At 62.0% G+C, this 115,343-nt stretch carries 96 protein-coding genes, 2 tRNA genes, 2 rRNA genes and 1 pseudogene (1 of these 101 running past the window's edge); 59 read left to right on the plus strand and 42 right to left on the minus strand.

The window, feature by feature from the left end:
* Window positions 1-4: 4 nt before the first annotated feature.
* From A0U93_RS12830 to A0U93_RS12845, 4 genes are all read left to right on the plus strand, one after another.
* Window positions 5-2,743, plus strand: a 23S ribosomal RNA gene (locus tag A0U93_RS12830).
* Window positions 2,744-2,860: 117 nt separating this feature from the next.
* A 5S ribosomal RNA gene (gene rrf, locus A0U93_RS12835) occupies window positions 2,861-2,975 on the plus strand.
* 405 nt (window positions 2,976-3,380) lie between these two features.
* The gene (locus tag A0U93_RS12840) at window positions 3,381-4,232 is read left to right on the plus strand and encodes an ABC transporter permease (protein ID WP_245824893.1); all 852 of its coding nucleotides are present in this window, start codon (window positions 3,381-3,383) and stop codon (window positions 4,230-4,232) included.
* 2 nt (window positions 4,233-4,234) lie between these two features.
* Window positions 4,235-4,996 (plus strand): ABC transporter ATP-binding protein, encoded by a 762-nt coding sequence (locus tag A0U93_RS12845; protein ID WP_077807679.1) that lies wholly within the window; start codon window positions 4,235-4,237, stop codon window positions 4,994-4,996.
* Between the two features lie 71 nt (window positions 4,997-5,067).
* Here the strand turns inward: A0U93_RS12845 and A0U93_RS12850 are convergent.
* The 3 genes from A0U93_RS12850 to A0U93_RS12860 form a co-directional block, all read right to left on the minus strand.
* A tRNA-Asp gene (locus A0U93_RS12850) sits at window positions 5,068-5,144 on the minus strand.
* A 118-nt stretch (window positions 5,145-5,262) separates the two neighbouring features.
* Entirely contained in the window at window positions 5,263-7,800 is a 2,538-nt protein-coding gene (locus A0U93_RS12855) for an ABC transporter permease (protein WP_077807680.1), read from the minus strand.
* Window positions 7,797-8,504, minus strand: a complete 708-nt coding sequence (locus A0U93_RS12860) for an ABC transporter ATP-binding protein (RefSeq protein ID WP_077807681.1) — start codon at window positions 8,502-8,504, stop codon at window positions 7,797-7,799. Before A0U93_RS12860 ends, A0U93_RS12855 begins: the two co-directional genes overlap by 4 nt.
* Here A0U93_RS12860 and A0U93_RS12865 point away from each other — a divergent pair.
* Window positions 8,503-9,174 (plus strand): arylesterase, encoded by a 672-nt coding sequence (locus tag A0U93_RS12865; RefSeq protein ID WP_077807682.1) that lies wholly within the window; start codon window positions 8,503-8,505, stop codon window positions 9,172-9,174. The two genes, A0U93_RS12860 and A0U93_RS12865, sit on opposite strands and share 2 nt — an antisense overlap.
* Here A0U93_RS12865 and A0U93_RS16860 read toward each other — a convergent pair.
* Window positions 9,147-10,412, minus strand: a pseudogene (locus A0U93_RS16860) (MFS transporter). The gene A0U93_RS12865 and the pseudogene A0U93_RS16860 overlap by 28 nt on opposite strands.
* Window positions 10,413-10,613: 201 nt before the next feature.
* Here A0U93_RS16860 and ssb point away from each other — a divergent pair.
* The 3 genes from ssb to sthA all read left to right on the plus strand — a co-directional run bounded on the left by ssb (window position 10,614) and on the right by sthA (window position 14,170).
* A complete protein-coding gene (gene ssb / locus A0U93_RS12875; RefSeq protein WP_077807683.1) occupies window positions 10,614-11,123 on the plus strand; it encodes a single-stranded DNA-binding protein in 510 nt (169 codons plus the stop codon).
* Between the two features lie 63 nt (window positions 11,124-11,186).
* The gene (locus A0U93_RS12880; protein WP_077807684.1) at window positions 11,187-12,608 is read left to right on the plus strand and encodes a protein adenylyltransferase SelO; all 1,422 of its coding nucleotides are present in this window, start codon (window positions 11,187-11,189) and stop codon (window positions 12,606-12,608) included.
* A 101-nt stretch (window positions 12,609-12,709) separates the two neighbouring features.
* The gene (gene sthA / locus A0U93_RS12885) at window positions 12,710-14,170 is read left to right on the plus strand and encodes a Si-specific NAD(P)(+) transhydrogenase (RefSeq protein WP_077808528.1); all 1,461 of its coding nucleotides are present in this window, start codon (window positions 12,710-12,712) and stop codon (window positions 14,168-14,170) included.
* A 12-nt stretch (window positions 14,171-14,182) separates the two neighbouring features.
* Here sthA and A0U93_RS12890 read toward each other — a convergent pair whose 3' ends face one another.
* The 5 genes from A0U93_RS12890 to A0U93_RS12910 form a co-directional block, all read right to left on the minus strand.
* Entirely contained in the window at window positions 14,183-16,486 is a 2,304-nt protein-coding gene (locus tag A0U93_RS12890; protein WP_077807685.1) for a xanthine dehydrogenase family protein molybdopterin-binding subunit, read from the minus strand.
* Window positions 16,479-16,958 (minus strand): (2Fe-2S)-binding protein, encoded by a 480-nt coding sequence (locus A0U93_RS12895; protein ID WP_077807686.1) that lies wholly within the window; start codon window positions 16,956-16,958, stop codon window positions 16,479-16,481. The genes A0U93_RS12890 and A0U93_RS12895 overlap by 8 nt, the downstream gene beginning before the upstream one ends.
* A gap of 28 nt (window positions 16,959-16,986) precedes the next feature.
* On the minus strand, window positions 16,987-18,324 hold the full coding sequence (locus A0U93_RS12900) for a cytochrome c (RefSeq protein WP_077807687.1): 1,338 nt from the start codon (window positions 18,322-18,324) through the stop codon (window positions 16,987-16,989).
* Window positions 18,325-18,498: 174 nt separating this feature from the next.
* Window positions 18,499-20,652, minus strand: coding sequence for a TonB-dependent receptor (locus A0U93_RS12905; RefSeq protein WP_077807688.1), 2,154 nt, complete (start codon window positions 20,650-20,652; stop codon window positions 18,499-18,501).
* Between the two features lie 201 nt (window positions 20,653-20,853).
* Window positions 20,854-22,095, minus strand: a complete 1,242-nt coding sequence (locus A0U93_RS12910) for an NTP transferase domain-containing protein (protein WP_169852768.1) — start codon at window positions 22,093-22,095, stop codon at window positions 20,854-20,856.
* A gap of 102 nt (window positions 22,096-22,197) precedes the next feature.
* Between A0U93_RS12910 and A0U93_RS12915 the strand changes: the two genes are divergently transcribed.
* The gene (locus A0U93_RS12915) at window positions 22,198-22,407 is read left to right on the plus strand and encodes a TOBE domain-containing protein (RefSeq protein WP_077808529.1); all 210 of its coding nucleotides are present in this window, start codon (window positions 22,198-22,200) and stop codon (window positions 22,405-22,407) included.
* Window positions 22,408-22,410: 3 nt separating this feature from the next.
* Here A0U93_RS12915 and A0U93_RS12920 read toward each other — a convergent pair whose 3' ends face one another.
* From A0U93_RS12920 to A0U93_RS16865, 6 genes are read right to left on the minus strand one after another with little or no spacing between them, the layout of a single operon-like run.
* Complete coding sequence (locus tag A0U93_RS12920) at window positions 22,411-22,890, minus strand: molybdenum cofactor biosynthesis protein MoaE (RefSeq protein WP_077807690.1); 480 nt, start codon at window positions 22,888-22,890, stop codon at window positions 22,411-22,413.
* Window positions 22,887-23,129, minus strand: coding sequence for a MoaD/ThiS family protein (locus A0U93_RS12925; RefSeq protein ID WP_077807691.1), 243 nt, complete (start codon window positions 23,127-23,129; stop codon window positions 22,887-22,889). The genes A0U93_RS12920 and A0U93_RS12925 overlap by 4 nt, the downstream gene beginning before the upstream one ends.
* Window positions 23,117-23,713: an NTP transferase domain-containing protein gene (locus tag A0U93_RS12930; protein ID WP_077807692.1), complete on the minus strand. Its 597-nt coding sequence runs from the start codon at window positions 23,711-23,713 to the stop codon at window positions 23,117-23,119. The genes A0U93_RS12925 and A0U93_RS12930 overlap by 13 nt, the downstream gene beginning before the upstream one ends.
* The gene (gene moaC, locus A0U93_RS12935; RefSeq protein WP_077807693.1) at window positions 23,710-24,192 is read right to left on the minus strand and encodes a cyclic pyranopterin monophosphate synthase MoaC; all 483 of its coding nucleotides are present in this window, start codon (window positions 24,190-24,192) and stop codon (window positions 23,710-23,712) included. Before moaC ends, A0U93_RS12930 begins: the two co-directional genes overlap by 4 nt.
* 1 nt (window position 24,193) lies before the next feature.
* Window positions 24,194-25,222 (minus strand): GTP 3',8-cyclase MoaA, encoded by a 1,029-nt coding sequence (gene moaA / locus A0U93_RS12940; protein WP_218029033.1) that lies wholly within the window; start codon window positions 25,220-25,222, stop codon window positions 24,194-24,196.
* Entirely contained in the window at window positions 25,212-26,408 is a 1,197-nt protein-coding gene (locus tag A0U93_RS16865) for a molybdopterin molybdotransferase MoeA (protein WP_077807695.1), read from the minus strand. The genes moaA and A0U93_RS16865 overlap by 11 nt, the downstream gene beginning before the upstream one ends.
* A 143-nt stretch (window positions 26,409-26,551) precedes the next feature.
* Between A0U93_RS16865 and A0U93_RS12950 the strand changes: the two genes are divergently transcribed.
* The 27 genes from A0U93_RS12950 to A0U93_RS13080 all read left to right on the plus strand — a co-directional run bounded on the left by A0U93_RS12950 (window position 26,552) and on the right by A0U93_RS13080 (window position 60,404).
* Window positions 26,552-27,535: an XdhC family protein gene (locus A0U93_RS12950; RefSeq protein ID WP_147150648.1), complete on the plus strand. Its 984-nt coding sequence runs from the start codon at window positions 26,552-26,554 to the stop codon at window positions 27,533-27,535.
* Between the two features lie 192 nt (window positions 27,536-27,727).
* Window positions 27,728-28,855 carry an HlyD family secretion protein gene (locus tag A0U93_RS12955; protein WP_077807696.1) on the plus strand — a complete coding sequence of 376 codons (1,128 nt, stop codon included), beginning with the start codon at window positions 27,728-27,730 and terminating at the stop codon, window positions 28,853-28,855.
* Window positions 28,852-30,429, plus strand: a complete 1,578-nt coding sequence (locus tag A0U93_RS12960) for a DHA2 family efflux MFS transporter permease subunit (protein ID WP_077807697.1) — start codon at window positions 28,852-28,854, stop codon at window positions 30,427-30,429. The genes A0U93_RS12955 and A0U93_RS12960 overlap by 4 nt, the downstream gene beginning before the upstream one ends.
* A gap of 62 nt (window positions 30,430-30,491) precedes the next feature.
* Window positions 30,492-32,054 (plus strand): efflux transporter outer membrane subunit, encoded by a 1,563-nt coding sequence (locus tag A0U93_RS12965; RefSeq protein WP_245825201.1) that lies wholly within the window; start codon window positions 30,492-30,494, stop codon window positions 32,052-32,054.
* A 75-nt stretch (window positions 32,055-32,129) separates the two neighbouring features.
* Window positions 32,130-32,807 (plus strand): 2Fe-2S iron-sulfur cluster-binding protein, encoded by a 678-nt coding sequence (locus A0U93_RS12970; protein ID WP_245824894.1) that lies wholly within the window; start codon window positions 32,130-32,132, stop codon window positions 32,805-32,807.
* A complete protein-coding gene (locus A0U93_RS12975) occupies window positions 32,804-33,775 on the plus strand; it encodes an FAD binding domain-containing protein (RefSeq protein WP_077807700.1) in 972 nt (323 codons plus the stop codon). The genes A0U93_RS12970 and A0U93_RS12975 overlap by 4 nt, the downstream gene beginning before the upstream one ends.
* Window positions 33,720-36,026 carry a xanthine dehydrogenase family protein molybdopterin-binding subunit gene (locus A0U93_RS12980; protein ID WP_077807701.1) on the plus strand — a complete coding sequence of 769 codons (2,307 nt, stop codon included), beginning with the start codon at window positions 33,720-33,722 and terminating at the stop codon, window positions 36,024-36,026. Before A0U93_RS12975 ends, A0U93_RS12980 begins: the two co-directional genes overlap by 56 nt.
* A gap of 103 nt (window positions 36,027-36,129) precedes the next feature.
* Window positions 36,130-37,671 carry a glucose-6-phosphate dehydrogenase gene (zwf, locus tag A0U93_RS12985; RefSeq protein ID WP_245824896.1) on the plus strand — a complete coding sequence of 514 codons (1,542 nt, stop codon included), beginning with the start codon at window positions 36,130-36,132 and terminating at the stop codon, window positions 37,669-37,671.
* Window positions 37,672-37,848: 177 nt separating this feature from the next.
* Window positions 37,849-39,666 carry a glycoside hydrolase family 15 protein gene (locus A0U93_RS12990; protein WP_077807702.1) on the plus strand — a complete coding sequence of 606 codons (1,818 nt, stop codon included), beginning with the start codon at window positions 37,849-37,851 and terminating at the stop codon, window positions 39,664-39,666.
* Window positions 39,667-39,840: 174 nt separating this feature from the next.
* Entirely contained in the window at window positions 39,841-40,287 is a 447-nt protein-coding gene (locus A0U93_RS12995; protein ID WP_077807703.1) for an NADH-quinone oxidoreductase subunit A, read from the plus strand.
* 3 nt (window positions 40,288-40,290) lie between these two features.
* Complete coding sequence (locus A0U93_RS13000; protein WP_077807704.1) at window positions 40,291-40,932, plus strand: NADH-quinone oxidoreductase subunit B; 642 nt, start codon at window positions 40,291-40,293, stop codon at window positions 40,930-40,932.
* A gap of 13 nt (window positions 40,933-40,945) precedes the next feature.
* Window positions 40,946-42,712, plus strand: coding sequence for an NADH-quinone oxidoreductase subunit C/D (nuoC, locus tag A0U93_RS13005; protein WP_077807705.1), 1,767 nt, complete (start codon window positions 40,946-40,948; stop codon window positions 42,710-42,712).
* Complete coding sequence (nuoE, locus tag A0U93_RS13010; RefSeq protein ID WP_077807706.1) at window positions 42,699-43,220, plus strand: NADH-quinone oxidoreductase subunit NuoE; 522 nt, start codon at window positions 42,699-42,701, stop codon at window positions 43,218-43,220. The genes nuoC and nuoE overlap by 14 nt, the downstream gene beginning before the upstream one ends.
* Window positions 43,217-44,536, plus strand: coding sequence for a complex I 51 kDa subunit family protein (locus A0U93_RS13015; protein ID WP_077807707.1), 1,320 nt, complete (start codon window positions 43,217-43,219; stop codon window positions 44,534-44,536). The genes nuoE and A0U93_RS13015 overlap by 4 nt, the downstream gene beginning before the upstream one ends.
* Window positions 44,537-44,546: 10 nt before the next feature.
* The gene (gene nuoG / locus A0U93_RS13020; protein ID WP_077807708.1) at window positions 44,547-47,249 is read left to right on the plus strand and encodes an NADH-quinone oxidoreductase subunit NuoG; all 2,703 of its coding nucleotides are present in this window, start codon (window positions 44,547-44,549) and stop codon (window positions 47,247-47,249) included.
* Window positions 47,250-47,252: 3 nt separating this feature from the next.
* Window positions 47,253-48,203, plus strand: a complete 951-nt coding sequence (gene nuoH / locus A0U93_RS13025; RefSeq protein ID WP_077807709.1) for an NADH-quinone oxidoreductase subunit NuoH — start codon at window positions 47,253-47,255, stop codon at window positions 48,201-48,203.
* Between the two features lie 15 nt (window positions 48,204-48,218).
* Entirely contained in the window at window positions 48,219-48,731 is a 513-nt protein-coding gene (nuoI, locus tag A0U93_RS13030; RefSeq protein WP_077807710.1) for an NADH-quinone oxidoreductase subunit NuoI, read from the plus strand.
* A 2-nt stretch (window positions 48,732-48,733) separates the two neighbouring features.
* On the plus strand, window positions 48,734-49,252 hold the full coding sequence (nuoJ, locus tag A0U93_RS13035; RefSeq protein WP_077807711.1) for an NADH-quinone oxidoreductase subunit J: 519 nt from the start codon (window positions 48,734-48,736) through the stop codon (window positions 49,250-49,252).
* A complete protein-coding gene (gene nuoK, locus A0U93_RS13040) occupies window positions 49,252-49,563 on the plus strand; it encodes an NADH-quinone oxidoreductase subunit NuoK (RefSeq protein WP_077807712.1) in 312 nt (103 codons plus the stop codon). The genes nuoJ and nuoK overlap by 1 nt, the downstream gene beginning before the upstream one ends.
* Window positions 49,564-49,568: 5 nt before the next feature.
* The gene (nuoL, locus tag A0U93_RS13045) at window positions 49,569-51,410 is read left to right on the plus strand and encodes an NADH-quinone oxidoreductase subunit L (RefSeq protein WP_077807713.1); all 1,842 of its coding nucleotides are present in this window, start codon (window positions 49,569-49,571) and stop codon (window positions 51,408-51,410) included.
* A 2-nt stretch (window positions 51,411-51,412) separates the two neighbouring features.
* On the plus strand, window positions 51,413-52,897 hold the full coding sequence (locus A0U93_RS13050) for a complex I subunit 4 family protein (protein ID WP_077808532.1): 1,485 nt from the start codon (window positions 51,413-51,415) through the stop codon (window positions 52,895-52,897).
* Window positions 52,897-54,360 carry an NADH-quinone oxidoreductase subunit N gene (locus A0U93_RS13055; protein WP_077807714.1) on the plus strand — a complete coding sequence of 488 codons (1,464 nt, stop codon included), beginning with the start codon at window positions 52,897-52,899 and terminating at the stop codon, window positions 54,358-54,360. Before A0U93_RS13050 ends, A0U93_RS13055 begins: the two co-directional genes overlap by 1 nt.
* Before the next feature lie 108 nt (window positions 54,361-54,468).
* On the plus strand, window positions 54,469-55,527 hold the full coding sequence (locus A0U93_RS13060) for a spore photoproduct lyase family protein (protein WP_077807715.1): 1,059 nt from the start codon (window positions 54,469-54,471) through the stop codon (window positions 55,525-55,527).
* 133 nt (window positions 55,528-55,660) lie between these two features.
* Window positions 55,661-56,596, plus strand: coding sequence for a sugar ABC transporter substrate-binding protein (locus A0U93_RS13065; RefSeq protein ID WP_077807716.1), 936 nt, complete (start codon window positions 55,661-55,663; stop codon window positions 56,594-56,596).
* 21 nt (window positions 56,597-56,617) lie between these two features.
* Window positions 56,618-58,162, plus strand: a complete 1,545-nt coding sequence (locus tag A0U93_RS13070) for a sugar ABC transporter ATP-binding protein (RefSeq protein WP_077807717.1) — start codon at window positions 56,618-56,620, stop codon at window positions 58,160-58,162.
* Window positions 58,159-59,190, plus strand: coding sequence for an ABC transporter permease (locus tag A0U93_RS13075; RefSeq protein ID WP_211274014.1), 1,032 nt, complete (start codon window positions 58,159-58,161; stop codon window positions 59,188-59,190). The genes A0U93_RS13070 and A0U93_RS13075 overlap by 4 nt, the downstream gene beginning before the upstream one ends.
* A 110-nt stretch (window positions 59,191-59,300) precedes the next feature.
* The gene (locus tag A0U93_RS13080; RefSeq protein WP_077807718.1) at window positions 59,301-60,404 is read left to right on the plus strand and encodes a branched-chain amino acid aminotransferase; all 1,104 of its coding nucleotides are present in this window, start codon (window positions 59,301-59,303) and stop codon (window positions 60,402-60,404) included.
* Between the two features lie 6 nt (window positions 60,405-60,410).
* On the opposite strand, the gene A0U93_RS13085 is transcribed toward A0U93_RS13080, so the two are convergent.
* On the minus strand, window positions 60,411-62,099 hold the full coding sequence (locus A0U93_RS13085) for a putative bifunctional diguanylate cyclase/phosphodiesterase (RefSeq protein WP_077807719.1): 1,689 nt from the start codon (window positions 62,097-62,099) through the stop codon (window positions 60,411-60,413).
* Between the two features lie 488 nt (window positions 62,100-62,587).
* Entirely contained in the window at window positions 62,588-62,884 is a 297-nt protein-coding gene (locus A0U93_RS13090; protein ID WP_077808534.1) for a hypothetical protein, read from the minus strand.
* Window positions 62,885-63,068: 184 nt separating this feature from the next.
* Between A0U93_RS13090 and folP the strand changes: the two genes are divergently transcribed.
* From folP to A0U93_RS13110, 4 genes are all read left to right on the plus strand, one after another.
* Window positions 63,069-63,956: a dihydropteroate synthase gene (gene folP, locus A0U93_RS13095; protein WP_147150650.1), complete on the plus strand. Its 888-nt coding sequence runs from the start codon at window positions 63,069-63,071 to the stop codon at window positions 63,954-63,956.
* Window positions 63,953-64,816, plus strand: coding sequence for a 2-amino-4-hydroxy-6-hydroxymethyldihydropteridine diphosphokinase (folK, locus tag A0U93_RS13100; RefSeq protein WP_077807720.1), 864 nt, complete (start codon window positions 63,953-63,955; stop codon window positions 64,814-64,816). The genes folP and folK overlap by 4 nt, the downstream gene beginning before the upstream one ends.
* The gene (gene folE, locus A0U93_RS13105; RefSeq protein ID WP_077807721.1) at window positions 64,813-65,469 is read left to right on the plus strand and encodes a GTP cyclohydrolase I FolE; all 657 of its coding nucleotides are present in this window, start codon (window positions 64,813-64,815) and stop codon (window positions 65,467-65,469) included. The genes folK and folE overlap by 4 nt, the downstream gene beginning before the upstream one ends.
* Window positions 65,470-65,550: 81 nt before the next feature.
* Entirely contained in the window at window positions 65,551-66,663 is a 1,113-nt protein-coding gene (locus A0U93_RS13110; protein ID WP_077808536.1) for an SMP-30/gluconolactonase/LRE family protein, read from the plus strand.
* A gap of 8 nt (window positions 66,664-66,671) precedes the next feature.
* Here the strand turns inward: A0U93_RS13110 and A0U93_RS13115 are convergent, their stop codons facing one another.
* Window positions 66,672-67,412: an HAD family hydrolase gene (locus A0U93_RS13115; RefSeq protein WP_077807722.1), complete on the minus strand. Its 741-nt coding sequence runs from the start codon at window positions 67,410-67,412 to the stop codon at window positions 66,672-66,674.
* 492 nt (window positions 67,413-67,904) lie between these two features.
* On the opposite strand from A0U93_RS13115, the gene A0U93_RS13120 reads away from it, so the two are divergent.
* The gene (locus A0U93_RS13120; RefSeq protein WP_245824899.1) at window positions 67,905-68,675 is read left to right on the plus strand and encodes a DeoR/GlpR family DNA-binding transcription regulator; all 771 of its coding nucleotides are present in this window, start codon (window positions 67,905-67,907) and stop codon (window positions 68,673-68,675) included.
* 35 nt (window positions 68,676-68,710) lie between these two features.
* Here A0U93_RS13120 and A0U93_RS13125 read toward each other — a convergent pair whose 3' ends face one another.
* The 11 genes from A0U93_RS13125 to hisG all read right to left on the minus strand — a co-directional run bounded on the left by A0U93_RS13125 (window position 68,711) and on the right by hisG (window position 76,812).
* Complete coding sequence (locus tag A0U93_RS13125; RefSeq protein ID WP_077807724.1) at window positions 68,711-70,450, minus strand: dihydroxyacetone kinase family protein; 1,740 nt, start codon at window positions 70,448-70,450, stop codon at window positions 68,711-68,713.
* 27 nt (window positions 70,451-70,477) lie between these two features.
* Entirely contained in the window at window positions 70,478-70,975 is a 498-nt protein-coding gene (gene derI, locus A0U93_RS13130) for a D-erythrulose-4-phosphate isomerase (RefSeq protein ID WP_077807725.1), read from the minus strand.
* A 677-nt stretch (window positions 70,976-71,652) separates the two neighbouring features.
* Entirely contained in the window at window positions 71,653-71,853 is a 201-nt protein-coding gene (locus A0U93_RS13135) for a hypothetical protein (RefSeq protein ID WP_077807726.1), read from the minus strand.
* A 58-nt stretch (window positions 71,854-71,911) separates the two neighbouring features.
* Complete coding sequence (locus A0U93_RS13140) at window positions 71,912-72,247, minus strand: Arm DNA-binding domain-containing protein (protein ID WP_077807727.1); 336 nt, start codon at window positions 72,245-72,247, stop codon at window positions 71,912-71,914.
* Window positions 72,248-72,429: 182 nt separating this feature from the next.
* Window positions 72,430-72,505: transfer RNA gene (locus A0U93_RS13145), tRNA-Phe, on the minus strand.
* 45 nt (window positions 72,506-72,550) lie between these two features.
* Window positions 72,551-72,751: a DNA gyrase inhibitor YacG gene (locus tag A0U93_RS13150; RefSeq protein WP_077807728.1), complete on the minus strand. Its 201-nt coding sequence runs from the start codon at window positions 72,749-72,751 to the stop codon at window positions 72,551-72,553.
* The gene (locus tag A0U93_RS13155) at window positions 72,748-73,821 is read right to left on the minus strand and encodes a ribonuclease E/G (protein ID WP_245825202.1); all 1,074 of its coding nucleotides are present in this window, start codon (window positions 73,819-73,821) and stop codon (window positions 72,748-72,750) included. Before A0U93_RS13155 ends, A0U93_RS13150 begins: the two co-directional genes overlap by 4 nt.
* Window positions 73,821-74,429 (minus strand): Maf family protein, encoded by a 609-nt coding sequence (locus A0U93_RS13160; protein ID WP_077807730.1) that lies wholly within the window; start codon window positions 74,427-74,429, stop codon window positions 73,821-73,823. The genes A0U93_RS13155 and A0U93_RS13160 overlap by 1 nt, the downstream gene beginning before the upstream one ends.
* An 8-nt stretch (window positions 74,430-74,437) precedes the next feature.
* A complete protein-coding gene (gene infA, locus A0U93_RS13165; protein WP_023979930.1) occupies window positions 74,438-74,656 on the minus strand; it encodes a translation initiation factor IF-1 in 219 nt (72 codons plus the stop codon).
* A 150-nt stretch (window positions 74,657-74,806) separates the two neighbouring features.
* On the minus strand, window positions 74,807-76,105 hold the full coding sequence (hisD, locus tag A0U93_RS13170) for a histidinol dehydrogenase (protein WP_077807731.1): 1,299 nt from the start codon (window positions 76,103-76,105) through the stop codon (window positions 74,807-74,809).
* A complete protein-coding gene (gene hisG / locus A0U93_RS13175; protein ID WP_174807204.1) occupies window positions 76,102-76,812 on the minus strand; it encodes an ATP phosphoribosyltransferase in 711 nt (236 codons plus the stop codon). The genes hisD and hisG overlap by 4 nt, the downstream gene beginning before the upstream one ends.
* 122 nt (window positions 76,813-76,934) lie before the next feature.
* On the opposite strand from hisG, the gene A0U93_RS13180 reads away from it, so the two are divergent.
* The 4 genes from A0U93_RS13180 to A0U93_RS13195 all read left to right on the plus strand — a co-directional run bounded on the left by A0U93_RS13180 (window position 76,935) and on the right by A0U93_RS13195 (window position 80,425).
* The gene (locus A0U93_RS13180) at window positions 76,935-77,339 is read left to right on the plus strand and encodes a GntR family transcriptional regulator (protein WP_077807732.1); all 405 of its coding nucleotides are present in this window, start codon (window positions 76,935-76,937) and stop codon (window positions 77,337-77,339) included.
* Between the two features lie 68 nt (window positions 77,340-77,407).
* The gene (locus A0U93_RS13185) at window positions 77,408-78,271 is read left to right on the plus strand and encodes an SPFH domain-containing protein (protein WP_245824901.1); all 864 of its coding nucleotides are present in this window, start codon (window positions 77,408-77,410) and stop codon (window positions 78,269-78,271) included.
* A 109-nt stretch (window positions 78,272-78,380) separates the two neighbouring features.
* Complete coding sequence (locus tag A0U93_RS13190; RefSeq protein ID WP_077807733.1) at window positions 78,381-79,304, plus strand: N-acetylmuramic acid 6-phosphate etherase; 924 nt, start codon at window positions 78,381-78,383, stop codon at window positions 79,302-79,304.
* Window positions 79,305-79,306: 2 nt separating this feature from the next.
* The gene (locus A0U93_RS13195; RefSeq protein ID WP_077807734.1) at window positions 79,307-80,425 is read left to right on the plus strand and encodes an anhydro-N-acetylmuramic acid kinase; all 1,119 of its coding nucleotides are present in this window, start codon (window positions 79,307-79,309) and stop codon (window positions 80,423-80,425) included.
* Window positions 80,426-80,430: 5 nt separating this feature from the next.
* Here A0U93_RS13195 and crcB read toward each other — a convergent pair whose 3' ends face one another.
* Window positions 80,431-81,636, minus strand: a complete 1,206-nt coding sequence (crcB, locus tag A0U93_RS13200) for a fluoride efflux transporter CrcB (RefSeq protein ID WP_245824903.1) — start codon at window positions 81,634-81,636, stop codon at window positions 80,431-80,433.
* Between the two features lie 81 nt (window positions 81,637-81,717).
* On the opposite strand from crcB, the gene A0U93_RS13205 reads away from it, so the two are divergent.
* Complete coding sequence (locus A0U93_RS13205) at window positions 81,718-82,353, plus strand: glutathione S-transferase N-terminal domain-containing protein (RefSeq protein WP_077808539.1); 636 nt, start codon at window positions 81,718-81,720, stop codon at window positions 82,351-82,353.
* Between the two features lie 6 nt (window positions 82,354-82,359).
* Here the strand turns inward: A0U93_RS13205 and A0U93_RS13210 are convergent, their stop codons facing one another.
* The 7 genes from A0U93_RS13210 to A0U93_RS13240 all read right to left on the minus strand — a co-directional run bounded on the left by A0U93_RS13210 (window position 82,360) and on the right by A0U93_RS13240 (window position 92,255).
* Window positions 82,360-83,133, minus strand: a complete 774-nt coding sequence (locus tag A0U93_RS13210) for an SDR family NAD(P)-dependent oxidoreductase (protein ID WP_077807736.1) — start codon at window positions 83,131-83,133, stop codon at window positions 82,360-82,362.
* A gap of 17 nt (window positions 83,134-83,150) precedes the next feature.
* The gene (locus A0U93_RS13215) at window positions 83,151-84,251 is read right to left on the minus strand and encodes an ABC transporter ATP-binding protein (protein ID WP_077807737.1); all 1,101 of its coding nucleotides are present in this window, start codon (window positions 84,249-84,251) and stop codon (window positions 83,151-83,153) included.
* Window positions 84,252-84,288: 37 nt separating this feature from the next.
* Window positions 84,289-85,116, minus strand: a complete 828-nt coding sequence (locus tag A0U93_RS13220) for a carbohydrate ABC transporter permease (RefSeq protein WP_077807738.1) — start codon at window positions 85,114-85,116, stop codon at window positions 84,289-84,291.
* 2 nt (window positions 85,117-85,118) lie between these two features.
* Window positions 85,119-86,015: a carbohydrate ABC transporter permease gene (locus A0U93_RS13225; protein ID WP_371862823.1), complete on the minus strand. Its 897-nt coding sequence runs from the start codon at window positions 86,013-86,015 to the stop codon at window positions 85,119-85,121.
* 21 nt (window positions 86,016-86,036) lie between these two features.
* The gene (locus tag A0U93_RS13230) at window positions 86,037-87,362 is read right to left on the minus strand and encodes an ABC transporter substrate-binding protein (protein ID WP_077807740.1); all 1,326 of its coding nucleotides are present in this window, start codon (window positions 87,360-87,362) and stop codon (window positions 86,037-86,039) included.
* A gap of 82 nt (window positions 87,363-87,444) precedes the next feature.
* Window positions 87,445-89,097 (minus strand): FGGY-family carbohydrate kinase, encoded by a 1,653-nt coding sequence (locus A0U93_RS13235; protein WP_077807741.1) that lies wholly within the window; start codon window positions 89,095-89,097, stop codon window positions 87,445-87,447.
* Window positions 89,098-89,309: 212 nt separating this feature from the next.
* A complete protein-coding gene (locus A0U93_RS13240) occupies window positions 89,310-92,255 on the minus strand; it encodes a TonB-dependent receptor domain-containing protein (RefSeq protein ID WP_077807742.1) in 2,946 nt (981 codons plus the stop codon).
* 411 nt (window positions 92,256-92,666) lie between these two features.
* Between A0U93_RS13240 and edd the strand changes: the two genes are divergently transcribed.
* The 5 genes from edd to A0U93_RS13265 all read left to right on the plus strand — a co-directional run bounded on the left by edd (window position 92,667) and on the right by A0U93_RS13265 (window position 99,384).
* Window positions 92,667-94,523: a phosphogluconate dehydratase gene (edd, locus tag A0U93_RS13245; protein WP_077807743.1), complete on the plus strand. Its 1,857-nt coding sequence runs from the start codon at window positions 92,667-92,669 to the stop codon at window positions 94,521-94,523.
* A gap of 2 nt (window positions 94,524-94,525) precedes the next feature.
* Window positions 94,526-95,149 (plus strand): bifunctional 4-hydroxy-2-oxoglutarate aldolase/2-dehydro-3-deoxy-phosphogluconate aldolase, encoded by a 624-nt coding sequence (gene eda, locus A0U93_RS13250; protein WP_077807744.1) that lies wholly within the window; start codon window positions 94,526-94,528, stop codon window positions 95,147-95,149.
* 102 nt (window positions 95,150-95,251) lie between these two features.
* Window positions 95,252-96,805 (plus strand): MFS transporter, encoded by a 1,554-nt coding sequence (locus A0U93_RS13255; RefSeq protein ID WP_169852769.1) that lies wholly within the window; start codon window positions 95,252-95,254, stop codon window positions 96,803-96,805.
* A gap of 39 nt (window positions 96,806-96,844) precedes the next feature.
* On the plus strand, window positions 96,845-97,945 hold the full coding sequence (locus A0U93_RS13260; protein ID WP_077807745.1) for an HlyD family secretion protein: 1,101 nt from the start codon (window positions 96,845-96,847) through the stop codon (window positions 97,943-97,945).
* The gene (locus tag A0U93_RS13265; protein ID WP_077807746.1) at window positions 97,942-99,384 is read left to right on the plus strand and encodes an efflux transporter outer membrane subunit; all 1,443 of its coding nucleotides are present in this window, start codon (window positions 97,942-97,944) and stop codon (window positions 99,382-99,384) included. The genes A0U93_RS13260 and A0U93_RS13265 overlap by 4 nt, the downstream gene beginning before the upstream one ends.
* 337 nt (window positions 99,385-99,721) lie before the next feature.
* Here A0U93_RS13265 and A0U93_RS17140 read toward each other — a convergent pair whose 3' ends face one another.
* Window positions 99,722-100,117 (minus strand): lysozyme inhibitor LprI family protein, encoded by a 396-nt coding sequence (locus A0U93_RS17140; protein WP_077807747.1) that lies wholly within the window; start codon window positions 100,115-100,117, stop codon window positions 99,722-99,724.
* On the minus strand, window positions 100,114-100,791 hold the full coding sequence (locus A0U93_RS16275; protein ID WP_147150654.1) for a VgrG-related protein: 678 nt from the start codon (window positions 100,789-100,791) through the stop codon (window positions 100,114-100,116). The genes A0U93_RS17140 and A0U93_RS16275 overlap by 4 nt, the downstream gene beginning before the upstream one ends.
* Window positions 100,792-101,427: 636 nt before the next feature.
* Here A0U93_RS16275 and panB point away from each other — a divergent pair.
* From panB to A0U93_RS13305, 4 genes are all read left to right on the plus strand, one after another.
* Window positions 101,428-102,246, plus strand: coding sequence for a 3-methyl-2-oxobutanoate hydroxymethyltransferase (gene panB / locus A0U93_RS13285; protein WP_077807750.1), 819 nt, complete (start codon window positions 101,428-101,430; stop codon window positions 102,244-102,246).
* Window positions 102,247-102,348: 102 nt separating this feature from the next.
* On the plus strand, window positions 102,349-102,885 hold the full coding sequence (locus A0U93_RS13290) for a metal-dependent hydrolase (RefSeq protein ID WP_077807751.1): 537 nt from the start codon (window positions 102,349-102,351) through the stop codon (window positions 102,883-102,885).
* A 517-nt stretch (window positions 102,886-103,402) separates the two neighbouring features.
* A complete protein-coding gene (gene purH / locus A0U93_RS13300; protein WP_077807753.1) occupies window positions 103,403-104,983 on the plus strand; it encodes a bifunctional phosphoribosylaminoimidazolecarboxamide formyltransferase/IMP cyclohydrolase in 1,581 nt (526 codons plus the stop codon).
* 22 nt (window positions 104,984-105,005) lie between these two features.
* Window positions 105,006-105,737 (plus strand): hypothetical protein, encoded by a 732-nt coding sequence (locus A0U93_RS13305; protein ID WP_077807754.1) that lies wholly within the window; start codon window positions 105,006-105,008, stop codon window positions 105,735-105,737.
* Between the two features lie 106 nt (window positions 105,738-105,843).
* Here the strand turns inward: A0U93_RS13305 and A0U93_RS13310 are convergent, their stop codons facing one another.
* Both A0U93_RS13310 and A0U93_RS13315 read right to left on the minus strand, forming a co-directional pair.
* A complete protein-coding gene (locus A0U93_RS13310; protein WP_077807755.1) occupies window positions 105,844-107,103 on the minus strand; it encodes a D-mannose isomerase in 1,260 nt (419 codons plus the stop codon).
* Window positions 107,104-107,189: 86 nt separating this feature from the next.
* Window positions 107,190-109,394, minus strand: a complete 2,205-nt coding sequence (locus A0U93_RS13315) for a S9 family peptidase (protein WP_245824907.1) — start codon at window positions 109,392-109,394, stop codon at window positions 107,190-107,192.
* On the opposite strand from A0U93_RS13315, the gene A0U93_RS13320 reads away from it, so the two are divergent.
* The 4 genes from A0U93_RS13320 to A0U93_RS13335 all read left to right on the plus strand — a co-directional run bounded on the left by A0U93_RS13320 (window position 109,329) and on the right by A0U93_RS13335 (window position 115,233).
* A complete protein-coding gene (locus tag A0U93_RS13320) occupies window positions 109,329-110,876 on the plus strand; it encodes a hypothetical protein (protein WP_169852649.1) in 1,548 nt (515 codons plus the stop codon). The genes A0U93_RS13315 and A0U93_RS13320 overlap by 66 nt on opposite strands.
* A 48-nt stretch (window positions 110,877-110,924) precedes the next feature.
* Window positions 110,925-112,004 (plus strand): aldo/keto reductase, encoded by a 1,080-nt coding sequence (locus tag A0U93_RS13325; RefSeq protein ID WP_077807757.1) that lies wholly within the window; start codon window positions 110,925-110,927, stop codon window positions 112,002-112,004.
* Between the two features lie 99 nt (window positions 112,005-112,103).
* Complete coding sequence (gene clpB, locus A0U93_RS13330; RefSeq protein WP_077807758.1) at window positions 112,104-114,701, plus strand: ATP-dependent chaperone ClpB; 2,598 nt, start codon at window positions 112,104-112,106, stop codon at window positions 114,699-114,701.
* A gap of 139 nt (window positions 114,702-114,840) precedes the next feature.
* The gene (locus A0U93_RS13335) at window positions 114,841-115,233 is read left to right on the plus strand and encodes an energy transducer TonB (RefSeq protein WP_147150658.1); all 393 of its coding nucleotides are present in this window, start codon (window positions 114,841-114,843) and stop codon (window positions 115,231-115,233) included.
* Window positions 115,234-115,245: 12 nt separating this feature from the next.
* On the opposite strand, the gene A0U93_RS13340 is transcribed toward A0U93_RS13335, so the two are convergent.
* A protein-coding gene (locus tag A0U93_RS13340) for a c-type cytochrome (RefSeq protein WP_245824909.1) crosses the window boundary here: on the minus strand, window positions 115,246-115,343 show its final stretch. Its footprint extends 394 nt past the window's final position; 98 of the gene's 492 nt are visible here — the last part of the coding sequence; its start codon lies off the right edge, out of view — the gene reads right to left on this strand; its stop codon occupies window positions 115,246-115,248.

Below are 115,343 nucleotides of genomic sequence, written 5' to 3' on the forward strand. Positions count from 1 at the left end.
GGTGTGTGAGCATGAGAAGGGCATTCGGTGGATGCCTTGGCACCAGGAGGCGATGAAGGACGTGGCACGCTGCGAAAAGCCACGGGGAGCCGCGAGCAGGCTTTGATCCGTGGATATCCGAATGGGGCAACCCCCTCAGCAATGAGGATCATGCACTGAATACATAGGTGCATGAGGCGAACCCGGGGAACTGAAACATCTCAGTACCTGGAGGAAAAGACATCAACAGAGATTCCGCTAGTAGTGGCGAGCGAACGCGGAGCAGGCCAATGCCTGATCAGGAAGAAGCAGAACGGTCTGGAAAGTCCGGCGATAGTGGGTGATAGCCCCGTATGCGTAGTGTCTTGATTGGGATTTGAGTAGGGCGGGGCACGTGAAACCCTGTCTGAACATGGGGGGACCACCCTCCAAGCCTAAATACTCCCTGGTGACCGATAGCGAACAAGTACCGTGAGGGAAAGGTGAAAAGCACCCCGATGAGGGGAGTGAAAGAGACCTGAAACCGGATGCCTACAAGCAGTCGGAGCCTCTTATGGGGTGACGGCGTACCTTTTGTATAATGGGTCAGCGAGTTTCTGTTTGCAGCGAGCTTAAGCCGTTAGGTGTAGGCGTAGCGAAAGCGAGTCTGAATAGGGCGCATGAGTTGCTGGCAGAAGACCCGAAACCGAGTGATCTAGCCATGGCCAGGCTGAAGGTGCGGTAACACGCACTGGAGGGCCGAACCCACGCCTGTTGAAAAAGTCGGGGATGAGCTGTGGCTAGGGGTGAAAGGCCAATCAAACTCGGAGATAGCTGGTTCTCCGCGAAATCTATTGAGGTAGATCGTCTGGTATTGCCCTCGGGGGTAGAGCACTGGATGGGCTAGGGGGGCCCAAAGCCTTACCAAACCTAACCAAACTCCGAATACCGAGGAGTATGAGCCAGACAGACAGACAGTGGGTGCTAAGGTCCATTGTCGAGAGGGAAACAGCCCAGACCACCAGCTAAGGCCCCCAAATCGTGGCTAAGTGGGAAAGGATGTGGGGATTCCAAAACAACCAGGAGGTTGGCTTAGAAGCAGCCATCCTTTAAAGAAAGCGTAATAGCTCACTGGTCTAATAGAAACCCTGCGCCGAAAATGTAACGGGGCTCAAGCCACGTGCCGAAGCTGTGGGTGCATTCTTTGAATGCGCGGTAGCGGAGCGTTCCGTAGGTCTGCGAAGGAGACGGGGTGACCCTCTCTGGAGATATCGGAAGTGCGAATGCTGACATGAGTAGCGACAAACAGTGCGAGAAACACTGTCGCCGAAAGTCCAAGGGTTCCTGCGCAAGGTTAATCCACGCAGGGTGAGCCGGCCCCTAAGGCGAGGGCGAGAGCCGTAGTCGATGGGAACCAGTTGAATATTACTGGGCCTGCCAGAAGTGACGAATGCAAGATGTTGTCTGGTCTTATTGGATTGATCAGGCTTTTGGCGCATTCCGGGAAATAGCTCTGGCGTATAGACCGTACCCGAAACCGACACAGGTGGACTGGTAGAGTATACCAAGGCGCTTGAGAGAACGATGCTGAAGGAACTAGGCAAATTGCTCGTGTAACTTCGGGATAAACGAGACCCGATCGTGGGCAACCATGACCGGGTGGCACAGACCAGGGGGTAGCGACTGTTTAGTAAAAACACAGGGCTGTGCGAAGTCGAGAGACGACGTATACGGCCTGACGCCTGCCCGGTGCCGGAAGGTTAAGAGGAGATGTGCAAGCATTGAATTGAAGCCCCGGTAAACGGCGGCCGTAACTATAACGGTCCTAAGGTAGCGAAATTCCTTGTCGGGTAAGTTCCGACCTGCACGAATGGCGTAACGACTTCCCCGCTGTCTCCAGCATCGGCTCAGCGAAATTGAATTCCCCGTGAAGATGCGGGGTACCCGCGGTCAGACGGAAAGACCCTATGAACCTTTACTGCAGCTTTGCAGTGGCATCAGAGACATTCTGTGTAGGATAGGTGGGAGGCTTTGAAACCGGGGCGCCAGTTCCGGTGGAGCCATCCTTGAAATACCACCCTGAATTTTTCTGATGTCTAACCGAGACCAGTCTAGCCTGGTCCGGGACCCTGCATGGTGGGCAGTTTGACTGGGGCGGTCGCCTCCCAAAGTGTAACGGAGGCGCGCGATGGTGGGCTCAGGTCGGTCGGACATCGACTGTTGAGTGCAATGGCATAAGCCCGCCTGACTGCGAGAGTGACAGCTCGAGCAGAGACGAAAGTCGGCCATAGTGATCCGGTGGTCCCACGTGGACGGGCCATCGCTCAACGGATAAAAGGTACTCTAGGGATAACAGGCTGATCTCCCCCAAGAGTCCACATCGACGGGGAGGTTTGGCACCTCGATGTCGGCTCATCACATCCTGGGGCTGGAGCAGGTCCCAAGGGTTCGGCTGTTCGCCGATTAAAGTGGTACGTGAGCTGGGTTTAGAACGTCGTGAGACAGTTCGGTCCCTATCTGCCGTGGGTGTATGAGACTTGAGAGGATTTGTCCCTAGTACGAGAGGACCGGGATGAACATACCTCTGGTGCACCGGTTGTCGCGCCAGCGGCACAGCCGGGTAGCTAAGTATGGACGGGATAACCGCTGAAAGCATCTAAGCGGGAAACCCACCTCAAAACGAGGTCTCACAGGGCCGTGCAAGACCAGCACGTCAATAGGCCGGGTGTGGAAGCGCAGTAATGCGCGCAGCTAACCGGTCCTAATCGCCCCTATCGCTCACACAACGCCTCCTCACCACAGCGTGACGGTAGGCACACACATGCACAGCAGTCATCCACGCAACACACACACACAACCCATCACCAACCTATCCCACCCCCAAAAAGGGTGGTTCAGAAGACCTGGTGGCCATGGCGGGAGACTTCCACCCGATCCCTTCCCGAACTCGGCCGTGAAACGCCCCAGCGCCTATGATACTGCATCTCAAGATGCGGAAAAGTCGGTCGCCGCCAGGTCCCCTGAACTACCCAATGAAAAAGCCTTTGTTCCGATAATATGGAACAAAGGCTTTTTTTATACGTCATCGCATTTGCGAATGATCCAGGCCGTCAAGGCCGGGCCGATGCCATAGCAAAACAGTACGAAACCCAGCATGAACAGGTCCCCAAGGCCGAATCTCACGGTTGGAGCGCTCCTTCTTCCATCGTCAGAGCGATATGGGCTTCTCATGGTCATAAAACAATCGCCATTGAAAACTGACGTTGGTCCGCATGCCTAAAACAATGGCATTTGGAGGATCGTGACGAAAAATATCAGCGCTACCTGAAAATCCGGTCATGGCCGACGCACGAGCCCTTGGATGGAGGGAAGCAAACCGCTAGAGCCTTGCCCTTGATATTCTGAAAGGAACTGTGCAGCCGATGACGGGAATGCCGCGCGCCGCCACGTTGAGCGAGCCGATGCTCGATCTGATGCCGTTACACGGCACCAGCGCCATGAAGGCGGCATTCGGCGATGTGCGCGCTGGTTTTGCGCTCCTGCCGCTTGCGATGTCGCTGGGGTGGCTGGATATCAAGCTGCGGTATCGGGGCTCCATGCTGGGGCCGTTCTGGCTGACGATCTCCACGGCCGTCATGGTCGGCGCGCTGGGGCTGCTCTACGCCGAACTGTTTCACATGAACCTGTCGCGCTATCTGCCTTTCCTTTCGCTGTCGCTCGTTCTCTGGGCCTATATGAGTGCGACGATCAACGAGGCACCGATGATCTTCACCCAGAGCGCGGGGCTGATGCATGCCATGCGGATGCCGGTGACGATGCACGTGCTGCGCGCCATCATTCGCAACACGTTGGTGTTGCTGCACAATATCGTGGTGATTGCCGTCGTGTTCACGCTCTATCACGTCTGGCCGCGCCATCTCTGGGTGCTAGCGCCTGTGCTGCTTCTGTGGCTGTTCGACAGCATGGCGGTCGCGACGCTTTTGGGCCTGCTGGGCGCGCGCTTTCGCGATACGCCTCCGATCGTTGCATCCCTGATGCAGATATTCTTTTTCGTGACGCCAGTGATCTGGCAGCCCGACCTGATCTATGCCGGGCGACAATACCTGCTGCTCGATCCGTTCTATCCGATCATCGAGATCCTGCGCGGGCCTTTGCTGGGTGAAAGTCTTCGCCCGTCGATCTGGTATGCCGCCCTCGCGCACAGCGCCGTGTTGTGGGGTATCGCCCTTGTTGTTTTCGCGCGTTTCCGGGCGCGCATTGCCTACTGGGTCTGACCATGGCCGCGATCGACGTTCGAAATCTGCATATCAGTTTCCCCCTCTACCATGGTGCGAGCCGCTCCCTGAAGCACAGCATGGCCGAGGCAGTATCCGGCTGGCGGAGCGGTCCTTCGGCGCATCTGGCGCGCGACGCGCGGGCGCGTATCGTGGTGAACGTTCTGAGGGGAATCGATTTCCAGTTGCGGCCGGGTGACCGGCTGGGACTGATCGGCGGCAACGGCGCCGGCAAAACAACACTGCTGCGTGCGATGGCCGGTATCTACGAGCCGATTGCCGGGCGGGTGCAGATACAGGGTTTGCTCGGCACGCTGCTCGATCCCAATCTTGGCATGAATATCGAACTGACCGGCCGGGAGAATATCGGCCTGAGATGCCGGTTCTTCGGTCTGGCACGGGCGGACGTGCAGGATATCGAGCATAATGTCGAGGACTTCGCCAATCTCGGCGATTTCATGGACATGCCGATGAAGACCTACAGTGCCGGCATGCTGGTGCGCCTTGCTTTCGGTCTGGCGACGGCGATCACACCGCAGGTTCTGTTGATGGACGAGTGGTTCATGGCAGGCGATGCCAGTTTCATGGAAAAGGCGCAGCATCGGCTGGCGGCGCTGGTCGAGCGGACCGAGATTCTTGTGGTGTCGACGCATCAGCCGGACATCATGTGTCGCTGGTGCACGCGCGTGATCTGGCTGGATAACGGCATGATCCGCATGGACGGCACGCCCGATGACGTTCTAGCGGCGTATCTCGCAGCCTGAGGATGCATGATCGCGCAACACGGAGCGGGCACGACCCGCATCGTTAGCACACCATTTTTTCGGAGAAAAAGTGGCGCGAGTGACGGGGCTCGAACCCGCGACCTCCGGCGTGACAGGCCGGCGCTCTAACCAACTGAGCTACACCCGCATAAGCCGTTTCAAGCGGCTCTGGCGACCGTCTGGCAGGGCGGTGAAGCGCCTCGCCTTCGGTGAGAGGGGAACTACCAGCACGCGTCCGTGATGGCAACAGGGGAAAATGATTTTTTTTACGACGACCCGCGGAGCAGCGCGGCCGGGCGGGCACGCAGGGATTCCCGCAGCGACAGCAGGCCGACGACGAACATCAGCGCCAGCGCGCCGACGATCACCGCGAGCAATCGTAATGGCATGAAGGGGAGCGGTGCATTGAGCAGAAGCCGCATGGCGATAGTGGCAAGCGTTATGCCGCCGATGACGGCACCCAGACCCGTCAGAGCGCCCACCCCGGTAAATTCCACCAGCCAGATGAGGCGCAGTTGGGTATCTGACGCGCCGAGCGCACGCAGGATCGCGGCGTCCTGCCTCCGACGGGGACGCTCCGCCAGCAGGGTTGCGCAAAGCACCAGCAGGCCGGACACCAGAAGAACCAGAGCCATCGCCGTGAGGGCGATGCTGAGGCGGCGCACCATGGCGGCCAGCGTGGCCAGAACATCTGCCACACGAATGCCGGTAGCGCCCGGTAGCGCATCGGTCACCGCTGCCAGAATGTCGGCGTCGTGCGTCGGATCGCCATCCGTGCGGACCGTGGCCACCATCGTATGCGGGGCATGGGAAAGAAGGCCCGGCGATGCGACGAAGGCGAAGTTCATGCGCAGGGATTGCCATGCGACCTGCCGCAGGTTGGCGATGCGGAAGTCGATGTCGCGACCGAGCACGTTGAGCGTCAGATGATCGCCCACGCCGACATGCCAGCCCGCCGCCAACCCGGCATCGAGGGAAAGAAGCGGCGGCCCGTCGTAATCGGCGGACCACCATTGCCCGGCCGTCAGGCGAATGTCGTCCGGACGGGCGCCCATGATCGTGAGCCCATGATCGCCCTTGAGCGCCCATTGCGTGCGTGGTGTCGCCGGCGCGTTTTCGGCGGATGTGTCGTTGAGGCGCATGACGCGCGTGCGCAGGGAAGGCAGATCCGCCTCGCCACGCATGCTCGGCATGCTGCGCAGGATCATCTGGAAACGGGAGAGATCGGCGGGCTGGATATCGATGAAATAGAACGACGGCGCACCTTCCGGCACCGCGCGGGAGAACTGGTCGATCAGCGCCCCCTCGACCAGCCAGATCGTGGCAAGGCCGCATAGTCCAGCGCCCAGACCCAGAACGAGCCGGGACGCACCGGCACCTTGCCGGGCGAGCATTGCCACGCCCAGCCGCATCACGCCGCCATGGCGCATACGCACGGCCAGCCACGCGGCGCTCCAGCGTAGCAGGCGCCCCAGCGCCAGCAGGAACGCAAGCGTCGGCAGGAGCGTCAGCGCGAAACCGGCTGTCAGGCGACGGTCGCCAGCCGTCAGAACAATGACGGCGAACAGAAGCGCCGCCGCGCCGACCGTCCATGGCCATATGCGCGGCCCGCCTTCGCTGCCGGGGAGATCACGAAACAGCGTGGCGGGTGGCACGCGCAGGCCGCGCAGGATGGGGCCGATGGTGAAGACGAGTGCCGTGAGAATGCCGATCCAGGAGGCCCGCGCGGCAGAGAGCAGCATCGCCGCGATATCCGGCCCGACGCCGAGCAGGCCGGACGCCAGCGAAAGGCCGATCCACGCGCACAGAACCCCCAGAACCACGCCCATTGCGATTCCGCCGAAGCACAGGACACCGATCTGCAACCCGATGATACGGGCGATCAGCGCCGATGATGCGCCGAGGCTGGACAGGACGCCGATCAGGCGGCGGCGGCTCATCATCCAGGCCGAAACACCGGCGGAAACCCCGAGTCCGCCCAGCAGCAGGGCGGTCAGTCCCAGGAGCGTGAGGAATTGCGCGGTCTGGTCGACCATGCGCGAGAGGCCGGGAGAGGCATCGCGGATATCGCGCAGTCGCCAGCCCGCGCCGGGGAAGCGCTGCGCCAGATCGTGCTCCACGGCCATGGCGCGGGCCTGACGTTGCGCATCATCGCCCGGCCAGGCGGCATGCAGCGTCCAGGTCGCCAGCACGCCGGCCGAAAGCAGCCCGGCCTGCTGCAGGTCATCGATCGGCACCGTGACGCGCGGCGCGAGCGTGATGCTCCCGGCATCGGGGACGGTGGTCAGGGCCGCGCGGAGGGTCAGGGCGCGATTGCCGATCCGGACCCGGTCTCCGGCCCGAAGATGCAGGCGCGTCAGCACCATGGGTTCGGCGATGGCGCTCTGTGGCGACAGCGCACGGGCAAGCGGCATGGCCGGCGAAAGCGGTGCGTCGCCCGCCAGAGGCCATGCGGAATCGACGCCGTGAAGATCGACGAGCAGGCGGTCGCCCGGACGATCTGAATCGGCCTTGTAAAGCATGGAACGCAGGGCGATCTGCCGGGAAACGCTGGCGCCGCCTGCTACGAGGAACCGGCGCAACCCGTCCGGCAGCGGGTCCTTGCTCTCGATGGCCAGGTCGCCACCGAGCATCGCGCGGCGTTGTGCGTCGATGCCGTCCTGCACCGAGGCCCGCATGCCACCGACGGCAGCGATGGCCGCCACGCCGATCATGAGACAGGCCAGAGCGATGCCCATGCCGCCCAGCGCGGCACCCCGCAGGTCACGCCAGGCCAGTCGCGCCGCCATGCGCCAGTTCGTCATGCGAGACGCCCCGCGCGCATGGTCAGCCGTCGGTCGCAGCGCGCGGCGAGGTTCATGTCATGCGTCACCAGGACCAGTGTGGTGCCGAGTTTGGCGCGCAGGTCGAACAGCAGCGCCATGACATGGGCACCGGTTTCCGGGTCGAGGTTGCCTGTCGGCTCGTCCGCCAGAATAAGGCGGGGTTGCGTGACCACGGCACGGGCGAGGGCCACGCGCTGCTGTTCCCCGCCTGACAGCTCGGCGGGACGGTGCGTGGCGCGTTGATCCAGTCCGACCGAGACCAGCGCGGCATGCGCGCGGTCGGCGGCACGGTCGATCCCCGCGAGTTCGAGCGGCACCATGACGTTCTGAAGGGCTGTCATCGTCGGCAGAAGATGAAAGGACTGGAACACGATGCCGATGCGCGCCTGCCGGAAGCGCGCACGGTCGTTCTCCGAAAGCTGGCCGATATCGGTGCCGTCCACCACGATGCGGCCCGATGTCGGGCGTTCGAGGCCGCCCATCAGCATCATCAGCGATGTCTTGCCGGAACCGGACGGGCCAATGATGCCCGTGGCCTCGCCGGATGGCACACGCAGCGAGACGTCATCGAGAATGGTTAGTGGTTCGGTGCCGCGGCGGGGGATCTTCAGGGTGGCGTCCTGAACGATAACGGCGTCATTGTGTTGGGAGTGTGATGTCCGAGGAGTTTCGATAACCGCCATGCCTGATGTCCACCGTTGTTTTCGACGTCTGTTGTGTTGGCGACATTGGGGTGTCGCTGTCGCCGTGACGGCGGCCCTGTCCTGTTCAGCGCAGGCCGCGCCATTGAAGTTGCTGGCGCTGGGAGATTCGCTGACGGCCGGTTACGGCCTGCCGCATGATCGGGGTTTCGTGCCGCAACTGCAACGGGCGCTGGATGCGCGGCACGATGATGTCACCGTGCTCGACGGCGGAGTGTCCGGCGATACCAGCGCCGATGCGCTGGCGCGGCTGGACTGGGTGCTGGGCGACAGGCCGGACGCCGCCATCGTGGAACTGGGCGGCAACGACGGATTGCGGGGCTTGGACCCTCAACTGATGCAGGATCATATCCGCGCGATTCTCGATCGGCTGCGGCAGGCGCATATACCGGTTCTGCTGAGCGGGATGCTAGCGCCGCCGAACATGGGGCCGGAATACGGCGCGCGGTTCAGGGCGGCGTTCGATGGATTGGCGTGGACGCCGGGCATCATGTGGGATCCGTTCTTTCTCGACGGCGTTGCCGGGCACCCGAATTTGCAGCAGGGCGATCGCATGCATGCCAATGCCGCCGGCGTGCAGGCGATCGTGGCGCGGTTGGTGCCGCAGATCGAGCGGTTGCTGGATCAGGCTCGTGCCGCCCGGTCGCGATAGGCCGCTGACGGCAGGGTTTCCACAGGCCCTACGATCAGCAGGAATGACAAGGCACCCAGCACGCATAATGCACCGGCGATGCCCAGTGGTATGACGAATGAGCCGCGTGTGAGGCTCAACATGACACCGGTGAAGGTCGAGATGCCGATCCCCGCCAGATTGGCCGCGAAATTCTGCAAGGCGCCGATGGAGGCGACATTACCGGGGGACGGCGCGACCTCGCCGGGCAGCGCCCAGACATTCGCGGCGGTGAAGGCCAGCGCCGAATAGGAAACGCTCATGAGCCCGAGCGCCACGACCGTGTTGGTCGTCATGGTGGCGAAGGCGATGACGCAGGACGTCAGCATGCCGCCGACGAGGCAACTCTTGCGCGCCACCGTGGCGCTGATCCCGCGGCGGATCATGGTGTCCGAGGTCCAGCCGCCGAGCCAGCCGAAGGGGATGGCGATCAGCGCCGGGATCATCGCATAGCGCTTCATGTCCGAGAGGGAGAAATGCAGCGCCTGCGCAAGATAGGTCGGAAACCATGTGATGAAGAAATAGATGGTGAAGTTCAGGCAGAAGAACCCCAGCATCATGCCCCAGATCGTGCGGTAACGCAGCAGTTGCCCCAGTGACAGGGCGGGGTGCGAGGCATTTTCGGGCGTGCCCTGTGCGGCCATCAGGGCATGTCTCGCCGCGGGGGACAGACGCGGATGATCCTTTGGATCCCGGTAAAGCCATAGCCAGACGACGACCCAGAGAAAGCCGATTCCGCCTGTCCAGAGGAAGGAGTGCCGTCAGCCCACGGTAGCCACAAGCCATGCGACGACGGGAAGCGCCAGGGCGGACCCAACGCGTGATCCGCTGTCGAAGATGCTGCTGGCCAATGCGCGCTCCGCACGCGGAAACCAGTTATAGACCACCTTCGCGAAGCCGGGCAGGGCGCCGGCTTCCCCGACGCCCAGAAGGAGGCGTGCGCCCAGGAGGCTCGGCAGGCCGGTGACGAAAGCGGTGGTAGCGGTGAAAAGCGACCACCATCCCACGGCTCCCGCGAGGACCCGCCGCGCGCCGAGCCGGTCGAGCAGCCAGCCGACCGGTACCTGCATCAGGGCATAGGTCCAGAAGAACGCGCTGAGCGCGAGCCCGGTCAGCGCCGGGGAGAGGCCAAGGTCCTGCTGAATGTGCGGAACGGCAACGGCGAGGTTGGCGCGGTCAAGGAAGTTGATGACATTGGCCGCAAAACAGAGCCCGATCATGACCCATCGCAAGTTGCTCACACCCTGCCGCCTTTCCCACGGATTTCAGCCTTGAACGTCAAGCGGGAGATTGCAGATCGGTCATGTGACGATCAGAAATGCGTGTGCCCGATCGGGAACGAACCATGGACGGGCATGGCCATATGAAAGCAGATGCTTTAGACTGCGTGGTTTGTCAGCTCCAAGCGGAACCAAGAAACTATGGCCGGAAGCGTCAATAAAGTCATCCTGATCGGCAATCTGGGCAAGGATCCGGAAGTGCGAAATGCGCAGACCGGCACGAAGATCGTCAATCTGACGGTGGCAACCAGCGAAACCTGGAACGACCGCAATTCAGGCGAGAAACGCGAGCGCACGGAGTGGCATCGTGTCGTCATTTTCAACGAGCGCGTTGCGGATGTGGCGGAACGTTTTCTTCGCAAGGGTCGCAAGGTCTATATCGAAGGACAGTTGCAGACCCGAAAATGGACCGATCAGTCCGGGCAGGAGCGGTTCACGACGGAAGTCGTCATCGACCGTTTCCGTGGCGATCTGGTGCTGATCGACAGCAACCGGGGCGGTGAGAGCGATGCGGGAGGCGGTTACGACAGCCCGCCGCGGCAGCTGAATGCCCCCCGTGGTGGTGGCAATGCACCATCGCGCGGCGGCTCGGGTGGTTCGGGCGGCTGGGATGCACCCGGCGGCGATCTGGATGACGAAATCCCGTTCTGATTTCCGGAACAGGATCCCGCCGTCTCGGTGATTGCCTGACGATCATGTGAAAAAGGGTGGCGCATGCAACTGGCCAATCACTATGCGGCCCTGCCGCAGCATTTCTCCGCGCCAGCGGTCTTGCAGCCCGTCAAGGCGCCCCGGCTGGTGAAGCTGAACACGGCTCTGGCCCGAAGCCTGGGCCTCGATCCGATTTGGCTGTCCGGTCCTGAGGGTGTCGCCTTCCTCGCAGGCAATCGCTTTCCGGACGGGATCAATCCTGTGGCCACGGCGTATGCCGGGCATCAGTTCGGACATCTGGTTCCCCAGTTGGGAGATGGCCGCGCCCTGCTTCTGGGCGACGGTGTCGACGAGCGCGGCAAGCCGTTCGAAATCCAGATGAAAGGCGCGGGACGCACACCGTTTTCCCGCCGGGGCGATGGGCGTGCGGCACTCGGCCCGGTTCTGCGTGAATATCTGGTCAGCGAAGCGATGGCCGCTTTCGGCGTGCCGACGACACGCGCATTGGCGGCTGTCTCAACGGGCGAGACGGTCGTGCGGGCAACGTTGCAGCCAGGTGCGATCCTCACGCGGGTGGCCAGCAGCCATATCCGCGTGGGGACATTTCAGTTTTTCGCTCTTCGCGGCGACGATGACGCGATCCGGCAACTGGCCGACTTCGCACTCGAGCGGCATTATCCGGAATTGATCGGGCGGCCGGATCGGTATCTTGCCTTTTTCGATGCCGTCGTCTCGGCGCAGGCCGAACTGATTGCCCACTGGATGAGTCTCGGCTTTATTCATGGTGTCATGAATACCGACAACATGACGGTTTCAGGCGAGACGATCGACTATGGTCCCTGTGCCTTCCTCGATGAATACGACCCACGGAAGGTCTTCAGTTCGATCGATCAGGGCGGTCGCTACGCCTACGATAATCAACCGCGTATCGCGCAATGGAATCTGGCACGTCTGGCGGAAACGCTCCTGCCGTTGATGGATGGCGATGCCGATGTCGCGGTTGGAAAAGCGCAGGAAATCCTGATGGCGTTCCCGACGCGCTATGGCCATGCCTATGACCGGCATTTTCGTGCGAAGCTCGGTTTGCGTGCCGAACGGGAAGAGGATCACGCCCTGATTGTCGACTGGCTCACGCTTCTGGCGGCGGAAAAGGCGGATTTCACCCTGAGCTTCCGTCAGTTGAGCGAAGGTGCGCTTGCGCACGATGCCATGCCCGGTTTCGGGTCGTGGCATGCCCGCTGGCGGGACCGCGTGGCGCGGGAGGACAGCATGGATGCGGCGCAAGCCGCGATGCGCTTCGTCAATCCGGTCGTCATCCCGCGTAACCACCGGATCGAAGCGGTGATCTCGGCGGCTGAAACAGGGGATTTCGGCCCCTTCGAGGCTATGCTGGCGGCCGTGACGCATCCTTTCGACGACGATGCTGCCCATGCCTCGCCGCCACGGCCGGAAGAACGTGTCTGGGAAACGTTCTGCGGAACGTGATAGCGCGGATGTGTGCGAACTATCGCGGCCGCGATGTCATTATGACGGACTGAGTGGTCGCTGCTTAGGCTGCCACGCGTGTCGAGGCGGGGAGCATGCGCATGACCAACAAACGGCAATACGATCTGGTCGTGATCGGCAGTGGCCCCTCGGGCCGACGGGCCGCCGTTCAGGCGGCAAAGTTCGGTCGATCCGTGCTGGTTGTGGACAAGCTGCCGCGTGTCGGGGGCGTTTCGCTGCATAGCGGCACCATTCCGTCCAAGACATTGCGGGAGACGGTGCTGAACCTCACCGGCTGGCGGGAACGCGGCTTCTATGGTTCGATGTATCGGGTCAAGCAGGATATCACCGCGGCCGATCTGCGCGCCCGACTGGCCAAGACGCTCGATTACGAGGTCGAGGTGCTGGAGCATCAGTTCGCGCGCAATAACGTGACCGTCGAACATGGGCTGGCGCGTTTCATTGCACCGCACGAGATTGATGTCCTGACGAGCGCGGGCGATTCCCGCCGGGTGACGGCAGACAAGATCGTCATTGCGGTGGGAACGCATCCTTACAGGCCCCACGACATCCCGTTCGATGAGTCGGTGGTGCTCGACAGCGACGGCATCATCGCACTCGATAACCTGCCGCGTTCGCTGACCGTCGTCGGCGGTGGCGTGATCGGCATTGAATATGCCACGATCTTCAGCGCGCTGGATATCCGCGTCACGATCATCGAGCCGCGAGAGAATATTCTCGATTTCGTCGATCGCGAACTGGTCGCGGACTTCATGCACCAGCTCCGTGACCGCGGGATGATGTTCCGTCTCGGTGCCAAACTCGACGCTATCCAGATGGAGGGGCGACAGCCGGTCGCGATACTGGATGGCGGGCGGCGCGTCCGGGCGGACATGCTGCTTTATACCGCAGGTCGCACCGGCGCGACCGATCAGCTCGATCTTGCGGCGTGCGGGCTGACGACGGATTCGCGGGGACGGCTGCGGGTCGATCCGCACACGTTCCAGACATCGGTGCCGCATATCTATGCCACGGGCGATGTGATCGGCTTCCCTTCTCTTGCTTCGACATCGCTGGAGCAGGGTCGGATCGCCGCGTGTCATGCGTGTGGACAGTCGGTGCCGCCAGCACCGGAGTTTTTCCCTTACGGCATTTATTCCGTGCCGGAGATTTCAACCGTCGGAAAGAGCGAGGAGGCGGTGCGCGCCGAAGGCATTCCCTACGAATGCGGCATCGCACGCTTCCGCGAGACCTCGCGCGGAACGATCATGGGCATCCAGGGTGGATTGCTCAAACTCATCGTGTCGCTGGAAACGCGCAAGTTGCTGGGCGTGCATATCGTTGGCGAAGGCGCGACGGAACTTATCCATATCGGCCAGGCCGTGCTGAATCTCGGTGGGTCGCTCGATTACTTCATCGATGCCACGTTCAACTATCCGACGCTTGCCGAAGCCTACAAGATTGCGGCGCTCGATGCCTGGAACCGGATCACGCCGCGTGTCGAAACGGTATCGTCTAACGTTGGCGTGGCAGCCCCTGTCGCGGCAGCCACGCCAACTTAGACGACTGTTCGTTCAGCTCTGGCCGAGTGCGGCCAGCACCGCCTGCGGGCGGATGGGAAGATGGCGCAGGCGAACACCCACGGCATTGAAGATGGCATTGCCGATCGCTGGTGCGATGACCGTCACGCCCGGTTCGCCGAGCCCCATCGGCTTCTCGGTGCTCTGCACGAACTCGATGTCCATGTCCGGCACATCCGCGATACGCAGCGGCGTATAGGTATCGAGGTTACGGTCGCGGATCGTGCCCCCCACGATTTCCGACCCCTCGAACAACGCCATGCTCAGGCCCCAGAGCGCCGCGCCTTCCGTCTGCGCCAGCGCGCCGCCGGGATCGACGATCGTGCCGGCATCGATCACCAGCCAGATTTTCTGGCATGTCACGACGCCGGTTTTGCGGTCCACATGCACCTGCGCCGCGCCTGCCGTCCATGTCGGCATGCCGCGTTCCTGCCCGAAGCTGGTGGCCATGCCCAGCGCGGTGTCGGCGGGAAGCTGCGTCTTGCCCCAGCCGATCTTGTCCGCCAGATGCTGCACGACAGCGGCCTGGCGCTTCGCGCCGCCGGTCGAATCCGGCGCCTGCCCGGCGTTGCGCCCGGTGGCCGTGAACAGGGAGAGGCGGAAGGCGACGGCATCCTGCTTCAGGTCATGCGCGACTTCGTCGATAAACGATTCGAGCGCCCATGGCGTCCAACCGGCGCTGACGGAACGTAGCCAGCCAGGGCGGAAGGTCGCATTGGCCAGATCGTTGCTGATCGCGCGCACCTGCGTCGGGCCGGTATCGTACCAGTGATCGGCGCCGGCGATGGCGAACTGATCGTAGGGCTTGCCGTCCGTGCCCTTTGACATGAAGGCCGCGGCCATGACCTGCGTCGGCCAGCCTGCCGCCGCATCGTAGCGCATGCCGACGATCCTGTTGTCGTGGTCCAGGCCAACGCGGATGCGCTGGATGGAGGGGGAGCGGATGGAGTCGAACGCCATGTCGTCCGATCGCGTCAGGATCATCTTGACCGGCGCGCCGTCGAGCGCTTTCGAGGTCAGGGCCGCCGGAACCGCATAATCGCCGTTCAGACGTCGCCCGAAACCGCCGCCGAGCAGATACGTCCGCATGACGATCTGTTCCTTGGGCACCTGGAGGGCATCGGCGAGTTGCGGCAGGACGAGCGACTGCCACTGGTTGCCCGTATGAATCTCCCACACGCCATCGACGCGGCGCGCGATCGCATTGAGAGGCTCAAGCTGGTAGTGCGCGACCGAGGCGCAGGTGTAATCGTATTCGATATGGCGCGCCGCGCCGTTCAGCGCGTCCTGCGTGCCCTTGTCGTCGAACACATACGTGCCGCCGTCGGTCCTGGCGATGAGCTGGCGCCCGTGATCGATGATTTCCGCCTCGGTGACGGTATGCGTCTCGCCCGGCGACCAGGTGACCTTGAGCGCGTCCGTTGCCCTGATCGCGGCCGGGTAGGTCTTGGCGACGACCATGACCCAGCCGGGCACGATGTTGGACGGGTCCTGCAACACGACGTGCCGGATATAGCCGGGAACCTTTTTCGCGTCGGTGTCGTCGACGGAAAGCACTTTCGTGCCATAGCGCGTCGGCGGCATCTTCGGTCGGGCGTAGACCATGCCGTCGATCTTGGCGTCGATACCGTAGATCGCCGAGCCGTCCGTTTTCGCCGGGATGTCCAGCGCCGCCACGGGCTGACCGATCAGACGGCGCTCACTGGCCGGCTTGAGCGGCAGCCTGGCCATCTCTTCGGGTGTGAACTGACGGGTCGGGTTCGCCTTCGCCACGATGTCGCCATAGGCGATGCTCTTGCCGTTCGCCGTCACCATGCCGTTGCGGGCCGAGCAGGCACCCGGCGTGGTGCCGAGCAGCCTGGCGCCTTCCTCGATCATCACCGTGCGCGCGGCAGCGCCAGCCTGACGGAACACATCCCATGTCATCCAGACGGACCACGAGCCGCCGGTCACCATCAGGCCCCATTTCGGATCGGTGTCGACCTGCGTGATCTTCACCTTGCTCCAGTCGGCTTCCATCTCGTCCGCGATGATGCGGGCGAGGGCGGTGCCGACATGCTGGCCCATTTCAGCGCGGATGATATTGACGTTCACCGTGCCGTCCGGCGCGATGGCGCACCAGATGTTCGGCTCGAAGAGGCCGCCGCCGGGGATGGCGGACGGAAAGACTTCGGAGGCGGCGGCCTTGCGCGCGAAGCCGAACATGAAGCCCGCGCCGGCGGCTGTCAGCAGAAAGCCGCGGCGCGAGAGCCCCGCGCGACCGTCCTGTCGCGCGGCGATGCGTTCGAGCTTACCCATGCGACGGCTCCTGGCCGGAAGCGGCCGCGGCGGCTTCCTTGATGGCTTTGCGAATGCGGATGTAGGTCATGCAGCGACAGAGGCTGCCGCCCATCACGCCGTCGATTTCCTCATCCGTCGGGTTCGGATAGTCTTTCAAGAGGCTGGCTGCCTGCATGATCTGGCCGGACTGGCAGTAACCGCATTGCGGCACCTGAAGATCGCGCCACGCGACCTGCACGGGGTGTGCGCCGTTCGGATCGAGCCCTTCGATCGTCGTGACGCTCGCCCCTTCGATCGACGAGAGCGGCGTGATGCAGGAACGCGTCGCGCGACCACCGATATGCACGGTGCAGGCGCCGCATTCACCGATGCCGCAGCCGAATTTGGTGCCGGTCAGGTCGAGATCGTCGCGCAATACCCAGAGCAGTGGGGTGTCGTCGGGCGCATCGACCGAAACCGGCTTTCCGTTAAGTTCGAATTTGATGGTCATCTCTTATCCCCTGGCTTTCGCGGCGCGATCAATGCGAGGCATTGATCGGCGGGGGTTTCAGGGTGGCGCGCATCTTGGCGGCCTTCTTTTCCAGGTCCGTCCAAGGCGGCAGGTTCGTGCGGGTGCGGCGCAGATAAGCCGCGATCCGTGCCATGTCATGGTCGCTGAGGCCCGTATAGAAGCTCGGCATCGCGATGCCGTCCTGGCCTTCCCTGGCGCCGATGCCATGCAGCATCACCATGAACAGGTTGTTCGGCTCATCCAGCCAGAGTGCATTGTTCAACGCCAGTTCCGGACGGCCCGGTACGGGTGCCGGACCGGCATTGTAATGGCATGCGGCACAGGCACCCTGATAGAGGCGGGCATCCGGGTCGGTCTGCGGGCCGATCAGATTGGCTTTCGAGCGATCCATGGCCGTGGCGACCGCCGCCTGATTCTGGCCTTCACGCTGCGCGGCATGGTCGACATCCGCGTAGTAATGGGCGATCGCGCGAACGTCCGATTCCGGAAGTTCCGACAGGAACTCGTGCGGAATCGGGTTCATCGGTCCGGCGGCCGAACCATGCAGCGGCGCAACGCCATGGCGGAGGTATTTGAAGAGTTCGTCCTCGGTCCAGACGACCGGCGTCGGATTGTGCTCGTTCAGTGGTGGTGCGATCCAGCCGTCGATCACGTTGCCGTCGTAGAGTGCGCTTTTCTTTTCCGCGCCCAGCGCGTTGCGGGGCGTATGGCAGGCGCCGCAATGCGCGTCGCCTTCGGCAAGGTAAGCGCCCCGGTTCCATTCGGCATCGTGGGCCGGATCATTCCTGTAACGACCCGGCGAGAAGAACAGCAGCTTCCAGAAGCCCTGTCCGATCAGGCGGATGTTAATCGGGAAGGGCACGGTGTTTTCGCGCGGCGCACGGTGGATGGCCGGCTGGCTCATGAGATAGGCGTAGAGGTCCGAAACGTCCTGATCGCTCACCTTCGTGAAGTGATCGAAGGGAAAGGCCGGATAGAGTTGGCTGCCGTCGCGGGCGATGCCGAGATTCATCGCGCGCTTGAAGGCCGCTTCCGACCAGTTGCCGATGCCGGTCTCCGGATCGGGCGTGATGTTGGACGAGAAGATGTCGCCGAACGGCGTTTCCATCTTGTAGTCGCCCGCCATGCGCGGACCGCCGCCGTTATCGGTGCGGGTATGGCATTCCGCGCAGTATCCTGCCGCGGCGACCAGCTGGCCGCGATGAATGGCCTCCGGCGAGAAGGATGACGCCGCAGGAGGACTGACCGGGGCGATGGAGGGATACCAGGCGTAGGCGAGAAAGCCGACACCGCCAACGACACCCAGACCGACGACGGCCCCTACGACGCGCTTGATAAGCGTCATTCTGCTCGACGAGCGATGCGAAGAATCTGTCACCATATGTCACGACATGACAGATCGCCCGCGCAAAAACAATTCTGCGCGGCTTTTGATCCAGAACAATAACCCGAAGGTAATCCCACGGTTAACTCGCCGTATCAGACCTCACAAAGTGTTTGATAATCAATTGCATTATGTTCAGAAGTCAATTTCCATCGTGAAATGGTAGGTGCGTGGCAGGCCCGCGACCGCCGCATTGGTGGCGCTCGCGTTTCCGCCATTGATATTGTTCGGATATATGGACGCCCAGTAACTTTGGTTCGTCACGTTATTGACACCGAAACGAAAGACGATCGGTTCCTTATAGACCCTTGTGGCGTAGCGCGCGCCCAGATCGAGCGTGACGTACGAATCGGCGAATGTCAGGTTCTGCACGTCCGCGGCACGTCGGCCGGTGTAATGGACATTGGCGTTGACGGCGGCACCCTTCGCCCAGGCCGGGTGATAGTCGAGAAGCACGTTGGCCTGGATTGGCGGGGCCCCCACCACTTCCTTATGCGAGGTCGCCATCGTGCTGGTATCGCCCAGTTCCGCATCCATCCACGTCATGCCGCCCAGGACGCTGAGGGACTTGGTGATGCTGCCGGCGGCCTGGAACTCCACGCCGTAGTTGCGCTGATTGCCGAACGTGCCGAACACGTGTGTTGCCGGATCGGTGTAGCCATAGGGCCGCGTCATGCGGAAGCCATCGACGTTGAGTTGAAGCCCGTTGTCGAACTGGTATTTGTACCCGACTTCCCATTCCTCGGAGCGTAGCGGCGCCAGAACCTGATTGGCGTTGACGACGTTGTCCGGCGCGGTCGGGCCGGCCTCGATGCTGCGCCCCCAGGTGAAATAGGCGCTCTGACGGGCATTGACCTTGTAGATCAGGCTGGTCATCGGGCTGAACGCAGCATTGCGTGTATAGGTCGATGTCCTGACATTGTTCTTGTTGAAATTGTTCTCGCTGAGCCAGCCCCAAGCCAGCGTGCCCATGATCGCCCAGTGCTGGTCCAACCAGATCGTGTCGCCGGCGATCAGCGACTGCTCCGCGGTCGTTGCGGATTTGTAATTGCCGGAGAAATAGGGCTGTTCGCCGGACAATCGGGGTGGATTGCCGAGCACGCCGGACCCGAGAAGAAACGACTCTCCCTGCGTGGGATTGTAGTTGCCCATGATATAGCCGTTGGTGCCGAGCGTGATCTCATGGCGCAGCGGGCCCGTGCGGAAGCGCCCGTTCAGGTAAGCGAGGTTGCTGCCGACCTTGAAGTTTTTGGCTGTGGCGGCTGCATTGATCGTGGTGCTGTAGAGCCCTTCGTCATTCTGCAACGTGTTGGCGGTCGTGAAGACCTGACGATAGGCATTCTGGTAAAGGCCGCCGAGCGTCAGGCTCCAGTCATCGTTGAAATGATGGATGATTTTCGCCAGTGCCGTATTGGTTTCCATGTTGAAACCGGCATAGGGCTGTCCGTAGCCCTGCTTGCTCAGATCCGGTGCATTTGGAAGCTGCAGGCCGGTTTTGTAAGAGAACTGTCCCGGGTAGCCGCGCTCCGCGAAGCTGTATTGACTTGCATCGATCTGGATGACGGTTTTCGGCGACAGATGGATGTCGAAATCTCCGCTGACGAGATCGCGCCGTAAATGCGACCCCTGAACGAAGCTCGTGCCCTGCTGATTAAGCAGGTTCAGGCGATAACCGAACCAGCCCTGTCGCCCGACGCGACCGGACACGTCCAGACTTTCCAGTGGCGCGCCGATGGAATCCACCCCGGCGACGAAGCGTTCCGTCTGGCGGTCGGTCGGGCGCTTGAGTGTGTAGCTGAATGTACCGGCAGGATTCTGGGGGCCGTAAAGTGCGCCGGAGAGACCGTTCAGAACCTGAAGATTGTCGAATTGCTCGGCAGCATATGGCGTGGTGATTACCATATTGAGCCCGTCCATGCGGGAATTGGCCACCACGTCGGCTTCGAACCCGCGTGATTGCGGGCGGCTGGTGTTGGGATCGCCGCGTTCTTCCAGCTGCACCGATGGCATATACTGCGCCAGATCGTTGATGTTGCGCGACTGCTGATTGGCGATGACGTCCTGCGTCACGGTCATGATGGAGAAGGGCGTATTGAGGGTCGGCCGATTCCCCAGCGGACCGAGCGTCGCCACCGTCTTGCTGTATTGCGCGGCTGTTCCCGTTGCCGAGCGTGCATGGACAGTGATCTGTTCCAACGGCTTTTTCGCCGGCTTCGTCTGTGCATGAGCCGTCGGCAAGGCGAACAGCGTCGTCGACAGGAGAAGGTTCTTCAGTGACTTGCGAGGCATGGCACGGCTCTGGGTATTCTCCGAAACGGCGACGAAACATTGCGTCGGTGACGTGGTGAAGATGCCGGGGCGAAATGTCCAGAGGGCGGAGAAAGGGGAAAAGGCCAGTTATTTCATGGACTGTCAAAAGGCAGGTTGTTGTTCTGGAAAGATAAAACCGGGACTATCGCTTTGGAAAGTGCCAATATCACGTTTACGTGATTATGACACCGAGTGTAGATCCTTGTCAAAAATGTCACGCTGCAACTCGAATGTACGGGCCAGAAGCGGTGCGAGTGCGGTTCGCCCGTCGCATCGCAGCCACTCCTCCAGTGCGGCGCGGAAAGCGGCGATGCTGCTGCGTGCCAGAACGGATGCCGCCAGATGGGTGTTGTCGCTGGCGGGCAATCGGTCACGCCAGGCGTCGATGATGCTTTCCTCCCATGCGGCGTATTTGCGCAGGCTATGCACCCGCAGGGCCGGCGACTGTTCGATCAGGCGCACCAGCGCGAGGCATTCCTTCGTTGTCGGTGCAATCCGCTTGATCACCGTTGTGAAGGCCCGGCGCATTGCGGGGCCGGGCTGCTCGTCCGGTGCCGCTTGTGCCATCGTCTCCCGCAGGACATCGGTCATGGTGGACGCCCAGGCGAAGACGATATCGCCTTTTGTGTCGAAATATCGGAAGAGCGTGCGGCGGGACACGCCAGCGGCGGCGGCGATCTCATCAACCGTGACGGCCTCGAAGCCGCGTCCGGCGAACAGATGCATGGCTTCGGCGATCAGCTTCGTTCGGACCCGAGCCTGTTTCAGTTCCCGCAGTCCGGGAATACGGACATCTTCCCGAGCCGTCGCCGTTCGACGGCGGCCATCGATCCAGCCATGACGAATGGCGATGGCAAGTTGCGCCGGCGTGTCGAGATCGAAACCCAATTCCGGCGCGTCCACGAAAATCGGGTTTTCGGTGCCTTGTTGCCAGATCTGGCCGAAGCCGCGATCACCCGTGAGGTTATCGGCCTGCGCCAGCGTGTGTCGCGAGATCAGCGCGGGAATGCCGTAGCTTTCGGCATCGTAGCGCGTGACGACGTCCCGTGTGCCCGCCCAGGTCCTCAGCAACGCGTCCAGATGGGGGAGTTGCAGGCGACACTGATCGACGCCGCTGAACAGCACGGGGCGCGTTGTCTTATGGGACTGTATGGCACGTGCCGCCGATCGGACGGACGTCGACAGGCCCTGTGGCCAGTCGGGGTTCTCGATGATGTTCGCGTTCAGGCCATTGAGATGGGTCGCCATGCCGCGATCGCCGAGGACGACGAAAAGGCGTGTCGGCTTCGTTTCCGCCAGAAGACGGGCTGCTCGCCGCAAGAGCGGTTCGCCGTCGATGGTCAGTTCCTGTTTCGGCTGTCCCAGGCGCGCGCTGCCACCTGCGCCAAGCAAAACGGCGTCATGGGAAAATCGCCGTGTCATACGCGCCTCACATTGAACTGAATCAAAACGTCTTCTCGGGTTGCGGCGTTCAGCATTATGTCGCCAATTCGTGAATATCCAACGTGAAAAAGGAGAAACGCAATGAAATTGAGTGCACGCAATCAGCTCAAGGGACGCATCGTGGAGATCGTGAAGGGGGCCACCACCTCCCATATCCGCATTGACGTGAACGGTACCGTCATCACCAGCGCGATCACGAACGAGGCCGTGGCCGAACTGGATCTGGCCGTGGGGAAGACAGCCTATGCGGTCATCAAGGCATCGAGCGTGATGGTCGGCATCGACGACTGATCCTCAGTCGTGATCGTGTCCGTGCGCGCCATGAGCGCCGTGGGCATGGTCGTGATCGCGGTGCAGGTGATGGCAGGCGACCCATTGGGTATCGCCATCGAGATAGCGCTCTTTCTTCCAGACCGGCAGGCGGAACTTGATCTCGTCGATAATGTAGCGGCACGCACGGAAAGCCGCATCCCGATGGGGGGCGGACACGCCGATCCAGACGGCAATGTCGCCGACATCGAGACTGCCGGTGCGATGCATGGCGATGGAATCGCTGATCTCGAAACGCGTCTGGGCTTCCGCCAGAATGGCCGCGCCTTCGTTCAGGGCCAGGGCTTCATATGATTCATAATCGAGGCCACTGACGGCGCGGCCCTCGTTGGTTTCGCGAACCCATCCTTCGAAAGCGCAGTAGCCGCCGGCGCGGGAGACGTGCAATTCGTCACGCAGCGCCGCGAGATCGACGGGCGCATCGGCCATGATGAACCGGCTCATCCGCCCGTCACCGGCGGGATGAAAACGACGGTGTCGCCATCGGCGAGCACCTGGTCCCACGGCCGGAAGGCGGCATTGATGGCGACCCGCATCTTCCGTGGTTCCAGCGTGAAGCGGTGGATGTCACGCAGCTCGTCATAAAGCGCCGCCGCGGAGAGGGCCTGCGTGTCGCGGGTTTCACGATGGCAGCCGGCCTGCTCCCGCATTTGGGCGAAATACTCCAGTTCTATGCGCGGCATGCATCCTCCAGAAACCGCTGCGCGATGGCGCGCTCCTGCGGCGTATTGACATTGTCGAGCGCGCCCGGCGTGCGTGGCGGCAGAATGAGCGTATCGATATTGAGCAGACATTTGCGGGGGCAAAAGCGACCGCCGTCGACCTGGCTTTTCAGCTTCTCCAGCGCGCCCGGCTCCCAGATCGTGCAAAGGGGCTCCGGCAGGCCGTCATGTTCGCTGCGGAAGGCCGTGGCCACGTGTTGTTCGTCGCGTGCCGCGATCAGGGCTGCGAGTGTGGCGTCGTCCAGCATCGGCAGGTCACAGGCCAGCACCAGCCACGCGGCATCGGGATACGTGGCGTGCGCCGAAAGGATGCCGACGGCCGGTCCCGCAGCCGTTACGTTGTCGACGATCTGCGGAAAGGGCGCGCGCGTGGGATCGTTCTGCTGCGTATTGCGCACGGAGACGAAGGTGCGTTCCACATGCCGATCCAGCATCGCGAAGGCATTGGCGAGTTGCGTGCGGCCACCGTAATGCAAGGCCGCCTTGTCCTGCCCCATGCGCGTGCTGGCGCCGCCGGCCAGCACGAGGCCGTAAAGCGGGCTCATGACGGGCTACTCCCGAAATCGCGTTTGCCGCCCGATTTACCAAGCAACCGCACGTCATGGATGACCATGTCATGCGAGAGCGCCTTGCACATGTCGTAGATCGTCAGGGCGGCGATCGAGGCGCCGGTCAGTGCTTCCATCTCGACGCCGGTTTTGCCGGTGCATTTGACGCGGCAATCGATGATCGCCTCATCGCCGTCGATGGCGATCTCGACCTTGCAGCCATTGAGTGCCAGCGGGTGGCATAGCGGGATGAGCGTCGATGTCGCCTTCACGCCCATGACGCCTGCGATCTGCGCGACCGTCAGCACCGCGCCCTTGGCGGTCATGAAGCCTGCTTCCGCCAGGATCCGTGCGACATCCGGCGGAAAACGCAGCCGCGCCTGCGCGTGGGCCTGCCGTTCCGTGATGTCCTTGCCGCCGACATCGACCATGCGCGGTTGCTGACCGTTTTCGTCCACATGTGTGAGCGTTGCCATGTCAGCCTCCAATATAATGCATTTCGATTTTCTCGTCCGAATGCGCGGCGCGGCGTTCGGCGCGCTCCTCACTATAGCGGTCGCCGCGTTCGCGCCAGACCTGCGACAAAATCCCGCGCAGGGATGCGTCGTCTTCTTGGGCGCGTAGCACGGCGCGCAGGTCGGTGCCTTTGGTGGCGAAAAGGCAGGTATAGATCTGGCCGTCCGACGAAAGCCGCGCGCGCGAACAATCGCCGCAGAATGGCGCGCTCACGGAGGAGATGAAACCGATCTCTCCCGCGCCGTCGGCATAGCGATAGCGGCGCGCCACTTCGCCACGATAGCGCGGCGACAGCGGTTCGAGCGGCCAACGCGTATCGATACGGTCGCGCAACTCGCGTGATGACACGACCTCGTCCCGAACCCAGCCGTTGCGGTTGCCGACATCCATGTATTCAATGAAACGGACGGTGATGTCGCGATGCCGGAATTGGTCCAGAAGATCGAAAACGCCGGTATCGTTGATCCCGCGCTGAACCACCGTGTTGAGCTTGATGCCGCCCGGGAATGCCGCGGCGTCCGCGGCGTCGATCCCTTCCAGGACGGCGTCGAGTTGCGCGCGCCCGCCGCTCAGCCGGGCGAATGTCTCCGGATCGAGGCTGTCGAGGCTGACCGTTACGCGATGCAGTCCCGCGGCCTTTAATGCCTCAGCCTGCCGGGCGAGCAGCACCCCATTGGTCGTCAGCGCGACGTCCTCGATGCCGGGCAGCCCAACCAGACGGGCAATCAGCACGGGCAGGTCCGGCCTGAGCAAAGGCTCACCGCCGGTCAGACGCAGTTTCGTCACACCCAGCTCGGCAGCGATCCGCGCCACGCGTTCGATTTCGTCGAAACTCAGTCGCTCGTTGGCCGCAAGAAAGCGGAAATTCTCGTGATAGGTCGATTCCGGCATGCAATAGGGGCAGCGGAAATTGCAGCGATCCATGACGGAAATCCGCAGATCCCGCAGGGGGCGTCCCAACCGGTCGCGCGGCGTCATCTCACCAGCCATGGAAAACCGCTGCCGTTCCGGCAGACGCGCTACCCTCGCCGGGCGGCAGTTCCACGAAGCCGTCGGTTGTTGCCAGATGGCTGAAATCACCGGACGTGGAAGCCGGTTGCGGCGAGACGCAGGCGCATCCCCGCGCATCATGACGCAGACGCACAGGCACGAAACGGGCCAGGGTCGGAATGAGTGGTATGGCCGCATCGAGCATGACCGTGAAACGCTCAGGCGTCCTGGCACCCATGGCGGTGAGCAGCGACGGCACGACATAGCGCATGCAGCATGTCAGGGCGGAGACGGGATTGCCCGGCAACGCGAAAATGCGCTGTCCCTGACGACCGATACCGAACCACATCGGCTTTCCGGGTCTCTGTGCGATCTTGTGGAAGATACGTTCGACACCAAGCCGCTCCAATGCGCGCGGCACGTAGTCGAAACTGCCCATCGACACGCCGCCGCTCAGGATGAGCACGTCATGAACGGATAACGCCTTCTCCAGCGCGCGTATGGTGTCGTCCAGATCGTCGCCGGCCCAGTCGATGTGAATGTCGGTCAGGCCGCGCGTGCGGAGTGCGCCGGCCAGCGCCTGCTCGTTGGAACGGCGGATCTCCCATTCCTGCACAGGTCCCTCGACCGGCACGAGTTCATCGCCGGTCGACAGGATTCCGATGCTTGGCGATCGCGCCACCTCGACGCGCGCATAGCCGTTGGCCGCCAGAACGGCGAGGGCTGGTGCGTTCAGGCGGATACCCGGTTCAAGCAGCACGTCCCCGGTGCGGCAATCCGAGGCGCGGGCGTGAACGAATTGACCTGCTTCCGGCGTATAGCCCGGTTCGAGGCTGAACTGATCGTTCTGCTGACTCAGGCGCTCGATCGGGACGACGGTATCGCTTCCTTCGGGCAGGATGGCGCCTGTCGTAACGTTCAGGCAAGAATCGTCCGCAACCAGGCGCCCGACCGGCGCACCGGCACGTTGCGTGCCGTGGATGTGGAACGAGCGGACGTCGCCATGGCGGATCGCGATGCCATCCATCATCACCCGGTCGTAGGGCGGCTGGTCGCGTTCGGCCATGACGCGCTGGCGCAGGATGCGTCCTGAAGCCTGGCCCAGCAGCACCTTGTCGACACCGAAGTCGCCGACATTCTGCCGGATCATGGTTTCCGCCTGTGCTACGCTTGATAATTCCGCCATCGAACGACAAATCGCCTCTACGCTGTAACGGAGCACAATATAGGTGTGTCCTGTGCCGATGGAATGGCGGGATGATCGATAAGTAGGTGTTCGATGTGGATTTTCGGTCTAGCGTCGCTTCCATGCTTTCGACATCGAACGACATGACGCCATCGCATCTCGCCCAGTGGCCGTCCTGGCCAGAATACGGACTGGTGGACGACCTGCTGCCATTCCTGTCCCGCTGGGCGGCGGAGGGACAGCGGGTTGCGCTGGCGACCTTGATGGAGATCACCGGCTCCTCGCCGCGTCCGCTGGGTAGCGAGATGGCGATTGCCGCCGACGGCAGTGTGGCCGGTTACGTCTCCGGTGGCTGCGTGGAGGCGGAGGTGGCGCGTGAGGCGCTGGACGTTCTGGCGAACGGCAAGCCCCTCTGGCTCGACTACGGCGAAGGCAGCCCCAACTTCGACATTCAGCTGACATGTGGCGGGCGGATCGGCATCTTCGTCCGGGAGATACGGGATCTCGCGTCATACGTGGCGCAACGCAAGGCCGCGTTCGATGCGCGGCGCGTGTCCACTGTCGTCACCGACGTGCGGGATGGCAGCATGAACGTCATTCAGGGTGAGACCTGGCCGGAAACCGGCATGTTCGCGCGGCCGCACGTGCCGCAGACACGGCTGGTGATCGTCGGCGGGGACCCGGTGGCGCTGGCCTTGTCGAGACTTGCCCCGCAATTCGGGCTGGCCACCATGTTGCTGCGCCCTATGGGGCCCGAGAGGCCGCCGCTGGAGCTCGATGTGAGCCGATACGACCGTCGCAGGCTTGAGACGGCATTAGGCGATCTGGTGCTCGATGGCTGGACGGCCGTTTACAGTCTCACACATGATAGCCATGACGATCTGCTCGTCGCACGTCGGGCGCTGGATTCGGCGGCGTTCTGTGTCGGCGTGCTGGGAAGTCGGCGCAAGATAGCGGCACGGATGCGGGCACTCCAGCGGGAAGGGATTGGCAGCGAGTCGCTGCGTCGGCTCCATCTGCCGGCGGGATTGGCGATCGGCGCACGGACGCCGAACGAAATCGCCCTCTCGATTCTCGCACAGGTGGTGTCGATGCGACCGCCGCCGCTGACGGCCGGATTCGGATGACCGGTGCTGTCGGAATGTCATCAAAACCATGGTTGAAGATATTCCAAATCCTGTGCTAGGGCATGACCGAACCGAACGGTCAATATCTGCATGGCCAAGGGTGACCGAGTTTTTCGGCGCGTTGCCCTCCAGCGGAAATTCTTGAGATCTTCTTCAATAAGCCGTCCGCTCGACGGCACCGAAAGGAACGACATGGCGCAGGGCGAGCAGGACAGCCAGAACGATCACGTATCGGATGGTAGCCAGCAGAACGGCGGCGACAATAACGGGAAAAAGGGCGGCAAGAAGCGCAATCCGCTGGTGCGCGTCATCCTGATCGTTCTGGTCATCGTCGTGATCATTGCGTGGGGTGCTTACTGGTTCCTGACCAGGAACGAGATCGACACCGACGATGCCTATACGGCCGGGCGCAAGTTGGCGATGGCGCCGCATGTCAACGGTTACGTGACGCGCCTTCTCGTGAACGACAACCAGTATGTCCGCGCCGGACAGTTGCTGGTGAAGATCGACGATCGCGACTATATCGCCGCGCTGCACAAGGCGCAGGCGCAATTGACGCAGGCGCAGGCCAATCTTGCCGGATCGCGTCTGGCAGCGGACGTGGCGAAGCAGAACTTCCCCGGCCGGTATATCACGGCGCAGGGTAATCTGGCGGCCGCGCAGGCGCAGTTATTCAAGGCGGAGACGGATTATCGCCGGCAGCACGCTGTCTCGCGTGCGGCGACGACGCAGCAGGATATCGATTACGCCAAGGCGGCGCTGGATCAGGCGCATGCACAGGTCCAGCAGGCCGAAGGGCAGTTGCAGCAGGCCAAGCCGGTCATTCCCAACATCCAGAACACGCAGCAGACCGTCAGCCAGCAGGAAGCCGCGCTGAAAGCGGCCGATGCTGCCGTGGTGCAGGCGCAACTGAACTACGACTGGACGGAAGTGCGCGCGCCGCATGACGGCTGGATCTCGCAGCGTAACGTCGAGCAGGGCAATTTCGTGCAGACCGGTCAGGAACTGTTCTCGATCGTCGAGCCGGAAGTCTGGGTGGTCGCGAACTACAAGGAAACGCAGATCACGCGGATGCGGGTGGGGCAGAAGGTCGATATCGATGTCGATGCCTACCCGTCCCTCAAGCTGCATGGCCATATCGACTCGATCCAGCTTGGCGCGGGTGCGGCGTTCAGTGCTTTCCCGCCTGAGAACGCGACCGGCAACTTCGTGAAGATCGTTCAGCGCGTGCCGGTCAAGATCGTGATCGACAGCGGACTGGATCCGAACGTGCCGCTGCCGCTGGGCGTGTCGGTTGAGCCGACGGTGACCGTACCATGAGCGAGGCGTCCGGCGACAACCACGCGGACTGGAAGCCCAAAGCCAATCCATGGCTGATTGCGGTGGTGGTGACGCTGGGCGCCTTCATGGAGGTGCTTGACACCACCATCATCAATGTGGCGTTGCCGCACATCTCCGGCGCGCTTGGCAGTTCCTACGATGATGCGACCTGGGCGCTTACGTCCTATCTCGTCGCGAACGGCATCGTGCTGACGATCTCTGCCTGGTTCGGCAAGCTGCTGGGGCGGAAGCGCTACTTCCTGATCTGTATCGGGATGTTCACTGTCTCGTCCTTCCTTTGCGGATTGTCGACCAGCCTGCCGATGCTGATCATCTTCCGTCTCATGCAAGGGTTCTTCGGTGGTGGCCTGCAGCCGAACCAGCAGTCGATCATCCTCGATACGTTCCCACCCGAAAAGCGGGGTGCGGCTTTCGGCCTGACGGCGATCGCCACGATCGTGGCGCCGATCCTGGGTCCGCTGCTGGGCGGCTATCTGGTCGACAACTATTCGTGGCGGTGGATTTTCTACGTCAACGTGCCGTTCGGCATCCTGACGCTGATCGGCGTTTACACGCTGGTGGAAGATCCGCCGTGGGAGAAGCAGAAGCGTGAGAAGGTCGATGTCATCGGCATCGCGTTGATCTCGCTCGGTCTCGGCTGCCTTGAAATCATGTGCGACCGTGGCGAGGATGACGACTGGTTCGGCTCGCCTTTCATCGTATGGATGGCCGTGCTGGGCATCGGCGGCACCATCGGTGCGGTCATATGGCTGCTGAAGGCGAAGAATCCGCTGCTCAACCTAGCGATCTTCAAGGATCGGAATTTTGCCGTCGGCACGTTCCTGATGGCGATGGTCGGTGCGTTGCTCTATGCCTCGGCCATCATCGTGCCGCAGTTCGCGCAGCAGGTCCTGGGCTATACGGCAACCGTTTCCGGGCAGGTTCTGGCCCCTGGCGGCGCGGTCATCATCTGCATGATTCCGATGGTCGGGAGGCTAATGGGTGTCATCCAGGTTCGGACCATCATCGCGTTTGGCTTCTTCACCATGGGCTGTGCGATGTATTATTCCGCGCATCTCGTGCCGACGACGAGCTACGCACATCTGGTCGAATACCGCATCTTCCAGACAAGCGCCCTTGCATTCCTGTTCGTGCCCATTTCGACGATTGCCTATTCGACGTTGCCGAAGGAGTTGAATTCCGACGCCTCGTCGATGTTCAGCATGTCGCGAAACTATGTCGGATCGCTGGCCATCTCGTTGGCCACGGCGGCCATTACCGAGATGCAGCAGCGCCGACAGAATTATCTGGCGCATTGGATGACGCCCTATCGGGACGAGTACAACCAGTATCTGTCGAATGCCAAGCAAGTGGCCATGGACCACGGGTTCACGGCGGGCGCGGCCCAGCAGTTCGCGACGCATCAGTTGTACACCACGTTCCGTCAGCAGGTCTCGATGCTGGCTTACAACCAGACATTCATGGAGATCGGCATCATCGCCTTTTGCGTCGTGCCGCTGTGCTTCCTTCTTTCGCCGGTCGCCAAGAAAGGCGGCGGTCAGGGAGCGCATTGATGAGTTTCCCCTTCAAGTCTTGGAGCCATGTCTTGAAAGCAGGCCAACCTTTTCGTGCGCTGATGATGGGTGGCGCCGCTCTCGTCATGGCCGGTGGGCTTTCGGGCTGCATGGTCGGGCCGAAATATCGCAAGCCCGACCTGTGGTCGCCGACGCAATACAATACGCACGCTCAAGGCGGGCAGGCGCATAGCCAGACGACCAGCGATGCACCGGATCCGGCGTGGTGGAACATCTTCCGTGACCCCGAGCTGACATCGCTCGAGACGCGCCTGGCCAGCGAAAACCTGGACGTGCGCAAGGCCGCCGCGCAACTGGCGCAAAGCCGTGCGCAACTTCTGATGGCGGGTGCCGAACGTTTCCCGGGGCTCAGCGCGTCGGGGTCTTATACGCGCTCGCAATACAGCACGAAGGAATTGCAATACATTATCCATCGTGTCGGTCGGCAGGTGGGTAATCAGATCAATCCTCAGACCGGCGAATTGCTGAGCAACGAGGCCGGTAACGCGACGGTACCGCTTCTGAACCAGTGGAAGGATTCGATTGACGCGACCTACGAGGTCGATCTCTGGGGACGTGTTGCCCGGCAATATGAAGCGGCGAAGGCTGATCTCGATGCTTCCGACGAAGCACGACGCGGTGTCCTGATCGCGCAGCAGGCCGACATGGCGCGCGATTATACGATGCTACGCGGCTTGCAGGAGCAGTTGCGCATTACGCAGGCGAACCGCCAGATTCAGGCGAGTACGCTAAGTCTGGCGCAGGACCGTTTTCATGGCGGTCTCGTGACCGATCTGGACGTACAGAGTGCACAGGCGCAGGTGGAGAGCACAACGGCGCAGATCGCGCAGTTGCAGCAGCGGATCGATCAGCAGATCAATGCGATCAGCCTGCTTCTGGGATCGCCGCCCGGCACCCTGAATGACGAACTCAATCGCGGTGCTGGCATTCCAGTCGTGCCGCCGCGCGTTCCGGTAGGTGTGCCGTCCGAACTCGCGCAGCGTCGCCCTGATATCCGTCAGGCCGAGGCGCAGCTTCATGCAGCTGTCGCCAACGTGGCGGAGGCCGAAGCCGAATTCTATCCGAAGGTGACGATCAGCGCCGATTTCGGCTTCCAGTCGCTGTCCATCCGCGACATGGGATTCTGGAATGCGCGCGCCTGGAACGTCGGGCCGTCGATCTCGCTGCCAATCTTCCAGGGCGGGCGACTGCGTGGCCAGTTGCAGCTGAATCGCTTTGCCCAGAAAGAGGCGGCGATCTCCTATCAGCAGACGGTTCTCGGCGCGTGGCGCGATGTGGACAATGCGCTGATTGCCTATCGCGACGAACAGCAGCGTCATGACGGCCTCGCTTCGGCGGTGGCGGCAAACCAGAAGGCGGTCTCGCTCGCGCAGGATCAGTATCGTCACGGGCTGGTGACATATCTGAACGTGTTGTCGGCACAGGGTAACCTGCAATCCGCGCAATTGCAGTTGGCGGATAGCACCACCACGCTCGCGGGTAATCTGGTGCAGCTGTACAACGCGCTTGGTGGTGGTTGGGAGACGACGTTCCCGATCGACAATCCCGCCAGATCGAGCGCGGAGCAATTGGCGCAGGCGCAACCGGCGGGAAGCGTGCATTAAAGCTGGCACCCACGCGCGCCAGCACGATCGTATGAGGCTGTCCTTCGGTTCTTGCATGATAACCGGGGGGTTCTCATGCTTCGACTTATGCCGAACGATCATGCGCATCTGAATGGTGTATTGGCCCTGACGCGGCGCAGGCTGGTGCAGGGTGCTTCGGCGCTGGCCGTGGCCGTGCGCTACGGCTCGCGTCGGGCTTGGGCGCGCGTTGCGTCGAACACTGCCGTCGCCGGCCCGGCGTCGGCCACGACGACGCTGACAGTCAACGGTCAGACGCATCGGCTTTCCATGGATGCGCGCGTGACGCTGCTCGACCTGTTGCGCGAGCGTCTTCTTCTGACAGGCACCAAAAAAGGTTGTGACCACGGCCAGTGCGGTGCCTGCACAGTTCTGATTAATGGAGGGCGGCAGTTATCCTGCCTGAGTCTGGCGGCCATGCATGACGGCGACCGGATCACGACCGTCGAGGGGCTGGCCAGCGACCAGGGTCTGCATCCGGTGCAGGCGGCATTTCTGAAGCATGACGGTTTTCAGTGCGGCTATTGCACATCGGGGCAGATCTGCTCGTCCGTCGGGATGCTGAAGGAGTGGCGGCGGGGTGATCCCAGCCTCGTGACGGAAAATCTGGACGACGATCATCCGAAACTTACGGAGGCCGAACTGCACGAGCGCATGGCGGGCAATATCTGCCGTTGCAGTGCCTATCTCAATATTGCGGATGCGTTGCGTGAAGCGGCGCGGGAGACGGCATGAGGCCGGTTTCCTACGAGCGGGCGCGGACCGTCGGACAGGCTGCGAGGATGAGCGCATCGGCGGGCGCGATGCCGATCGCCGGTGGGACCAATCTGCTCGATCTCAGCAAGCTGGAAGTGGAAACCCCGTCGCGGCTGGTCGATATCCGGCAGATCGATGCCCTGCGTGGTGTCAGGGAGACGACGGAGGGCGAAGTCCGTATCGGCGCGCTGGTGAGCAATGCGGAACTGGCGGCGCACCCGGTCATTCGCGCGCGTTATCCACTGTTGTCGCGCGCCATTCTGGCAGGGGCCTCGGGCCAGATACGCAACATGGCCAGCACGGGCGGTAATCTGCTGCAGCGGACACGGTGCGTGCAGTTTTACGATACGTCGAGCGCCTGCAACAAGCGTCAGCCGGGCAGTGGCTGCGGGGCGCTACACGGCGCGAACCGCATGAATGCCATCGTCGGTGGCAGCGAGCACTGTATTGCCGTGCATCCGTCCGACATGGCGGTCGCCATGCGGGTTCTGGACGCTGTGGTGGAGATTCAGGGGGCGGACGGTGCGGTGCGACATGTACCGATCGGTGCATTCTACCGCTTGCCGGGCGATACGCCCCAGAACGAAACGGTGGTTCGACAGGGCGACATCATCACCGCCGTCCTGCTCCCGCCAGCGCCACCGGGCCAGCAATTCTACCGCAAAGTGCGCGACAGGGCGAGTTATGCCTTCGCGCTGGTCTCGGTCGGTGCAGTGGTTGCCGTCGAGGACGGTCGGTTCTCGACCGTGCGTTTCGGCTTTGGCGGTATCGCGCCGAAGCCGTGGCGCGTGGAGGCGGCGGAGGCGAGTTTGAAAGGCAGGGCGGTCTCGCGCGAGGCTGTCCGGGATGCATGTGACATGGCGCTGAGTGGCGCGATCGGACGGGGCGACAATGACTTCAAAATCCCCTTGGCCCACCATACGCTGGCGGCCGTCCTGGCCGTCTAGGCCGGGCGCACGACAGAACGACACCCTGCCGGATCCGCCGCTGGGACCGCCCATTGGGCCGGGGATCGTGCGTGTCGAGGGACATGCGAAGGTCACGGGGCGGGCGCGCTATTCCTATGAGGCGCAATCGGCCGATGGCGTGCCGGCGCGTGCGTTGTATGGTGCTGCGGTGCTCTCGACGATTGCACGGGGGCGGATCGCATCGATCGATACGTCGGCGGCGGAAAAGGCGCCCGGCGTCCGGTTGGTGCTCACCCATCGGAATGCACCGCCGCAGGCAAAATGGGGACCGCTGAACGCCAAGGTTCGGTTCGCACGCAGCCAGCCTGTCCTGCATGACGACCAGGTGCGGTATTTCGGCGAGCCTGTTGCGTTCGTGGTGGCGGACAGCTTCGAGAACGCCACGGACGCGGCGTATCGGATCGCAGTGCGATATGCCGCCGAAGCGCCGGATATCGACTTGCAGGCTGAAAAGGGCGTCGATCCCGCACCACTGCATGGCGGCAAGTCGGCCGATACGCGCAAAGGCGATTTCGATGCGTCGTTCGGTGAATGCGTGCATCGGATCGACGTCCGATACGACACGCCATACCAGCATCATGTTTCGATGGAGGCACAGGCAAGCCTTGCCTACTGGCAGGGCGGCAAGCTCGTCATTCATGCGCCGGCGCAGATTCCGGCTGCGATGCAGGCCGGCATCGCGGCGACGTTCCAAATGCCGCAACAAGACGTACGGATCGTCGCGACGCTGATCGGCGGCGGTTTCGGGGGGAAACTGCCGTATTTCGCCGACTCTGTGCTGTGTGCCATCGCCAGCCGGCTGTTGTCGCAACCCGTGAAATTTGCCTTCACGCGCCAGCAGACTTTTCTTGCGACATCGCATCGCCCTGCTGTTCTGCATCGTGTTCGCGTGGGTGTCGGCGCGGACGGCCTGATCCGGGCGATCGGACATGAGGTGGTGTCGCAGACAGCGTCGTTCGACAACTATCTCGATGGCGACACGATGGGTGCGGAGGGGCTTTATCGCGCCGACGCCATTCTGACGACGCAGCGTCTGGCGCGCCTCGATCTGCCACGCTCGGATTCGATGCGCTCGCCCGGTGATGCTTCGGGGTCGCTGGCATTCGAATGCGCGATCGACGAGGCGGCGTATGCCAGTGGCGTCGATCCGGTCGAGTTTCGAATCCGTAACGATACGTCCACCAGCCCCGCTTCAGGCAAGCCGTTCAGCAGCCGCCGACTGGTGGCATGTTTCGAAACAGGCGCCGAAAACTTCGGTTGGAAGGCGCGCAGCAAACGTCGTGACGGGGAGTGGCTGATCGGTTTCGGCGCGGCATCGGCGATGCGTGACAACATGCTCAGGGAGTCCAGCGCCGAAGTCACTCTCCTGCCGGATGGGCGGCTGGAGGCACGGCTGGATATGACCGATCCTGGAACCGGCAGCTACACCGTGTTGACCCAGATCGCCGCCGAGGCGTTGGGTTTGCCGGTTGAGCGCGTAACGGTGCGGATCGGCGATACGGATTTCCCCCCGACCGCCGGTTCCGGTGGTTCATTCGGTGCGGAAAGCGCAGGATCGGCGTTATATGAAGCGTGTGGTCGCTTGCGCGAGCGACTGGCCCAGCAGGCATCGGCCGATGCACGGTTTCAGAATATGGCCGCCTCCGATTTCCGGTTCGAAGGCGGTTTGCTGAAAGCGGGCGGTGCGAAGATCGCGCTTGGCGAATTGGCGCGACGCGGCGCTCCGGATGGCATGACGGCGCCAGGCCATATCGCACCGGGTGTTGAAGCGAAGGATTACGCCGAAGCCTCATTCGGCGCGCAGTTTGCGGAGGTGGCGGTCAATGCCGTGACGGGTGAGACACGTGTCCGTCGCATGTTAGGGGTTTTCGCCTGCGGGCGCATCCTCAACGCACGGACGGCACGCTCGCAGGCGCTTGGCGGCATGATCTGGGGATTGTCCTCCGCCCTGATGGAAGGCAATTCGGTTGATGCGCGCGGCCAGTTCGTGGCTCATGATCTGGCGAATTACCATGTGCCGATCATGGCCGATATCGGCACGATCGACGCTGTATTGATGGAAGAGGAAGACCCGGTCGCCAATCCGCTCGCGATCAAGGGAATTGGCGAAGTCGGTATCAATGGCGCGGGTGCTGCCGTGGCGAACGCGATTTTCGATGCGACGGGGATTCGTATCCGGTCGTTTCCCATCACGCTCGATAAGCTGGGCGCGCATCTATGGGCGGCATGACGGCTTCTCACGTTCTCGGGAGGGTTGCGTTTTCTTGAGAACTGCGACGATCCGCCGGGTTTAAGACGTTCCAGCGCATCGTATGGATGGCGCAGGAGGACCCATGATGCAGGACGTGACGGCCCCGACTTCCAATATTCTCACGCAATACGCGGCGCCGCCCGCTTGCACGCTGGTTATTTTCGGTGGCGGTGGCGATCTGACGAAGCGTCTGCTGGTTCCCTCGCTATATGATCTGGCGGAAAGTCAGACCTTGCCGCAGACATTCAGCCTGATCGGCGTCGATCGCACCGCGATGGAATCCGGGACGTGGCGCGACGGCCTGCGCCAGATGATCGAAAGCTTCACGCAAGATCCCGACGCCGAGTTTTCCGCGACATCGATCGACGATGCGGCGTGGGGCAGGCTGTTTGCGAATGCGCGCTATATTGCTGGCGATTTCACGCAGCCGGCGCTTTTCGAGACGCTGCGCGATGCCTTGGGCGACGGTAACGCGATTTTCTATCTCGCGGTGCCGGCGCGTTTTTTTGGCGGTATTGTCACCCGACTGGGCGAGGCCGGCCTGCTGGCGGAGCAGGAGGGAGGCGCTTTCCGGCGGGTCGTGATCGAAAAGCCGTTCGGCCACGATCTGGCGAGTGCCCGCGAGCTGGACGCCACGTTGTTGCATCAGGGGCGCGAGGCCCAGTTTTATCGCATCGATCATTTCCTCGGAAAGGAAACGGTGCAGAGCATCATGGCGTTGCGTTTTGCCAACGGCATGTTCGAGCCCGTGTGGCGCCAGGAATATATCGATCATATCCAGATTACGGCGGCGGAAACTGTCGGCGTCGAACAGCGGGGCGCGTTCTATGAAGTGACAGGTGCGCTGCGCGACATGGTGCCGAATCATCTTTTTACCATTCTCTGCATGATTGCGATGGAGCCGCCGAACATCCTCACGCCCGAAGCCGTGCGCGAGGAGAAAGCAAAGCTGTTGCAGGCCATCAGGGTCCTTGCGCCGGAAGATTACGTGCGTGGACAATATACGGCTGGATCGATCAATGGGGCGGACGTACCGGGTTATCGCGAGGAACCGAATGTCTCTCCCGACAGCACGACCGAAACATATGCCGCCATGAAGCTGCATGTCGACAACTGGCGTTGGGGCGGTGTGCCTTTCTATCTGCGGACGGGCAAGCGCATGCAGGCCCGCCAGACCGAGATTGCGATTTTTTTCAAGCAGGCGCCGCATCGACTGTTCGCGAATGCGCCGTCACATGGTCTGACCAATATCGTCCGGCTGCTGATCGATCCGGTGCATGGTATTCAGATGCATTTCGACGTGAAAAAGCCGGGGCCAGGGATCGATCTGGCGTCTGTTTACAATTCGTTTCGATATGATGATTTCTTTCCGAAGACAGCGAATGTTGGATACGAAACGCTGCTTTATGATTGCATGGCGGGCGATCCGATGCTGTTCCAGCGAAGCGACGCCATCGAGGAAGCCTGGCGGATCGTGGACGATGTTCTCAAGCAGGAAAAAAGTCAGCCGGAGCCTTACGCTGCCGGAACGCTTGGCCCGAAGGACGCGGACGACCTGCTGGCACGCGATGGGCGCGCCTGGTTGCCGGTTGGCGACCAGCGGAGGCGAACGGCCGAGGCATAACGACCGGTATTATCGCCGCCGGCCGAGTGCGCGCCCATCGTGCCTCATCCCGGACGCGAAACAGCGGATCATCCTGGCGGATACAAGCTCCGACACCCATCCATCTCATTCTGAAAAAAGCCTTGATCGGCGCGTTTGGTATCGAACGCCAATCCGGCGCCTGGGAGAGAAGACCGCATGAGCGGCATGTCTATCGAAAATCACGCGATTATCGGCGATCTGCGCACGACGGCGCTGATCGCTCTCAATGGCACGATCGATTTTCTCTGTTGGCCGCGTTTCGACAGCCCGAGCATTTTCGCGTCGTTGCTCGAGCCGGAAGCTGGCGCATTCGAACTGGCGCCGGTGCTGGAAGGTGGCCGTTCGACGCAGTTCTATATCCCCGATACGAACGTGCTGTTGACCCGGCTGCTTTCGCACGAAGGCGTCAGCGAGATTTCGGACTTCATGACCCCGGCGCCGCAGGATCCGGAGCAGCGTCTGGTGCGGCGGGCGAAGGCAGTTCGCGGGAACGTGCGCTTCCGCATGCGTTGCGCGCCGCGTTTCGATTACGCCCGCGTCGGGCACGAAGCCTATATGCTGACGGATTATATCGTCCTTTTCCAGCAGGCCGGAACGGCGCATCCGGCACTGCGGCTTTGTTCGACCGTGCCACTGCGGATCGAGAATGGCGCGGCCGTGGCGGAATTCGAGCTGGCAGCGAACGATACGGCGACATTCATCCTCGATGGCGTGACGACCGTCCACAACATCGCCTTGGAGGACCACTGGTCGGCGGAGGCTTTCAAGGCGACGACGACATACTGGCGTGACTGGGTAGGGCGTTCGACCTATCACGGGCGTTGGTATGAACAGATCACGCGATCCACGCTGGCGCTCAAGCTGCTGACCTCGGCCGAACACGGCTCCATGGTGGCGGCGGCAACCTTCGGACTGCCCGAGGATCCTGGTGGGGTTCGGAACTGGGATTATCGCTACTGCTGGATCCGTGACGCGTCGTTCATGGTCTATGCCTTCATGAAGACGGGGCATAAGGAGGAGGCGACGGCCTTCATCCGCTGGCTGCATGAGCGACGCATGGAGGCTCAGCCGGGAGAGGCGCGGTTGCGCGTTCTCTATGGCATTGACGGGCGCAAGATCACGACCGAGACGGATCTCGAGCATTTCGCAGGGTACCGGGATTCACGGCCTGTGCGGATCGGCAATCTGGCGGAGGAACAACTCCAGCTCGACATCATCGGCGAGGTGATGGACGCGATCTATCATGCCGACGATTATTGCGAACGTCTGAGCACCGAAGCCTGGAAAGCCGTGACAGAGGGCATAGACTGGCTTTGCCTGAGCTGGAACCAGCCTGACGAGAGCATCTGGGAGGTGCGCGGCGGACGGCGGCATTTCCTCTATTCACGCCTGATGTGCTGGGTCGCGTTCGATCGGGCCATCCGCTTGGCGGAGCGGCGGGCATTGCCGGGTCGTATCGCCGTATGGGTGCGGGAGCGCGATGCGATCTATCGCGACATCCACGAGAACTTCTGGAATGCCGAGGGGCAGTATTTTGTCCAGTACAAGGGCGGCGACATGATCGATGCGTCCTGTCTGCTGATGCCACTGATGGGTTTCATCGGCGATCACGACCCGCGCTGGCAATCCACGCTGAAAGCTGTGGGGGACAGCCTGGTCGATGACAGTCACGTCTATCGTTATCACGTGGTGCTGGGCGACAACGAGGACGGACTGACCGGGCTGGAGGGCACCTTTACCATGTGTTCGTTCTGGTACGTCGAATGTCTCGCGCGTTCGGGCGATCTGTTGCAGGCGCGTTTCCTGTTCGAGAAAATGCTGTCCTATGCCAATCACGTCGGGCTGTTTTCTGAGGAGATCGGGCCGTCGGGCGAGCATCTGGGCAACTTCCCACAGGCCTTTACCCATCTGGCGCTCATCCGGGCCGGGCAATATCTCAATCGAGCGCTAACCCAGCATGAAAAAAGCAACTAATAATCATTCTCATTGAAATTAGGGCAAGAATAGTTCTGTTAACAAAGCATCACGAAACCGTGCGCTCGCATGCAGGTGATGCGCCATCCGAATTATTCGGTGCTATGCGGAGAACCAACGAATTGTCTTTTTGAGACAACAACTTGGTCTCCGCCGCGGCGGCGGCCCCATTAAATGGTGGTGTGCCTGGTGTCGCAATTCATCTCAGATCACGCGCTCGCTATTTATATCGTTTTTACGGCCGTTTTTCTTTGCATCGTCGTGGCGCTTTCCGCGGTACTCGGGCCGCGTCGCGTTGGCGCGGCGCGGGGGCGTTCGATGAGCCTGCCGTATGAATCCGGCATTCTTCAGACCGGTTCGGCGCGCGTACGGCTGCCTGTGCAGTATTATCTGGTCGCGATGTTCTTCGTCATTTTCGATGTCGAGAGCGTGTTTCTCTATGCCTGGGGCAGCGTCGCGGTGAAAGCCGGCTGGGCCGCCTATATTTCGGTTCTCACCTTCATCGTCTTCCTGTGCATCGCGCTGGCCTATCTGTGGCGGTCCGGCGCGTTGGAGTGGGGACCCAAGCACCGCAAGATGCCACCCCGGAAATCCTTCGACGTGTCTGAGCATGAGGTATAAATCATGAACTGGTCCTTAACCTCACCGCTTGGCGAGCCCACGAAACATCGCCCGGAAGATCTGTTGCAGCACGAGGACGTGCGCAAGAATCTGGTGGTCGGCAAGCTTCAGGATTTCATTTCCTGGGGGCAGAAGAATTCTCTCTGGCCGTTCAATTTCGGTCTGTCCTGTTGCTATGTCGAAATGGCGACGGCCTTCACGAGCCGTTACGACATTGCCCGTTTCGGTTCAGAGGTCCTGCGCGCGACGCCGCGTGAGGCGGACCTGATCGTCATTGCCGGAACGGTCTTCCGCAAGATGGCGCCGATCGTGAAGTATCTTTATGACCAGATGCTCGAGCCACGCTGGGTTATCTCCATGGGCTCCTGCGCCAATTCCGGCGGCATGTATGACATCTACAGCGTCGTCCAGGGCGTGGACTCGTTCCTGCCGGTCGATGTCTACGTGCCCGGTTGTCCGCCGCGACCGGATGCCCTGCTGGAGGGGTTGATGCTGTTGCAAAACTCCATCGGCCAGCAGCGCCGCCCGCTCAGCTGGATGGTCGGCGATCAGGGCGTGACGAAGGTGACGCCCCCGAGCATGCGGGATCTCAAGCGGGAAGAGCGCATGAAGGTGCGCGATCTCCGCACGCCCGATACCATCTGAGGCACGGCATATCATGAGTGAAATTCTCGAGCGGAGCCGAGCAGGCAGCATGGGTGCGGCAGTGGCGCAACTGCCGCCGCACATGGTTCTCGTGACGGAGGAAACGCGTGACGGTGTGCCGACCTATTGGGTCGGGCGAGGGCAGATCCGTGCTGTTCTGAAGGAAATCAAACGGGGCGGCGCGCTGAGGATGCTGTTCGACCTGACTGCGGTTGACGAGCGACAGCGCGAGCAACGCCAGAAGGGTCTGCCGGCTTCGGATTTCACGGTCGTCTACCACATCACCTCTTTCGACGGGCCGTTGGACGATCTACGCCTGAAAGTGCCGCTGGCCGCCGACGATGCGACGTTGTCGACCATCACGGATATCTGGCCGAATGCCAACTGGCTGGAACGTGAGGCATGGGATCTGATGGGCGTGGTGTTCGAGGGACACCCGCATCTGACCCGCATCATGACGCCGCCGACATGGGTGGGTCATCCCCTGCGCAAGGACCATTATGCCCGCGCGACCGAACGGCCCCCCTATACGCTCAGCGAGGACGAGGTTTTCCACGAGCAGGAGGCGCTACGTTTCGACCCCGAAGCCTGGGGAATGAAGAAGCATTCCGACAACAGCGACTTCATGTTCCTCAATGTGGGACCGAACCATCCATCGGTTCATGGCGTGTTTCGCGTCATGTTGCAGCTCGAGGGCGAGCATATCGTCGATGCGGTGCCGGATATCGGCTATCATCATCGTGGCGCGGAGAAGATGGCCGAGCGCCAGACATGGCACGGTTATATCCCCTACACGGATCGCATCGATTATGTCGGTGGCGTGATGAACAACTTCCCCTATGTGATGGGGGTCGAAAAGCTGGCGGGCATCACGGTTCCGCCGCGCGCGCAGATGATCCGCATCATGCTGGCGGAGTTCTTCCGCCTGTCCAGCCATCTCGTATTCTACGGAACGATGGTGCAGGATCTGGGGCAGCTTTCGCCGGTATTCTACATCTTCACCGATCGTGAGCGCGTTTTCGAGATCATCGAGAAAATCTGCGGCTTCCGCATGCATCCGGCTTTCTTCCGGATCGGCGGCGTGGCGATGGACCTGCCGAAGGGCTGGGAAAACGAGGTGCGCGCATTTATCGATTATCTGCCGGCGCGCCTGAACGAATACGACAAGCTCGTCATGAAGAATCCGATCTTCAAGGCGCGCACGAAGGGCATCGGCGTTTATTCGACCGAGGAAGCGATCGACTGGGGCGTGACGGGACCCGGACTGCGCGCAACGGGACTGGAATGGGATTATCGCAAGAAGGCCCCTTATTCCGGCTACGATCAGATCGAGTTCGATATTCCGACGGCGGTCAACGGCGATTGCTACGATCGCGCGGCGGTGCATATCGAGGAGATGCGCCAGAGCCTGCGCATTATCCGCTATTGCCTCGATAACATGCCGGAGGGTGCCTACAAGGCGGAGCATCCGCTGGCGATGCCGCCGCCGAAGCCCCGCACGATGCACGACATCGAAACGCTGATCCATCATTTCGTGGGCGTCAGCTGGGGACCGGTTATTCCGGCGGGCGAGGTGCGTTCCTGCATCGAAGCGACGAAGGGGCTCAACTCCTATTATCTGACCTCCGATGGCGGGACGATGTCGTATCGCACGCGCATTCGCACGCCATCCTTCATTCATTTGCAACAGCTTCCGATGTTGTCGCGCGGCACGATGATTGCCGACCTGATCGCGATTATTGGAAGCATCGACTTCGTGATGGCCGATGTTGACCGCTGAGAGAACGGCGTCCGGCGCCGAAATGCCGGACCGGATCGCTGATGATCTGGTTCATACCATTACCGAAATGGGTCATCATGATGTGCTGCCGCGCGGCGCCTGTATCGAGGCGCTCCGCATGGTGCAGGAACGCTATGGCTGGATCTGTGACCGCCACCTGAAACAGGTCGCGGATATTCTCGGCATGTCGCTGGCCGATATCGACGGCGTGGCGACCTATTTCAATCTCCTGTTCCGCAAGCCGGTCGGCAAGAACGTCATCATGCTTTGCGACAGCGTTTCCTGCTGGGTGATGGGCGTCGATGGCGTGCGCGAGAAGCTTTGCAGGAAGCTGGGCGTCAGCATGGGCCAGACGACGCAGGACGGCGAATTCACGCTGTTGCCGATCGTATGCCTGGGGCATTGCGATCACGCGCCTGCGATGATGATCGGCAAGGACCTATACGGTCCCGTCCGGCCAGAGGATATCGACGCGATCATCGATGAGAGGCGGGGTGCCGCATCATGAGTTACACAGCAAAAGACCCAGAGAAGCGTCCATTACTGGCGCTGGTCGATCAGGCCGATCCGCCGGATGTCGCGACCTATGAGCGTGGCGGCGGCTTCCGCGGTCTGCGTCGCGTGCTCAGCGGGCTCAGCCCGGCCGAGGTGATTGACGAGGTAACCAAGTCCAAGCTGCGTGGCCGTGGCGGCGCGGGATTCAGCACCGGCATGAAATGGAGTTTCGTGCCGAAGGAATCCCAGAAGGAGCGGAAGAAATACATCGTCGCCAACGGTGACGAAATGGAACCGGGCACCTTTAAGGACCGGCTTCTGGTCGAGGGTAATCCGCTGCAACTGGTCGAGGGGATGATAATCTCCGCTTATGCGATCCAGGCATCGCACGGCGTGATCTTCCTGCGTGGCGAATATCATCTGGGTCTGGAGCGGTTGAAGATCGCCGTCGAGCAGGCCAAGGCGGCGGGGTTCCTCGGCGAGAATATCCTCGGCTCCGGTTTCGACTTCGAATTGATCGTCCATCCGTCCGGTGGCCGCTATATCTGCGGTGAGGAGACGGCGTTGCTGACCGCGCTGGAGGGCCGCCGTGCCAATCCGCGCACCAAGCCGCCCTTCCCGCAGGTCAGCGGGTTGTGGGGTGCGCCGACCGTCGTCAACAATATCGAGACGTTCTCGAATATTCCGCACATCATGGCCAACGGGATCGACTGGTATCTGGGCCTGAGCGCCTGCGGTGACGGTGGCACGAAACTTTACGGGGTTAGCGGTCGTGCCAAACGGCCGGGCGTTTACGAACTGCCGCTCGGCACGCGGATGGGCATTTTGCTGGAAGAATGTGCCGGTGGGATGCAGGACGGATACAGGCTGCGTGCGTTCCTGCCGGGTGGTGCATCGACCGCCTTTCTGGGGGCGGAACATGCCGATATCGTTCTGGATTATCCGACGCCGGAAAAGGCGGGAAGCCGCCTTGGCACCGGTCTGGCCATCCTGCTGGATGACCGCGCCAGCCCGATCGGCATGATCCGTAATCTGGAGCATTTTTTCGCGCAGGAATCCTGCGGCTGGTGTACGCCGTGTCGCGACGGGTTGCCATGGGTCGAGAAGCTGCTGATCGACATCGAGGAAGGTCGGGGCGGACCGGACGACATCCTTCGGCTACAGGACGCCTGCCGTTTGATCGGGCCGATGGGCCGCACGTTCTGCGCGCATGCGCCGGGGGCGATTGCGCCGCTGGAGAGCGGGTTGCGGCTGTTCAGGGAAGATTTCGAAAGAGCCGTTCAGGGCGGTGGCGCCGTTGTGCCATCCGCTCAGGAACGTGCGGCGTAGGAGTATCGGCATGGCAACGATCTATATCGACGGCCGGGCCGTGGAGGCGCGGGCCAATGAAAACCTGCTTCAGGCCTGCCTCGAAGCCGGAACGGATTTGCCCTATTTCTGCTGGCATCCGGAACTGGGTTCCGTCGGCGCATGTCGCCAGTGTGCGGTCAAACAGTTCGCGAACCCGGACGACAAGCGCGGCCGTATTGTAATGGCCTGCATGACGCCCGTGACCGAGGGCGCCATCATTTCGGTGGACGATCCGGAGGCCAAGGAATTCCGTGGGGAAGTGGTCGAATGGTTGATGACCAACCATCCGCACGATTGTCCGGTCTGCGAGGAAGGCGGTGAGTGCCATCTCCAGGACATGACGGTGATGACCGGGCATCGGGAACGCCGTTTCAAGTTCGACAAGCGCACGCACAAGAATCAGGACCTCGGGCCTTTCGTGAAGCACGAAATGAACCGGTGCATCGCGTGTTATCGCTGCGTCCGGTACTACCGTGATTATGCGGGCGGCGAGGATCTTGGCGTCTTCGCGCAGCACAACAACGTCTATTTCGGGCGCCATGCCAGCGGCACGCTGGAAAGCACGTTTGCGGGCAATCTGATCGAGGTGTGCCCGACAGGGGTCTTCACCGACAAACCGTTCTCCGCGATGTATTCCCGTAAATGGGACATGCGTGGCGCGCCGTCGGTCTGCACCCATTGTTCGAGCGGTTGCAACACGATCATCAACGAGCGCGCAGGCAAGGTTCGCCGGACGATCAACCGCTATAACGAGGACGTCAATCGCTACTTCCTGTGCGATCGCGGTCGTTACGGCAACGGCTTCGTCAATGCCCCCACGCGCCTGCGCGCGGCCGGCTATGTGATCGATGGACAGATGACCCCCGTGCCACCGGCGCAGGCGCTTTCGCGTTTAGCGGAAATGGCGGCGAATGGGCCGATCGTGGGTATCGGCTCGGGCCGTGCGTCGGTTGAGTCGAATTACGCCCTGCGCGCCCTGGTCGGCGCATCGGGATTCTCGACCGGGTGGGCGGAACCGATGCATGGCGTCGTCACGCTGGCGTCCGATCTGTTGCGCACAACGCCGGCACGGGTCGCGACGTTGCAGGAATCGGAGCATGCCGATGCCGTGCTGGTTCTGGGTGAGGACGTCTCCGCCACTGCACCGCGTCTGAGTCTCGCCTTGCGCCAGACACGGCGCGAGGCGTGCAACAAGCTGGCGGATGCCGCGCGCATTCCGCATTGGCTGGACGCTCCCGTGCGGACGTTGGGCTCGGAAATGCTGGCGCCAATCTATATTGCCACGCCGGCGCCAACGGATCTGGATGGCGTGGCGACCGTGTCGTTACGTGCGATGCCCGACGACATCGCGCGGCTTGGCTTCGCGATTGCCAATCGTATCGATGCCAGTGCGCCTTCGGTGGACGGTCTAACGGAAGAGGAGAGCGCTCGGGTTGCCGCCATCGCGGACGCGCTGATCGCCGCCGAACGCCCGCTCGTCGTTTCCGGTACGCAGTACGCGTCCGAGGCATTGTTGCAGGCCGCGGCCAATATCGCTGCGGCGCTTTCGGCCAGATCGCGCAATGCGAGCCTGTCGCTTGTCCTGCCGGAGGCCAACAGCCTCGGGCTGGCGATGATCGGTGGCATTTCGCTGGATGACGTGCGCGCTCAGGCGCTGTCAGGCCGGATCGGCACGCTGATTGTTATGGAAGCGGATCTGACGCGCCAGATGGACGCCGGCCCGCTGAACGAGATGCTGGGTGCCGTTCGGCATCTGGTCGTGATCGATCACTCGGTCACGCCGACGGCGGAGCGTGGGGAACTGGTTCTGCCGTCCACGGCATTCTCCGAATGCGGCGGTACGCTGGTCAGCATGGAAGGACGTGCGCAACGCTTCCTGCAGGTGGTCTATCCCGAGGCACCCTTGCAGGTCGGCTGGCGTTGGGTCCGCGATCTGGCCCGCGCCGTGGGTGCCGAGGACGTCGTCAACTGGATCACGCTGGATCAGGCGATTGCGGCGACCGCCGCCGAAGTGCCGGCATTGTCGCGGATTGGCGAGGCGGCCCCGGGCGCGGGCTACAAGCTCGAAGGCACGCCGCTGCGCAGTCAGACCGATCGCGTGAGCGGACGGACGGCAATCCGGGCCAATATCAGCGTGCGTGACCTCCCGCCACCGCAATCGCCGGATACGCCGTTGCATTCGGATATGGAGGGTTCCTACAGCACCGAAATGCCGGGATCGCTGGTGCCGTTCTATCGCGTGCCGGGCTGGAACTCGGAGCAGTCGCTCAACAAGTTCCAGCAGGAGATCGGTGGCAAGATGCGTGGCGGAGATTCCGGCGTGCGTCTGCTCGACGATGCGACGGATGTGCGCGTCTCGTACGGCGGAACGGCTCCCGATCGCTTTGCCGCGCGGACGGATGTGGTGCTGCTGCTACCCGAATATCGCGCTTTCGGAACGGAAGAGACGAGCATGCTCTCCGACCCGATCAAGGAGCGTGCGGCGGCTCCATCGATCCGTATCGGCGGCGATGTGGCGGTCGGGAGCACGGTTTCGGTCCAGATTGGCGATGAGACCTACGAGGTGGCGGCGCAACATGATCCGTCGCTTCCCGCCGGCGTGGCGCTCTGCCCGCCGCATATGGTGGCGCGCGCCTTCACGGCACCGCGTTGGGTGGCGATGCGAACGATCAGCGCGGAGGCGGTGGCTTAAGTCATGTGGTCGCTCCTCATTATTCTCGTCACTGTCTTCGGTGTCCTGGGCGTCGCCGCGATTTCGACGATGCTCGAACGTCGTTTGCTCGGTTTCTTTCAGGACCGTCCCGGCCCGAACCGTGTCGGTCCCTTTGGCCTGCTGCAGGTGATGGCTGACGCGGTAAAGATGCTTTTCAAGCAGGACTGGATTCCGCCTTTCGCCGACAAGCCTGTTTTTCTGCTGGCGCCGGTGATCGGCTTTCTCGCCGTTCTGCTCTCTTTCGCCGTCGTGCCCGTTACGACGACGTGGAGCGTTGCAGGAACATTGAATGTCGGCCTGCTGTTCGTGTTCGGCATGATGGGGCTGGCCGTTTATTCGGTCGTGCTGGCCGGTTGGGCGTCGAACAACAAATTCGCGCTTCTCGGCGGCATGCGTGCTGCCGCGCAGATGCTCAGTTATGAAGTGTTCATGGGGCTATCGCTCATGGGCGTCGTCATGACGGCCAGGTCCTTTTCGATGAACGACATCGTCGAGGCGCAGAGCAAGGTGTGGTTTATCGTTCCGCAGATTCTGGGCGCTGTGGTGTTCCTTCTCGCCGGCATCGCGGAGACGCATCGCCTGCCGTTCGATCTGCCGGAAGGTGAAAACGAGCTGGGCGCGGGTTTCCACACCGAATATTCCGGCATGAAATTCGGCATGTTCTTTCTGGCGGAATATGCCGGCGTGGCGCTGATCTCGTGCCTGATTACCACGCTTTATCTCGGTGGGTGGCGCGGACCGCTACTGCCTCCGGCAGCGTGGTTCATCCTCAAGGCCGGTTTTCTCATCTGCTTCTTCATTCTGCTGCGTGCGGCCCTTCCGCGTCCGAGATATGACCAGCTCATGTCGCTCGGCTGGAAGGTCCTGCTGCCGCTTTCCCTGCTCAATACCGTGGTCACCGGCGCAATCCTTTTGTTGCGCGCTTCGGCCTGAGGTGGAGTTCTCGCCATGATCGGCATCATACGCACCATCTGGCTGACCTTCCTGCACCTGTTCCACAAGAACGAGACGGTGCAGTATCCGGATGTCAAACCCTATCTTTCACCGCGCTATCGCGGGCGCATCGTGCTGACGCGCGATCCGTCCGGCGAGGAGCGCTGCGTCGCCTGCAATCTCTGCGCGGCGGCGTGTCCGGTGGATTGCATCAGCCTGCAGAAAGGCGAGCGCGACGGGCGCTGGTATCCGGAATTCTTCCAGATCAATTTTTCCCGCTGCATCTTCTGCGGCTTCTGCGAGGAAGCCTGCCCGACCTATGCCATTCAGCTCACGCCCGATTTCGAGATGAGCGAATATGTCCGGCAGAACCTCGTTTATGAAAAGGAGGATCTGCTCATCAGCGGACCCGGCAAGGTGCCTGACTACAGCTTCTACAATGTGTCGGGCCTGGCCATTCCGGGCAAGGGCAAGGGCGAGGCCGAACGTGAGGCGCCGCCGGTCGACACCCATTCGTTGATGCCGTGATCATGAGTATTTCCCTCGAAATCTACGGGCTTGTCGCCATCTGCGCTACCGCGATGGTCATCACCCGACCGATAGCGGTGCATGCGCTGCTTTACCTTGTCACGGCGCTGCTGGCGCTGGCCTGCGTATTCGACGTGCTTGGCGCGCCGTTCGCCGCGGTGCTGGAAGTCATCATCTATGCCGGCGCGATCATCGTCCTGTTCGTTTTCGTCGTCATGATGGTCAATCTCGGGCAGCCGGATGAGCTGCGCGAGAAGGGATGGCTGTCGGCCGGGACATGGACCGGCCCATCCATCCTGGCGCTCCTGCTGCTGAGCACGATGATCTACGCATTGTGGCATGGCACCGCTCCGGCGAACGGTCCGGCGAACGGTCCGGCGATGGGGCCGATCGGGCCTCAGGAAGTCGGGTTGTCGCTCTACGGACCGTATATTCTTACGGTCGAGCTTTCGTCCTTCCTCCTTCTGGCGGGCCTGGTCAGCGCGTATCATATCGGACGTCGGATCGGGGAGAAGAACTGATGAATCCTGCCGATCCCAGCGGTGCGCTCATCATCGCCATCATTCTTTTCGCGCTCGGTATGACGGGTGTGATGGTGCGCCGGAACCTGTTGTTCATGCTGATGTCCGTCGAGATCATGCTGAACGCTGCCGCGCTGGCTTTCGTCGCCGCCGGCGATCGTTGGCATGCGGCGGACGGTCAGGTGATGTTCATCATGATCGTCTCCTTCGCCGCCGCCGAAGCCGCCGTCGGGCTTGCGATCATCCTTCGCATGCATGCCGCCGGTCGTTCCACGCTTGATGCCGATACCGGCAATCGTTTGAAGGGGTAAGGGTCGTGGCCGCTTTGCTTCCGCTTGTTATCCTTTTCCCTCTCGCGGTTTCGATCATTCTCCTCCTGTCGCGCGGCAACATGCCCGCGAAGGCGACGAGCGGTCTGGTCGGCATCGGCATGGGGCTGTGCGCCGCCCTTGCCGTTGCCGAGGCGATATCCTTCCTCAGCGGACCGTATTCGACCGGTTCGATCCACGTGGTGTTGTGGAACTGGATCCAGGCCGGAGGTTTCACGTCCCAGATCGCGCTGACGCTGGATCGGCTATCGCTGGTGATGATGCTGGTCGTGAGCTGCATCGGCTTCCTGATCCTGATCTATGCCTGCGCCTATATGATCGACGATCCGGATATCGCCCGGTTCTTCGCCTACATGACGCTGTTCGTCGCTTCCATGCTGCTGCTGGTCCTGTCTTCCGACATGCTGGCCATCTATGTCGGCTGGGAAGGGGTGGGGCTTTGCTCCTACCTGCTGGTCGGCTTCTGGTATCATGAGATTCCCAACGCCCGCGCCGCGCGCAAGGCGTTTGTTGTCACGCGTATCGGCGATGCGATGTTTCTCGTCGGACTACTGATCCTGGCGACGGGTGTCGGCAGTCTCGATATCGGCACCGTTCTCTCGGCCGTCCCGCACGCGCCGCCGATCGCCATTACGCTGGCGGCGTTCCTCCTGCTCGGCGGGGCCGTCGCGAAATCCGCTCAGGTGCCGTTGCAGACCTGGCTGCCGGACGCCATGGCAGGCCCGACGCCGGTTTCCGCGCTGATCCATGCGGCAACGATGGTCACGGCGGGTGTCTATCTGATCGCACGGCTGCATCCGCTGTTTCTGGCGGCACCTTCGGCAATGCTGACCTGCGCCATCATCGGCTTTGTCACCATCCTTCTCGCCGCCGGCAGCGCCATGGTGCAGACGGATATCAAGCGCATTCTCGCCTATTCGACCATGAGCCAGCTTGGATACATGTATCTCGGTCTGGGTTGCGGTGCGTGGGATGCGGCGATCTTCCATCTTGTCACGCATGCGTTCTTCAAGGCGCTGCTGTTCATGGCGGCCGGTTCGATCATTCTCCGGACGCATCACGAGCAGGACATCTACAAGATGGGTGGCTTGCGCAAGGAAATGCCCGGGGTGTTCTACGCATTCCTGGCCGGTTCCGTCGCCCTGGCAGGTCTGCCGCTGATTTCCGCCGGATATTTCTCGAAAGAGATGATCCTGCAGAACGCCTACGATCTCAGCCCCGTCTTCTGGGCAGGCGCATTGCTGGGCGCGTTCCTGACGTCGATCTACATCTTCCGCTGCGTGTTCATCGTGTTCTGGGGCACGCCGCGCACCCATGCACATGGGCATTCCGGACCCGTGCAGATGGTGCCGCTGGCGATCCTCAGCGTTCTGGCGATCGGTGGTGGCTGGATGGAAATGCCGAGCGCGATCGCGCCGGTGCATGTCTTCTCCAACCTGCTCGCGCCGGTGCTCGGCGTATTGCCGGAAGAACATGGCGGCGCGGTCCTGCTGCTGATCGGCTCGATCGTCCCGCTGATCGGCGTGTCCATCGCCTGGGCGATCTGGAAGCCGCGTGACGTGGCGCCTGTGCCCGATAACCGGCCCATGATCCAGACGCTTCGGGCCGACTGGGGCTTCGACCGGCTTTACGATGTTCTCTTCGTTCGTCCCTTCCTGGCGCTTGGCCGCCAGAACAAGGGCGATTTCATCGACCTGTTCTACGATCTCCTCGCCATGACGACGCAAGCCGGCGGTCGCGGCCTCGGCCATATGCAAACCGGCCAGGTCCGTCGTTACGTCGGATGGATCGCGGCCGGAACGGTCCTTGCTCTTTGTCTGGCGGTATGACGATGTTCGCACTCCCCGCCCTTGTGGCACTTCCCTTCCTCGGCGGTCTGGCGGCCTGGCTCGTCGGCATCCGCGGGCCGTCGCGTATGCCGTGGATCGCCAGTCTGGCGACCGTCGTCCTGCAAATCCTGCTGCTTCTCGACCTGACGCTCGGCACGGCCGGCATGCCGGGGTGGCGGGCACATTTCGCGGCGCCCTGGGTGCCGCTGCTGGGTATCGACTTCCGGCTGGACATGGATGGGTTGAGCCTTGTCCTTCTATGGCTGAACGTTCTGATTTCCCTGCCTTGCGTGCTGCTGTCGTCACGTAACGTGCGGGAGCGGGCCGGGCTGTTCCATTTCCTGATCCTGGCGACGGTCGCTGGCATCAACGGCGTGTTCGTCGCGACCGATCTTTTCCTGTTCTTCTTCTTCTGGGAACTGATGCTGCTGCCGATGTTCGGCGTCATCCTGATCTGGGGACACGAAGGTCGCGCCCGTGCGGCGCTGAAGTTCTTCCTGTTCACGCAAGGCAGCGGCCTGCTGATGCTGCTGGCGATCCTGGCGCTGGTCATCGTGCATGCGCAGCATACCGGCGTGCTGACGTTCAACTATTTCGCCCTGGCTCAAACGGGGGCGATGTCGCCTCTGGCGCCGTTCATCATGGCGGGCTTCTTCATCGCCTTCGCCGTCAAGCTGCCGATGGTGCCGTTCCACGCATGGCTGCCGGACACCTATGCCGAATCACCGACTGCCGGCAGCATTCTGCTTTCCGGCGTGCTGGCCAAGACGGGTGGCTATGGCATGATCCGTTACGTGGTGATGCTGTTTCCCGGTGCGAGCGCGCATCTTGCACCGCTGGCCATGTCGCTCGGCGTGGTCGGCATTCTGTATTGCGCCTGGCTTGCGGTTTCGCAGGACGATATCAAGCGGCTGATCGCCTATTCCTCGGTCAGTCACCTTGGTTACATTCTTTTGGGCGTTTTCTCCGGCACGCGGATCGGCATGGAGGGGGCGGTCATCCAGATGGTGGCGCATGGCCTGAGCACAGGCGCCCTGTTCGTGATCGCGGGTTTCGTGGAGGACCGGACCGGCACGCGCGACATGTCGCGCCTTGGCGGCCTCTGGCCCGCGATGCCGCAATTCTCGGCAATGGCGATGTTCTTTGCCGCTGCGACGCTCGGCCTGCCGGGTCTGGGCAATTTCGTTGGCGAGTTCCTGGTGCTGATGGGTACATGGCAGGCCAGCCATGTGATGACATATTTCGCCGCAGCGGGCGCGGTCCTGTCGTCCATCTATTCGCTTACGATGATGATGCGCGTTTTCTACGGTCCGCCGAAGGCGCCGGATGCGCGCCCGCTCGGGTTGCCGTCTTTTTCGCATCTGACGGTGCTGGGTGCCGCTGCCGTGCTGCTGCTGGCACTGGGCGTCTATCCCCAGCCGGTGTTGAACCTTTCCACACCCGCCAGCCTGCATATGGTTGATCTTGCCGAGGAGACGGCACGCTAATGATGTCCTACTCCTTTCTTCCCAATGCCGTGCTGATCCTGTGTCTCGGCAGTCTGGTCCAGATGGCGGCCATCGCGGCGAAGCGCCATGTCGGCCGCGATGCGCTTATCGGTTTTCTGGTTCTCGTTGCATCGCTGATCGGCATTTTCATGCCGACGGTGCTAATCATGACCGGCGCCATGCCGCTTTTCGCGCCCGATCCATGGGCATCCTATAACGCGGCGCTGATCGTGCTGTCCGCCATGGCCATTCATATCATGTCCTGGCGTAACCCGGTGGTGGAGGATGAGGCCGTCGGCAGCGAGTATTATCTGCTGCTGACACTCACAACGCTTGGTTCCGTCATCATGACGGCGGCGATTCATGACATCACCTTCTTCATTGGGCTGGAGACGCTTAGCCTGTCGCTGCTGGGGCTGATCGCCTTCCGCAATCGCCGGATCGATGCGGGTGAGGCGGCGATGAAATACATCGTGCTGTCCGGCGTTTCGTCGGCGACGCTGGTCTTCGGGTTTGCGCTGAACTATGCGGAAACGGGGTCGCTGCGCTTCCTGTCGCCGTCGATCGCGAATGCGCCGGAGCCGATCCTTGCTTCCATGGGCGTGATTCTGGTCCTGACCGGCATGTTCTTCAAGCTTTCCGCCGTGCCGTTCCATCTCTGGCTCGCGGATGTTCTGGAGGGCACGTCCATTCCCGTTGCGGCTCTGGTGGCGGTGATCTCTAAGGTCGCGCTGTTCTCGGCGATGGTGCGGTATTTTTCCTCGGTCAATCTGTATGTGCCGAGCGCGCAGGTGGACGAGATCCTCGTCGTGGCGATCCTGAGCATGATCGGTGGCAACCTGCTGGCGCTGTCGCAGACGAACCTCAAGCGACTGCTGGCCGGTTCCTCCATCGCGCATATCGGATATCTGCTGGTGGCGTTCCTCTCGCCGGGCCCATTCGGATTGGCCAGCGCGGCGTTCTATCTGGCAGCCTATTCGGCGGCGACGCTGGGCATGTTCGCGATCATGGCAGGCGTGATGCCGCAGGGTGCGGATATCGACGACTGGTATGGGCTTTTCCGGCGCAAACCGGCCGCCGCGCTGGCGATGTCGGTGATGCTGATTTCGCTGGCCGGTATTCCGCCTGCTGTGGGTTTCTTCGCGAAATTCTATATCGCGGCCGCCGGTATCTCCGCGCATCGTATCCTGCTGTTGCTGGTGCTCGTGTTGAGCAGCACGATCGGGCTTTATTATTACCTGCGCCTGATCCGCATCATGATGCTGCCTGCGCCGACGGAAGCATCGCTGCCGGAAGTCGAGGCGCCCTGGGGTGGCAATACCGCATTGATTACAGTGCTTGCCGTTGCGACGATCCTGTTCGGAATATTCCCCAGCGGTCTGGTGGGCGTCGGGCGTAACCTGCTTGCCCCGCCGCCGCCGGCCAACGCGGTGGCGGACAATACCGCTGGCGTCGGTCCGTAAACGCCGAAAATCCGGCGGGTTCGCAACGAAGCCCGTTCGGTTGCGCTAAGGCTTTCTGATTGTCACGCCCGATGCTCCGTCATCGGGCGTTTTCATTCTGGAGCCGACGTGGACGCGCTTTTCGATATCAGGCAGATCTATCTGGAAGAGGCCGTCCGCGATTATGCGCGCGGGCAGGAAATTCTGGCGCGCCATCCGAATGCGCAATTGATCCCGGTCGACAACCATTGGCGCATTCCGCAATTCTTCGGCAACGAGGGCGCGGCTGAAGAATGGCTGCGGATCAAGCGTGAGACGCTGATCCTCGGGGTCAGGAAGACCCTGACGATGCGACCGAATGGACGAAGTGCCGATTTTATTGCGCCGTCGAGTTCGAATGGCTGCGGCATGGCCTGCGCCTATTGCTATGTCCCGCGCCGCAAGGGGTATGCGAACCCGGTAACGGTCCTCGTCAATATCGACGACATCACGCGGGCCATCATCCGTCACGCCGGGAAACTTGGGTGGAAGACCGCGCCGAACCAGATCGATCCGGCGGCGTGGGTCTATGATCTGGGCGAAAACGGTGATCTGTCGGCGGATGCCCTGCTGTCGGATAACGTGCGCGACCTGATCGGCATATTTCGCGATTTGCCGAATGCGAAAGGGTCCTTTGCGACCAAACGCGTCAATCGCGCGTTGCTTGATTACGATCCGCGCGGGCGGACACGCGTGCGTGTTTCCCTGATGCCGCCGGAAATGGCGCGACGCCTCGACATCCGCACCGACCCTATCGACGTCCGCATCGCGTTCATCGACGAACTCGTGCGGGCCGGTTACGAGGTGCACGTGAATTTCAGCCCGGTGGTGGTTCATGAAAACTGGCAGGCGGAGTGGCGATCCCTGCTGCACCAACTCAATGACGGCATCGGCGCGGCGGCGAAAGCGCAGCTAAAGGCCGAAATCATCATGTTGACGCATAATGCAGCCCTGCATGAGGTCAATATGCGCTGGCATCCACGTGGTGAAGACTGGTTGTGGCGTCCCGATCTTCAGGAAAACAAGAAGTCGGAAGGCGGGATGATTAACCTGCGTTATCGGCACCGTTGGAAAGGGCGCTGGCTGGGGCAACTCAGGGACTGGATGGCGGAGATCATCCCGTATTGCGCGATACGCTACGCTTTTTGATGTTATCCGAGGGCAAAAGATAACAACATTACGTGACGTTCATAAAATAGGGTGGCCAATCGCGCAAAAGGGGAGATTAGTGCCACCACGCCGAAACCCGGGTGTTTGGAATCGGGTCAGAGAGTGAAAAAAAATGGATCGTAGGTCGTTCCTGATGGCAGCAGGTGGTACAGGTATGATGGTGTTCATGCCGCATTCCCTGCGGGCCGCGCCGAAAAAGCCAACGGTGGGGCTGGTGATGAAATCGCTGGCCAATGAGTTTTTCAAGGACATGCAGGAGGGGGCGGTCAAGCACGCGCAGGAGCGCGGCGACCTGACGCTTATCCCTGTCGGCATCCAGTCCGAAACCGATATCGACGGGCAGATCGCCGCGGTGGAGAACCTGATTACCCGTCGCGTGGACGCGCTGGTGGTGGCGCCCGCCGATAGTCGCGCGCTGTTGCCGCCGGTGATCCGTGCGCTGAAGGCGGGGATCAAGGTCATCAATATCGATGTGGCCTTCGACAAGGCGTCGATGCGGCGGCACAACGTGGATATCGCCTTCGTCGGGCCGGACAACCGCGCAGGCGCGAAAATGTCTGGCGACGTGCTGGCGAAGTCCCTTGGCAAGGGCGGCAAGGTCGTTGTCATCGAAGGCAATCCCGGTGCCGAGAACGGTATCCAGCGGCGGCTTGGTTTCATGGACTCGATCCAGGAGGCGGGGCTCACCCTGCTCGATAGCCGGACGGCGCATTGGGAGACCGAGGAGGCCAACACCGTTTTCACCAACATGCTCACAGCGCATGCGGATATCCAGGGCGTGATGTCGGCCAACGACGCGATGACTTTGGGCGTGTCCAAGGCGATCGATGCGGCCGGTCGCAAGGACATCAAGATTGCCAGTTTCGATAATATCCCTGCCATCCAGCCTTTGCTGAAAAATGGCAAGGTCATCGCGACGGTCGACCAGTTCGGCAGTCAACTGGCGGCGGCCGGCATCGACAATGCCATGAAGGAAATTCAGGGGCAGATGCTCACCGGCTGGATCAAGACGCCGCTGAAGCTCATCACGGCGCAGAACATGGGTTGATGGCCCTGTCGGGTGAAGACCATGCCTATCAATCATGAGACGAACCTGCCGATCGTGCAGGTTCGCGATATCACCAAACGATTTCCCGGCGTGCTGGCGCTGGATGGTGTCGATCTCGATTTCTGGCCGGGTGAAATGCACGCCCTGGCCGGCGAGAACGGTGCCGGGAAATCCACCATCATCCGCGTTCTTGCCGGCATCCATATGCCGGACGAAGGGCATATGACGCTGAACGGCGCGCCATATGTGCCGCGCACGCCGCATGACGCCATCGCGGCCGGTGTGCGGGTCGTGCATCAGGAATTCAACCTGCTGCCCGCGCTGAGCATCGCCGAGAATATCCTCTTCGAGAACCTGCCCCGGCATGCGCTCGGTTTCGTGGATCGCAAGCGCATGCGCGAGCGTGCAGCGTCTTTGATGGCGCGGGTCGGGCTGTCGCATCGTTCGCCCGACACGGCGGTCGAACGGCTGGGTATTGCCGAATTGCAGCTTGTGGAAATCGCCAGGGCGCTGTCGAGCGACGGACGCCTGTTGATCCTCGACGAGCCGACGGCGACGCTGACCCCGCGCGAAGCCGATGTCCTGTTCGAGCAGATCGACAAGCTGAAGGCGACCGGGCTCGCCATTGTTTTCGTGTCGCATCATCTGGACGAGATATTCGCCCATTGCGAGCGGGTAACGGTCATGCGCAATGGCCGCCATGTCAGCAGCCAAAGGACATCGGAGACGGATGCCGCGAGCCTCGTGCGGCAGATGATCGGCCGGGAGCTGGCGGCCTACACGCCTGGCGAACGCGCGGCACCGGGCGCGGAAGCGCTGCGTGTCGCGGGGTTGCGCACCGCAGTGACGCCCGTGGGGCAGGGCGTCGACCTGACGTTGCGGTATGGCGAGGTTCTCGGGTTGGGCGGCCTCGTCGGCGCTGGGCGCACCGAAGTGCTGCGGGCGATTTTCGGTGCCGATCCGGCACTGGGCGGCGAGATTTTCATCGATGGCAAGCCCGTTTCCATCCGCTCGCCGCGCGATGCCGTCAGGCATGGCGTTTGTCTCGCGACGGAAAACCGCAAGGAGGAAGGGCTCGTCCTGCCGATGGCGGCGCGGGTGAACGTAACGCTGGCACGTCTGGAGCGGGTCCAGCGGGCAGGTTTCCTGCGGTTCGAGGCCGAGCGTGCGACCTGCGCGGACATGACGCGGCGGCTCGGCATCCGGTTGAGCGGGCCGGAGCAGCCGGTTATCGAACTTTCCGGCGGCAATCAGCAGAAGGTCGTGCTGGCCAAGTGGCTGTCGGGCGGCAATGTGAAGATTCTGATGCTGGATGAGCCGACGCGCGGCATCGATGTCGGCGCCAAGGCGGAGATTTATGCGCTGCTGGAGGAACTGGCGGCGCAGGGATGCGCGATTCTGGTCGTGTCTTCGGAGATTCCCGAACTCATGCGCCTGTGCGACCGCATTACCGTGTTGTCGCGCGGGGTGGTGAGCGGGACGCTTGAACGCACGCAATTCGATGAAGAGCGCATCCTGTCGCTGGCCTATCAACAATTCTCTCATCGGATGGATGCCGTGGCATGACCGATATTCCTGTTTTCTCCGCGCCCATCCTGCCTGCGCCGAAGCATCGGCGCCCGATGGGCGGGGCTGCGCTCAATGTTCTGCGCGAGGCCGGGATCGGCGTGGCGCTGGTGTTGATGATCGCATTTTTCGCAGCGATGGCGCCCGATTTCCTCTCCGTGCAAAATCTGTCGAATATCCTGACCCAGGTGACGATCAACATGATGCTGGCGACGGGCATGACCTTCGCCATCCTCATCGGCGGGATTGATTTGTCCGTCGGCGCCGTGATGGCCCTTTGCGCCGTCGTGGCCGGCACGGTGCTGACCATGCCGTCCCTTTCCAACGCTGCCGCGATCGGCCTGGCCATTGCGGCGGCACTTGGCACGGGCGTTGTCTGCGGGGCGATCAACGGCTTCATCTCGGCGTTCTGGGGTGTGCCGTCGTTCATCGTCACGCTGGGCATGCTCAACATCGCGCGTGGCGGAGCGCTGGAAGTGACGAATGCGCGGACGATCTATGATTTTCCGGACGCATTCAACGCATTCGGCACGGCAACCATCGCGCATGTGCCGGTGATGTTCCTGATGGCGCTGGGCCTGCTGGTGCTTGGCTGGGTGGTGCTGACGCGCACGGTCTTCGGGCGGATGATCTATGCGATCGGCAATAACGAGGAAGCCGTGCGGCTGTCGGGGCATCGGCCGTTCGTGATCAAGGTCGCGGCGTTCACCGTGACCGGGCTTCTGGTGGGCGTGGCGGCGGTGACATACATGGCGCGGCTGACGATCGCCAACCCGATCCTTGGTAACGGTTTCGAGCTCAATGCCATCGCGGCGGTAATTATCGGCGGGACCAGCCTTTCGGGTGGGCGCGGGTCGCTGGTGGGGACCATGCTGGGCGCGATCATCATCGGCGTTCTGGCGAATGGATTGATCCTGTTGGGGGTGACCGATTTCATCCGCCAGATCGTCACGGGTGTGGTGATTATCGCGGCTGTGGTGCTGGATGCCTATCGCATGCGCCTGATGCGGCGTGCGGGGCGGGTGTGATCTGACGTACCGAAGGGGCGATCGCCGTCGATCTTTCTGGCGTGCCAAACGGCGCGGGACGCGATAGGGTCACGCCGGAATTTTCAAAACGAGGACGACGAAACACCGCCATGGATGCCGAACAGACCGCCACGTTGCCGACTTTCACCATCGAGCCCACCACGACGCCGACGGATGCCGCGCGCCGGGCGGAGATTCTGGCCAATCCGGTTTTCGGTCGCGCCTTCACCGATCATATGGCGGTCATTCGCTATACGGAGGGTGAAGGCTGGCACGATGCGAAGGTGACGGCACGCCAGCCGCTGACCCTCGACCCGGCCTCATCGGTCCTGCACTACGGGCAGGAGATCTTCGAGGGCATGAAGGCCTATCGCATTGCCGGCGGTGGTGTGGCCACCTTCCGGCCCGAAGCGAATGCGCGTCGTTTTCGCGAATCCGCCGCGCGCATGGCGATGGCGGATCTGCCGGAAGCGTTGTTTGTGGAAGCTGTCGATCAACTGGTGAAGATCGATAGTGAGTGGGTGCCGTCCGGCGATGGCCAGAGCCTCTATCTGCGGCCCTTCATGATCGCCAACGAGGTGTTTCTGGGCGTGAAGCCTGCTTCGGAATACCTGTTCATGGTGATCGCCTGTCCGGTCGGGGCGTATTTTGGCAAGGGGTGCGTTTCGGTCTGGGTATCCGAGGACTATACGCGCGCGGCGCCTGGCGGGACGGGTGCGGCGAAATGCGGTGGCAATTATGCCGGCAGCCTCGTCGCGCAGGCGGAATCCAAGAAGCACGGTTGCGATCAGGTCCTGTTCCTCGACAGCCGGGAACAGCGTTTCGTGGAGGAAATGGGCGGCATGAACGTCATGTTCGTCCGGGACGACAACACGCTCGTCACGCCGCCGCTGACCGGCACGATCCTGCCGGGCATCACGCGGGATTCGATCATTCGTCTGGCTATCCAGAAGGGTATGAAGGTCGAGGAAGCTGCCGTGGACATCGACGAGTTGTTCCAAGGCGCTGCGTCGGGCCGTTACAAGGAGGCGTTCGCCTGTGGCACGGCAGCCGTGCTGAGCCCGATCGGCACGCTCCGGCGTGCGGGTGGGGTGGCCACGTTCGGCGATGGTGAAACACCCGGCGCGGTTTCGGTCGCGCTGAAAAAGGCGCTGACCGATATCCAGACCGGCCGGTCCAACGACCAGCAGAACTGGGTGCATCACATTCTCTGACGCGGGTCAGTCCGGTGTGTTCGGTGGGTATCCCGCATCGAGCACATTGGGAAGCATGGCGATAGGGCAGGGGCGGCCCAGATGATATCCCTGCTGCCAGACGATACCATGGTCGGCGAGCCAGCGACTTTGGGCCTCGTTTTCGACTTTCTCGATCGTGAGTGAGAGATCCAGATCGTGTGCCAGACGCGCGATCGCGGAGACGATGGCTTTCGCCTTGCCGCGATCAAGCAGACTCTGCACGAAGCTTCCGTCGATCTTCAGGCCGTCCACGTCGAACTGGTTGAGATAGATCAGCGATGAAAACCCGACGCCGAAATCGTCAAGGAAAAGACGCACGCCCAGATCGCGAAGACGGCGTAGCTGGTCCTGCGTATCCGCGCTGACGCGCAGACAGATGTTCTCGGTAATTTCCACGATCAGCCGGTTCCCGGGAAAGCCCGTGTCGGCCAGTATTTCCGCAATTTTTTCCGGCAGGTCTCCGGCGTCGAACTGGCTGGGCGAGACGTTGACCGACAGGTCGATGGCGTAGGGAAGACCGATGACCTCGCGGCATGCACGGCGCAGGACATAAAGACCCAGTGCATCGGTGTACCCGGTCGACTCTGCCGCGGCGATGATGTCACCGCCGCCGAGGGTCCCATGGACGGGATGCGGCCATCGCACGAGTGCTTCCACGAAGGCGGCCTTGCCGCTGCGGACGTCGAAGATCGCCTGATAGACAACCAGCAGTGCGTCGTTGGCTATGGACTGCTCGAGTTCCCAGCCCATGCGGATATGCTGGCGGCTCTCGGCCTCCATATCCGGGTGGAAAAGACACGGCAGGCGGCCCATTTCCTTTTGCGCATAGGCCAGGGCAAGGTCGGCCCGTCGCAAAAGATCCCCGGAAACTCCGGCCTGAGCGGGGAAGGTTGCAATGCCGATATCCGTCAGTGTCGTGAGGCGGATGCCCAGCAGTTTGCTTGGCGCTTCGATGATCCTTTTGGCGTGTGCAATACGTATGAGGAGTTGCGACGTGTCTTCGCTGGAGGAGAGCGGCACGATCACGCCGAAGCGTCCGCTCCCGAGGCGACCGGTATCGCAACCGGTGAAAGCGCCTTGCATCCGCTCGACGAGTTCGCCGATCAGGATGTCTCCGGTGGCGTGGCCGAGTTCGGTATTGATGGCCTGTAGCCGTCGGAAATGAATGAGCACCAGGGCGATGCCCGGTTCTGCCTGCGCACGTGCGGCTTCACAGCGTTGGGTGAGACGGCTGACGAATTCCGCATGCAATGGGAGACCGGTCAGCCTGTCGCGCAGTGCGCTCTGCTCGATCTGGCCGGGCGTGAGGACACGGTCGGTCACATCGGCGATCGTCCCGCGATAGCCACGATATCGGCCTTCCGCATCGAATGCCGGCATGGCGGAGATGTTCAGCCAACGTGGCACACCGTCGATTTCGATGGAGTGCAGATGGTCCACGATCGGACGCCGCTGCCCCAGCATGGCGCCAATGCCGGTCCGCCATGGTCTCCATTCCGAAGGCGGAACGAGAGCCTGACGCATGGTTTTTTTCGCCAAGGTCGCGCGATCCTGCCCCAGCAGGACGCAGAGCGCATCCGATATTCTGGCGAGCCTCCCGTCCGCGGTGCTTTGCCAACCGATCCGGTCGTGCAACGACACGGTCGGTTGCGCGCCGTTTGCATGACGTCCCATGCGATTGGCGATGCGTCGAAGAAAAGCGACGAGTTTCTTTTCTGGACGGCGCTCAGACAAAGGAAAATGCCGGAATACTGTTATTCACAGGCAAGAAGGGGGTCGTGCAGATGCTGAATGCTCCAATATATTCGGATCGCTGCGCTTTCCTGCAGCGTGCAAACAGCTCGGATTTCAGCGCTGGAGTGTATCGATGACGCAGGCCTGCGCAGCTCTGACGGCTACTTTCCATTGATCTACCCCTCGAGCGAATGATTTTAATCGAGCATCAATGAATGCAGTGAATTTCGCAAGTCATCAATCGCTATCGGAGACGTTACAATATAGCCGCTATCTTCAAAGTATCGCACCTGCCAGGTCAATCAGATTGTTTGCGTCAGGAAAACTGCCTGCAGAAAACATTATAGAGAAGGTTACGTGGTGGAAACGACGAAATGGCGCCGTTTCCATACCCATGCGTCGCTTGTGCCTCTTCGTGCCGGGCGGGATCAATCGTCGTCGATGCCGCTTCGGGAAGGGGCGTCGGCGCCAGGCCGGACCTGCCGTGTCATGGCAGCGACTTCCTCGTCGCTACCCGGGGCCTCGTGGCGTCGGCTGCGCGGTGCTTCGCTGAGAACGGCCTCGGCGGCGAGCGGGTCCGTGCGTTCGGCGTCGTCCATCAGTTTGTCGGCCTTTTCATAATCGCCGGCGGCCTCGGCGCGCAATGCGGCCTCCGCCAGGGCGCGCGCGGCGTGATGCTTGTTGTCCTCGCCATCGAAAGGCTGTGCGTTTTGCGTATCGGACATGATGGTCGGCTCCTTGTTCAATAGGGAATCAAACAGCGGGACGATCGTCTGGTTGCCTTATCGGGACGTTCGTTTTGCTGGACCTGAGTTGGACGAGGCGATATGAAGCGGCGCCTGGCGGAACGCCGGAAAATGCAACCCGCGCCGAGTCCATTCGGCGCTCGTTCGAAAGACCGTTCGCTTCATGAATTTCGACAGCGATCCTTCGGCGGGATGCGCGGGCGCCGTGTCCACGACATGGGTGCGTCGACGCGATGCGTTGCGAGAGCGCTTGCATGCGGCACATGCAAGCGGTCGTCCTCTCGTCATGGGCATCCTGAACGCCACGCCGGACTCGTTTTCCGACGGTGGGCAGTTCGATACGACGGAGCGTGCGCTGGAGCATGCGGCTGACATGGCGACGGCAGGCGCGGACATTATCGATATCGGCGGGGAGTCCACGCGTCCGGGCGCGGTGGTGCTCGATGCCGATGCGGAGCGGGGTCGTGTCGTGCCCGTCATCGAGGCCATCGCCCGCGCCACGCCGATTGCGACTTCCGTCGACACATACAAGGCTTCGACGGCGCGGGCCGCGGTCGCCGCCGGCGCGGTGATGATTAATGATGTCGGAGGGCTGCGGCGCGATGCGGCGATGGCGTCCGTCATGGGGGAAACCGGTGCACTGGCCGTGCTGATGCATCATCGCGACGAGATCACGGCGGAACTCGATATTCTCGACGATCTGCGTCATTTCTTCGACGAGGCGTTGCAGTGTGCGGAACGCGCGGATGTCCCGCGCACGCATATCGTGCTCGATCCCGGGATCGGTTTCGGCAAGACGCAGGCCCAGAATCTGGCCTGCATCGCGCATCTGGACGTGCTGCGCGCGGCGTATGACCTGCCCATCCTGTTGGGATTGTCGCGCAAGTCTTTCCTGAGGCGCGCGCTCGACCGGGCGGTCGATGACCGGCTTGGCGGAACGATTGGTGCCAATCTTGTCGGCGTGGTGCGAGGAGCGGCGATCCTGCGCGTGCATGACGTGGCGGCGCATGTCGATGCGGTGCGCATCCAGCAAATCCTGGCCGAAGCATGACGAAGGCCAGTATCTCGATCACCGGGCTAACCGTCTTTGGACGTCATGGAGTGCTTCCCGAGGAAACGCGGCTGGGGCAGCGTTTCGTCATCGATCTGGATGTCGATGTCGACGTGGCGGCGGCCGTGGCGACGGACGATTACGAGCAGGCCGTGTGTTATGCCAGCCTGTGCGATCTGGCGGTGCGGATTACGGCGGGGCCGCCGTTCAGACTGATCGAGACGCTGGCGGAGCGTATCGTCGAGGCGGTACTGGTGGATTTCAGCCGGGTGTCACGCGTACGGGTCACGGTGCACAAGCCGGGCGCGCCGATCGTTCATGCACCGAACGACGTTGCGGTGACGATCGAACGGCGCCGGATGCGCGCTGTTGGTTTTTCGCTGGGCAGCAACATGGGTGATCGTGCGGCGCAGCTTCGGCTGGCCCTGACAAGGCTGGGCACGGCGGAAGGTGTGCGGATCGGTCAGGTGTCCGGCTTCTATCGTACGGCGCCGTGGGGCGGGACGGATCAGCCGGATTATGTGAATTGCGTCGCGATCGGCGAGACGTCACGGACGCCGCATCGCCTGCTCGGCCTGTGCAAGGATATCGAGATCGAATTGGGGCGGCTGGCGGGACGCCGCTGGGGGCCACGCGCCATCGATATCGACCTGCTGTATCTTGGCGACGTGGCGGCGAAAGACCATGTGCTGACACTGCCGCATCCGCATTGGCAGGACCGGGCTTTCGTGCTCGTGCCCCTCGCCGAAATTGCGCCGGATGCGAAAATTGCTGGCCGCCGGGTGACCGATGTGCTGAAAGACCTGCCCCGCGAGCCGGATGACGTGCGTGCCTTCGGGGTGGATGAGGAGGATCAATGAGCAAGCCGACTGCCGATCTGGTGACGCTGGATGCCGCACGCCATAAGGGCGCGGGCGGCGAACGGCCGATTGCGCCGATCGAACGGCCGGCCAATGCGCATGAACGCATTGCCGGCGCGGTGCGCGAGATCCTTCTCGCACTGGGAGAGGACCCGCAACGCGAAGGACTTCTGGACACACCGCAGCGCGTGGCGCGGATGTATCTGGATGTTCTGGGCGGTCTGCATGAGGATCCGCGCGACCATCTTCATACGCAGTTCGTCGCCGATCATCATGAGGGCACGGTAATCGTGCGCGATATCGGGTTCCACTCGATGTGCGAGCATCACCTGCTGCCGTTTTTCGGTCGCGCGCATGTGGCATACCTACCCGATGGCGGGCGTCTGACGGGCCTGAGCAAGCTCGCGCGGACGGTCAACGTGCTGGCACGACGACCGCAGCTTCAGGAACGCCTGACGGACCAGATTGCTGCTGCCATCACCGATGTGCTGGACCCGAAGGCGGTGATGGTGATGGTGGAGGCCGAGCACATGTGCATGGCCATGCGTGGCATCCGCAGCGTCGGCAGCCGGACCGTGACGACCGTGGCGCGCGGTGTCTGGCAGCGTGATGTTGCCGCGCGCGCGGAGATACTGTCGCTTCTCAAAGGTTAGCGTCCGACATCACGCTCGCGTGTCGACGGATTGATCCGGGCGGCGAGGCTTGGTCCTATGTGGCATCGAGGAGATGTCATGATGAAACGTCGAAATCTCGCCGTGGCCCTTTTGCTGGCCACAGGCCTACCACCGGTCGCTCACGCGGCGGATAGCCTGGATCAGGGCTTCGTCCCTTCCGGCAATGTGCAGGTGATCGGGCGCTTCTACGACGCGCAGCCTTCGGGCATCGCGGCTTTGCCGGATGGGCGGTTGGTCCTGGGTTTCCCGCGGAGTGCGAAGGACCATATCGGACCGCGTCTGGCCGTTTACGCCGAGAACAAGCTGACGCCGTTCCCGGATGCGGCCGCGCAGGACCGGTTCGTCTCGCCGCTTGGCATGACGGTGGATGCGCAAGGTCGTCTCTGGGTGCTGGACGAGGGCATGCTGGCCGGGAAGGGGACCATCGCCGGCGCGCAGAAGCTCTTCGAGATTGATCCGAAGACCAACACGATTCTATCCACGGTGACGATTGCCGCCCCGGCATTGCTGCCCGACAGCCATGTCAACGACGTGCGCATCGACCTGACGCATGGTTCTGCGGGTACGGCGTTCATTACAGATACCTCGACGGGCACGCACCCGGCATTGATCGTGATCGATCTGGCAACGGGACACCAGCGCCGTATTCTGGCGGATACGAAACCGGTCATGCCGCAGGAAGGATTTGTGGCTGTCATGGACGGTCATGCGGCGCGTTACGACGCCGCGCACCCGGCAATGCCGCAGGGCGGTGCGAACGGCATCGGGTTGAGCAGCGACCAGCAGACATTGTTCTGGCAGCCGCAGACCAGCCGCGAGCTTTACGCGGCGCCCACAAGCGTTCTTGCCGACCCAACGGCGACGGAAGCGACGATCGAAAAGGCCGTTCAGGACAAGGGCGAGACTGGCATGGGCGACGGCATGGCAACCGGGCCGGACGGCGCGCTCTATATCACGGACGACGAGCGGCATGGGATTTTGAAATATGCGCCGGACGGTGGGATCTCACTGATCGCGCATGATCCGCATATGGTCGAACCGGACGGACTGACCTATGGCGACGGTGCGCTTTACGGGACGATCGGGCAGTGGGCGCGCCTGCCGGTGTTCCACGGCGGGCGCGACATGCAGCACCTTCCCTATCTGGTCATCAAAATCCCGCTGTCAAAATGATGACGAAGTCAGGCGGCAACGGTGTGCGAAGCGCGTTGCTGCTTGAGAATATCGCGTAAAATAACAGGGAATTCCGAAAGGTGGCCGATGCGCAGCAGGCCCGGCCATTCCGGGGCATCCTTGTCGAGCGGGCGGAGCAGAACGCAGGCCATGCCGGCGCGGCGCGCAGCTTCCACCCCGGCGTTCGAGTCTTCCAGCACGATACAGTGCTCCGGGCTGACACCCTCCTGCTCGGCTGCGTGCAGATAGATGTCCGGGCGCGGTTTGGGCATTTCCAGATCGCGACCGGAATGAATGCGGTCTTCCTCCAGAAGTTCATCAAGGCCGGTGCTGGCGAATTTCGCTTCCATCTCGGCGCCTGAGGAATTGGAGCCGACGCGGACCGGGAGCCCCATGGCGAGGACGGAATTGAGCATGTCTTCCGCGCCATCGACCGTCTCGGCGTCTGTTTTCATCATGTTGACGATGCGGCGCTGCATCATCATGTCCCAGTCCGCCGGCAGCTCCTTGCCGGTTTTCTGAGCGATCTGTTGCCCGATCTTGGCCAGTTCGCCGCCGGTGAAAATCCGATGCGCTTCCTCGTCCGTCAGGTCCCAGCCATATTTACGTGCTTCGCGTGCCATTTGCGCGGTCGAGAGATGCTCGCCGTCTACTAGAACGCCATCGCAGTCAAATATAACGAGCTTGAGTTCACCATCACTGCAAATGGACGATGGGTACTTCTTGCTGTTAAGTTCCGGAAGGATCATGATCTTCTCCTTTGACGAGGGAGGTTGGAAGGCCTCGCTTACGATTTGTTGATTGGTGGTGATAACATATTTATCGTTTTATTTCGTTCAAGTCTTGAATTTCTACGAAAATGCATGTAGCGATAATAGCATCGTGCGCGATGCCGGAATCGCGAGTGCATGCTGACAAAAAACGGGTCGATCCGAATTTGGTTGCGCGCGGTTCCCGCTTATTCCCCTGCGCGAAAAAAGACCGCCGATTGTCCGGTCGGCATGATAGGAATTTTAGCAAGGCGCTTCCCGTGGCACGCATTTGTAAATTGCGTGCCCGGAATGTTTTCGATGCTGCCAGTCGCGTATCGTGTATAATGGCGGACCTGACGTCAGCACATTACAAACCGTGTTCAACGTGCTATCGTTATGGCAACGGTCTCGTGCCGGTCACCGGATTACAAATGAAGGCAACATGACAGAAGCGCTGCCCAGATGAGAGGAAACGCCCAGGAACCGACCGTGCGCCGACGCGAAACATCGGAGCGCCAGCAGAAGATTCTCGATCTGCTGTTCGAAGCGGGCAATGCAAGCATCGACGATCTTGCCCGGCGTTTCGATGTCAGTCGCATGACCATCCATCGCGATGCTGATGCGCTTGTCGGTCGCGGGCTCATCAACAAGATTCACGGTGGTCTGACCGTTCGCAACCGCGCCACGGCAACACGTAGCGTCTCGTATCGTCAGGGCAAGGCGTTGAGCCTGAAGCAGGCGATCATCACGGATGCCGTAGCCCATGTCCGGCCTGAGCAGGTGCTTATTCTCGATGATTCGACGACGGTGGCGGAGATGTTGCCGCTCCTGCCGGCACTGGCGCCGTTGACGATCATTACGAATGCCATGGGTGTCATTCAGGCTCTTGCGCCCTATCCCGGGCTGAAGCTGATCTGCGTGGGCGGAGAATATAGTCCGTCGCGCGATGCGTTTTTCGGGTTAATCAGCGAGCGTGGCGCGCAGGCTTTGCGGGCCGATACGATGTTTCTCTCGACATCGGTGGTCAATGGCGTGACGGCATATCAGAACGATCAGGATGTCGTCATGGTCAAGCGCGCCCTGATGAGCATTGCCGATCGATCCATATTGCTGGCCGACAGTACGAAGTTCCGCAAGGCAGGGCTGCATCAACTCGCCGAATTGCAGGAATTCGACGAGGTTCTGGCCGATGGCGATCTGGGCGATGCGCAACGTAAGCGCCTGATCGATAATGGCGTAAACCTGAAGATCTGCTCGTAGGAAATACCGCCCGCCTCTCCGGCGGGCGGTAGCGTTCAGGCGGCTTCCGGCGTGGTCCGGGTTGCCGCGTTTGCCAGAAGATCGCCGATCGTCTCGACACAAAGCGCCAGCGACAGGGCACCCGCATCCGGGTGGCCCTTGCTGCGTGCGCCATGCATCTTCGCCCGCCCCAGCCGTGGCAGAAGGTCGCGCGTACCCTCCGCTGCCTGTCGCGCGGCATGACTTCCGGCCTGCCAGGCGGCGATGATATCCTGCCCTGCCTGTAGCGAGGCTTCCAGTGTTTCCACGAACGGGACCAGCGCATCGACGAGCGTCTTGTCGCCGGGTTTGGCGCCGCCCAGCCGCATGATCGTCTCCAGGGCCGCGCGTGCGCCTTTCGCCAACTGTGCGTCATCCGGTCGTTGTTCATCGTCCAGCGCACCGCTGAAGGCATGAAGTCCCGCGCCCCATAGCGCGCCGGATGTTCCGCCGGCACGATCGGCCCATGCATCGGCAGCGATGCGCAGCACCGTACCGGCGCCGGCACGGCGTTCCACGGCCTGCCTTGCCGCTTTGGCCGCAGCGTTGGAGCCCCGTGTCATGCCTTGACCATGGTCGCCATCACCGGCGAGCGCATCGATGTGGCCAAGTTCGGCCTCATGTGCTGCCAGTGCGTCTGCAAGATGCGCCATGGCGTCTGCCACGCATCGCCCGCCATTCTGGCCTTCCTGCGAGGTCGCAGCGGCGCACTCGACCGGAAGCTCCTCTTCGACAGCCACAAATGCCGCTGGTTCGCCGACGATTTCCGCATGGTGAAGGGCGGCTGTTTCGACAGGTGCACGCCAGAAGCGTTCGAGTTCCTCATCGAGCCATGTGATGGTCAGCGAGCATCCCGCCATGTCGAGACTGGTGACGTATTCCCCCACCAGCGGCGCGATGGGCGTGACCCCTGCCTCTCGCAGTTTGAGCTCGAGGGCTTCCCAGAGCACGAAAAGTTCCTCTTGCTTCGTGCTGCCAAGCCCATTCAGGACGACGGCCGCGCGTCGACGGCCGTCCGACGGGGCTTCCGCCAGCAGGCGCTCGCTGAGGACGCCTGCCAGAACGTCCGGAGACGGGATATCCTCCTCCGCGATGCCCGGTTCTCCGTGAACGCCGAGACCGAGCGCCATGCGGCGCGCCGGCACTTCGAACAGCTTCTCGCCAGCGCCGGGAATCGTGCAGCCATCGAACGCGACGCCGAAAGTCTGCGTATTGCGATTGGCGCGTTTTGCGACCGCTTCGACCTCATCGAGAGACAGGCCGGCCTCCGCGGCCGCGCCGACGATCTTGAAGACGGACAGGTCACCCGCGATGCCACGTCGTATCTCGGCATGGTCCGCATCGGCACTGGCGACGTCGTCGGTCGTGGCGATGACACGCGTATCGATGCCCTCCGCCCTCAGGCGTTCGGCAGCGATGCCGAAATTGAGAACGTCACCAGCATAATTGCCATATCCAAGGATAACGCCCCCGCCGAGATCGGCCTGCTTTGCGACGTTGTGGATGGCCTGGGTCGACGGCGAAGCGAAGATATCGCCGGCGACCGCGGCGTCGGCGAAGCCCGGCCCAACGTAACCCGCGAATGCCGGATAGTGGCCTGAGCCGCCGCCGACCACGACGACCACCTTGCCGGTCCGACCGGGGTTGCTGCGCACGACGCCGCCGCGTACCATTCTTACCAGATCGCCATGGATAAGGCTGTATCCGTGCAGGGCCGATGTCGCGAAGCGCGACGCATCACCGCATATTTTCGTCATGAATAAGTCTCCGCTGAGGAAAAATGCTCAGGCCGTGATGGCATGGGCTGCGTGGTCCGCGGCGTGCGGATCGGCGTATTTGCGGCCAAGCGCATCGATCCCCTCCACGTTCTTCGCCGAGGGGCCATGCGGGTCGAACGCCTTGGTCAGCCAGGCATCGGCAATCGAGTTGGCCAATTCCGGACCGATGACGCGAGCGCCCATGGTGATGATGTGCGCATCGTTCGACAGGGCGGCGCGTTCGGCGGAATATGTGTCGTGCGTCAGTGCCGCGCGGATGCCGGGAATTTTATTGGCTGAAATGCAGACGCCGATTCCCGTGCCGCAACACAGGATTCCCCGATCGTATTCGCCCGAGAGCACGGCCAGGCCGACCCTTTCGCTGAGTTCAGCGTAGAGTTCGGTATGTTCGTCGGCCGGGTGCGACATATCGACGACGTCATGTTCGCCGAGTTTCTGGAGATGTTTGACGATGGACTGCGCAAGGCCTTCGCCGGCGCTATCGCCACCTACAGCGATTTTCATGGCGTTGTTCCTCTGGCTGAAATGTCATAACAAGTGTGTCGTTGGGGTGAAAAATAACACAACACATGTTATACATAACGCATGGCGGTTTCAGCAAAGGGGTTTTTCGGCACGGTGCGTTCACAAAACCAAGAGGGTTTGGCGCGCGCGTTTCCGCAAATCCCGCCGTGCGCCAGCGCATATGTCCCAATGCGTACGGACGGGACGGCATACGAACGGGGTAAATTTACGTAAGGAAACAGCGCAGGATACAACGCCTGCCGTAGCTCTCGGAGGGCAGGCTGGCAGTCAGTAGAGCAATTGAAGGCCGGTCCTTATCATGATCGCGAACCGCTGGCCGTCGTTACGAAAATTGCAAGGTGATTGTCGATTTCGTGAGGAAGATGCCACTGTGCGCAGCACGCCCTGAGATTTTCTCCGGCACTCTGGTTAATGCTCCTACATGTCTCTCATTTGACCCTTGAGCAAGAAAAGTCGGCGCGCGATTATGGGGCCGCGATGTTGCGGGTCGCCGCGCTCCCGCTGCCAATCTGAGTGGCAATAGGATTGAGAGCCGCGTTATGTGACGACAGCGTCCCATGATGCTATGCGCCGTCGCGCCGATTTTTCGATCGGCAGCATAAACGGCGGCACCGCAGGTAAGCATCATAAAGGGGGCCTACGGCCTTCTTTTGCAATTAAGCCTTCGTCTGTTCGCCAATCTTCTGCAAGATCACCTCTAATCTTTGCGCATCATTGGCCATCTCTGACCACTCCTCCGCCGTCTCGTCGTCCGGCTTGATGCTGAAAACATGTTTTATCCACGCCTTGACGGCATCCTCGACGGACAACCACTCGTTGTCGGCAAGAGTGACGGACACGCCATCATGTTTTATCATCTGGTCTCCAATCACCGCGCCATCAGGTTCTTAACGCTCGCCGCCGTCCAAGAGCCGCCTAATGCCCGCGCTTCGTCAGTTCGCCCGCAACACCATTGAGCGACACAACGCCGCCGGCCTGAATCTCACGCATCACCGGCATGACCCTGACTGCAAAGCCGTCTGCCGTGCTCTTGATGCCGACGGTGAGCCGGTTCGCATCCGGCAAGATCAACCACCACGAATTCCACGCCAGCGTCACTTCCGGGTTTTTGAAAGCAAGTCGCTTCTCTTTCCCGTGCGCCCGAAATTTGAAGTGCCATAACTTCCCGCCAGCCGGTCTCATCAGAAGGTAAAGGCCGTTGCTGTCCGCCAGCTTGTATTGCTTTCCGCATGGTGCGGCATTCCTTGCCATCAGTTATCCCCCGGCCATACCCCCGGTTCAGGACAAGGATAGCAACGGACATCCCCGAGCATACCCCACGAATATCCCGACTACTGGCGTGTAAACGCATACACTTGCGCACGTGGGCGTAGGGAAAGAGGGCTGATTTCTGGGGATTTGCAAGCCTACCCGCACATTGGCGGATAGCTAAATGGTGCCCAAGGGCGGGATCGAACCACCGACACTGCGATTTTCAGTCGCATGCTCTACCAACTGAGCTACTTGGGCACCGTCGCATCCATCGGGGCTTTCCCCGTTGGGCGTGAGGGGGATTTAGCCGATGCCGTTCCCGGGATCAACCCGGGGAAGGCCAGTTTTCTCATCGATTTCGATTTCATCGTCGTCGATACGAAAAGACGGTACGCGGTAGCTGCCCTGAAACCAGTTTCCAAGGTCCACATCCGCGCATCGACGCGAACAGAAGGGCCGATATTTCGGGTCGGACGGCCGGCGGCAGATGGGGCAGATGCTCATATGTGCAGGCTCCAGTAATTCACCGGATAATCTGGTGCGAGTTCCAGGCGCAATGGCGTGCCATAGGTCGTGCTGAAGGAATCGAGCGCGACGGTGTCGGTCTCCAGCGCGCGGACGACGCTGATGGCGGCCTTCAGGGTTGGCGGCGGCGGCGCGCCGGTGGGGCGTTGTGCGATGATCTGTCGCAGGGCTGACAGGCCGATCCCATGTGGGGCGTTCAGCAGTTCGTGCAAGGGCGGCCGGCTGCGTGTCCGCACGACTTCCAGTAATCCGAGTGCCGTGGCACCCAGCGCCTGCGGCTTCATGGGGTCGTGCTGCAACGCCTCGCGCAGCGGCGGAACGAGGGCGGGGCGCTTGCGAGGTGTGACGCCAGCCGGATCAATGAGAATGGCGCCGCTCAGGTTTCGCAGGCGGATTTCACGGCAAAGATCGGGGAAGGCCGCCATGTTGACGCCGGCCTGCGCGGTCGCGCGGCTCCGGCGGTCCGTATTCTCAGGACAGTCCAGATCGATCGCCATCAGTGCCGGCGTTGGCGTGAAGGTCGCACGTACGCCGCCCTTCAGCTCGGTGACAGGCTCGGACAGGGCATCGCACAATGCGGTGACATGCGCATCGAAGGCCGCGGGCGTGCGCACAATGCGGGCACGGAGGCTGGCGGGTATGCGTGCTGCAACGGCGGGTTCGTCGATCAGGATCGGTGCGTCAGGATAACGTGCCGCGATCGTCTCCAGCGGTGTCGGGCCACGTGCCAGCAATGCCGGTTCCGTTGCCGCATGAGCCATCTCGATCGGTTTGAGGCGCAGGCCCTTGCCACCTTGAGGACTGCGCACGACGAGCGCGCTGACAAGATCGCCGACGGCGTGCTGCCCGGTCAGGAAACCATCCGATCCGTCGGCGAGCGAGACGAACGCTCCGCCCATATTCTCGGCGGATTTGAGAATGCGCACGGCGTGTCGATCGCCGTAGCCATCCGGCTTGCCGGGACGCCACAGGGCGAAGTCCTGAAGCGTGTCGCCGTCCATTGCGGCAATCCGCGCCTCGCCCGGACTCCAGGCGATGCGGATTTCCATCACGCCAGCCAGCCGCCCGGCTGCCCGCGGAGCATCTGGGCGGTTTCGAACAGCGGCAGGCCCATGACAGCCGAATGGCTGCCGCCGAGATAGCGGATGTAGGCTGCGGCCATGCCCTGAACGGCGTAACCGCCAGCCTTGCCTTGCCAGTCACCGTGATCGAGCAGCGCGTCGATCTGGGTCGTGCTGAGACGCGAGAACGTCACGACGCTTTCGACCAGGCGGTGGACAGGACGGCCCTTCGTCCACGCCGCGCTTGGGAGGACGGACACGGCGGTCAAGACCGTATGGCGGCGGCCGGACAGCAGTTCGAGACAGCGGCGGGCAGTCTCGCGATCCTCCGCTTTCGGCAGGATGCGGCGCCCCACGGCCACGACGGTATCGGCGGCAAGCACCAGCGCGGCATCGGACTGCCGTGCCGCGACGGCCTCGGCCTTCGACAGGGCCAGCCGTTGAGCATGCGGGCGCGGCAATTCGTTCGGGCGCGGCGATTCGTCGAGGTCGGCGGCGACGATTCCGTCCGGCGTCAGGCCGATCTGTCGCAACAGATCCAGACGACGCGGCGACGCGGAGGCGAGGATCAGGCGCGGGCGGCTTCCCTCCGTCACGGCGGGGCTTACTTGAAGCGGAACGTGATGCGGCCCTTGCTGAGGTCGTATGGCGTCATTTCAACGTTCACGCGATCGCCGGCCAGCACGCGGATGCGGTTCTTGCGCATCTTGCCGCTGGTATGGGCGAGGATGGTGTGCTCGTTGTCGAGCGTGACGCGGAACATGGCATTGGGCAGCAACTCGGTAACGGTGCCGCTGAATTCGATCATATCTTCTTTGGACATGGTGTCTTTCGGTTTGTTCGTGGCGCGGACGCGGACGCGGACGATGGTCCGCAGGGATTCATTCTGGCGCGTTATGTGCGGATCAACGCCCGCCGCGTCAAGCGCGACGGGAAGGTGGCGGCCCATATAAAGGCGGCGACAGGTCGATTTTCAGGCGCCGAGCGCCTCCAGACGCGTCGAGAGGCTGAGTGCGTGTGCATCCAGCCCTTCCGCTTTCGCCAGGGCGACGCCGGTCGGTCCGACCTGCTTCAACCCTTCCGGCCCGGTGGCGATGGACGTCGTGCGCTTCAGGAAATCGAAAACCGACAGTCCGGAAGCGAAACGGGCTGTCCGGCTGGTGGGCAGGACATGGTTCGGACCGCCGACATAATCGCCGACAGCTTCCGGGCAGTAGCGACCGAGGAACATGGCCCCCGCATGGCGCACCTTCGCGGCGAAGGCCTGCGGATCGTCCAGCATGATCTCCAGATGTTCCGGCGCGAGGCGGTTGGCGATTTCGGCGGCCTCGTTCCAGTCACGCACGACGATCACCGCGCCATGGTCGGCCCAGGCGCGCTGGGCGATCTTGGCGCGCGGCAGGGTCCGGAGTTCGAGTTCCACGGCGTCGATCACCTTCTGGGCGAAGGTTTCGTCGTCGGTTACCAGCACAGCCTGGGCAAGTTCGTCGTGTTCAGCCTGGGCAAGCAGGTCGAGCGCCACGAAGCGCGGAGTATTGCGGCTGTCGGCAATCACCAGAACCTCGGACGGCCCGGCGATGGAATCGATGCCGACATGGCCGAAGACCTGCCGCTTGGCTTCCGCGACATAGGCGTTGCCGGGACCGACGATGCGGTCGACCGGGGCGATGCTGGCCGTGCCGTAGGCCAGGGCGGCAACGGCCTGCGCGCCGCCGACGCGGTAGATTTCCGACACGCCGCACACCTGTGCCGCGGCAAGGACCAGCGGGTTCAGCACGCCGTCCGGGCAAGGCACGCACATGGCGATGCGGCTGACCCCCGCCACCTTTGCGGGCAATGCATTCATCAGCACGGAGGACGGATAGGCCGCCTTGCCGCCCGGCACATAGAGACCGACGGCATCGAGCGCGTTCCAGCGCATGCCGAGCGTCAGGCCGGCGTCGTCCGTGTAGCTGAGATCGTCCGGCACCTGCGCGCGATGGAAGGATTCGATGCGTCCGGCGGCCTGATGGAGGGCGGTCATGAGATCGGGCGCGACCTTCGCGGCCTCGCGCGCGATCTCGTCCTGCGCGATGCGGACCGTCCCGGCGTTCAGGGTAAGGCGGTCGAAGCGCGTCGTGTAGTCGAAAAGTGCGTCGTCGCCTCGGGTGCGGATCGCGGCGATGATGTCGCGCACCGGTTCGGCAACGCTGGTCTCCACGCCGGTACGGGCTTGCAGGAGCGCGTCGAACTGGGCTGCGAACGATGCGTGGCGCGTATCGAGCTGTTTCATGAATTGTTTTCCTGCAGGGCGTCCCGGAAACGCGTGATCAGCGCGGCGATCGCCTCCGGCCGGGTCTTGAGCGCCACGCGATTGACGATCAGGCGGCTGGTGACGTGCGCGATGACTTCCGTTTCCCGCAGGCCGTTGGCGCGCAGGGTGGAGCCGGTATCGACCAGATCGACGATGATGCTGGCCAGATCGAGGTTGGGTGCCAGTTCCATCGCGCCGTTGAGGTGGACGATCTCGGCGTTGATGCCGCGCGCGGCGAAATGGCGTCGGGCAATTGTCGGGTATTTGGTGGCGACGCGGATCTGCGAACTGGCGGCCGTGCCTTCCTTGCGCAGCGCCGCCACCGGACGCGCGACGGAGATGCGGCAGCCGCCGATGCCCAGATCGAGCGGTGCGTAGATGTCCGGATAGTCGAATTCCATCAGCACATCCGCACCGCAGACGCCGATCTGTGCGCCGCCATAGGCCACGAAGGTGGCAACGTCGAACGAACGCACGCGGACCACGTCCAGCCCCGGGTCGGTCGTGGGGAAACGCAGGGCGCGGCTGTCACCATCCAGACAGCCCGGATCCGGCATCAGACCGGCGCGATCCAGAACCGGCTTGAGCGCCTTGAGGATACGACCCTTCGGCAAGGCAAGGATCAGCGGTGCTTCCGCCGCACCAGCGTTTCCGGCCTGGGTTTGCGGTTCGGCGATCGTCGTCAAGGTGTGTTTTTCCGGATCGTGGTCATGACGAGGCCTCCATAACACAACGTGGCGGCAGGCAGAAATGTGGCGCCGCACGGTTTTCGTTGACCCGGGAAGGAATGAAGCCCTATATTGTATGAATGTATGCAGACATACCACGATTGGTATTTCCGACCGTTCTGGACGCCAGTGGTGGCGTGCCGCTGCGGGTGCAGGTTCGCGAGGGTCTGCTGGCGGCGATCGGCGACGGGCGTCTGCCGCCAGAGTCGCAGCTTCCGACGATGCGGGAACTGGCGGCTCATCTCTCGATCGATCTGAACACGGTGCAACGCGCCTATGCCGAACTGGAGCGCCTCGGGGCCATCGAGACGCGTCGCGGGCGGGGCAGTTTCGTGTCGTCCGCGCCGCCATTGCCCGATCCGGATGTCCGTCGTGCGCAGACGGAGGCCTGCGCGGCGGCAGCGATCGCGATGGCGCGGGCGCAAGGCCTGATGCCGGAAGACGTGGCCCGGACCATGCTCGAGTTTTTGCAAGGAAACCAGTGATGCCGACTCTCCCGATGCCTGCCTTTCCATCCTATCCGACGGTGTTGCCACGAAGGAGTATCTCCGCGATGAATTCGATATCAGGCCCTCTGGCGGCAGTGGCGCTGCTCATCGGTTTCGGATGCGGTGCGCTGGACAAGGCGCATTTCGTTGTCTGGCTGGTGCTGGGGGTGATTGCCGCCGTGGCGATCATCCTTTCCGTTCGGCTCTGCGCTGCCTGGGAGCGGGCGATTGTCCTGCGTGCCGGGCGCGTGAAGGGGGTTTATGGGCCGGGTATATTCCTGACCGTGCCTTTTCTCGATCAGGTCGCGAATGTGGTCGACCAGCGTATCCGGACCGTGCCGGTCGCGACGCGGGAGACGCTGACGCGGGATACGACACCCGTGGACGTGGATGCGGTGATTTTCTGGATGGTGCACGATCCCCTGCGGGCCATAACGGAACTCGACGATTTCGCCGGATCGGTATCGATGGTCGCGTTGACGACCCTTCGGGAAGTCGTCAGCAGTTCGTACCTGTCCGTGCTGCTGGAGGATCGGCGTCGGATCGACGATGAACTGCGCGAACAGATCGCTCTGAAGACGCAGGAATGGGGCGTTACGGTTCAGGGTGTGGAAATCCGCGACGTGCAACTCCCGGCAAGTCTTCAGGATGCAATGAGTCGTCAGGCGCAGGCCGAGCGCGAGAAGGCCGCCCGCGTCACGCTGGCCAGCGCCGAGCGCGCGGTGGCGCTGGAACTGGCGGAAGCGGCCAAGACCTATGCCTCGACGCCGATCGCGCTGCAAATCCTGCAAATCAACCGTATTTTCGAAATGAACAAGGATCGGGGCACCACGATCCTGATGCCGACGACCATGGCCGATGCGATGGCGGGCGTGGCGGCGATCAATCTGACGAACACGGCGACACCGACCCCACCCGCGGAGGCCTGATCCGACCCGCTATTGCCGATGGGGGCGCCCGTTTCTAAAAGACGGGAGGTGTCATGACGCACCGCGATAGGCCGGCGCCGAATCAGCCGTCTCACGATTGAAAGCCCTTATGACGACGCCCACGACCAGCAGCATTCCGACGAGCAACGATACAGAGCGTCCCGATCCGCGTTATGCCGATATCGATACATGGCCCACGGCCTCCGTGCTCGATGCGCTGGCAGAAGCACAGATGACGGCGGTGGCCGTCGCGCGGGCCGCCGTGCCGGACATCGAGAAGGTCGTGGACGCCGCCCTGCCGCGCCTGCGGGCGGGGGGGCGATTGTTCTATGTCGGCGCCGGGACGTCCGGGCGGATCGGCATGCAGGACGGCGTGGAACTGACTCCGACTTTCGGCCTGCCGACGGAACGCCTTGTGCTGTTGCTGGCGGGCGGCGAGGGTGCCGTGTTCCAGGCGGCCGAAGGGGCTGAGGATCGGGAGGATGCTGCGCGCGACGACATCCTGGCGCATGAGCCCGGTCGGAACGACGTGGTGATCGGCGTGGCAGCCAGCGGCGCGACGCCCTATACCTGCGCCGCACTGGCGGCGGCACGGGCGCGGGGCAGCCTGACGGTCGGGGTCAGCGGCAGTCGGGAGGGTCGCATCCTTCATGAGGCGGAACTGGGTATCCGGCTTCCGACGGGGCCTGAGGTCGTGGCCGGATCGACGCGCCTGAAAGCGGGTACGGCGCAGAAGGCGGCGCTGAACATGCTTTCCACAACGCTGATGCTGCGGTTGGGCCATGTCTATCGTGGCCAGATGGTCGATATGAAGGTGACAAACGCCAAGCTCGCCAGACGTGCGGCGCGCATGGTGCGGATGCTCGCGGGCGGGACGGATGCCGAGATCGAGGCGGCTTTGGCGGCGACGGGCGGTAATGTGAAGCGTGCCGTGCTGGTGCGCTCGGGCTTGAGTCGGGAGGAGGCCGAGGCGGCGCTGACCCTGCATCGCGGTGACTTGCGCGCCGTCCTGTCGTCGTTGAATGAAAGCTGATCGTGGGCACCGTCTTCAATGCCATCGGACTGATGAGCGGCACGTCGCTGGATGGTGTCGATGCCGCACTGATCGAAACGGACGGGGAGCGTATCGGTGCGCGAGCGGGCGCGGTCACGCTGCCCTATTCGCCGGCGCTGCGTGACCGACTGCGCGCGCTGCTGGACAAGGCGGCCGATATCGACCCCCAGGATGGGGAACTGCTGGCCGTCATTCGTGCCCTGACCCTCCGCCATGCGGAGGCGGTGGCCATCCTGCGCGCCAAATATCCGTATATCCGACCCGATCTGATCGGTTTCCACGGGCAGACCCTGCGGCACGCGCCAGAACGGCGGCTGACATGGCAGGCTGGTGACGCAACGCTCCTGTCGCGGGAGACCGGTTTGCCGGTGGTGCATGATTTTCGGGGATCCGACGTCGCGGCTGGCGGGCAGGGGGCGCCGCTGGTGCCCTTCTATCACGCGGCGCTCCTGTCAGGGCGACCCGGACCTGTGGCGGTACTCAATATCGGTGGCGTGGCGAATGTGACGTTGATCGATAGCCGGGGCGGCGTGCATGCGTGCGATACCGGGCCGGGCAACGCGTTGCTTGACGACTGGGCGTTCAGGCACACGGGCATTGCCTGCGACCATGATGGAGCGCTGGCGCGTGCGGGAGAGGTGCGCCTCGACATTGTCGAGGCGTTGCTCGACGATCCTTTTTTCGGATTGCCCGCGCCCAAGTCGCTCGACCGGCTGGCCTTTCACCGCGCCATGCGGGCTGTGGCCGATCTCTCCGCACAGGACGGCGCGGCGACGCTGGCAGCGTTCACGGTGGAGGCGGTTGCCCGCACGGCGCTGCCGGAGGCGCCGCTGGCGTGGTATATCTGCGGTGGTGGCCGACACAATCCTGTCCTGATGCAGGGGCTTGCGGCACGGTTGGGCGTGCCGGTGGAAAAGGTCGAGGTGCTGGGCTGGAATGGCGATGCGCTGGAGGCCGAGTGTTTCGGTTTTCTCGCCGCCCGCTCGGTTCGCGGCCTGCCGATTTCCGCCCCGGGCACGACGGGGGTGCCAACGCCGATGACCGGTGGCCGGCTGACATGTACCGGGATCGTGCCGCCGGGCTGGTTGACGGCTGGCTGAAAAAGCTACGCGTTGACCATGGCTGTTGGCGGCACGATCAGGATGGGCAGATCGGCGCCAGGAAGGGCGTGCTGAAGCAGATCATCGAAGTGTTCCCGCTCTCTCGGAGCGATGAGCGCCAGCAGATCGGCATTCCGCGCGCTGGCCATCGCCAGTAACTGGGAGACGAGATGGGAATGGCGCCGATCGGCCGGTTGCACGATCGGCGTTATGTTCGCGTCGTCGATTTCGAAGGAATGCTGTCCGATATGCAGTGCGAAGACCGGCGCGCCTTGCGGGCGTAGGGAAGCCGAAGCATTCAGCAGGTTGGCGAGATCGGCGTTCGTTCTGACGGCGATGGCCGTGTGCTCGCCCAGCGTTTTGCCGATCTGTGCCGGGAGCAGCAGGATGGGGCGCCCGGCGTGGTGCAGGGCGACGCGGAGTCGATCCTGCGCGGCGCTTTGTTGCAGGTCGGCATGTTCGAAAATCGCCAGACCCGAAATGCGTGCGTGTTCGCGAACGGCGGCGATACCATCGCCCCGCACATCGAGCCAGATCGCCGGGTGGCCTTCGCGGCGGACGCTGCCGATCCAGTCGTTGAGGGTCTGAGCCATCGGGCCGTGCCATGCGCTGCGCGTGGCGAGCAGGGCGGCGCGTCGGCGCGGCGAGAACATCAGGTCGTAGGGTTCGACGTCGTTCAGGACGGGGCCGTCGATGGCCAGCACCTTGATGGGGCCGCCGCGACGTTCCATCACGTGGCGCGCCAGTTCGAGCGTCGCAGGGGCCTTGTCCGGATCGTGCAGGGCGAGGAGCGTCGTGTCCGGCCTGTCGAGAGCAGCGAGACGGGAGCCGCGGATGGTCGTGGCGGCGGTATAGCCCGCCGTCGTGCTCAGCAGGCAGATTGCTACTGACAGTCCGATGTTCAGCAGGGCTGACAGGGGCCGGCCGTCACGAATGAGATCGACGGTCTGCTGGCTGAAGGAAGAGAATGTGGTGAAGCCGCCGCAGACACCGACGAGGATGAACGCGCGCAGTTCGGGCGAGGCGGCGAAGCGACTGTCGGCGGCGGTCAGCATCGCGACGTAACCGATCACGAAAGAGCCGACGACATTGATGATGATCGTCGGCCAGGGCAGGGCGGTGCCTGTCAGCGATGGCAGGGTTGAGGAGAGAAACGCACGAAACACGGTGCCGATGGCGCCGCCGATGGCGACGATGAGATAGGTGCGCAAGGATCGTCCCCATTGGTGGTTGAACAGCGCAGGGCATTCGATAATCGTTCGACGGATACCGAATGAACGGAGAGACAGGATATGATCGACCTCCATTACTGGCCAACCCCGAATGGGCACAAAATCACACTGTTTCTGGAAGAGGCGGGGCTGCCTTACACGATCCATCCCGTGAACATTGGCGCGGGTAATCAGTTCAAGCCGGCGTTCCTGGCAATTTCACCCAATAACAAAATGCCGGCCATCGTCGATCATGCGCCGGCCGATGGCGGTGCGCCGCTGAGCGTTTTCGAATCCGGCGCCATTCTGGTCTATCTCGCCGACAAGACGGGGCAATTTTTTTCGAAGGAACTGCGCCAGCGGACCGTTATTTCGGAGTGGCTGTTCTGGCAGATGGGCGGTCTGGGTCCGATGCTCGGGCAGAACCATCACTTCGCGCTCTATGCGCCGGAGAAAATCCCCTATGCGATCGACCGGTATCGCAAGGAGACGCATCGTCTTTACGGTGTGCTGGAAAAACGCCTGACGGATCACGCGTTTCTGGGCGGGGCGGATTACAGCATTGCGGACATGGCGTCCTACCCCTGGACGTTGAACTGGAAGAACCAGGGGATCGACCTGAACGACTTTCCGAATCTCGCGCGTTGGCAGGAAGCCATCGGGGCGCGGCCGGCAACGGCACGCGCCCTGGCGAAAGCCGAGACGATCAGGAAATGACGGCGTTCACCAGACGGTGAAGCCCGCATCGACGTTCACGATGGCGCCGGTCATCAGGCTGGCGGCGTCGGACGCAAGGAAATGCACGACGGACGCGACTTCGTCCGGTTGGCCGACGCGGTTCATCGGTGTGCCGGCGAGCCAGGCGTCATAGAGTTCCGGTTTTTCCATGCCGAAGCGTGTGAGTGTTGTATCGATATAGGTCGGTGCAACGGCGTTGGCGCGGATACCCTGGGTTGCCCACTCCGCGGCCAGCGAACGGATATACTGGTGCACGCCTGCCTTGGAGGCGTTGTAGGCCGCCTGTTGTTGCGGGCGGTTGACGATCAGGCCGGACATCGACCCGATGGCGACGATGGCGCCGCGTTTCTGTTTGAGCATGATACGGCCGACCGCCTGGCAACTGCGGAACATGCCGTTCAGGTTGACGTCGATCTGCTTGAGCCATTGCTTTTCGGTCATGTCCTCGGCCTTGACCTCGGAAATGCACATACCGGCGCTACAGACCAGGATATCGATGCGACCCAGTTTTTCCGCCACGCTGGCCACGGCCGTCTCGACGCTGTCCGTGGAGGTGACGTCCATCGCCACGCCGGAAGCGGCGTAGCCCAGGCCTTTCAGTTCCTCGGCCGATGAATTGGCCAGATCGCCGTCCAGATCGGCGATGACGACATGCGCACCGGCCTCCGCCAGCGCGGTCGCGCAGGAGAGGCCGATATTCTGCGCGCCGCCGGTGATGATCGCGACACGGCCGTTAAGCCGGAGTTTTTCCATATACATGGTTCGGTATCCTGAGATTAGGCTGCCAGGCGATGGCGCTGATGTTTGTCGAGTGCCAGACCGTCGGCGTCGAAGATGTGGCAATGCTCGGGGGGGAAGGCGAAGCCGATCGGGGCATCCAGTGCGCCGCCATGGGCGCCGTCGGTCTGGATGACCAGAAGCTGATCGTCCGGCAGCCGCACGTGCAGCTGTGTCAGCGCGCCAAGACGTTCCACCAGTTCGATGGTGCCCTGGCCCTCGGCCTGATCCAGAAGGATGTGTTCTGGACGGATGCCGAGCGTGACTGCGCCGCCAGCCATGTTGGAGGCGGCCATCACGGGAACATGGAGAGACTGCCCGGTCGCGAGCTGAACCTGCACGCCGCTTTCATCAGCATTGGTGACGGTTGCGGGAAGAAAATTCATCGGTGGGGAGCCGATGAAGCGCGCAACGAAGAGATTGCGCGGATGGTGATAGAGTTCGAGCGGTGAGCCGACCTGCTCCACCACACCTTTCTGAAGGACCACGATCTTGTCGGCCATGGTCATGGCTTCGATCTGGTCATGCGTCACATAGATCGTCGTCGCGTTGAGGCGCCGATGGAGTGTTGCGAGCTCGACGCGCATCTGTCCGCGGAGGGCGGCGTCGAGATTCGACAGCGGCTCGTCGAACAGGAACACCTTGGGATTGCGCACGATGGCACGACCGATGGCGACACGCTGGCGCTGACCGCCGGAAAGCTGGCCGGGCTTGTGTTTCAGGTAGGGTTCGAGCTGAAGGACACGTGCGACATCCGTGATCTTCTGGCGGCGCTCGGCTTCCGGCATCTTTGCCAGTTTCAGGCCGAATTCCATGTTCTGATAGACGTTCATATGCGGATAGAGCGCATAGGACTGGAACACCATCGCCAGCCCGCGCTTTGCGGGTTCGACTTCGTTCACGCGGCGGCCGTCGATCAGCAGGTCGCCGCTACTGATGTCTTCCAGTCCGGCGATCATGCGGAGCAGGGTCGATTTGCCGCAGCCGGACGGCCCGACGAACACGACGAACTCCTTGTCCTCGATCGAGAGCGAAACGCCCTTGATGATTTCCTCGGTCAGGTAGGTCTTGCGGATGTCTTTGAGTTCGACGGTGGCCATCACACATACTCGCGGGATTGAGTGGGAAAGGTGCGGATCATTTCACCGCACCGAAGGTCAGACCGCGCACCAGCTGCTTCTGGCTGAGCCAGCCGAACACCAGGATCGGTGCCACGGCGAGGGTGGAGGCGGCGGAGAGCTTGCCGAAGAACAGGCCTTCCGGCGATGAGAAGGAGGCGATGAAGGCAGCCAAGGGCGCCGCGTTGGACGATGTCAGGTTCAGCGACCAGAAAGCCTCGTTCCAGCAGAGGATCAGCGACAGCAGTCCGGTGGACGCGATGCCGGGCAGTGCCAGCGGCAGCAGCACGACCGTGATCTCCTGCCAGCGATTGGCACCATCCATGCGCCCGGCTTCGAGGATCGGCACCGGCACTTCACGGAAGAAGGTGTAGAGCATCCAGACGACGATCGGCAGATTCGTGAGCATGTCCACGATGGCCAGGCCGGTCAGGGTATCGAGCAGATGCGTGTTGCGTGCGATCAGGTAGATGGGCACCAGCACGCCGACCGGCGGCAGCATGCGTGTGGAGAGCATCCAGAGCAGCGTGCCGCGCGTCCGCTTGTTGGGCAGGAACGCCATGGCGTAGGCCGCTGGAATGGAGAGTGTGAGTGCGACGGCCGTAGCGCCGACGGAGATGGCGACGGTATTGAATGTGAAGTGCCAGTAGTTGGCGCGTTCGAAGACCTCGCGATAGCTGTCGAGCGTGGGGCGGAAGATCAGGTGTGGCGGCGTGGAGATCGCCTCGACCTCGGTCTTGAAGCCGGTGATGAACATCCAGAAGATCGGGAAGAAGATCCAGATGGCGACCAGCCACCCCAGGGCACCGATGGCCAGACCATGCGAACGGCTGCGTTTGATGGCCATGGTCAGACCTCCAGATTGCGGGCGACGGCCCGGACGAGGAAAGCGGCGACGATATTGGCGATGATGATGGCGATGACGCCACCGGCTGATGCGCCGCCCACATCGAACTGCAGCAGGGCGCGGGAATAGATGAGGAAGGCGAGATTGGTGGAGGCAACGCCAGGGCCGCCGGCCGTCGTGACGGAGATTTCCGCGAAGATCGTCAGGAGATAGATCGTCTCGATCATCACCACGACGGTGATCGCGCGGCTGAGATGCGGCAGGATGATGTAGCGGAAACGCGCGATCGGGCCTGCGCCGTCCATACGGGCGGCTTCCTTCTGTTCACTGTCCAGGGACTGGACGGCGGTCAGCAGGATCAGGATGGCGAAAGGCAGCCATTCCCATGCGACGATCATCATGACAGTCGCCATGGGGAAACGTTGCAGCCAGTCGATCGGCGTCAGGCCTACGGCGCGCATCATCCAGGAATAAACGCCGTAGATCGGGTGCAGCATCAGGTTCTTCCACACAAGGGCGGAAACCGTCGGCATGACGAAGAACGGCGAAATGGCCAGCACGCGCGCAATGCCGCGCCCGATGAATTCCTGATCGTAGAGGACGGCCAGCAAGGTGCCGCCGCCCACGCTGACGACCAGCACGCCGCCAACCAGGATCGCCGTGTTGAGCAGCGAACGGAGGAAGTCCGGGTCGGTCAGCAGATACCAGTAATTGTTGACGCCAGCGAAGCCGTGAAGCGTCGGATCGACCAGATTGTAGTTGCGAAACGAATACCACAGGGTCAGCACCAGGGGTACGATCGACCATACGAGAAGGATCGTCACCGCCGGGGCCAGAAGCGCGAAACCCGCGCTTCTGGCTTTCTTCGGCGTGGCGTGCGCCGCGGGGGGCGCGTTCATCACGGCTTCCATGAGCGATCCTCAGTGCGTGTAGCCGGACTGGCGCATGGTGCGCGTCGTCGAGCTTTGTGCTGCGGCAAGGGCCTGATCGACCTGCATCTGGCCGGAGAGCGCCGCCGCGATGGTTTGGCCTACCTGCGTGCCGATGGCCTGGAACTGCGGAATGCCGACGAACTGCGCGCCGCCATAGGGGCGGGGCTGGGCAGTCTGTCCATTCGGATCCGCCGTATTGATGGCGTTCAGCACGAAGCTGGCGAAGGGTGCCGCCTTCTTGTAATCGGCATTGTCATAGGTTGACTGGCGCGTGCCGGCCGGCACGGCGACCCAGCCTTTTTGTTTGGCAACCAGCTGGACGTATTCCTTCGACGTTGCCCATGTGATGAAGGTCTGTGCGTCCTGCGTGTGCTTGGAACTGGCCGGGATGGCGAGGTTCCAGCTCCAGAGCCACGTCGGTCCCTTGCCGAAACTGCCCTTCGGCACCGGTGCGAAGCCGACCTTGCTCGCGACCTGCGACTGCTTCGGATCGAACAGCATGCCGCCGGCAACGGTGGAATCGATCCACATGCCGCAATGGCCGCTGGCGAACAGCGCGAGGTTTTCGTTGAAGCCGTTGGACGTGGCGCCCGGAGGCCCATCGGCGTTCAGGATCGAGACATACCAGTTGATGGCGGATTTCCACGCGGCGCTATCCAGCATCGGCTTCCACCCCATGCCGAACCACTGCCCGCCGAAGGTATTCACCAGCGACGTGACATAGGCCATATTCTCGCCCCAGCCCGGCTTGCCGCGCAGACACATGCCATAGACCTGGTTCGACTTGTCCGTGATCTTGTCGGCATACTGGCGGATCTGTTCGTAGGTCGGGGCCTCGGGCATGGTGATGCCCGCTTTCTTGAACAGGTCCGTGCGGTAATAGGTCATGACGCTTTCGGCGTAGAACGGCAGGGCATAAATCCTGTCGTTCACGGTCAGCCCGGCGCGCACGGCGGGCAGGATGTCGTTGACATCGTAGTCCGCGGCGGGCTGAACCTCGGCCAGCCATTTCTGCTTGGCCCAGATCGGCACTTCGTAGTTGCCGATCGTCATGATGTCGAACTGGCCGGCGCCGGTGGCGATGTCCGTGGTGACACGCTGCCGAAGCACGTTCTCCTCCAGCGTCACCCAGTTGAGGTGGATGCCGGGGTGGGCCTTCTCGAACTCACCCGAGAGCTGGCGCATGATGATCATGTCGCCATTATTGACGGTGGCGATGGTCAGGGTGCTGTCGGCATGGGCAGCGGACAGACATGTTCCCGTTGCGAGAACGGCGAGAGCAGTGGTCCGACAGAACGATGTAAAACGGGACATCGAAACGGAAACCTTGTCCAGAGGGCCCGAAAGGGGATGACGCGGGCCGTTGTCATTAACGAAAAGCGAAATCAGAACCGGATCATGCCACGATGGGCGGTCCGGTCTTATGCAGCCCCGATGCGTCCATGCGCCGTCGGTAGCGCAACTGGTTGAGATGCATGTCGCGCGCGATGTCCAGCTTCGCACCGTGATAGGCGCGCGTATGGGCATCCGGCCGAACCTCCTTGCCTTCATGGCTCATGGCGGCCATGGCGGTGCGGAGGTCCGCAAAGGCAGCGCCGGCCACGGCACCGAGGATCGCGGCCCCGAGCAGCACGGCGTCGGGCTCGCGCGGCAGCAGGATACGGCAGCCGGTGGCATTGGCGTGTTCGCGCAGGAAGACGGCATTCTTGGTCCAGCCGCCCGTCGCGAAGATCGTGTCGATGCGGTACCCTTCGGCGTTCAGTGCATCGATGATATCGCGCGTGCCGTAGGCCAGACCCTGGATCGTCGCGAGGTAAAGCCGCGCGAGATCGTCGATCGTGGCGGACATCGGCAGTCCGTCGATCGCGCCGCGAAGACTGGGATCCGCATGAGGCGAGCGATTGCCGTGAAAATCCGGCAGCACATGCAGATCGGCCGTCAACGTGCCGGGAACAGCGCCGCTTTCCAACCGCTCGAGCCGGTCGTTCAGCAGGGCGTAGACGCTGGTCTTCTCGCGCTCCGCCTGCTGGGCCAGAGCCGGTCCCTGGGCGTGGGTCTCGATGACGAAATCCACCAGCGAACCGACAGCGGACTGTCCCGCCTCGTTCAGCCACATGCCCGGGATCATTGCCTGGGAATACGGTCCCCAGACGCCTTTGACGAAGCGGGGGTCTTCCGAAACCGCCATATGGCAGCTGGAGGTTCCACAGATCAGGGCCAGCGAACGGTTGAGCACGGCATCGTCCGCACCCGTGCTGGAGGCCCCGAGCAGGCCGATTCCGCCCGCATGGGCGTCGATCGCCGACACGCCGACGGGAATGCCGACGGCCAGCCCGAGTTCCTCGGCCGCCCGGGCATTCAGGCCGTTGCCGACGCTCTGGCCCAGCGGGCGCACATCGCGCCCGATGCGCCGGAATCCCTCGTTCGGCAATTCACCGAGGCCGATCGATTCGAAATAGGCGTCGTCCCAACGTTCCTCATGCGCAAGGTAAGTCCATTTGCAGGCTGTCGAGCAGCAGGAACGTGAATCGGAGCCTGTCGCACGCCATGTCAGGAAATCCGGCAGGTCGAAAAAATACTGCGCGTTTGCGAAGGTTTCGGGCCGGTGGCGTTTCAGCCAAAGGAGTTTCGGTGTTTCCATCTCCGGCGAGATCGTACCGCCGACGTAACGCAAAACGTCATGCCGTCCGGCGTTGATCTCGGCGGCTTCCTTGATGGCGCGATGGTCGGCCCAGAGGATGATGTCCTGTTCAGGCGCATTGTCAGGATCGACCGACAGGCCGAGATCGTCCGGGCCGATCACCACCAGAGAGCATGTGGCATCGAACCCGATGCCGCGCACATTGACCTCGCCGCTCTGCGCCATAGCGTCGCGCACGCTGCGACATACCGCTTGCCAGATATCCGCCGAGGATTGTTGTGCATAATCAGGCACCGGCCGCCACGTGCGGATCGGCGTGACGGCGGAGGCCCGCTTTTCACCGTCGAGCGTGAATACGCCTGCTCTGGCGCTTCCCGTTCCGACATCGATACCAATAACAACATCCATGGTGGTCTATGAACCTCGGATTACAACAAGGTCATAAACGGCATATCGCCGGTTTTGGGCAAGTCACCGTTACGTGTGATAGCGGCGTGCGAGATCACAGTGATATGAGGTGTTTGTCTCGTGTGGCAGGCGGTGTCACGCGCGTTCGATATGAAAAAACCCGCCTTCCGAGGAAGGCGGGTTTTCAGAATGACTGACGCGTTCGGCGGGTTTTAGAAGTTCAGGCCGGCCTGAAGGAAGATATAGCGACCGTAGTAGAAGTTGCCGTACTGCCCGGAAGATGTGTTTTCCGTGCCGTCTGCAACGAAAGGCGGATTTTTCCCGGCGATGTTCTGAACGCCGCCTTCGAAAGCCCATTTCTTATAGTTGTAGGTCAGCGTGATGTCCTGCTGAACCATGCCCGGCGTCTTGACGCGGCCATATTGCGTCGGGTCCAGAAACACCGAGCTGTCGTTCCAGTGTGCGCCGCCGATATATTGCATCATGTAGCTGATGCCGAACGGGCCATGCTGCCAGCTCAGCGTGGCATAGTCGCGAACGCGCGGTTGGGCAGAGCCGTTCTGATAGAACAGGGCGCCTGTGTAGTTGTAATACTGACCACCGGGCACGTTCTGCTGGCTCTGGTTTACCAGGTACTGGAAATTGTTATCCACGGTGAAGATGTCACGGGGCGTGACATGGAAGCGATAGGTGAAATCCCAGTCGACGCCGCTTTCATGATAGACACCGAGGTTTTCATCGATCGCGCCGACACTGTTGATCTGGCCGTTGGAAAGACGGTCCACAACGCCACAGAGGTTGGTTTGCTGACCGTTGTAACAGTTATCGAGGATATACTGTGTGGTGAGCGACCCGATCGTTCCGGTAATCGTGTAATGCCAGAACTCGGCGGACGTCGACAGGCCCGGAATCCAGCGCGGCGTGATGACCGTGCCGAATGTATAGGTGCGGCCGACTTCCGGCTTGAGCTTGGGATTGCCGCCTTCCAGCGTCTGGATCTGTCCGCCACCGGCCTGCGTGAAGGTGCCGGGGCTGTGCACGCCGGCCTTCTGGCAGTTGGCGACGATCACAGGCGACGTCGCGCCCGCGCACGGATCAAGCGCCGTGTTGTAGCTCAGCGTCGTGCCGCCGTAGAGCTCGTAGACGTTTGGCTGACGCAATGACGTGCCGATCGTGCCGCGGAAGCGGATGTCGCGCGTCGGCGCCCAGTCGATCGAGCCCTTCCAGTTATAGGCCGAACCGAAGGTGTTGTAGGACGAATAACGACCCTGTCCGTCGATTGTCAGGTCATGGGCGAGCGGCGCATCCTTGAGCAGGGTCAGCTTGCCTTCGATATAGCCTTCCGTGACATTGAAGCCGCCGGATGTCGGGGTGACTGTGTTGCCGAGCGTATTGCCTGCGACCGTTTGCGGGTCCGGATTATGCGTCAGCTGTTCGCCACGATGTTCCATGCCGAGCGCGATGCCGAGATCGCCGCCATTGGACCATGGCATATGCACGACATGGTTGTTGTTGATGCGCAGGTTCAGATCGCGGAGCTGATACTGGCTGTGGTCGATCGTGTTGTAGTTGGCATACTTGACGGCGTCCGGCGAAAGCTTGCCGAAAACACTCGACGGAACGCAGCCGGCAGAGCCCGCGCAGGCATTAGGGTTGTAATAGAGGTCGGTACCTGAATCGCCGGGATTGACCGAAGACAGACCATATTCCTGTAGGAGCGGCGCAAGCAGGCCGACGTTGGCGAATTGGGTCGTCTCCATGCTGACGCCGTAGGTATACGACAGATCGTATTTCCAGCCGGCATAGATATCGCCCTGTGCGCCGAACTTGCCGGTCACGGTATCGATGGCCGACTGGTTCTCGCGATTGCCATATTCGTTCATCCGGCGATACATCTGAAGCTCTTCGCCCGTCGTATTGCCCGGATAGTTTTCGGGAATCAGGATCGAGCTCGGCAGATTCGACGGCGGCACGCTGCCCGTTGCCGGCTCGGGCGCCATCATCGACATGGATGTCTTGTGAGAATAGAGCACGCTCGAATAGAGCGACAGATGATCGTTGACGTCGTAATGCGCGTCACCGGAAAGGTTCGAATCCTGCAACGCATTCACAAGCGACTGGTCGGCGCCGTAATTGTACCGGTCGGCGGACGTGAACGGCTTTACGCCGCCATTATAACTGTTGCCGACATAGGTGTTTTCGGCGCCGTAAAAGGTGCCGAAGGGGGACGTTCCTGAACCGAAACTAGGCGTCGTGCCGCTCGCCGGATTGTTGAGCTGGATATTGTTGCGTGACCAGGAGCGGTCTGCCTGCTGCACGCCGCCTTGCGTCATGTAGGAGCCGAACAGCGTCAGATTGCCGCGACCATGATCGAAATTCCAGCCTTTATAGCCTGAAATGATGCCGGTTCGGTTGTCGCCATGTCCTGTGATACCGCCGCGGAGCGTGATGTTGGCATCGTTCAGGTTGTGCTTGAGCTTGATGTTTACGACGCCGGAAACGGCATCCGCGCCGTAGAGCTCGGAACCGCCGTCCTTGAGGATTTCGATGCTGGCGACTTGCTGGATCGGCAGCGAGTTCATGTCGACGCAATTGGAATCACCGTTGACGGTGGTCCGCTTGCCGTCGATCAGTACGAGAACACGCTTCTGACCCAGGTTACGCAGGTCAAGACAGGCTGCGCCGTCCGTACCGTTCGTTTGTGTGTTGTAGGTTCCCGACGATCCGACCGACGGCAACCGCTGGAAGAAATCGCTCAGTGTCGCGGCGCCGGTCTGTTGGATCTGCTTCGATGTAACGATCTGGACCGGATTGGCGCTGGTATTGTTGGACGTGCTGAGCGCCGAACCTGTAACCACAATGTTTTCGGCGTTGGAATTGACCGCCTCGGACTGGCTGGCCGGTGCGACGTAGGGGCGCAGATCCCGCGCCTGCATCGGATGCGACAGCGTACCGGTAGCGGTGTTTGCGGGTGCGGAAGAGGTGGCTACCGGCGCCGCTTTCCTGGCGGCCTGTCTGTGTGGTTTCTTGCTGTGTTTTCCGGAGGCTGGGGTGCTCTGGGCGTATGCAGCCTGAAGGGTTGCAAAAGGCACCGAGGCCAAGATCGTTGCGCCAAACAGGGCAGCGGCGCGACGCTTGTTTTTGCAGAGGTTAACCATCGATCACTTTCGCGGTCGGTTCGTTGTCGGATTTCGGTTCCGGAATGTTCCGATTACTGAAGGCGAGTTCACGATGTTGCAACTGCGCAATGTAATGTCACGGCGCTTGCGTTGCAGTTCGGCTCCACACTGTTGCGCAATAACAATGATAATAACAAAGAATGTCGAAAAAGTATCTTGAGGTTGCACCTTCCATGGCTGAGCAGGGGGGTGGAGAAATTAAAGTTCTAATACCAACACATATTCGCAATTTTGTTTCGGTATGGTGCTTGCGTTTTTCCTGACGGCACCTTAAGACGACGGCCCCGCGTTCACGGACCCGTGTGTGCCAAGAAACGGGCCCGGCATTGCGTCGAGCGGTTTGCAGTTGCTCGACACAGGCGGGATCGGACGTATCCTGAGTGAGATCACATGGCCTTACATCCTGCCGTTTCCGCCGTGACGGACCGCATCATCGAGCGTTCGCGTGTGTCGCGTCGGCGATATCTTGCGCTGATGGCGCGCAACCGTGCCCAGGGAATCATGCGGCCGCGGCTGGCCTGCGGTAATCTGGCGCATGGGCTGGCGGCGGCGGGTGAGGACAAGGCGCGTCTCATGCAGGGACGCAGCGTTAATCTTGGTATTGTCACCAGCTATAACGATATGCTCTCGGCGCATCAGCCCTATGGTCGTTATCCGGACCAGATGAAGCTGTATGCGCGCGAAATGGGTGCGACGGCGCAGGTTGCGGGTGGCGTTCCGGCGATGTGCGACGGCGTGACGCAAGGGCAGGAGGGCATGGAGCTTTCCCTGTTCTCGCGCGATGTGATCGCCATGTCCACGGCTGTCGGATTGAGCCATGGCATGTTCGAAGGCGTGGCGTTGCTGGGTATTTGCGACAAGATCGTGCCGGGATTGCTGATCGGCGCGTTACGCTTTGGCCATTTGCCCACGATGCTGATCCCGGCCGGGCCGATGACCTCCGGGTTGCCGAACAAGGAAAAGCAGCGCGTCCGGCAGCTTTATGCGGAAGGCAAGGTCGATCAGTCGGCGTTGATGGAGGCGGAGGCCGCGTCCTATCATGGACCGGGCACATGCACCTTCTACGGCACGGCCAACACGAACCAGATGATGGTGGAGATCATGGGGCTGATGATGCCCGATTCCGCCTTCAGCAACCCCAGCACACACCTGCGCCAGGCGCTCACGCGGGCGGGCGTGCATCGGCTGGTGGAGATCAGCCGGCCGGGGGACGGGCATCGCCCGTTGTCGGAACTGGTGGACGAAAAGGCGATCGTGAATGCCGCGGTCGGTCTGCTGGCGACCGGCGGGTCCACCAATCACGCCATTCATCTGCCGGCCATCGCGCGTGCCGCGGGGATCGTCATCGACTGGGCCGATCTGGATGCCTTGTCACGCGCGGTGCCGTTGATGACGCGTGCCTATCCGAATGGCTCGGCGGATGTGAACGCCTTCAACGATGCCGGTGGAATGCCGACCCTGATCGGATCGCTTTGCGATGCCGGGCTTCTGCATGAGGATATCGTCACAGTTTCGGCGGGGGGAATGCGGGATTATGCCCGGCGCGCGGAGATGCAGGACGATGTGCTGGTCTATCGTGCGGCGGGTCCGTCCGAAGACCGGGCCGTCCTGCGCGATGCGCGGGAGCCGTTTCTGCCGGATGGCGGCATGCGTCTGGTGAGCGGCAATCTGGGGCGCGGGATCTACAAGACGAGCGCCGTGGAGGCTTCGCGCCAGACCATCGAAGCGCCGGCGGCGATTTTCGATACGCAGCAGGGCGTCATCGATGCCTTCAAACGTGGCGAACTTGACCGGGATGTCGTGGTCGTCGTGCGGTTTCAGGGGCCGGATGCCAACGGCATGCCGGAACTCCATCGTCTGACGCCGACATTGGCGGTGTTGCAGGATCGCGGATATCGCGTGGCGCTTATGACGGATGGGCGCATGTCCGGGGCCAGCGGAAAGGTGCCGGCGGCCATTCATATCGGACCGGAGGCGCAGTCGGGTGGCCCGTTGGCAAGATTGCGCGATGGCGATCGCGTGCTTGTCTGTGCGGCAACCGGGCGTATCGAGGCGCTCGTGCCGTCGGCCGAGTGGGATGCCCGCGTGCCCGTTCCGCCGCCGCCGCCGGGACTTGGCACGGGGCGCGAATTGTTTGCGTTGATGCGCACGCGTTCGGACAGTGCGGAAGCCGGCGGTTCGGCCATGCTGGCGGCAATGGACGGGATTGTGGACACGATCGGTGATTCGATCGACGAAGGGAGATAACGATGTTTCAGGATACGACGCGCGTCGATGCCGTCATGACGCGCTGTCCGGTCATTCCGGTGCTGGTGGTGAACGATGCCGCCCTGGCGCGTCCGATGGCGGAAGCGCTCGTGGCCGGCGGGCTGACGACGCTGGAAGTCACGCTGCGTACGCCCTGCGCATTGGATGTCATCCGCGAGATGTCGAAGGTCGAGGGTGCGCTGGTGGGTGCCGGCACCGTGTTGAACGCGGACGATCTTGCCCGCAGTGTCGAGGCGGGCGCGCGTTTCATCGTCAGCCCCGGACTGACGGAAGGGGTGGCGCAGGCGGCGGTCCGGCATGATGTGCCGTTGCTGCCGGGCATTGCGAATGCAGGCGATATCATGCGTGGACTGGATCTGGGCCTGACGCGGTTCAAATTCTTTCCGGCGACGGTGAATGGCGGTCTGCCGGCGTTGAAGGCGCTGGCCGCCGTTTTCGGGCAGGTGAGGTTCTGCCCGACGGGTGGCATTACGGAGGAGACCGCGCCGGAATGGCTGGCACATCCGGCCGTGGCCTGCGTCGGTGGTTCGTGGCTGACGAGCGGTGCATTCGATGCTGGTGCGATCGAGCGCCGCGCAACGGTCGCCGCAACGTTGGGTTCCTGACGGAGATGCTATAATTCCTTTTATAGATCGGGTGGTTGTCAATATGAACGGGATAAGTCCATAATCCTGCCATGAAATCGTTCGTATGCGCCCTGACCAACGGTGGATGAGAAGAAGAAACCGCTCGTTGGACTGGCTGGTGTCATCACGCTGGCGATGGCGACGGAGCTGAACGACCAGGTTTCCGAACAGAGCATGCCGGATATTTCCGGCGGTCTGGGCATGAGTCACGATCCCGGGACGTGGTTCAGCAGTCTCTACGTGTCGGCGGAAGTCGTCGGCATGTCCCTGTCGCCCTGGCTGGCGGTGACCTTCACGTTGCGCCGCTTCTCGCTGGTCGTGCCGGTTCTAGCGATGATCGCCTCCTCCCTCATTCCACTGACCGACAATCTGACGCTGCTCTACGGATTGCGCCTGTTCCAGGGCCTTTCCGGCGGGTTTGCGGTGCCGTTGCTGATGACCACGGCGCTGCGGGTGCTGCCGCCGCCGATCCGCCTTTACGGTCTCGCGGCCTATGCGTTGACGGCGACTTTCTTTCCCAATCTGAGCACGTCCTTCGCTGGTTTATGGACGGATCTGCTCGACTGGCGCTTCGTCTTCTGGCAGTCGATCCCGCTCTGCACGCTGGCGCTGCTGCTGCTCTGGTATGGCATGCCCAGGGAGGCGCCGAAATACGAGCGGTTCCGGCTGTTCGACTGGCGCGGGTTTTTTCTGGTGCTGTTCGGCATGGGCGCGCTGTCCACCATGTTGCAACAGGGCGATCGCTTCGACTGGTTCAACAGTCCGGCGATCTGCGTGATGGGGCTGATCAGTCTCGCCTGCCTGCCGCTGTTCGTTCTGAACGAGTGGTTTCATCCGTTGCCGCTTTTCAGGTTTCAGCTGCTGGGGCGCCGCAATTTCGCTTATGGCGCGACAACGTTGCTGGTGTTCATCATCGTCTCGCTGTCCTCGTCTTCCATCCCGGCGGAATTTCTTCAGGTCGTTGCCGGGTATCGGCCGGAGCAGGTGTATCTCATCACGTTGCAGGTGGCGTGCATGCAACTGGTCATGCTGCCGTTGATGGCGGTCCTGCTCAACAAGGAATGGGTGGACAGTCGCATCGTGAGTTTGCTGGGCATGGCGTTCATCCTGACGGCATGCATCGGCAACACGTTCGTGACCTCGGTCTGGAACCGGAACGAATTCTATCTCTGGCAGACGTTCCAGGGGCTTGGCGAGGCCATGATCGTCATGCCGCTCCTGATGATGTCCACCAATGCGTTGATCCCTGCCGAGGGGCCGTTTGCCTCCGCGTTGGTCAATACGCCGCGCGCGGTTGCGGAGGCGGTGGGCATATGGCTGTTGCAGCTGATGCATCGCTGGCGCGGCAGCCTGCATTCGGACCGCATCACCGACCAGATCGGGCGCGACCGCTATCGAATTTTCCAGGGTGAGAATCCGGCTTTCCAGCATCAGGCACCACTCCTGCCGAACGGAATGCCGCGGGCGCCGGGAAGTCTTGAGGCGTTTCGGGCACAGGTGGTCAAACAGACGGCGGTGCTGACGATCAGCGATACGTTCTTCGTGATTTGCGGCATCGTCGTGTTCCTGATGGTGCTGGTGCTCACCCTGCCGCAACGTACCTACCCGCCCCGTATTGTTTTTGTGAAAAAATGAGCGTCATGCGCTCGCTGCAAAAAGCCGAAAGAATGAACGATGTCTGACGAACGCCAGGATGAACGGAAAAAGACGCCGAAATGGCCGTTCCTTGTGGCGGCGGTCATCATTCTCGGATTTATTGCCATTGTGCTGGCGATCATCTTCGTCCCGACGCGGCATGTCTGGACCAACGACGCGTATGTGACGGCGCATTATACGGTGGTGGCGCCGCGCGTATCCGGGCAGATCGTTTCGGTAAATGTGGACGACAACCAGCCGGTCAAGGCCGGGCAGGTTCTGGCGACGCTCGATCCGCGCGATTATCAGACATCCCTCGATCAGGCGCGTGCCACGCTCGATCATGACCGGGCGCTGGCGCTCGATGCGCAGGCAGCGGTGACGCGGCAGCCCTCGATCATCGATGAGAATGTCGCGCAGGCGGCGCAGATCGATGCGCAACTGACCTATGCCCGGCAGAATGCGCGGCGATACACCAACCTGGCGCAGACCGGCGCGGGATCGACGCAGGAGCACCAGCAATCCGATGCGACGTTGCGGGAGATGGAGGCCAACCTGCAGGCCGTGCGGGCGCGGATTGCCGCCGCTCAGGCGCAGACGCCCATTCTGGTTGCGCAGCACAAGGCGGCCCTTGCCACGATCGGCATCGACGAGGCGCGGGTGCATCAGGCGGAACTCAACCTGTCCTACACGAGGATCCGCGCGCTCGAGGACGGCATGGTGGGTGAGCGGAGCGTGCAGGTTGGCAATTACGTCTCGCCCGGTGCGGCGTTGATGGCGCTGGTGCCGATGCAGCAGATCTGGATCATGGCCAATTATCGCGAGATGGCGCTGCGGCATATGCGGCCGGGACAGCATGCGACCATTCACGTCGATGCCTACAATATCGATCTCGATGGCATGGTGGACAGCGTGCCGCCGGCATCCGGCGCGGCGTTTGCGCCGATCGCACCGGAGAACGCGACGGGCAACTTCACCAAGATCGTGCAGCGTCTGCCGGTGAAGATCGTGCTGGCGCCCCATCAACCGCTGGCGAAACTGTTGCGGCTTGGTTTCTCTGTCGAAACGACGGTCGATACCGGGCTGGAGAACGTGGTTGGCGAGCAGGCGCGCACGCATGACGAGATCACCGCGAAATGACGGCGATACGACGATGGCTTGCCGTGTGCGCGGCGCTGACGACAGCCGGGTGCACGGTCGGGCCGGATTTTCATTCGCCGGGCGTCACCGCGCCGGCATCATGGGGCAGTGAGCCCGCATCCGCCGGGCTGACCTATGGCGCGGCGGTCGATACACAATGGTGGCATCGCTTCGGCGATCCGGAACTCGACAGTCTCGTCGGGCGGCTGGCGAAGCAGAACATCCAGTTGCAGAGCGCGACGCAGCGTATCGATCAGGCGCGGGCGCAGATGCACGTTGCGGCATCGGCCGGGTTGCCGCAGGCGAGCTGGTCAGGTTCCTACGCCTATCGGCACCTGAGTTCGCACGGTATTTTCTCGCTGGCCGAACCGGCGCCCGGTTCGAGTTTCCAGTTCGATTTCTTCGCCAATACGCTTAGCGCGGGATGGGACCTCGACCTGTTCGGCATGGTGCGGCGCGCGGTGGAGGCAGAGCATGCCAATCAGCTGGCGGCGATGGAAGCGCGTCATGCGCTTGCTCTGGCGACGTTGGCCGATCTGGCGACCAGCTATATGCAGCTTCGTGGCGTGCAGGAGCAGATACGCATCACCAACACCAATATCGGTCTGGCGCAGCGTAATCTCGATCTTGTGCAAAGCCGGTTTGGCAATGGCGTGGCCACGACGCTCGATCTGGCGCAGGCGCGCGCGCAACTGGCGACGCTGCGCGCGAATCTGCCCGATTTGCAGAACAGCGAGGCAGAACTGATCAATGCAATCGGTTTCCTGCTGGCGGAGCCGCCGCGTGCGCTGGAGGCCGAGTTAACAACACCGGCCGCGCAGCCACCGGTGCCACCGCAGGTGCCCGTCGGTATTCCCAGCACGCTGGCGAAGCGCCGGCCGGATATTCTGGCGGCGGAAGCCCGTCTGCACGCGGCGACCGCGCAGATCGGGGTGGCGACGGCGGCGTTCTACCCGGACATCACGCTAACCGGCAATATGGGCACGGAATCGCTTTCGGCGGCGGATTTCTTCGCCCTGCCAGCCCGCCAGTTCGCGGCGGGGCCGACATTGCAGGTGCCGGTATTCCAGGGTGGACGGCTTATCTACACGTTGCGCCTGCGTCAGGCCCAGCAGAAGGAGGCCGTGCTGGCCTATCGCAATGCCGTCCTGGGGGCATGGCGGGAAGTGGACGATGCGATGACGGCCTATGCCCAGGCAAGGCGCGCACGGCAGGAGACCGTCGAGGCTTTTGGGCAGAACCGCGCCGCTTTCTCGGCCGCCACGCAGCGCTATCGGGAAGGGGCCAGTGACTACCTGAATGTCGTGGCGACACAGGCGGCATTGCTGTCCAGTCAGTCCGCGCTGGCCGCCAACCAGATGAAGATCGAGACGACGCTGGTTGCGCTTTACCGGGCGCTAGGCGGGGGGTGGGAATATGCGGAGGTCGCCGCGCGGTAGGGGGATATCTGGCGGGGATAATTCGATAGGATTTCTGCGGTTTTGAGGTCGGGTTCGGTATATCGACTGCTTGCAAGGCTTCTGCGACCTATGAACCATCGGCATCAACTGTGTGTTGCGAGGTAGCGATAGCCGGGTCGACGAAGCAGGAAAGCGGAACCATTCGATATGGTCACTCAACGACTGATCGCCTAATTTTCCCAGATTGTCGAATAATGGATTGTGATTTATGTAAAAATTTGTTGTCGATAAATGAAGTATTAAAATTCTTTAATCGGCATATTTTTGGAATGATGCAGAATCGCAATCTATAGCGCATAGAATAAAATAAATTACATTACCTACCCTCAACAGTCCTCGACGAGTTCCATTTGTTCAGTTCGATAACTCTTGCGGATGTTATATCGATAACGCAATCATTATAATTTATACGATCGGCGCTTCCATCCCCGAAGACCGCAGGAATAAGGTCGCAGTTTGCGTCGCGAAATTTGATCCAGGCGCGTTCTGAGTCGCGCAGTTTTGATTCCGCAAGGGGTATGGTTCGGAGTTGAGTTAGAAGTTTTGAATAACTGGCGTTGAGAGCGGCGTTTTGGCGTATAAGCTCCTTATCCTGACAATCCATAATTCTAGGATCAATAGAATCGGCGGCTTTAAGGCATGTATCGAAGTCGGACGCCATTCCGGGTGTTGCTTCTAAAGCGGCTAGTAGGAGGAAAAGAACTCTCTTCATCGTGTGTCCAACTCTGCAAGGGCATCTGGAAGCTCTTTTACATAACGGTTTTCGTTATCGGTAATGCTGCGCGCAGACATTTTGGTATCGGTGTGCAAATAGGACTTCCGTTCTCTATATATCGCCATGATCAGGTCCCGCTCGAAAATTTTGTAAGCCATCTCGAAAATGAAAGCATCGAATTTCTCTTCTGCACTGTAAGTCACGAAGGGATTTTCCGATATTTTCCGTGCAGGTTGAGCCATGAACGAAAGATTGCGCAAGTCCTGTCTATTCAAATCGTGAAGGGCTCGCTCAAGAATGATGAATGCACCTCCGTGTTGCACGGAGACCGACCAGACAACATTCCTGACGGCGATCGAAAACGTATCAAGATTAATTCCAGTGTCAGTTTCGACGCGGGCGATTGTTTGTCCATAATTTGTTCTTCTAATATAAGCGTGCTGCGCATTGAAAAAACTTTGCGGTGTTGCCGTCGCGATCTCTTTCCATTTCTTTTCGAATGGTCCACCGGAAACCGTCTCATCCAGGCCCGCAAATTGTGGCTGCCATGGCGCGCCTTCTGTGCGGAGAAAGTCTCGAACCTTGTCTCCGCTTTTACTATTGAGCTGGTATGCTCCATACGAAACACCGCCCCGGTCACCAATTCCTGAGGAAACTCGGGCGGCGGCCAAGGTTCTCCTGACCGGGTGAATAGCCTGTCTCATATCGCATCGACAGGTCACCAAGCTTGGTGCCACCGGCGTTCAGGTAATCGGTCGACAACGTTTTCGATATGTCAGTGTTCGTCTGAGAATTGAGAGCATGGTGATGCCCGTGAAGTTTTGGTACTAGATGTGGTATCCGTAGCAATTGTCCGGCAGCAATGCGGTTTGGCTGTAGGATATGGTTCATTTTTGCGATGATACGCGCACTTACATGCACATGTCTTGAGATCGCCGTAAGTGTGTCGCCCGGTCGAACTCGATAATTCACTTTGTCCCTCTTTGGTTCAGTCAGCGATTACCTTCCCAAGGCGCTTAAAATGGAGCCAGGGCGATCGTCGTTCAAGACTATTTTTTGAAAGAGAACCCGTCACGTCCGTGGACAAGTCGGCACGTCTGCAAAATCCAGTTTGTTTTTTCAGTATCGCGGGCCAGAGTACGAAATGAGATAAATTTTGTTTCGATTTCGGCTCAAGAAGGTAAGTGCTTGCTTTTTCGGCGAAACGGCCCACGTCATGGGTGTAGGATTCCCGCGAACGTCCTTATAGACGCAGCGGCATAGAAAAAGCTGGCGCAACGCCGGACGATTGGGCAGGACGGGCGTTTATGAGCGCACAGAACCAATCGCAATCCGTGACCGTCCCGCAAATCATGCGTCGCAAGGGGCTACAGCCGATCGTGGCGTTGACCGCTTACAATGCGTTGATGGCAGGGTTGGTCGATCCGTATGCCGATATCATTCTGGTTGGCGACAGTCTGGCGATGGTCGAGCATGGTATGGCGTCCACGCTGGAAGCGACGCTGGACCTGATGATCTTGCATGGTCGCAGCGTCATGCGTTCGGCGCGACAGGCGCTGGTTGTCGTCGATCTGCCTTTCGGCAGTTATGAGGAAAATCCGGAGCAGGCGTTCCGTAGTGCATCGCGGGTTTTGCGGGAGACGGGTTGTACGGCGGTGAAGCTGGAAGGCGGGGTTGCGATGCGCGAAACCATTGCGTTCCTGACGCAGCGTGGTGTTCCGGTGATGGCGCATATTGGTCTGACGCCGCAATCGGTGATGACGTTGGGCGGCTTCAAGACGCAGGGTCGCGATCGGGCGGCGTGGTCGGCGATCGAGGCGGACGCGGTGGCCGTTGCCGAGGCGGGGGCGTTCGCCGTGGTGCTGGAGGGAATTGTCGAACCGCTGGCCGCGCGGATTACGGAGAATATTGCCATTCCCACCATCGGCATTGGTGCATCGGCCCGATGCGACGGGCAGATACTGGTGCTGGAGGATATGCTGGGCCTGACGGATCGCGCACCGAAATTCGTGCGGCGGTTTGGTGCGCTTGGCGATGCGGCGAGGGAAGCGGTTCGGCAATATGCCGAGGCCGTCGGCGCGCGGTCTTTTCCGGCGGATCAGGAAACTTATCTGCCGAAAAAATAGCTGTTCTTTTTTTGCGCTTTTGGACTCGTCACATCATGAATGAGCCGTTAAAAGACAAAAGGTGAACATATCGATTTTACAAAGCCTTAGGTGCGACGTCGTATGACGGGCCGCTCGCATGTGCTGATCGGCATCGCCAGTGTGGTTGCCGCCTGTGCCGAAGGGTGGCTGGCGGTGAGTCCCTTTGTGCTGATCGGTGGTGTTTTCGGTAGTCTTCTGCCCGACATCGATACAGAGCGCTCTACGTTGGGGCATCGCTGCAAATGGGTGGCACGGCCGATCGGGCGCATGTTCGGGCATCGCGGTGCGACGCATTCCGGGCTGCTGCTGGGGCTTGCTGTCGTCTGTCTGGTTTATTTCGGCGGTGCGGCAAGATTGCACGGTGGATGGGGCGCGCTATGTTTGGGCTATGCCAGTCATATCGTCGCGGACATGCCGACAGGCGGCGTGCCGTTGCTTTACCCGGTCAGCAAATCCCGTATTTCGCTATGGCCGTATGCCCGGACCGGCGGAATCGGCGAATTTCTGCTTTTGCTTTGCACGCTGACAGGTCTGTTTGGTCTGGCGTGGTGGAGCGGGCATAACGTTCCGATCCGGCAAGGTTCAGGGATTCATATTCAGTGTGGACTGAGTTTCTAGCATGCTCGTTTGACACGCATGAGCATGGCATGCGTTACGCGCGGCAGCCTGGGTCATGCGCGCGTAACAGGACACGGGTCTATGTCCGATTGAAGCCAGGTCTCCCCCATGCATTCGAATTCCCGGGGGTGGCGGTCAATCGGGACATTGGCTTGTCGGTGACGGGTCATGATGCCGATCTCCTGAACCGGACTGGCGAAACATCGACGTCGGCGTTAGCCGGGGCTGCGATCCATGCGGATTATGCGCTGGCGGAGCGGCTTGTGCTGCGTAGCCGCGCCGGTTGGGCGGAAGTCTTGAATGCACATCATTATTTCTCTGGGCTGCGCATGCGACGAGCGGATTCCCGGACTGCTTCGGGACAACGATGACGGGCGATATGTTCAGCAGCTGACGCAACGGTTTGGCGTTGCGACGGGGTGCAGCTTACCAATTCTAAACCGTATCGGTCATTGCCTCGGGAAGGCGGGCGGCATAAGACCCGTGGACATCGCACGTCATCCACTGGAGCTTCGCAATGTCTTCCGCTGACCGCCTGCCGATCCGCCGGGCACTTCTCTCGGTTTCCGACAAGAGCGGCCTGATCGCACTTGGGCAGGCGCTTGTCACCCATGGGGCGCAGTTGCTCTCGACCGGCGGCTCGGCGCGGGCCTTGCGCGAGGCCGGACTGCCGGTGACGGATGTGTCCGACCATACGGGTTTTCCGGAAATTCTCGACGGTCGGGTAAAAACCCTCGTGCCGCAGGTCCATGGCGGTATCCTGGGCCGTCGCGACCTGCCGGAGCACGTGGCGCAGATGGAACGGCACGCGATTGCGCCGATCGATCTTGTCTGCGTCAATCTCTATCCTTTCGCCGCGACAGTGGCATCCGGTGCAGGATGGGACGACTGTGTCGAGAACATCGACATCGGTGGGCCGGCGATGGTGCGAGCGGCCGCCAAGAATCACGACCATGTGGCGATCCTGACCGACCCGGGGCAATATGACGATCTGGTTGCGGCGCTGAATGCGGGCGGCACGACGCTGTCGGCACGACGCGCCTGGGCCGCGGCGGCTTATGCGCATACGGCCGCCTATGATTCCATGATCGCGACGTGGTTTGCGCAACAGGCGGGCGAGGCGTTTCCGCCGGCGCTGACGTTGAGCGGCCAGCGCCGCGAATTGCTGCGTTACGGCGAAAATCCGCATCAGCAGGCGGCTTTCTACGTCAATGGCGACCAGCGTCCGGGCATCGCCACCGCGCGTCAGGTTCAGGGCAAGGCGCTGAGCTATAATAACCTGAACGATACGGATGCCGCGTTCGAGGCTGTTGCGGAATTCGATCGTCCGGCGGTGGTGATCGTCAAGCATGCCAATCCTTGCGGTGTGGCCGTGGCCGACGATCTGGAAGCGGCATGGGCGCAGGCGCTACGGTGCGATCCGGTCTCTGCTTTCGGTGGGATCGTCGCGCTGAACCGGACGCTGGACGCGGCAACAGCCGAACGGATTGCCGCGATCTTCACGGAGGTGATCGTCGCGCCGGACGCCGATGAGGCGGCGCAGGCGGTTCTGGCCAGGAAGAAGAATCTGCGCCTGCTTCTGACTGGCGGCGTGCCGGATGCGGCGGCTCCAGGCTTGTCGTTCAAGTCGGTGGCCGGGGGATTCCTGGCGCAAAGTCGCGATGCCGGCCGGGTGACGGAACCGGAACTGAAAGTCGTGACGAAGCGTGCGCCGACCGAAGCCGAGATGCGCGACCTGCTGTTTGCCTTCCGGGTGGCGAAGCATGTGAAGTCCAATGCCGTGATCTATGCCAGAAACGGCGCGACCGTCGGCATCGGCGCGGGTCAGATGTCGCGGGTCGATTCCGCGCGTATCGCCGCACGCAAGAGCGAAGACGCTGCGCAGGCGGCAGGTGAGGGCACGGCGTTGACGCAGGGGTCGGTCGCGGCATCCGATGCGTTCTTCCCGTTCGCCGACGGACTGGAGAGCGTGATTGCGGCGGGCGCCGTCGCCGTCATTCAGCCGGGCGGATCGATCCGCGATCAGGAAGTGATCGATGCGGCGGATCGTGCGGGGATTGCCATGGTCTTTACCGGCATGCGTCATTTCCGCCATTAAAGGAAAAAAGGGAGACGGGACGATGCGACAGCGCTTGAGGCGACAGCTCTTCGGCAAGACGTTGCTTGCGGGGCTGGCAACGGGTCTCTTGGCAAGTGCGGCCAATGCCGCGCCGGCGGCCGCGAATGTTGCCGTGACGGCACCGGGCTGTGTGTTCGATATCAGCGCGCTGCCGACGATGGGCGGAAAGGTGGCGCGCCTTCTGCCCGGCACGAATGGCGACATTGCCGGTGCGCTTCTGCAGAATGGCGCGGAGGTGGTTCTGCCGCCCGGGCTGGCGGCGCAGGATCCGTCGCTACGCGTCGGCGTCATGCTGAATGTGCGTGGTCTGTGGTCGCCCTCCGAGCATCTGATCCGCGCTTTCGCCCTGGCAGGTTCTCCGGCGCTCTGCGCTGAGCCCATGCCGGAAATGGTGACGGCAGCGCCGCCGGTCAGTGCCGAGGGCGTGGTGCAGCGCCTGCTGCATGATGGCGATGGCGCGGTGAACGGGGCGCTGCTTGCCGATGGGACCGTCATTCGCGTGCCGGCAGCCGGTGCGCGATCGGCCGATCTGGCGCTGGGCAAGACGATCTATGTGGATGGCGGTGGCTACCGCACGGCCTATGGCAAGCTGGTGCGGGCCAATATCATGGGGCCGAGCCGTGCGCAGGCAGTGCGGGTGACGGATGAGCCGCTTGTGCCGCGCGGTGCGGCACCGGGTTCGCCCGCTTACGATGAGATATCCGGCGGTGGTGCGAGCGGCGGCACGGAGTGACCGTGCCGCACGTTTTCCAGTTCGCCGCCAGCCAATCGGCACCTGACCGCCGCTTTATCCATGTTCTCTCGCCATAATCTGGTTGTGAGTGCGGCCTGACAATGGTTCAGAATGGCGCGCCAGTTTCCAGCACGGCGGTGCCGAGGCTCGGAGAAAGCGGGAGCACGGGGGCGATCGTCGACTGATAGGCGTGGTAGAGGTCGGCCTTGCCCGCATAGATTTCCTCGCTTGGCGTGCCGTCAGGGCCGACTTCGTTGAACCAGCTGCCGCCTTCGCGGTCGATCAGCGTGTTGTCGATATAGTCCCAGATCGTCCGATACCACTTCTCGTAACGGCCATGCCCTGTGCGCTTGAGCAGGTTGATGGCGGCCGTCGCGGCTTCCGCCTGCACCCAATGGGCGCGCCTGTCGACGACGGGACGCCGCTCCCAATCGATGGTGTAGAGCATGCCGGGCTTGCCGTCGGCGGCCCAGCCGGTCTCGATGCCGGTCTCGAACAGGGCCTGCGCGTCCGGCAATAACCAGCCCGGCGCTTCTCCGGTGGCGCGCAGGAGGGCGGCTTCGACCTTCAGGGTGAGATGCGACCACTCGACGAAATGGCCGGGCGTCATGCCGAAGGGGCGCAGGGCGTGGGTCGGTTGATCGCGATGGTAATCGCGCAGCAGGTTCCAGTGACGGTCGAAATGTTCGGGCATGGTGAAGCCGTGCGAACCGGCATTTTCATGTACGAAACGCGTGACGATGCGCAGGGCGCGATTCAGCCACGTGCGGTCGCGTGTCACGTCGGCCAGGGCGAGGCACATCTCGGTCGAGTGCATGTTGCTGTTGGCGCCGCGATAATTCTCTTCGTCCGACCAGTCGAAGGCGAAGCTCTCCCGCATGACGCCTTCCTCCTCCGACCAGAAATGATCGTTGGTGATGGCGATTGCCTCCTTCAGAAGCTCCCGAGCATCCTTCGCCCCGATAAGGACGGCGGATGAGGCGGCCAGCGCCACGAATGCCTGAAGGTAGGCCTGCTTGCGTCCTCTCGGGTCGGACGGTCCCGCGGTCCAGCCGCCATGCTCGGTATCGCGCAGCGGACCGAGAAGGGCCTGGACACCATGCTCGACCATCGGGCGCGCGCCCGGTACGCCTTGCAACGCAGCGAGGGCGTAGGCATGCACCATGCGCGCGGTGATCGTGCTGTCCGGCGTGGCATCGGGGGAGAGACGGCCCTCGTCATCCAGCGGGCCGAAGCCGTCCGGCATTTTCGCTGCCTTGGAGAAGTCGAGCAGGCGGCGGCCCTGTGCTTCCAGCCAGCTACGGTGTGCGGAATGACGCAGCCAGCTGGTTTCGGGTAGCAGGAAGGGGGACAGGAGATCGGTCATGGGCGGTCCGTGGGAAGTTCTGCATGGGGAATGCAGAACTTCACGCATGACCGCTCCGGAGGTTGCCCGACCTCACGAAACCGCGATCAGTTTGCGGGACGAAGCACCTTGGCGAAATAGGCCTCACGTGCCTGGTCCACGCGCTGGCGCAGGGTTGGGTCGGTCAGCATATGGGTGCCGGGAAGCAGGAGCAGATCGTAGGATTTGCCGTTCTTGAGGAGTGCCTGCGTCAGTTTCATCGTGTTTTCGAAATAGACGTTGTCGTCCGTGATGCCGTGCATGATGAGCAGGGGACGCGCGAGCTGGTCGGCATAGGTGAGGACGTTGCTCTTGCGATAGCCTTCCGGATCGTCCTGCGGCGTGCCGAGGAAGCGCTCGGTATAGGCGGTGTCGTAATCCGCGAAATCGACCGGCGGCGCGCCGGCGACGCCCGCCTTGAACACGTCGGGGCGGCGAATGGTCGCCATGGCCGTGAAATAACCGCCGAAGGACCAGCCGTAGACGCCGACGCGACTCATGTCGAATTCGGGGAAGCGCTTGCCGAGCGCGCGCAGGCCATCGACCTGATCCTGAAGCGGGAGGTCGATCAGGTTGTTCTTCGTGGCGCGTTCGAAATCGTGATCCCGTCCGGGCGTGCCGCGTCCATCGAGGGAGACGACGATATAGCCGTGATCGGCAAGGCATTGGTCTTCGGCGTAACTGGCGGGTGTATGGTTGACCTGCTTGTATCCCGGCCCGGCATAGACCGAGAGGATGACCGGATAGCGATGCCCGGCGCGGAAGTTCTGCGGCCGCACGATCAGGGCGTCGAGATTCAGCGGACCCGCCTGCGTGAAGGTTGTATGCAGGGAGAAAGGTAGCGGCTCGGCGACGTCCGGCAGGGTTGCCACGGTCTGGCCGGTGGCATCGACGATATGCGTGGCGCGCACGCCATCCGCGGTGTTGGCGCTATCGACGAAGGCGCTGTCCAGATCCTTCGTGAAATGGGCGCCATGTCGCCCGGGCGTGATGACGAGCGGCGTGATCTGGCCTGTCTGCCAGTCCAGGCGCAGGAGTTGCGTGTCGATGCGGGAAGGATCCGCGCCGATGACGGCGCTATGCCGGGCGGGGTCGACATCCAGCAATGAGACGAAGGGCGTCGTCTGCGGTGTCAGCACGCGTTCGAGCGTACCGTCAGGTTTGTGGAGTTCGAGTTGCCAATGCGCGCTGCGTTGTGCGGCCCAGAGGAAATGGCCATCCGGCAGGGCATAGGGCAATGACAGGCCCCCGCTGCCTTCCGACGGCGTCAGATCGAGCCAGGCCGTGTCGTTCTCGGTCAGCAGCGTGGCGGTCCTGCCGGTGCGGGGATCGACGCTTAGCAGTTTCTCGCTGTTTTCGGCCCGGTTGGCGACGAGAACGAACAGTCCCCCGTCTTTGCGCCAGACGACGCGGTCCAGATAGGGATAGGCATTTGAATCCCAATCGACCCAGCGTGTCGTACCGCCTTGTGCGGCGACGAGGCCAAGGCGCAGCCTGGCGTTGTCGGTGCCTGCTCGGGGGTAACGGAAATCGACCGGTTGCGTTTGCGGGTGTTCCGGGTTGGCGATGAAATGCTTCTCGACGTTGCGGCTGTCCGCTTCCTCGTAAAGAAGGGTGCTGCCGTCCGGCGACCACCATGTGCCGTCCGGCCGCTGCAATTCCTCGGCGGCGGCGAATTCCGCCAGGCCGTGCGTCATATCCGCCGTGCCGCCCGTGGTCAGGCGTCTGGTCTGCGACGTGGCGAGGTCGAGCGTATAGAGGTCGTCGTTCCTGACCACGGCCAATGTCCTGCCATCGGGCGAAAGGCGGGGCGCGATCCATTCGCCGGGAACGGGTTTGGTCGCGCCGGAAGCAATGTCGATCTGCAGGATCTGGCCGCCGCGTGTTGCGATGGCGGTGCGACCGTCCGGTGTGATGTCGAACGCCGTGATGCCGGAGAGCGATTGGCGCGCGCGTTCGCGACGGGCTTTTTCCTCGACGGACAGGTGCTCCGGTGCGTCCCCGGTGCCGCCCAGTTCATGCGTGCTGTGATCGGCGAGATCGAAACGGTAGAGATGCAGCGTCGTATCGCGCGGGCCGCTGCGCAGGAACAGCGCGGCCTTGCCGTCCGGTGTGAGTTCGGCGTTGCGTGCCAGGCCGAGTGTTCCATTCCGGGTGACGGCAAGGTCGGCGAAACAGGTTCGGGCCGGATCGGTGGCTGGAGCGGCATGTGCGAAAAGCGGCATGGCGGCGGTGGTCGCGATGAGGGCGCGGCGGAAAAGGCCGGTTGGCATGATATCTCCCGTAAGTCGTTGCGATATCATGACGCCATGGCGGCGGGGCGCAAGAAGCAGCTGGTTTTTGACGAAACATTTCCAAGCCGATATGTCGGAGAGATGCGTTTGCGGGTGCATTTCCGGGATGGGCCGATGTGGCGATGGTGCGCCGTGGCGTTCGGCGCTGCGGTGTTGCTGGCTTACGTCATCAGCTATCTGCGGCTGCCCTTCGCCGATCAGGACACACTGCTCTACACCATGATCGGCCAGCCGCTGGTGACCCAGGGTGTGCTGCCTTATGGCGCCGTGTTCGATCACAAACCGATCGGACTTTATGCCATTTACGGTGCCTGGAATGTGCTGCTGCCGCTTCCCCTCGGCACGTACACGCTTTTCGCATTGGCGGCCGTGACGATCATGGCGGCGCTGGCGCGCGGTTGGGGACTCGACTTCGGCCGGACATGGCTCGGTCTTGTGGTGTTGGGCGCGCCGTTCGGCGTTTTGTCCGGCAATGCCGAACTGGCATATCTGCCGCTCATGTTCGCATGCGTGATCTGCCTGACGCATGAAAATGGACGCATGGTGCTGCTCGGCGGTTTTCTTGCCGGTCTGGCGGTGGAGGTGAATTATCTCGCCGCGCCGGCGCTGCTGCTACCGATCGTCTATGCGCTGGTGACGTGCGGTCAAGGATTCCGGCGTGGAGGCATCCTTCTTCTGGGAGGTGTCGCGGGATTGGGAGTGCCGCTCCTGCCATATCTGTTCGACCTGCATGCGGCGCGGGATTATTTCGATCTGCAACACCGCTATCTTCATCATTACGGCGCCTCCTCGGGGGCGCGCCTGAAGACGGTATGCTGGTTCGCCTTGTGGATGGGGTGCGTGTCGCCAGTCCTGATGCAACGGGTCGGGGATCGCCGTGCGGGGCTGTTGCGCGCCTGGGCGGCAGGCGGCATCGTGGCGTGCCTGGCCTCGGGCTATCCGTTCGCCCATTATTTCCTGCTGGTTCTGGCGCCGGTCGTGCTGATGATGGGTTTGTCGCCTGCCGGGCAGGGCGGGACGCGGTGGCGGCTTCTCCCTCTGGGGGTGCTGAGCGTCATCGGCCTTTATCATGACACGCATCATAATGTCGTTCTGGCACGGCAGCTGGCGAAGCTCGATATTGCCGCTCTTCACGAGGCGATCGGTAATGAGCCGGTGCTGGATATCGAGGCGTCTCACGTGCCGTTCGCTCTGGCGCATCTGCGTTCGCAAGGCCGTTTCCTGTTTCCTGAGCATGTCCGCCGATTGTACGGGACAGGGGCGGCGGCCTATTATTCGCACGAACTGGATTATGCGCCGCGATTTGTGATCGCCGGTCGGACACTGTGCCCGTCGAGCGGCGATATGGCCGATATCTGCCGGAAACTCGCCGATCGTTACGTGGCGCTATGGGATGCGCCGGGCGTTTACGGCTATCGGGTTTACAGAAGGCGTGATTTTCAAGGCAACCAAGACCTTTGAAAGGGAGTTTGCCGTTACGGCAAAGTTTTGTGACAAAGGAGTTCGATAATGCAGTATCGTCAGCTTGGTCGTTCCGGCCTGCGCATTTCCGCATTGAATTTCGGCAGCGTCACGTTTGGGGGCACTGGGAATTTCGCCAAGACCGGCAATGTGGACGTCACGGAAGCGCGACGGATGATCGACATCTGCATCGATCACGACGTGAACATGTTCGACACGGCGGATGCCTATTCCGGCGGTCTGGCCGAGGAGATCACCGGTGCGGCGCTGAAGGATCGCAGCCAGGAGGTTCTGGTGACGTCCAAGGCGCGTTTCCGCACCGATGACGGCCCGAACGGCGAAGGCCTGTCGCGCTATCATCTCATCGCCGCCTGCGAAGCGAGCCTGAAGCGCCTCGGCCGCGATCATATCGATCTCTATTATCTGCATGAGTGGGACGGTCTGACGCCGCTGGAGGAGTCCCTGGCCGCGCTGGAGACGCTCCGGCAACAGGGGAAGATCCGCTATGCCGGAATTTCGAATTTCAGCGGCTGGCAGGCGATGAAGGCGCTGTCCGTGGCGGAACGCGACCGGTTGATCGCCCCGGTTTCGCAGCAGATCTATTATACGCTGGAGGCGCGTGACGCCGAGTATGAACTGCTGCCGCTGGCGGTGGATCAGGGCCTTGGCGTTCAGGTCTGGAGTCCGCTGGCATGTGGCCTGTTAAGCGGCAAATATCGCCGTGGCGTAACGCCGCCCGAGGACTCGCGGCGCATCGAGGGGTGGGACGAGCCGCACGTGCGCAATATCGAAAAACTCTACGATACGGTCGAGGTGCTGGTGGAGATCGCCGAGGCGCATGACTGCTCGCCCGCGCGCGTCGCGCTCGCATGGACGATGAACAGGCCGGGTGTGACTTCGCTCGTTCTGGGGGCGCGGAAGGAAACGCAGCTGCTCGATAATCTGGCGGCGGCGACGCTGCATCTGAAGCAGGAGGAAGTCCAGCGTCTTGAGGATGTCAGCGCGCTGGAGATGATCTATCCGCACTGGCACCAGAAGAGCACGGCGGCGGCACGGTTCTCGGCAGCGGATCGGGTCCTGTACGATCCGGCTTTGCGCTATGACAAAGCCCTTGCGAAGCGGAAATGATACACCATCTTATGTAACAACGAAGCCGGCGACCGTTGCCTTTGAGGGGCGGTCGCAGGCGATTTTGCCGCCATAACGGGGCAGAAGGGAGATGGATGTATGGATATCGAGAAATTCACCGAGCGCAGCCGTGGCTTCTTGCAGGCAGCGCAGACGATTGCGTTGAGGGATTACCATCAGCAACTGACGCCGGAGCATTTGCTCAAGGCCCTGCTGGATGATGAGGAAGGGGCTGCTTCCGGCCTGATCCGCGCAGCCGGTGGCGATCCGGCCATCGTGCGCCGGGCGAACGATGCGGCGTTGGCGAAGCTGCCGAAAGTGCAGGGTGGCGGTGCCGGACAGCCGCAGGCAACGCCGGATTTCGTGCGTTTGCTGGATAGCGCGGAACAGACGGCGCAGAAGGCGGGCGATAGCCATGTCGCGCAGGATCGCCTGCTGGTTGCGATCGCGGCCAGCAAGACGCCCGCCGGACAGGCACTGGTCGAAGGCAAGGCCACGGCGGATGCCCTTGAGCGCGCCATCGCGCAGATCCGCAAGGGGCGCACGGTCGACGGCGCGAATGCCGAGGCCGGGTTCGATGCGTTGAAAAAATATGCCCGTGATGTGACAGCCGTTGCGCAGGCCGGGAAACTGGACCCCGTGATCGGGCGAGACGAGGAGATTCGTCGCACGATCCAGGTTCTGGCGCGCCGCACGAAGAACAATCCGGTCCTGATCGGCGAGCCGGGTGTCGGCAAGACGGCAATCGTCGAAGGGCTGGCGTTACGCATCGTCAATGGCGACGTGCCCGAAGCGTTGCGGAACAAGAAGCTGCTTTCGCTCGATATGGGCGCGCTGGTGGCCGGTGCGAAATACCGCGGCGAGTTCGAGGAACGCCTGAAGGCTGTTCTGAAGGAGATCGAAAGCGCCGAAGGGCAGATCATCCTGTTCATCGACGAGATGCATACGCTTGTCGGTGCGGGGCGCTCCGATGGCGCCATGGACGCATCCAATCTCATCAAGCCGGAACTGGCGCGTGGTGTGTTGCACTGCGTGGGCGCCACGACGCTGGATGAGTATCGTAAATACATCGAAAAGGATGCGGCGCTGGCCCGCCGGTTTCAGCCGGTCTTCGTGGGTGAGCCGTCGGTCGCCGATACGATTTCGATCCTGCGCGGCATCAAGGAGAAATACGAACTCCATCATGGCGTTCGCATCACCGACAACGCGCTGGTGGCGGCAGCGACGCTGTCCAACCGCTACATCACCGACCGCTTCCTGCCGGATAAGGCGATCGACCTGATCGACGAGGCGGCGAGCCGTTTGCGGATGCAGATCGACAGCAAGCCGGAAGCGCTGGACGAGCTGGATCGGCGTATCATCCAGCTGAAGATCGAACGTGAGGCGATCCGCAAGGAGGACGATACGGCCAGCAAGGAGCGACTGGAGCGGCTGGAAGTCGAACTGGCGGACCTTCAGGAGCAGTCGGACAGCATGGGTGCCGCATGGCACGCGGAGAAAGACCGTGTGAATGCGATCCAAAAGCTGAAGGAGCAACTGGATACGGCCCGCTCGGAAATCGAGGTTGCCCAGCGTCAGGGTAATCTGGCGAAGGCATCCGAGCTGATGTATTCGACGATCCCTGGGCTGGAGAAGCAGATCAACACCGCGCAGGAAGCCGAGCAGGAAGCGGCCGATAGCGCAGGGCTGTTCGCGGATTCCGTGACCGATCAGGGCGTGGCCTCGGTCGTCTCGCGCTGGACCGGTGTTCCGGTGGACCGGATGCTGGAAGGCGAGCGTGCCAAGCTGCTGCGGATGGAGGACGAACTGCGCAAGCGGGTTGTCGGGCAGGAGGATGCGCTCAAGGCCGTTTCCGACGCCGTGCGGCGGGCGCGGGCAGGGTTGCAGGACCCGCACCGCCCCATCGGTTCGTTCCTGTTCCTCGGGCCGACCGGCGTGGGCAAGACCGAGCTGACCAAGGCGCTGGCGCAGTTCCTGTTCGATGACGATCGCGCCATGCTGCGCGTCGACATGAGTGAGTTCATGGAGAAGCACGCGGTTGCGCGGCTGATCGGTGCGCCGCCGGGTTATGTCGGATATGAGGAAGGTGGCGTGCTGACCGAAGCGGTTCGACGTCGCCCGTATCAGGTCATTCTGTTCGACGAGGTCGAGAAGGCGCATGAGGACGTCTTCAATGTCCTGCTGCAAGTGCTCGACGACGGGCGGTTGACGGATGGGCAGGGTCGCGTGGTGGACTTCCGCAACACGATCATCGTGCTCACCAGCAATCTCGGCTCCGACATTCTGGCGCAGCAGGCGGAGGGTGAAGCGCCGGAACTCGTGACGGCGCAGGTCATGGCGGTGGTGCGGAATCATTTCCGTCCCGAGTTCCTGAACCGTCTGGACGAGATCATCCTGTTCTCGCGTCTGCAACGTGTGGACATGGACAAGATCGTCGATATCCAGCTTGGGCGTCTGCGCGGGTTGCTTGCCGATCGGAAGATCACGCTGAAACTGGAACCATCCGCGACGCACTGGCTGGCGGAGGAGGGATACGATCCGGTATACGGTGCCCGTCCGTTGAAGCGTGTGATCCAGCGTAGCTTGCAGAACCCGCTGGCCGGTCTGTTGCTGGACGGCACCATTCATGATGGTGAGACGGTCGATGTTGCAGCCGACGACAAGGGGCTCAAGATCGATGGCCGGACCGTAAGCTGAGGTTCGGCGAACATCTAGCTTCACGCCAGGGCGCGCTCCAGTGGGGCGCGCCTTTTTTATTTCTGCTGTCGCAACGGGTTCATGACGCGTCCGGAAAACAGTGTGTTATTGAAACGACATACTGGTGAAGGTGAATGCCATGCATCGTTTTTCCGGGTGGCTTCTTCTGACCGGCCTTATTGTGGCAGCTTGTGCTGGAACGAACGGCACCGATGGTCATTCAGACACGCCGAAACGGCACGAGGCACGGATCATCACCCATTTCAGACCGGGTTATCCGGTTGCGGCTTTGGCCAGAAAGGAAAGTGCCCGGCTTCTGCTGGCGACGGATATCGATGCTACCGGCGTGCCGACGACCTGCCGGATCGTTTCGACGACGAATCATGACTTCGACCGATCCGCGCTGAACTGGTGCTGGCAGCTACGTTATCGGCCTGCGACGCTTGATGGCGCGCCGACGTCCGATCCACAGCATATCCTGCATCTGAACTATGCGATTTCCCGTCCGGCACCGGATTTCGATCACCCCTGATATCGGCGCGCCCTATGGCAGCGGGTGAGTCGCGTCCAGATGTTCGCGCTCGTCGTGCACCTCTTCGGACGAGCGCGGATGACGGCGTTGCGCGGCGATGTCGGCGGCTG

It is taken from the genome of Neoasaia chiangmaiensis, from assembly GCF_002005465.1.
In the GTDB taxonomy this organism is placed as follows: domain Bacteria; phylum Pseudomonadota; class Alphaproteobacteria; order Acetobacterales; family Acetobacteraceae; genus Neoasaia; species Neoasaia chiangmaiensis.

Excerpts from the sequence above, each read along its gene's own strand:
- clpB (WP_077807758.1), top strand. The coding sequence starts at position 112,104 with ATGGATATCGAGAAATTCACCGAGCGCAGCCGTGGCTTCTTGCAGGCA.
- A0U93_RS13315 (WP_245824907.1), bottom strand. The coding sequence starts at position 109,394 with ATGCCAACCGGCCTTTTCCGCCGCGCCCTCATCGCGACCACCGCCGCC.
- A0U93_RS13055 (WP_077807714.1), top strand. The coding sequence starts at position 52,897 with ATGATGTCCTACTCCTTTCTTCCCAATGCCGTGCTGATCCTGTGTCTC.
- A0U93_RS13215 (WP_077807737.1), bottom strand. The coding sequence starts at position 84,251 with ATGGCCACCGTCGAACTCAAAGACATCCGCAAGACCTACCTGACCGAG.
- A0U93_RS13155 (WP_245825202.1), bottom strand. The coding sequence starts at position 73,821 with ATGGAAATCCGCATCGCCTGGAGTCCGGGCGAGGCGCGGATTGCCGCA.
- nuoE (WP_077807706.1), top strand. The coding sequence starts at position 42,699 with ATGTTGACCGCTGAGAGAACGGCGTCCGGCGCCGAAATGCCGGACCGG.
- A0U93_RS13050 (WP_077808532.1), top strand. The coding sequence starts at position 51,413 with ATGTTCGCACTCCCCGCCCTTGTGGCACTTCCCTTCCTCGGCGGTCTG.
- nuoJ (WP_077807711.1), top strand. The coding sequence starts at position 48,734 with ATGAGTATTTCCCTCGAAATCTACGGGCTTGTCGCCATCTGCGCTACC.
- A0U93_RS13320 (WP_169852649.1), top strand. The coding sequence starts at position 109,329 with ATGTGCGAAAAGCGGCATGGCGGCGGTGGTCGCGATGAGGGCGCGGCG.
- A0U93_RS12975 (WP_077807700.1), top strand. The coding sequence starts at position 32,804 with ATGAGGCCGGTTTCCTACGAGCGGGCGCGGACCGTCGGACAGGCTGCG.
- A0U93_RS13150 (WP_077807728.1), bottom strand. The coding sequence starts at position 72,751 with ATGAGCATCTGCCCCATCTGCCGCCGGCCGTCCGACCCGAAATATCGG.
- nuoH (WP_077807709.1), top strand. The coding sequence starts at position 47,253 with ATGTGGTCGCTCCTCATTATTCTCGTCACTGTCTTCGGTGTCCTGGGC.
- A0U93_RS12950 (WP_147150648.1), top strand. The coding sequence starts at position 26,552 with ATGACGCCATCGCATCTCGCCCAGTGGCCGTCCTGGCCAGAATACGGA.
- ssb (WP_077807683.1), top strand. The coding sequence starts at position 10,614 with ATGGCCGGAAGCGTCAATAAAGTCATCCTGATCGGCAATCTGGGCAAG.
- zwf (WP_245824896.1), top strand. The coding sequence starts at position 36,130 with ATGATGCAGGACGTGACGGCCCCGACTTCCAATATTCTCACGCAATAC.
- A0U93_RS13115 (WP_077807722.1), bottom strand. The coding sequence starts at position 67,412 with ATGATCCTTCCGGAACTTAACAGCAAGAAGTACCCATCGTCCATTTGC.
- A0U93_RS13235 (WP_077807741.1), bottom strand. The coding sequence starts at position 89,097 with ATGGATGTTGTTATTGGTATCGATGTCGGAACGGGAAGCGCCAGAGCA.
- infA (WP_023979930.1), bottom strand. The coding sequence starts at position 74,656 with ATGTCCAAAGAAGATATGATCGAATTCAGCGGCACCGTTACCGAGTTG.
- A0U93_RS12925 (WP_077807691.1), bottom strand. The coding sequence starts at position 23,129 with ATGCCGCGCATAGAACTGGAGTATTTCGCCCAAATGCGGGAGCAGGCC.
- A0U93_RS12965 (WP_245825201.1), top strand. The coding sequence starts at position 30,492 with ATGATGGGTGGCGCCGCTCTCGTCATGGCCGGTGGGCTTTCGGGCTGC.
- A0U93_RS12955 (WP_077807696.1), top strand. The coding sequence starts at position 27,728 with ATGGCGCAGGGCGAGCAGGACAGCCAGAACGATCACGTATCGGATGGT.
- A0U93_RS13065 (WP_077807716.1), top strand. The coding sequence starts at position 55,661 with ATGGATCGTAGGTCGTTCCTGATGGCAGCAGGTGGTACAGGTATGATG.
- A0U93_RS13205 (WP_077808539.1), top strand. The coding sequence starts at position 81,718 with ATGATCGACCTCCATTACTGGCCAACCCCGAATGGGCACAAAATCACA.
- A0U93_RS12960 (WP_077807697.1), top strand. The coding sequence starts at position 28,852 with ATGAGCGAGGCGTCCGGCGACAACCACGCGGACTGGAAGCCCAAAGCC.
- folP (WP_147150650.1), top strand. The coding sequence starts at position 63,069 with ATGAATTTCGACAGCGATCCTTCGGCGGGATGCGCGGGCGCCGTGTCC.
- eda (WP_077807744.1), top strand. The coding sequence starts at position 94,526 with ATGTTTCAGGATACGACGCGCGTCGATGCCGTCATGACGCGCTGTCCG.
- A0U93_RS12920 (WP_077807690.1), bottom strand. The coding sequence starts at position 22,890 with ATGAGCCGGTTCATCATGGCCGATGCGCCCGTCGATCTCGCGGCGCTG.
- A0U93_RS13070 (WP_077807717.1), top strand. The coding sequence starts at position 56,618 with ATGCCTATCAATCATGAGACGAACCTGCCGATCGTGCAGGTTCGCGAT.
- A0U93_RS13310 (WP_077807755.1), bottom strand. The coding sequence starts at position 107,103 with ATGACCGATCTCCTGTCCCCCTTCCTGCTACCCGAAACCAGCTGGCTG.
- A0U93_RS13325 (WP_077807757.1), top strand. The coding sequence starts at position 110,925 with ATGCAGTATCGTCAGCTTGGTCGTTCCGGCCTGCGCATTTCCGCATTG.
- A0U93_RS12990 (WP_077807702.1), top strand. The coding sequence starts at position 37,849 with ATGAGCGGCATGTCTATCGAAAATCACGCGATTATCGGCGATCTGCGC.
- moaC (WP_077807693.1), bottom strand. The coding sequence starts at position 24,192 with ATGGCAACGCTCACACATGTGGACGAAAACGGTCAGCAACCGCGCATG.
- A0U93_RS12995 (WP_077807703.1), top strand. The coding sequence starts at position 39,841 with ATGGTGGTGTGCCTGGTGTCGCAATTCATCTCAGATCACGCGCTCGCT.
- A0U93_RS13225 (WP_371862823.1), bottom strand. The coding sequence starts at position 86,015 with ATGAACGCGCCCCCCGCGGCGCACGCCACGCCGAAGAAAGCCAGAAGC.
- A0U93_RS12845 (WP_077807679.1), top strand. The coding sequence starts at position 4,235 with ATGGCCGCGATCGACGTTCGAAATCTGCATATCAGTTTCCCCCTCTAC.
- A0U93_RS13140 (WP_077807727.1), bottom strand. The coding sequence starts at position 72,247 with ATGGCAAGGAATGCCGCACCATGCGGAAAGCAATACAAGCTGGCGGAC.
- A0U93_RS13305 (WP_077807754.1), top strand. The coding sequence starts at position 105,006 with ATGCGACAGCGCTTGAGGCGACAGCTCTTCGGCAAGACGTTGCTTGCG.
- A0U93_RS13335 (WP_147150658.1), top strand. The coding sequence starts at position 114,841 with ATGCATCGTTTTTCCGGGTGGCTTCTTCTGACCGGCCTTATTGTGGCA.
- A0U93_RS13220 (WP_077807738.1), bottom strand. The coding sequence starts at position 85,116 with ATGGCCATCAAACGCAGCCGTTCGCATGGTCTGGCCATCGGTGCCCTG.
- hisD (WP_077807731.1), bottom strand. The coding sequence starts at position 76,105 with ATGAAACAGCTCGATACGCGCCACGCATCGTTCGCAGCCCAGTTCGAC.
- A0U93_RS13230 (WP_077807740.1), bottom strand. The coding sequence starts at position 87,362 with ATGTCCCGTTTTACATCGTTCTGTCGGACCACTGCTCTCGCCGTTCTC.
- nuoK (WP_077807712.1), top strand. The coding sequence starts at position 49,252 with ATGAATCCTGCCGATCCCAGCGGTGCGCTCATCATCGCCATCATTCTT.
- A0U93_RS12840 (WP_245824893.1), top strand. The coding sequence starts at position 3,381 with ATGACGGGAATGCCGCGCGCCGCCACGTTGAGCGAGCCGATGCTCGAT.
- A0U93_RS16865 (WP_077807695.1), bottom strand. The coding sequence starts at position 26,408 with ATGGCGGAATTATCAAGCGTAGCACAGGCGGAAACCATGATCCGGCAG.
- A0U93_RS13075 (WP_211274014.1), top strand. The coding sequence starts at position 58,159 with ATGACCGATATTCCTGTTTTCTCCGCGCCCATCCTGCCTGCGCCGAAG.
- A0U93_RS13000 (WP_077807704.1), top strand. The coding sequence starts at position 40,291 with ATGAACTGGTCCTTAACCTCACCGCTTGGCGAGCCCACGAAACATCGC.
- A0U93_RS12860 (WP_077807681.1), bottom strand. The coding sequence starts at position 8,504 with ATGGCGGTTATCGAAACTCCTCGGACATCACACTCCCAACACAATGAC.
- A0U93_RS12930 (WP_077807692.1), bottom strand. The coding sequence starts at position 23,713 with ATGAGCCCGCTTTACGGCCTCGTGCTGGCCGGCGGCGCCAGCACGCGC.
- panB (WP_077807750.1), top strand. The coding sequence starts at position 101,428 with ATGAGCGCACAGAACCAATCGCAATCCGTGACCGTCCCGCAAATCATG.
- edd (WP_077807743.1), top strand. The coding sequence starts at position 92,667 with ATGGCCTTACATCCTGCCGTTTCCGCCGTGACGGACCGCATCATCGAG.
- moaA (WP_218029033.1), bottom strand. The coding sequence starts at position 25,222 with ATGGCTGGTGAGATGACGCCGCGCGACCGGTTGGGACGCCCCCTGCGG.
- derI (WP_077807725.1), bottom strand. The coding sequence starts at position 70,975 with ATGAAAATCGCTGTAGGTGGCGATAGCGCCGGCGAAGGCCTTGCGCAG.
- A0U93_RS12970 (WP_245824894.1), top strand. The coding sequence starts at position 32,130 with ATGCTTCGACTTATGCCGAACGATCATGCGCATCTGAATGGTGTATTG.
- A0U93_RS12910 (WP_169852768.1), bottom strand. The coding sequence starts at position 22,095 with ATGACACGGCGATTTTCCCATGACGCCGTTTTGCTTGGCGCAGGTGGC.
- A0U93_RS12855 (WP_077807680.1), bottom strand. The coding sequence starts at position 7,800 with ATGACGAACTGGCGCATGGCGGCGCGACTGGCCTGGCGTGACCTGCGG.
- A0U93_RS13110 (WP_077808536.1), top strand. The coding sequence starts at position 65,551 with ATGAAACGTCGAAATCTCGCCGTGGCCCTTTTGCTGGCCACAGGCCTA.
- A0U93_RS13290 (WP_077807751.1), top strand. The coding sequence starts at position 102,349 with ATGACGGGCCGCTCGCATGTGCTGATCGGCATCGCCAGTGTGGTTGCC.
- A0U93_RS13265 (WP_077807746.1), top strand. The coding sequence starts at position 97,942 with ATGACGGCGATACGACGATGGCTTGCCGTGTGCGCGGCGCTGACGACA.
- purH (WP_077807753.1), top strand. The coding sequence starts at position 103,403 with ATGTCTTCCGCTGACCGCCTGCCGATCCGCCGGGCACTTCTCTCGGTT.
- A0U93_RS13210 (WP_077807736.1), bottom strand. The coding sequence starts at position 83,133 with ATGTATATGGAAAAACTCCGGCTTAACGGCCGTGTCGCGATCATCACC.
- A0U93_RS12980 (WP_077807701.1), top strand. The coding sequence starts at position 33,720 with ATGACTTCAAAATCCCCTTGGCCCACCATACGCTGGCGGCCGTCCTGG.
- A0U93_RS13240 (WP_077807742.1), bottom strand. The coding sequence starts at position 92,255 with ATGGTTAACCTCTGCAAAAACAAGCGTCGCGCCGCTGCCCTGTTTGGC.
- A0U93_RS13135 (WP_077807726.1), bottom strand. The coding sequence starts at position 71,853 with ATGATAAAACATGATGGCGTGTCCGTCACTCTTGCCGACAACGAGTGG.
- A0U93_RS13080 (WP_077807718.1), top strand. The coding sequence starts at position 59,301 with ATGGATGCCGAACAGACCGCCACGTTGCCGACTTTCACCATCGAGCCC.
- folK (WP_077807720.1), top strand. The coding sequence starts at position 63,953 with ATGACGAAGGCCAGTATCTCGATCACCGGGCTAACCGTCTTTGGACGT.
- A0U93_RS13090 (WP_077808534.1), bottom strand. The coding sequence starts at position 62,884 with ATGTCCGATACGCAAAACGCACAGCCTTTCGATGGCGAGGACAACAAG.
- nuoG (WP_077807708.1), top strand. The coding sequence starts at position 44,547 with ATGGCAACGATCTATATCGACGGCCGGGCCGTGGAGGCGCGGGCCAAT.
- A0U93_RS13125 (WP_077807724.1), bottom strand. The coding sequence starts at position 70,450 with ATGACGAAAATATGCGGTGATGCGTCGCGCTTCGCGACATCGGCCCTG.
- A0U93_RS13180 (WP_077807732.1), top strand. The coding sequence starts at position 76,935 with ATGTATGCAGACATACCACGATTGGTATTTCCGACCGTTCTGGACGCC.
- A0U93_RS12905 (WP_077807688.1), bottom strand. The coding sequence starts at position 20,652 with ATGCCTCGCAAGTCACTGAAGAACCTTCTCCTGTCGACGACGCTGTTC.
- nuoC (WP_077807705.1), top strand. The coding sequence starts at position 40,946 with ATGAGTGAAATTCTCGAGCGGAGCCGAGCAGGCAGCATGGGTGCGGCA.
- A0U93_RS12895 (WP_077807686.1), bottom strand. The coding sequence starts at position 16,958 with ATGACCATCAAATTCGAACTTAACGGAAAGCCGGTTTCGGTCGATGCG.
- A0U93_RS13015 (WP_077807707.1), top strand. The coding sequence starts at position 43,217 with ATGAGTTACACAGCAAAAGACCCAGAGAAGCGTCCATTACTGGCGCTG.
- A0U93_RS12890 (WP_077807685.1), bottom strand. The coding sequence starts at position 16,486 with ATGGGTAAGCTCGAACGCATCGCCGCGCGACAGGACGGTCGCGCGGGG.
- A0U93_RS17140 (WP_077807747.1), bottom strand. The coding sequence starts at position 100,117 with ATGAAGAGAGTTCTTTTCCTCCTACTAGCCGCTTTAGAAGCAACACCC.
- nuoI (WP_077807710.1), top strand. The coding sequence starts at position 48,219 with ATGATCGGCATCATACGCACCATCTGGCTGACCTTCCTGCACCTGTTC.
- sthA (WP_077808528.1), top strand. The coding sequence starts at position 12,710 with ATGACCAACAAACGGCAATACGATCTGGTCGTGATCGGCAGTGGCCCC.
- A0U93_RS12900 (WP_077807687.1), bottom strand. The coding sequence starts at position 18,324 with ATGACGCTTATCAAGCGCGTCGTAGGGGCCGTCGTCGGTCTGGGTGTC.
- A0U93_RS12915 (WP_077808529.1), top strand. The coding sequence starts at position 22,198 with ATGAAATTGAGTGCACGCAATCAGCTCAAGGGACGCATCGTGGAGATC.
- folE (WP_077807721.1), top strand. The coding sequence starts at position 64,813 with ATGAGCAAGCCGACTGCCGATCTGGTGACGCTGGATGCCGCACGCCAT.
- A0U93_RS12865 (WP_077807682.1), top strand. The coding sequence starts at position 8,503 with ATGCCTGATGTCCACCGTTGTTTTCGACGTCTGTTGTGTTGGCGACAT.
- A0U93_RS13085 (WP_077807719.1), bottom strand. The coding sequence starts at position 62,099 with ATGGGACGTCATGCAAACGGCGCGCAACCGACCGTGTCGTTGCACGAC.
- A0U93_RS13185 (WP_245824901.1), top strand. The coding sequence starts at position 77,408 with ATGAATTCGATATCAGGCCCTCTGGCGGCAGTGGCGCTGCTCATCGGT.
- A0U93_RS12880 (WP_077807684.1), top strand. The coding sequence starts at position 11,187 with ATGCAACTGGCCAATCACTATGCGGCCCTGCCGCAGCATTTCTCCGCG.
- A0U93_RS13190 (WP_077807733.1), top strand. The coding sequence starts at position 78,381 with ATGACGACGCCCACGACCAGCAGCATTCCGACGAGCAACGATACAGAG.
- A0U93_RS13260 (WP_077807745.1), top strand. The coding sequence starts at position 96,845 with ATGTCTGACGAACGCCAGGATGAACGGAAAAAGACGCCGAAATGGCCG.